The organism is Haloarcula regularis, assembly GCF_029338315.1.
Lineage (GTDB): Archaea > Halobacteriota > Halobacteria > Halobacteriales > Haloarculaceae > Haloarcula > Haloarcula regularis.
This window is the reverse complement of record NZ_CP119794.1, coordinates 3,250,011-3,361,242: the sequence shown is the minus strand read 5'-3', so window position 1 is coordinate 3,361,242 and position 111,232 is coordinate 3,250,011. Positions and strand designations below refer to the sequence as shown.

Sequence of the window (111,232 nt, the reverse complement as noted above, 5' to 3'; positions counted from 1 at the left end):
AGGCGAAGAAGACGGCGAGGCCCAGTCCGTCGCCAAAGAGGACGGCCACGGTACGGTCTCTGAGCTGCTCGAGCGGAGTGTCGGTCCGGAGGTTGGTGACCGATTCGGCGACGCTCATCCGGACACCTCGATGGTGACGTTCCGCGACGCGACGACGGTTTCGCCGCTGGAGTCGCGTTTGACGACCGAGAGCCGGCCCTCGTACGACGACTGGCTGATTGCGTTCAGCGAGAACGTGTCCGACCGCATCGTCAGTCGATACCGGTCGCCCGTCGACGGCCCGAGGAAGTGTGTCGTCGTCCGCGTGTAATCGAGCCCGGCGATTGTCAGCCGATAGGAGAGCGTCGGACTCCCCTCGAGTGTGCTGAATCGAACCGTCGTCGCCGGCACGGTCAGGTGGTAGTTCTCTGCTCCGAAGGACGCCCGCTCGAAGGTGGCGGATTCGGGGAGGGTGATGTCGGCGACGGTGGCGGTCCCCTGGCCGTACGCCTGCTGGGCCGGTTCGGACGTGAGCGCGACGCCGGGAACGAGGGGCCCGGAGACGAGCGCCGTGACGAGGATGACGCCGACTGTGCCGAAAACGACGCCGCGTCCGTAGTCCATCGTTAGAACCCACTGGATAGCCGGAAATAAATGCATCGTGGAGAGCGGTGGCTGTGGGATGGAAGAAACGTGGAAAATCGAAGTTAGTTAAGCGTCAGGCCCTTCGTCTTGAGCGAGGGTCGCGGAGTTGTCGCCTTCCTGAGATTCGAAGACAACTCGCACTTGATAATTGGACGGGACACCGTCGTCAGCATCGTCACCAATGCGTGCGCCGTTTCCTGCAGTTACCTCGCTATCGGAGTTAACGTCACCATCGACTGCTGTAGAAGTCCATAATCCGGTGTTACCATCACCATTTGAAGTGTCGTTGTCCATATTAGAACCACGGATATACAATTCTGAAGCAGAGATCGTGTCTCCACCATCGTGGGTAATTGTTAGTGCACGCTCTTCACCGCCTTCGTAATCGAAGGAGAAACTCGTCTGAGGAGTCGTTTGCTGTGCCTGGTCGCCGAGTCCGAGGACGAACGACGCGATGACCGCGGCCAGGATGACCGTGATCGCGACCATCAGGATGACCCCGATGACCGGCGAGACGGCGTCGTCGTCGTTGATGAGTCGTTTGATATCCATTGTGTTCTCCACACACCGGTTTTGTCCGAGCAGTAAGTCGGCCTTATCTCCGGTAAGGAGATATTTCGCTGCTCGTGGAGGTGTGCTTGGTTGGTGTATCTACGTGTTCTGACTTATAGCCGAAGCACCTTTTAGACGTTCAATCCCGCCTTGAAACGGGCCAAGAGCGCGTTGAAGCGGCAATTCAAAACGAATCGGTCAGAGAACAGGTCAGCAGACTAATCGTCACCGTGGTCGGCAAGTTCACCAAAAGGTGCTGTCCACCAAACCGAACGCAGCTATTCGTCGTCCGCTTTCTCCTCGGCGTACCCGCTGAGCGTGACCTCGCGTGCGACGTACGTGTGGTACGCTGCCGAGCCCGTGAGCACGACGGCCATCACCGTCGCCCATACGAGCGGGGGTACGAGCGTGAACGGGTAGATGCCCACCCAGAGAATCGCGACGACGGCGAGACTAATGGCGCCCAGCGAGAGGTAGTACTCCTGCCACGGGAACTCGCCCCCCGGGACGATCTCGAGGTAGACCGTCAGCTCGTTCGTATGTGGCGTTGTGTCGATGACGCCGTTCTCGGAATCGTACGCGACGATACCCGCGTCGTGCATGCGCGGGAGATGTGTCTGCTGGAGCGTCGTGTACACGCGCTTGCGCTGTGCGCTCGAGACGTCCTCGGGCGCGCAGTCGTACTCCTTTGCAGCCACGTCAGAGGCCAGGTTGCCGAGTTCCACTGGGCCGCCGTTTGTGCGCAGATACTGGAGCACGTAGCGACGACGCTCGTTCTGGAGGACGTCGAAGATCTCGCCCTTCGACAGTCGGTCACTCGACGTGGGGGTCCCGGATCCCGCCGTCTCCTGGCTCATTGCTGGGCAGGACCCCGTCGTCCCGTTCGTCCGGAAACCATCCGATACCTGGGGGTGTGCGGTGCGCACTAATAACTCCAGCGGTGGGCGTGATTCCCGGTGAAAAATCCGCAAAATCCGAATCTAGTGATTACGCTTCAGGGCCTTCCCACCGCCCGATAGTCGCCGTGCTCCCGCCGTTGGGATCTTCATACACGACGCGAACAGTGTCGGAGTTGGCGACGTTGACGCTAAGGGTTCGGCCGGCATTTATCTCAGACTTCGTATCATATTGTATATCCCCATCACGGTCTGTAATATCATTGCCCCAAGCGCCGTCGTCTTGTGAGCCGCGAATGTACAGATTTCCAGCTTCGATACTATCGCCGCCGTCGTGGGTGATATTTAGCGTCCCATCGCCATCAACGCTACCACTGTCTTCACCGTTGTCCCAGTCTTGAGAGAGACTCGCATCGTAATCAAACGAGAAGCTCGCTTGCGGAGCGGTGTTACTGACCTGGTCACCGAGGCCGAGGACGAACGTTGCGATGACGGCTGCGAGGATAACTGTAATCGCGACCATCAGGATGACGCCGATGACCGGCGAGACAGCGTCGTCGTCTGAGAGGAGTTGTTTCGGGTTCATGTCTTGTGTCCACGCACACCGGCGGTGCGTATCGCACGGTGGTAACAAGGCCTTACTGTTCGGAAGCAAGGTCTTGTTCGCGGAGGTGTGCTAGTTCACGCTTGGAATGCAGCGCATATATATCCTGCTCACTATTCAGCGATTCAATTACACCTTGAAACGAGTTCTCAGACGCCGAAGTACTGAAATTACCTTTAGTAATCTAATTTAAGTAAACAGTCACTATAGCTGTCCAATCGTCGGTAAGTGTGACCTATCGACGACGGCGTCGGCCGCCAGTCACCGAGTCCATGCGGATGGTGCCGCGATAAGTGGCGCCGGTCCTATCGACCGGCGGCCAGGAACGGAGAGGGATCAGGACAGAGCGAGCATCGCGAGTGCGACGAACACCGCCAGCACCAGGATACTGAACCCGATGCCGGCACGAAGCGGGTAGGCGAAAGAGTCGTCGTCCTGTGCCGACGCACGTAGACGCCGGACCACCTCGTTTGGCTCGGAGACGACGTGGGTCGTCACCGACGTCGCCCGGATCACCGCCCGGTCGACGGCCGCATAGAGGTCCGTCGTGGCGTAGACGAGCGCGCGCATCCCGTAGAATGCAACGGGGTTGTACAGCGCGTCGACGTCGGGGACGCGCCCGAGCTTCGAGAGAGGCTTCTTCGTGGCGTAGAAGCCGACCAGTCCCGCGACGGCGAGCGCGAGGCCCTCGACGATGTGGCCGACGGTGTAGGTCTTGTAGACGTGCGAGACCACGCTCTCGCTGGTCACGTCGAACGGGAGGATGCTGAACAGCGTCCCCGGGAGGAGGCCGTAGCCGACGCACAGGACCGCGACGGCGACCATCGCGACGGTCTGCCCGCGGTTGGCGTCCTTCACGCTGCCGTCGTACTCGCCGTGGAAGAAGGCGTAGTAGCCGAACTTGATGAACGACATGAACGTGCCGACGCCCCCGAGCAGGAGGAGCCACTCGAGTGTGGTCCGGTCGGTGCCGAGGGTGAGCGGCCCCGCCGCGAAGTCGTAGTGCGCGCCGGCGATGACGATGCCCTTGCTGACGAAGCCGTTGAAGCCGGGGAACCCGGCGATGGAGAGGGCCGCCACGGTGAAGGCGACGGCGGTGATCGGCATCTCGCGGGCGAGACCGCCGAGTTTCTTCAGGTTCTCGTTGCCGGTCCGGTAGATGACGACGCCGGCAGTCATGAACAGCAAGGCCTTGTAGAGGATGTGATTGTAGACGTGGGCAAAGGCGCCAGCCTGGGCCAGCGTCGTCCCGATGCCGACGCCGGCGACCATGTAGCCGACCTGGGACTGGATGTGATAGGAGAGCAGGCGGCGCATGTCGTTCTGGAACAGCGCGAACATCGCGCCGAAGACGGCCATCCCGCCGCCCATGTACGCGATGGCGACGTTGCCCTCGGGGAACGCCCGGTACATCCCGTAGACGCCGGTCTTGGTGGTGAAGACACAGAGGAACACGCTGGCGGCGATGTGGGGCCGCGGGTAGGTGTCGGGCAGCCAGGCGTGCAGGCCGATGAAGCCGACGTTGACGCCGATGCCTACGGCGGCGAGAGCCGCGGGGAGGCCGGCCGTGATGCCGTCGCCGGTGAACATGAAGGTCCCCTGCGCGACGTAGTGCTGGAGGATGGCCGCCATCAGGAGCGTCCCGCCGATACCGTGCAGCAGGGCGTAGCGGAACCCGGCGCGGACGGCCGCACCGCGGTAGTGCCACACGAGCAGCGTGCTCGTGACGGCCATCAGCTCCCAGAAGAAGATGAGCGTCAGCCAGTCGCCGGCGAAGACGGCGCCGAAGCTCGTTCCCACGTACGAGAGCGCGAACGCCGTCTGGACGTTCTCCGCGTCGCTGGCGTAGGAGTACAGCACCGCGACGGTCCCGATGATGCCGAAGATGAGCCCCATCAGCCGCGAGAACTCGTCGACGTTGAGGAAGGCGACCTGGAAGCCCAGGAACGTCGTCTGTAGGTGGGTGCCGGCCGGGACCGAGAGCGACCACGGGACGGCCAGCGCCGGGACGAGCGCACCGAGCGCGTGGGCGGGTTTCCGGGGAAGTATCCCGACGAGTATCGCCGTCGCGAGCACGACGACCACCGGCGGCACCAGCGTCAGCGTCGACATCAGACGACCACCCCCGGGAGGCCGGTGACGACGGCCTCGACGATGCGGAGGAAGACGGCCGTGTCCGGGACGGTGCCCAGCAGGAGCGAGAGCGTGGCGGCCGTCAGGATGGGTGCGAGCATGAACCAGGTGCTCTCGCCGCCAAGCCAGCCGCGGTCGTCCCAGCCGTCGGCGGGCGGGCCGCCGTGGTGCTCGTGGTCCTCGTGGTGCTTGCCGAGGTGGTCGACGTGTTCCGGTCGGGGCATCTCGGCGTCGGCGTCCGGCTCGGTCACGGCTTCGTCACCGCCGTCGGCGCGAACCGCGGTCCGCCCGCCCAGCACCTCCTCGAGGAGCGGTTTCTCGTCGTAGGAGTCGGGCGACTCGAAGAACGCCTGGTAGACGATGGGCCAGAAGTACGCGATGTTGAGCACGCCCGAGACCAGCAGGGCGGCGGCGAAGACGAGGCTCCCGCCCTCCAGCGCGCCGATGATGATGTACCACTTGCTGACGAACCCGGCGACCAGCGGGATGCCGGCCATCCCGGCCGCCGCGACGCCGAAGGCGACCATCGTCAGCGGCATCCGTGTCCCGATGCCGGCCATGTCGCTGATGTCGTCGGTGTGGGTCTCGACGTGGATGGCCCCCGCACAGAAGAACAGGGTGAGCTTCATGAACGCGTGGGCGGGAATGTGCAGCAGGCCGCCGACGAGCGCCGGACCCTCCAACAAGGCGAGCCCCAGCACGATGTAGGACAGCTGGCTGATCGTCGAGTACGCGAGACGGCGCTTGAGGTTGTCCTTGCGGAGCGCGATGACGCTCGCGGTCAGCAGCGTGAACGCGGCCACCGCGGCCAGCGGGAGGTCGACGCCGAGGTCGGCCATCACGTCGGGGCCGAAGACGTCGAGCACGACCCGGGCGATGCCGAAGACGCCGCTCTTGACGACGGCGACGGCGTGGAGCAGGCCCGAGACGGGCGTCGGCGCGACCATCGCGTCGGGGAGCCAGGAGTGCATCGGCATCAGCGCCGCCTTGACACCGAACCCGGCGACGAGCAGGGCGAACGCGGCTCTGGCGAGCGTCGGGTCGGCGTTCGCGAGCGCCGCGATGCCGCCCGGCGTGAACGCCGTCGTCCCGCCGGTCATCCCCGTCCCAGTCAAGAAGAACACGAGCACGGTGCCACCGAGGACGGCGACGCCGCCGCCGAAGGTGTACGCGAGGTACTTCCGGCCGGCCGCGCGGGCCTGCTCGGTCTCGTCGTGGGTCACCAGCGGGTACGTCGAGACGGTCAGGAGTTCGTAGAAGACAAAAAGCGTCAGGAGGTTCGCCGAGAACGCGACGCCGATCGCGGAGGCGAGACTCGCGGCGAAGGCGGCGAAGTACCGCGTCTGGGCGTGTTCGTTCAGGCCGCGCATGTAGCCGATGGAGTAGAGCTCGTGACGATCCAGAGCAGGCTCGCGAGCAGTCCAAACAGGAGGCCCAGCGGGTCCACGCGGAGAGCGAGTTCGATGCCGGTCGCGAACTGGCCGACCGAGAAGACGTAGCGGGTCCCCGAGAGGACGCCGGGGACCATGCTCGCGACGACGGCGAACTTCGCGAACGCGACGGCGATGGTGACGGCCTCGCGGACGTTCGGGCGCTCCTTGAGCGAGAGGATGACTGGTATCGCGACGGCCGACACGAGCACGGCGAGCAGGGGTCTGAGTGAGGCGACGTCTGTCATTGGTCCAGGAGCGGTGGGAGCGTTTCGAGCAAGGTCTGTTCGAGTGCCGGGACGGCGGCGACGAGGGCGACGGCGAGGACGGCCGCGCCGACGACGACAGCGAGCATCCCGGTGGAGACGGGGCTGTCACCGCCGTCGGCGACCGGCGCGGCCCCGGCGTCGTCCTCGCCCTCGTAGATAGTCGGTTCGGCGAAGTAGAGCCGTTCGACCAGTTTCGCGAAGTACGCGAGCGTCAGCAGCGTACTCGCCAGCAGGACGACGACGACGGGCCAAATCTGGGCCCGGACGGCGCCGAGGACGATGTACCACTTGCCGACGAAGCCGATGGCCGGGGGGACGCCGACCATCGCCAGCGCGAGGACCGAAAAGCCCATCGCGCCGACTGGCACCCGACCGCCCATCCCGGCGTAGCCGTTGACCGTCGACGCGCCCGTCTCGCGCTCGATGACGCCGGTGGCGGCAAAGAGGCCACCCTTCATCACGGCGTGGCCGAGCAGGTGGACGGTGGCGCCGACGACGGCCGTCGGCGTCGCGATGGCGAACCCGGCGACGACCAGGCCGAACTGCGAGACCGAGGAGTACGCCAGCATCCGCTGGACGCTGCTCTGGGAGACGGCCAGCGCGCTGCCGGCGACGATGCTCACGCAGGCCAGCCCGACGAGCGTCCAGCGCGCCACCGGCACCGCCGTGAGGAAGTCGACGGTGAACACCGAGAAGAGCACGCGGGCGAGCGCGTACGCCGCGACGGTCGAAACCAGCGCCGAGATGAACGCGCTCACCGTATCCGGCGCGTTGGCGTAGGCGTCTGGTTGCCAGGTGTGCAGCGGGAAGAGCGCGACCTTGACTGTCAGGCCGCCCACCATGAGCGCGAAGGCCGTCAGGACGAGCGGCGACCCGTAGCCGATGGCGGCGATCTTGCCCGCCAGGTCGCCCATGTTCAGCGTCCCCGTGACCGCGAGCAGGTAGCCCACGCCCAGCAGGTACAGCGACGCGCCGACGGTGCCGATGATGAGGTACTTGAGCGCGGCGACGGCCGAACTGGCCTCTCGGCCGCTGGCGACCAAGCCGTAGGCCGCCAGCCCCGTGATCTCGAGGAAGACATAGAGGTTGAACACGTCGCCGGTGACCGCCATCCCGGAGAGGCCGGTCACGAGCAGGAGGTACTGGCTGTAGAAGGCGTTCGAGCGCGGGCCTGCCCTGCGCGCGTAGGCGAGCAGCCCCAGCGCGACGGCGCTGACCAGGGCCACGACGGCCGCCGAGAGCCCGTCGACGACGAGCTCGATACCGTAGGGGATGGCGAAGCCACCGACCGCGTAGTCGATGGTCCCGCCGGTCCCGACCGCCCACGCGAGCCACCCCGCGAGTGCGGTGTGGACCGCGAGCGTGAGGGCCGCGATGGGCCAGCCGGAGCGATTCGAGACGAGGCTCGCCACGAGCGGTACGGCACCGCCGACGATGGGGACGACGACCAGTAAGACGGGGAGTTGTTCAATCATAGTAGAGCTGTTTGAGGGTCTCTTCGTCCAGCGTCCCGTACTCCGAGTAGATGCGGATGATGAGCGCCAGCGCCACCGCCGTCAGGCTCACCCCCACGACGATGGCGGTCAGGATGAGCACGTGGGGCAGCGGGCTGACATAGGGCCCCCCGCCGTCCTCGATGACCGGCGGGTTGCCCCCGGCCCGGAAGGCCAGCGTGATGAAAAACAGGAAGATACCCGTCTGGAAGATGTTCATCCCGATGACCTTCTTGACGAGGTTGCCCGACTCGACGAGCATGTACAGGCCGATGCCCAGCAGGACGACCACCGCGTAGTAGTTGTAGTGGGTCTGGAGCAGGTCGAGTATCATGCCTCACCCCCCTCGCCGTCGACGACGTGGCCGTAGCCGGCGGCCAGCAGGAAGAGGCCGATGGCGACGCTCGCGACGATGGCGCCGATGCCCAGTTCCACAAGTTCGATACCGTACTTGCTGGCCTCCTCGTAGATGAACAGGTATTCGTTGTACTGGAGGAAGTTTCCGCCCAGCGCGATGGCACCCAGGCCGATGGCGGCGAACGTGAGGACGCCGCCGGAGGCCAGCGCTGCGATGACACGCACGTCGACCCACTCACGCGTGGTTTCGATGCCGTAGGCGAACGCGAGCATCATCACCGTCGCGCCGGCGATGACCCCGCCCTGGAACCCGCCGCCGGGCGAATCGGCCCCGTGGAACATCACGAACAGGGCGAAGGTGAGGACGAACGGCGAGACGACCCGCACCGTCGTCATGATGATGGTGCTCTCGACGTAGAGTCCGGGCTGGTCGTCGGCGCTCATGCGAACACCTCCTGCCGGAGGACCGACAGTGCGGCCACGCCGGCGACGAAGACGACGACGGCCTCACCGAGCGTGTCGAACCCACGGTAGGCCGCGAGCACCGCCGTCACCGCGTTCTTGACGCCCGTCTCCTCGTAGGCGTTGGCGACGTAGTACTGGGTCACCTCGCCGGCGACCACCGGGGCCGTCGGGTCGCCGATGGCCGGCAGCGAGGGTATCGTCGCGCCGAGGACGACGACGAACGCGCCGACGCCGACGACCGTCCGCAGGCGGACCGACTCGAAGCGCCGGGCCTCGTCCGGCCGGACGGTGTTTGCCATCGCCAGCAGGAACAGGATGGTCATGATGCCGGCGCCGACGGCCGCCTCGGTCAGGCCCACGTCGGGGGCCTGGAGGATGACCCAGATGATAGAGACCCAGGCTGTAGGCCGCGAAGGCGATGACCGACGAGAGGAGGTCCCGGAGCAGCGCCGCGCCCAGCGCGCAGGCGACGACGAAGACGATGAGCACCGCCTCGATGAACGAAAGCGTCATGGGTCGCCCTCCCGGTTCTCGGCGGCCCACGGCCGGATGCCCTGGTCCTCCGCCGCCCGAGCGATGGCGTGGGCCGCCGTCGGGTTCGTCAGGAACATAAAGAGGAGCAGGAACACGGCCTTGATCGTCGAGAGGTCAGTCTGGATTGCGAGCGCGACGGCCGCCAGGGCGAGGACGGCACCGAGGGTGTCGCTCTTCGACGCCGCGTGGGCACGCGTGTAGATATCCGGAAGTCTGACGATGCCGACGGCTGCGACGCCGCCGAAGAAGGCACCGACCGCCGCGAGGGCGACGATGGCCCACTCGAGGGGCGTCACAGCACACCCCCCCGCTCGACGGTGAACTTCGAGAACGCGATAGACAGCAGGAAGTTCAACAGCGCGTAAACGAGCGCGATGTCGAGGAACACCGACTGGTCGAACGCGCCGGCGACAAGCGCGATGGCGATGACGGTGTTGGTCCCGACGACGTTGACGGCGATGATACGGTCGAACGTCGTCGGCCCGGCGAAGACGCGGTAGAGGGCAACGACGGCGAAGACGACGAAGGCGCCGGCGACGGCCAGCAGCGCCGTTTCGAACTCAACCATCGTAGGTCACCTCTTCGCAGTCGTCGCGTTCGCCCGGCGACGCGATGGCTGCGGCCTCGCGGCCGTAGAAGACGAAGCGGACGGCCCGTTCCAGACCGCCGGCCTCGAGGTCGTCGCGGGAGTTGTCCGTCAGCGAGTGGACGTTGAACGCGCGGTCGGAGACGCTTATCGTCAGCGTCCCCGGCGTCAGCGTGATGCTGTTGGCCAGCGTCGTGACCGGGGCGTCGCCCCAGACGGCCGCCCGGTAGCGGACGACGGTGGGGTCGATGGGCAGCGACGGGTGCAGGACCACCTTCGCGATGTGGAGGTTCGCCAGGGCGATCTGCCACAGCAGATAGGGAACGTAGATAGTCATCCGGACCAGCTGGACGGGCACGCGCGTGATCGAGGGTTGCTTGCTGAAGGCGATGGGTGCGAGCAGCGCCGAGACCAGCGTCGCGGTTATCGCACCCGTAAAGAAGTCGAGCGGCTTCCACGGGCTCAACAGCAGGTAAAACAGGTACGAGGCCGCGAAGACGCTCAGGTACTTCGGGAGCGTCGCCGCGCGGGCCAGCACCGTCTGTCGGGCCTCGCGCTCGACCGGGGCTTCCTCTACCTCGAGGCCGTTCCTGGCGAGCTCGATCTCGAGCGGGCGCAACATTGGCGCGGCGCCACCGGGGTTGTACTCGGGGTCGAGAATCGCCCGGCCGATGTCGCGGTCGGCCGCGTACTCGAGGAGGACGTCGGCGTAGTCGCCCGGACTGAACAGATAGCGGTCGGCGCCGACCACCTCGAGGGTCACCGAGAGCCCCTCCGGCGGGTCGCCCCCGAAGTCCTCGTCGGTCCAGACGGCGACGCGGTCGAGCAGGTCGGTCGCCGCCCCCAGTTCCTCCGGCGCGTCGGGGTCGACGGCACGGGTCCCCGGGACGACGACGAAGTGGAGCTCCACCGGTGCGTCGCCGTCCCGCCGGAGCGTCTCGGCCTGGTCGATGGCGTAGGCGACGGTGTTTCGCACCGTCACGGAGTCGTCGACTGGGACCAGCAGTCGGTGTGGGTCGGGTACAGTCACAGTAGTTTGAGAATCCTGTGTATCGGAGATTGGCGCGCTGTACTGTCGGTGTCGGTGAGAAACTGCGGGACACGCAAAACTATTTCGCAATGAGCCACGCCCCCCGCTCAGGTCTCGAGTTCCGACGCCAGTTCGTCGGCGACGCGGGCGCCGAGTCCCTGTTTGTCGCCGGTGTACTCCGTGACGCCGCCGTCGCGGACGACGAGTGCGCGGGTCCGGTCGGCACCCATGACGCCGGCGTCGTTGGCGACGACGAAGGCGAGGCCGACCCGGTCGCGGAGCGCGCGGGCCTGCTCGACGAGGGCGGCGTCGTCGCCGTCCGTCTCGACCTTGAACCCGACGATGGGGAGGTCCGGGGCGGTTTCCCGGACCGTGTCGATGAGTTTCGGCGTGGGTTCGAGTTCGAGGGTCAGCCCCGACCGGCCGCTGCGAATCTTCTCGTCGGCCCGCTCGACGGTGTAGTCCGAGATGGCGGCCGCCGAGACGAGCGCGTCACAGGCCGGCGCCAGGTCCGTCGCCGCCGCGGTCATCTCCGCGCCGGACTCGACCGGCTCGACCGTCGCGTACGGGACGTCGGGCCCGTCGTGCAGAAGCGTCACGTCGGCCCCGCGGACGTAACACGCCCGGGCCACCTCGCGACCGGTCCGGCCCGAGGCCCGGTTCGAGAGCGTCCGGACCGGGTCGATTGACTCGGTGGTCGCCCCCGCTGTCACGACGACGTGGCAGTCCTCGAGCGGGCGCTCGCCGGCCGCCCTGGCGACGTCGGTGACGATGGCCGCCTCGGTGGCGATCTTGGCCTTCCCCTCCTCCACGCGGGGGTCGACGAACCCGACGCCCCAGGACTCGACGCGCTCGATGGCGTCCAGCACGCCCGGATGGTCGTACATCGGTTCGTGCATCGCCGGGGCGACGACGACCGGAATCCCGGCCCCAAGCGCCGTGGTCGCACACGTCGTCACCGGCGTGTCGTCGATGGCTCCCGCGACCTTCCCGACGGTGTTGGCCGTCGCCGGCGCCAGCAGGAGGACGTCGCCCCACCCGTCGGTGCCACAGAGGCCGACGTGCTCGACGGCACCGGTTATCTCTGTCACCACGTCGTGCTCGGTGGCGAACTCGAGGGCCCAGGGGTGGACGATACCGGTCGCGCTGTCGGTCATCACGGCCCGCACGCTGGCCCCCTGGCGGCGCAGCTCGTGGGCGAGTTCCACCGTCGTGACCGCCGCGATGGACCCGGACACCCCGAGGACGACGTTGACTCCGGTCAGCATGGCCGCCTCTTCGCCCCCATCCGCTAAAAGTCCCGGCCTCTCTCACTGTCGCCGTCGGTCGACGTACCGCTCGATGGCCCGCGCGTTCCGGTCGTTGACGCGCAACCGGGCGTCGAACAGCGGGCCGACGAGCGGGATCGACCCGACGAGGAAGTCCAGCGCGACCCAGCAGAGCATCGCCCCGAGCGTGCGCGCCGGGAGGCCGACGCGAAGCCCCTCGAAGACGACGTACAGGGACACGAGGGCGGCGACGGTGTCGCCGGAGACGGGTACGACGCCGAGCAACGGGTCGAAGCCGACCCTGACGTCCGTGCCCGGAATCCGCACCGCGCCGTCCATGAGGTAAGCGACGCGGCGGGCGCGCTCGAGGCCGGCCGCCCGTTGGTCGTGTGTCCGGTAACGTACCATCGGTCTGGCGTCCGTCTGGCCTGTCGTTACCCCGTCTTCAGGCAAAAGGCTAGGCCCCGCCGTACAGCCACGGCCCGCGCCACGCCGGACTCACTCCTCGGCTTCCTCCGGGGCCCGGACGGTCAGTACCGGCACCGGCGCGGTCCGGACGAGTTTCTCCGTGACGCTTCCGAGGAGGTACCGCTCGAGGCCGGTCCGGCCGTGGGTCCCCATGACCACCAGGTCGACGTCGTTGTCCTCGACGTAGGCCTGGATCGCCTGGTAGGGCACGCCGTGGACGATCTCGGTGCGGATGGACCCCACACCCTCGGTCGCGAGGTCGTCCTCGATGGTGCCGACGGCGTCCTGTGCAACGTGCTGGAAGCTCGTCGAGTATCAGGTCCGAGCGGACGTCGACGCCCATCGAGCGGACGTCGACGACCGAGAGCGCGTGGACCGTCGCGTCTGTCGGCTTCGCCACGGCCGCGGCCGGTCGGGCCGCCGCGCGCGCCCCCTCGCTCCCGTCCGTCGGGACGAGGATGTTCTCGAAGGAGACGTCGGCGCCGCCGTCCGTCCCGTGGACCGTCAGGACCGGCACGTCGGAGAGGCGGACCACCTTCTCCGCGACGCTCCCGAGGACGTAGCGGCGGACGCCGGTCCGGCCGTGGGTCCCCATCACCACGAGGTCGGCGTCGTGGTCGGTCGCGTAGGTGCGGATCTCCTCGTCGGGAATCCCGTGGCGGACCCCCGTCGTCACCGACAGTCCCTCGGTGTCGACGGCGGCCGTAAACTCCGCGAGGTCGGCCGAGGCCGTCGCCTCGGCGTCGTCTATCTCCGTCGCCTTGCCGAGGAAGCGACTGTCGACGACCGTCAAGACGTGGACCGTCGCGTCGTGTTGTCGGGCGAGTTCGGCGGCCGTCGCCAGTGCTCGGTGGGCCTGGTCGCTGCCGTCCGTGGGCACGATGATGGTGTCGAACATCTGTACCCGACAGTTCGGGCGACGCGGGCTTAAATTGTTGCTCGCCCGATAGTACATCCCGGGAGGTACTTTTAGGACCGGGGCACCCCTACGGCGCCCCATGGTCGCCGTCCGCCGCGTCGTCCTCGACGTACTGAAGCCACACGAGCCCCCGTTGCCCGCGTTCACCGAGCGGATCACCGGGGTCGAGAGCGTCGCCGGGACCACCGTCTCGCTGGTCGAACAGGACAAGGAGGTACAGACGGTCAAGGTCACGCTGGAAGGCGAGAGCGTCGCCTACGACGACGTCGAGGGCACTATCGAGGAGCTGGGCGCGACGGTCCACTCCATCGACGAGGTGTCCTGTGGCGAGTACGTCGTCGAGGAACGAGCGACGTTCCAAGACGCCTGACGTGCCCTCCGTTCGCAGTCGAGCTCCGGTCGCTGCTCGCACGGGAGGACGTCCGCTCTATCTCGCGCCGGTACTTCATCTCGAACGGCTTCGACGGGACGCTGACCAGCATCGGCATCGTCGTCGGGGCCGTCCTGTCGGGGGTGCCCGACGGGCTGACGGTCATCAGAATCGGGCTCGGCGCCGCCGTCGGCCTGGGCACCTCCGCGGTCTGGAGCGTCTGGGAGATCGAGCGCGCCGAGACCAGAGCCGAGATACGGCGCATCGAGCGCGCGATGCTCACCGACCTGGACGACACGCGGGTCCAGCGAGAACACCGCAGTGCGCGCGTCCTCCACGCGACGATGAGCGGCCTCGGGCCGCTGGTCGGCATCCTCGTCCCGCTGACCGCCTTCCTCTTCGAGGGGTCGGTCTTCACGATGGTCGAGGCCGCTGTCGTCTCCGTGGCCCTCGGCATCGGCGTCCTCGGCGCGTTCGGGGCCTACATGGGCTCGATCTCCGGCCAGCGGTGGTACGTCGCCGCCGCGCGGATGGGGCTCGCGGGACTCGTCGTCGCGGCCGTGAACCTCGTCCTGCCGGGGTGAGTCCCGCGGGCGCTCAGACGGTCGGCCGGGCGACGAATCGCTTGACCACCCACCCGACGACGACGAACAGCGGACCGCCGATGGCGAGTGCGCCCGCCAGCAAGCCCCAGTCCGCGAGCGAGAGCGGCACCGTCCCGAAGTAGGTCCGCAGCGGCGTGTACAGGACCGCGAGGTGGAGTAGAGTCGACAGCGCGACGGCGCCCGCCAGCCACGGATTCGACAGGACGGGCGTGTCTCTCGTCCAGCGGACCACGTACAGCTTGGCGAACTCGAAGACGACAAACCCGGTGAACACCATCGTCATCGCGTACGGCGTGGCCGCCGGCGCGCCGTCGAGCGTGACGAACATTAGGCCGAGCATGACGGCGGTGGCGACGAGCCCCGCGCCGGCGATGAACGCCACCATCTCGCGGTCGATGATGCCCGACCCCCGCTCCCTGGGGTCGCGGTCCATCACGTCGCCGGAGGGGTCGGTGCCGAGCGCCAGCGCCGGCAGGCCGTCGGTCAGGAGGTTGATCCACAGCAGCTGGACCGCCGGCAGGATGAGGTAGCCAAAGAGCGACGCGATGAACACCAGCAACACCTCGGCGGCGTTCGCCGAGAGGAGGTAGCCCACGAACTTCCAGATGTTGTCGAAGATGGTCCGCCCGCGCTCGATGGCAGTCCGGATGGTCGCGTAGTTGTCGTCGAGCAGGACGATGTCGCTGGCCTCCTTCGCGACGTCGGTACCGCGGACCCCCATCGCGATGCCGACGTCGGCGTTTCAGCGCCGGGGCGTCGTTGACGCCGTCGCCGGTCATTGCCACCGCGTGGCCGTTGGCCTGGAGCGCCCGGAGAATCCGGACCTTGTGGACCGGCTCGGCGCGGGCGAAGACGTCGATCTCCTCGACCCGCTCGCGGAGCGTCTCGTCGTCCATGCCCTCGACGTCCGCCCCGGTCAGGGACGCCGACTCGATGCCGACCTGCTCGGCGATGGCGCGGGCCGTCACCTCGTTGTCGCCGGTGATCATCTTCACGTCGATACCCGCCCGGTGAGTGTCGTCGATGGCCGGGGCCACCGCGTCCCGCGGCGGGTCAATGAGCCCCTGGAGGCCGACGAAGACGAGGTTCTCCTCGGGGCCGCCCTCGTCCGAGCGGTCCTTGTAGGCGAACGCGAGCACGCGCAAGGCGTCGCTCGCGAAGTCCTCGACCTGGGCCTGGATGCGCTCCCTGGTCGCCTCGTCCATCGGTTCCGGGCCGTCCTCGCGGAGCACGCGGGTCGCCCGTTCGAGGACGACCCTGGGTGCGCCCTTGACGTAGACGACGTCCTCGTGAACCGTGGCCATGCGCTTTCGCTCCGAGGTGAACGGCACCTCGTCCTCGCGGGGGCGCTCCTCGCGGAGCGCGGCAACGTCGAGGCCGTGCTCCGCTGCCGCGGCCAGGAGGGCCCGCTCGGTCGGGTCGCCCTCGTCGTCGGTCGCGTCGTTACAGACCGCGCCGATCTCGAGGAGGGTACGCAGCCGGTCGTCCGACTCGGGCCCGGCGTCTGCCTCGCCCGCCTCGCCCTCGACGCGGAACGACTGGTCGTTGACCCAGGCGACCCGAACCCGCATCTCCCTCGGTCAGCGTCCCGGTCTTGTCCGTACAGACCACGTCGACCGATCCCAGCCCCTCGACGGCCGGGAGGGTCCGGACCAGCGCGTTCTCGTCGGCCATCCGCCGGACACCGAGCGCCAGCGTCAGCGTGACGACGGCGGGCAGTCCCTCCGGAATCGCGGCGACGGCCAGCGAGACGGCCGTCAGGGCCGCCTGGACCAGCGCCGTGCCGCCGGCGACGAGCAACGGGACGATGATCGCAGAGAGGACCACAACCGCGAGGCCGAGGCGCCGGCCCAGCTTGTGGAGGTCGCGCTGCAGCGGCGTCTCGGGGTCCTCGGCGGCGAGCAGTTCCGTCGCGATGGCGCCCATCTCCGTCTCCATCCCCGTCTCGACGACGACGGCGAGCGCCCGGCCGCGGGTGACGTTCGTCCCCTTGTAGACCACGTTGGGGCGCTCGGCCAGCGGCGTGTCCGCGTCGACGGCCTCGACGTGTTTCTCGACGGGCATGCTCTCGCCGGTCAGTGCGGCCTCGTCGACCTCCAGGTTCTGGCTCTCGAGCAGGCGACAGTCCGCTGGCACGACGTCGCCCTGGCGCAGGCTGACCACGTCGCCGGGGACCAGCTCGGTCGCCGCTATCGTCGCGTCGGTGCCGTCACGACGGACCCGCACCTCCGGCGTGGCCAGCTCGCGCAGCGCCTCGAGGCTTCGCTCGGCGCGGTACTCCTGGACGAACCCGAAGATGCCGTTGCCGAGCAAAATCACCGTTATCAGGGCGGCGTCGACCGTGTGCCCGATGGCAAAGGAGAGGGCCGCGGCCGCGAGGAGGACCCAGATGAGCGCGCTCGAGAACTGGTCGAGGAAGACCCAGACCGGGTGCCGGCGCTCGTCGGTCCGTATCTCGTTGTGGCCGACGGAATCGAGCCGTTCGGCGGCCGCGTCGCTCGAGAGTCCCTCTTCGGTCGTCTCGAGCTCCGCCAGGACGTCCGACGCCGAGCGTGCGTGCCACTCCATTGTCGCTGGCGGGCTCAGTCCCCCCTGGCCGCCTGTCGCTCGGACGCGGCGCGTGCGCCCGGTGTCGCGCCGGCCGCCCGACGCCGGTGCCCGGAACACGGTCAGACGTCGGCCCGGAGTTCCTTCCGGGCGGTCAGCTCCTCGGGGACGAGCCGGAGGAACTCGAAGGTGATGTCCCGAACGGGCACGTCGAAGACGTCCACGAGCGGGATGTCGACCCGCTCTAAGCCCGCGAGCGTGTCCGTCTCGATGCCCTCGGTGTCGACGGCCTCCAGGCGGCCCTTCGCGACGACGCTCACCCAGCGGTCGGTCTCCTCGTCGCGGCCGTAGGTGACGAAGGTGACCGGGCGGTCGAGGACCTCGCCTTTCTCGCTGTCCAGGCCCGTCGCCAGCCGGAAGTAGAACGTCGTCTGGTCGGGGTCGTAGCCGTACGAGACCGGGACCGAGTGAGGCGAGCGGCCCGGTTCGGTCTCGAACGAGGCGACACCGGTCCCGCCGACGCCCAGGAACTCGTCGCGCTCCTCGGCGGAGACCGCTGCGCGGTGTGTGTCTTCCATACGTTATGTAACTCTACCGGAAGTAATAAAGCCACGCCGGCACCGGGGAACAGACCTATTACGGCGGATTGCCAACTACTGGCATGCGCGAGGTAGGTCGGACGACGCGCCAGCGCATCGCGGACCGATTGCGCGAGGGGCCGATGGCGGCCGGGACGATCGCTCGGACGTTCGAGATACAGACCAGCGACGCGCTCACACACGTCGAACACATCGCCCGGTCGCTCGATGCGACCGACGAACAGCTGCTCGTGGCGCCCCCGGAGTGTGACGCCTGCGGGTTCGCCGACTTCGACGACCTGACCAACCGGCCCAGTCGGTGCCCGGAGTGCAAACACGAGCACGTCTCGGAACCGGCCTACAGGATCCAGTAGCCGGCGCGGGTCGGCAACGTCGAGGCCGCCTACTGGCCGGAGAACCCGATGCGGCCCCGCGAGGAGCGGTCGTGGTCGCCCGAGGGGCCACGGTTCTCGAACTCGTAGCGGTCGTCGGTGAGGTACACCGCGCCGTCCTCGACGCGGACGGCTATCTCGTCGAGTACCGCCCCCTCGCAGGGGCCGTAGTTGCAGTACCCGGAGTCGGACTCGAAGGTCGCGCCGTGTTTCTCACACACCAGTTCGTCGCCACGCATCGTCGCCCCGCTCCCCTTGTCGAGGCGGACATCCCGCCAGTGGGGCAGTAGTTCTCGAAGGCCACGACACCGTCAGATAGCGACACCAGGAGCGCCTCCTCGGTGTCGAACCCGTCCCGGACCGTAAACAGGAGCGTCCCGTCGTCGGGCACCGCCTCGAGTGGGGCGATACGACTGTCCTCGTCCATCTCGTCTCCCCGTAGGACGGTCCCCGATTTCAACGTTCGGAAGCGTTGCCGGGCGCACGTAGCCTTATTGTCACTCGAAGAGTATATACACCCATGAGTCGAGTCGACATGGACGCCATCCAGATCGCGGAGTTCCTCGATAGCCAGCGGACCGGCGTCCTCTCGATGGGGCGCGAGAACGACGGCTACGGCGTGCCGCTCTCGTACTGGTTCGACGACGACACCAGTTTCTACTTCCGGTTGGGATACGCGCCGGGTAGTCAGAAGCGGAAGTTCATCGAGGCCGCAGCGTACGTGACCTTCGTCGTCTACGCCGACACCGACGAGGGGTGGAAGAGCGTGCTCGCGGAGGGCGAGCTCGAGGTCCTCTCCGAGGAGAACGTCGACTCGTCCATCGAGGAGGTGACCAGGCGCCTCGACATCCCGTACTTCGAGGTGCACGAACGCCCGGTCAGCGAACTGGAGTTCGACATCCTCCGGATGCGCGTGACGAAGCTCAACGGCATCGTCGAGGGCCACACGGGCACCTGACGGCCGGTCAGTAGTACCGGGCCTCGACCCGCTCGTCGAACAGGCGCTGGAGGAGCGTCGTCATCGGGCCAGCGCCGACCTCGATGCCGTCGACGCTCGCGACGGGGCGCAGTTCCCACGTCGAGTTGGTGAGAAACGCCTCGTCAGCGTCGCGGACGACGTCAAGCGAGTAGTGGCCGGTCTCGACCGGGAACGACTCCTCGCGGGCCAGGTCGAGGACGACCGAGCGTGTCACGCCCGGCAGCAGGTCCAGATCCTCGCTGGGGGTGCGCAGGCCGTTCTCCGTGACGAAAAAGAGGTTGCTCGTGGCCCCCTCGACGACAGTGCCGTCGACGTCGCGCATGAGACACTCGTCGGCGGCGTCGCGACCGGCGGCCGCCCGGCGGAGCTCGAGTCGGCCGAGGATGCCGTTGAGGTAGTTGTGGGTCTTCACGTCCGCGGGCACGGCCTCGCTCGGAATCCGTCGCGTCCGGACCGTCTGGACCGCGGCGGGGTCGTCCCACACCCGCTGGCCCTCGAGGCCGCCCCGCGGGAGCGGGGAGCAGGTGACGACGACCGTCGGGTCCACGTCGGCCCCGGGCGTGAGTTTCCCGGGCTGGACGCCCCGGCTGACCGAGACTTTGACCGAGGCCTCCGAGAGGTCGTTCTCGGCGAGGGTCGCCTCGACCCGGTCGCGCAGGTCGTCGGGGACGGCGTCGGCAAAGCCCAGCGTCTCGGCGGTGTGCTGGAGACGCATACGGTGGGCGTCCCACTCGAAGGGGGTCCCGCCGTAGACCCGGAGCGTCTCGAAGGCCGCGTCGCCGTACATGAACCCGCGGTCGCGGACCGACACCGTCGCCTCGCCGGCCGGGACGAGGTCGCCGTCTACGTGGTAGTACATCGGAGACAGAAGTTCTCGACCATGGTCGTGCCGTGTTCGGTGAGGATGCTCTCGGGGTGGAACTGGACGCCGACGTGGGGCTTCTCGCGGTGGCGCACGCCCATCACAATGGACGACTCGTCGTCGGTGGAGGCCGTCTCCGCGAGCTGGTCGGGGAGGTCGACCCGTTCGACCGCCAGCGAGTGGTACCGCCCGACCTCGACGGGGTCGGGGACCCCCTCGAAGACGCCCCGGCCGTCGTGGGTCACCTCCGAGGACTTGCCGTGGACGACCGACTCCGCGTGGCCGACGGGCGCCCGCGGCCGCACAGAGCGCCTGGTGGCCCAGACAGACGCCCAGCGTCGGGTACGCGAGTTCGGCGAAGATGGGCATCGAGACGCCGGCGTCCGCCGGCGTGCCCGGGCCCGGCGAGACGACGATGCCGTCGGGGTCCAGCGCCCGGATGCCGTCGACGTCGATGGCGTCGTTGCGCCGGACGACGACGTCGTCCTCGCGGCCGCCGAGACGGAGGACCACCTCGCCGACGTACTGGACGAGGTTGTACGCGAAGGAGTCGTAGTTGTCGACGACCAGCACTGTCGGCGCGGCGCCGCCACCGGAGGCGGTCACGGTGCCCCTTCCACGGAGAGATCCGCTCGCTTGCCCAGGGCCTCGTCGATGGCCGTGACGAGCGCCCGGCCCTTGTCCAGCGTCTCCTCGTACTCCCGGTCGGGGTCCGAGTCGTGGACGATGCCCGCGCCCACGCGGAGATAGTAGTGGTCGGCGTAGCGCACCAGCGTCCGGATGACGATGTTCAGCGTCGCGTCGCCGTCGAAGCCGAAGACGCCGATAGAGCCGGTGTAGGGGCCCCGCCGGGTACCCTCCACCTCGTCGATTATCTCCATCGTCCGGGGCTTTGGCGCGCCGGTGATGGTCCCGCCGGGGAAGACGGCCTCGATGGCATCCTGCAGCGTCGCCCGGTCGCGCAACCGGCCCTCGACGACCGAGACGAGGTGCATCACCTCGGAGTAGCGGTCGACGCGCCGGTAGTCGGTCACCTCGACAGTGCCGAACTGGCTCACCTTCCCGAGGTCGTTGCGCTCCAAGTCGACGAGCATCGCGTGTTCGGCGCGTTCCTTCTCGTCGCGCAGGAGGTCGGCCTCCAGGCGATCGTCCTCGGCGGCGGTCGCCCCCCGCGGTCGGGTGCCGGCTATCGGCTCGGTGACCAGGCGGTCGCCCTCGCGGTGCAAGAGGAGTTCGGGGCTCGCGCTCACGAGGTCCACGCCCGGGAACTCCACGAGCGCGGAGTACGGCGCAGGGTTGACCTCGCGCAGCGCGTCGAAGGCCTCGACGGGGTGGACCGCCGCGGGGGCCCGCAACCGCTGGGAGACGTTGGCCTGGAAGGTGTCGCCCTCCCTGATGTATTCCTTGACCGTCCGGACCCGCTCGGCGAACGAGTCGCGCGTGCAGTCGCTCTCGAAGCGGGCCGCGTCGGCCTCGACCGGGGCCGCCCCCACCGCGGGGTCGCCCTCGACGGCTTTCCGGGTGAGTTCCAGCGCGTGCTGCTTGCCGAACTCGTAGGCGGCCGTCGCGTCCTCGTGGTCGCCCAGTCGGGGCAGGCAGTGACCCGCAGCGTCACCGGGCCGTCGCCGCGTGGCTCCTCCCAGGCCGCCACGCGGTCGTACGCGCCGACCTGCAACCGCGGGAGCGCACGGTCCTCGATCGCGTGCTCGGGGAGCGTCTCGAGGTCCCGGACGACGTCGTAGGAGAGCCACCCGAACGCCCCACAGGGGTAGGGGACGTCACAGTCGCCGCGCTCGAGGGTCGACCCGGCCAGCAGGTCAGCGAGCGCGTCCAGCGCCGGCCCGTCGTCGGGCGACACCGACAGGAACTCGGCCGGCGCCGTCGCGAAGTAGCCCCACCCGGACTGCCCGCCGGTGGTCGCCAGGTAGACGCCGCCGACGCCCTCGCGGGCCCGCCGGTAGGCGGTAAACGGGTCCGCGACGGTGGCGCGGACCTCGACGGGTATCCGTGTCCGTCCGTCAGCACCGGCCGCGAGGGCGGTGAAGGCCTCGCGGTCGGTCTCGACCGATACCATTACCCGGAGAGAACAGCTGCGCGACTAATTCCCTTGCGGTTCGGTCAGTAGTCGTTCGCGCGCTCGATCCAGCCGGCGACGCGGGTCTCCGCGAGGTCCGTCCGAGCGGCGACCTCGGCCGCGTCGGCGACGGCGAGGTCGCCGACCGTCTCGATGTCCAGGCCAGCGAGCCGGTCGGCGTAGGCGGGGCCGATGCCCTTGATCTCTGTCACCGGGTCGTCGGCCCCCTCGAAGTCGATGTCGGGGCCGGCCGCCGGTTCGTCCCCGGCGTCGGATTCGCCCGCCGGTTCCTCCTCGGCGTCGGGTTCCGTGACCGAGTCCCCCTCGTCCGGCGTGACGGCGTCGGCCGTAGTCGAGGCCGCGGGTTCCTCATCCACGTCGGACACGTCGGTCTCGGGTGGCGTCGAGGCCGTCTCTGTCCCCTTGACCGCGTCCTCGGATTCGGTAGATGGCTCGCGCTCGACGGTGACGTCCACGTCCTGCTCGCCGTTGGCTCCGCCGGAGGCGGCAGACCGGGTTCCGTCGAGCCCGAGAAGAGATTTGATGGTTTGGAGCAGACCCATAGTCCGGCGTACACCCCCCCGACACTAATCTCTTGCTGGTACGGCCTACAGCCGAGCGCGCAGCGCCCGGTTCATCGCCTCGACGGGCGCCGTCTCGCCGGTCCACAGCTCGAAGGCCTCGACGCCCTGGTAGAGGAGCATCCACGCCCCGTCGACGGTCGTCGCGCCCGTTGCCGCGGCGTCTCGCAAGAGGCGCGTCTCGATGGGCGAGTAGACGGCGTCCAGCACCGCCAGGTCGCCGTGGAGCGCCGACGCGGGAACGGGCGTCGCGTCCTCGTCCATCCCCACGCTGGTGCAGTTGACGAGCACGTCGGCGTCAGCCAGCAGCGTCTCCAGGTCGTCGAGTCCGTGGCCGGTCGCGCCCTCGACCTCCGCGGCCAGCGCCGTCGCCGTCGATTCGGTCCGGTTGGCGACGCGGACCGCAAGCCCCTCGTCTGCGAGGCCGAAGGCCACGGCGCGGCCGGCACCCCCGGCGCCGACGACGACGGCCGTCCCCTCGAGGGCGACCCCGTGGTGGGTCAGGGCCCGGACGGCGCCGACGGCGTCGGTGTTGTACCCGCGAGGCGTCTCGCCCGAGAAGTCGACGGTGTTGACCGCGCCGATGCGCTCGGCCAGCGGGGCCGGGTCGACTGCCTCGAAGACGGCCTGTTTGAACGGGATAGTGACGTTCAGCCCGTCGACGGCGAGCGTCTCGGCGGCCGCGATTGCTTCGGCGCCGGCGTCTGTCGCGGGTTCGAACGTGACGTAGCGTGCGTCCAGATCGAGCGCCTCGTAGCCCGCCTCGTGCATCGGCGGTGACAGCGAGTGTCCGACCGGGTTCCCGATGAGACCGTAGACGTCCATACGTCCTCGGGCGCACGCCGGCGGCATGAACGCCACGCTCTCGCCCCGGGGTCGGCTCACACCCAACGGCCTTTCGCAACCTTTTCCCGCAGACCAGTATACGGCTCTCGTAGTGAGCTATCTGCGCCACCCCCTGGTCCAGGTCGCCGTGACGGTCGCCCTGACCGCTGGCTGGGTCGGCGCCCTCCTCACGGGGACGTCGCTGGGAACGCTGGCGACCGTCGCCGTCAGCGGCCTCGCCGTGCTGGGCGTCGTTCCTGCTGGCGTGGGGGGCAGAGACCGCCGAGAAGGACGTGCCGCGGGCCTTCGCTATCGCCGTGCTGGCGGTCCTGGCTGTCGCCCCGGAGTACGCAGTCGACGCGCTGTTCGCCTGGCAGGCCGGCGCGGGTGGGGCGACGACCGAGGCCTGTGCGGCGCTGACGGCCGCCGAGATCGAGGCAGGGGCGACACCGCTTGCTCGGGCCTGTCACGACGCGAACCTGGCCATCGCCAACATGACCGGCGCCAACCGGATCCTCATCGGCATCGGCTGGGCCGGCATCGCCGTCTTCACCGTCTGGCGGGCGGCACGGACGAGGGACCCCGCTGTCATCGACCGCGAAGGGACCCTCGCGGACGCCGTCCGACTCGACCGGGACATCGCCACGGAGATCACGTTCCTCTTCCTGGCGACGCTGTGGGCCTTCTTCGTCCCGCTCGGCGGCGGTATCGGTGCCGCCGACACGATATTCCTGGTCGGCCTCTACGTCGCGTACATCGGCCTGGTGCTGAAATCGGACATCGACCACGAGGAGGAACACGTCGGCGTCCCGAAGTACTTCCAGAACTGGTCGCTACCGTGGCGGCCGATGGTCGTCTTGCTGCTCTTTGGGTACTCGGGTGCGATGATCTTCACCGCCGTCGAACCGTTCGCCCACGGCCTCGAGGAGATCGGGCTGAACCTGGGCATCCCCGGGTTCTTCATGATCCAGTGGATCGCGCCGCTGGCCAGCGAGTCCCCGGAGCTCATCGTCGTGGCGGTGCTCGTCAACAAGGCCCGCTCGACGGCCGGGTTCAACGCCCTCATCTCCTCGAAGCTCAACCAGTGGACGCTGCTCATCGGGACCATCGCCGTCGTCTACTCGCTGGCGCTGGGTCGGTACGGCGTGCTCCCGTTCGACGCGCGACAGGCCGCCGAGATATGGATCACGGCCGGCCAGTCGTTCTTCGCGCTCTCCATCCTGGTCAACTTCGAGATATCCGTCCGTGAGTCGATCGTGCTGTTCGCCCTGTTCATCTCGCAGGTGCTCGTGGAGTTCGCACTCATCCGCGACCTGGTGGTGCTACCGATTACGAGCCACGAGCTGCTGCTCGGATACACCGCGGTGTACATGCTCGCCGGGACGGCGCTGTTCGTCGTTCGCCGTCGGTCGCTGCTGCTCCTGCTGGGACTGGCCGGCGACGCCGTCCGAACCGCCCTGGGCCGGGAGCCGGTCCACACGGAGTACGCCGACTGATGCTCGCTATCGTCGTCTCCCGGGCCGACGCGGCGTCCGTCCACATCGGCGAGCGCCTGCTGGACGTCGCGGAGTGGACGACCCACACCGACGAGGGACGGCCGGACGGGGAGGGTGGCGGGACCGTCTACCGACGGGAGGGCGTCGAACTGCGTGAGTTCGACGCCACGCACATCGACATCGCGGCCCCGGCCGACGCGTTCGAGGACCCCGACCTGCTGGTGTTCGCCTCGAAACACGCGGGCAAGACGGGCCCGTTGCTGACGGCCCACCACACCGGGAATTTCGGGGCCGCCGACTACGGCGGGGCCGCCGGCCGCTTCGCGCGGGCCTGCCCGAACGCGCTCCGTGCCGTCGTCGAGGCGATGGACGAGCACGCGCCCGAAGCGTACGACGTCGGCATCGAGTGCACCCACCACGGCCCGACGGACGTCGGCATCCCGTCGATGTTCGTCGAGGTCGGGAGCGCCGAACCGCAGTGGCAGGACCCCGAGGCGGCCACCGCCGTCGCGCGGGCGATACTCGACGTCGCGGACGTCGCCGCCGACGCCCCCGCCGAGAACGGGACCCGACGGCACCTCCTGGGCCTCGGTGGGGGCCACTACGCCCCGCGGTTCGAGCGGGTGGTCCGCGAGACGGACTGGGCCGTCGGGCACGTCGCGGCCGACTGGGGACTCGAGGCGCTCGAGGCGTGGGCCGACGACGAGACGGCGTACGACGCCGTCATCGAGCGGGCGTTCGCGGCCAGCGCCGCCGACTTCGCCCTGCTCGAAGACGACCGACCGGACCTCGTGGCCACCGTCGAGTCACTGGGCTACCGGGTCGTCGACGAGACGTTCGTCCGAGTGACGACCGGCGTCCCTCGACCTGGTCGAGACGCTCGAACGCGAGATAGCGTCGGTCGACGCCGGCCTTCGCTTCGGCGACCCGGCCACCGGGTTCGACGGGGACTGGAGCGTCGTCGACCTTCCGACGGACCTGCTCGCCGAGGCCCGCGGTATCGACGACGCAGCCGTCCGCGAGCTGGTCGAGGCCACAGCGGTCGCCTTCGGCACCGAACAGAGCGGTACTGTCGTGACCACGCCGGTGGTCTGTCCCGCGAGCGTGTCCCGCGACCGACTCCTCGAGGGACTGGCCGACATTCTTCGGGACCAGTACGACAGCGTCGTTCGGGAGGGTGGAGCGCTCGTCGCCCGCGAGACGACCTTCGACCCCGAGCTCGCACGCACCGCCGGCGTCCCCGAAGGCCCGAAGTTCGGGAAGCTCGCAGCGGGTCAGTCGGTGGAGGTCGACGGGGAGGAGATCGGGCCCGATAGGTTCCAGCGCGAGCGTATACGTCGATTTACGTTGTAGGAAACGGCCGCGAGAGGCGGCGAGACGGCGGTCGAACGCGTCAGCCGTGCGTCAGACGCAGGGGGAACGTTAATAACAGCTCGTACGCAAAGGGGATTTAAATATGGACTCGATCATCGACGACGCCATCGACGAGGCCGAGCAGGAACGGGAGGAATCGTCGTCGGAGACGGCAGCGGAGACAGCGACACCACGGGACGAGGTCTCGACGTCCGGGCAGATGACCGACGAGGAGCTGGCCAGCGTCGTCAAGGACTTAGAGACCAAGATCACCGTCGTCGGCTGTGGCGGTGCCGGGGGGAACACCGTCACGCGGATGATGGACGAGGGCATCCACGGGGCGAAGCTCGTGGCCGCCAACACCGACGCCCAGCACCTCGCCGACGAGGTGGAGGCCGACACGAAGATCCTCATCGGCCGCAAGCGGACCGGCGGCCGCGGTGCGGGGTCGGTCCCGAAAATCGGCGAGGAGGCCGCCCAGGAGAACATCGAGGACATCCAGCAGTCAATCGACGGCTCGGACATGGTGTTTGTCACCGCCGGCCTCGGCGGGGGGACCGGGACCGGATCGGCACCGGTCGTCGCCCAGGCCGCACAGGAGGCCGGCGCGCTGACCATCTCCATCGTCACGATCCCGTTCACCGCCGAAGGTGAGCGTCGGCGGGCGAACGCCGACGCCGGGCTCGAACGCCTCCGTGCGGTCTCCGATACCGTCATCGTCGTCCCGAACGACCGCCTGCTCGACTACGCGCCGTCGATGCCGCTGCAGGACGCGTTCAAGATCTGTGACCGCGTGCTGATGCGCTCGGTGAAGGGGATGACCGAACTCATCACCAAGCCCGGCCTCGTCAACGTGGACTTCGCCGACGTCCGCACCATCATGGAGAACGGCGGCGTCGCGATGATCGGCCTCGGTGAGTCCGACTCCGAGAACAAGGCCCAGGACTCCATCCGCTCGGCGCTGCGCTCGCCGCTGCTGGACGTGGAGTTCGACGGCGCCAACTCCGCACTCGTGAACGTCGTCGGCGGGCCCGACATGAGCATCGAGGAGGCCGAAGGCGTCGTCGAGGAGATCTACGACCGCATCGACCCCGACGCCCGCATCATCTGGGGCGCGTCGGTCAACAGCGAGTTCGACGGCAAGATGGAGACGATGATCGTCGTCACCGGCGTCGAGAGCCCACAGATCTACGGGCAAAGCGAGGCCGAACGGGAGCGAGAGGCCCAGCAGATCGGCGACGACATCGACTACGTCGACTGACGGGCGACCGCTCGCGACGTCCCGGCCCGGCGGCGACCACCGCGCGTCCGGGACGGACACTTACCACAATATAGAAAAGCCACCAGTGGATACCACCCGGTATGGACGTTCCGTTCGACCTCAACTCCTACATACGGGTGCTCAAACTGGCGAGTACGCCGTCTTGGAACGAGTTCTCATCGATCGCGAAGATCGCCGGTGCGGGTATCGTACTCGTCGGACTGCTCGGGTTCATCATCTTCGCCGTGATGAGCTTCGTCCCTGGCGCAAAGCCGGTGTAAACAGATGGGCATCTACGCTGTCAAGACCACTGCGAGCCAGGAACGCACCGTCGCCGACATGATAATCAACCGCGAGGAGCCGGACATCCACGCCGCACTGGCGCCGGACTCGCTGACCAGCTACGTGATGGTCGAGGCCGACGACGCGGCCGTCTTCGACCGCATCCTGGACGAGATTCCCCACGCCAACGGCGTGGTCCAGGGCGAGTCCTCCATCGCGGAAGTCGAGCACTTCCTCTCGCCGAAACCGGACGTCGAGGGCATCGCCGAAGGGGACATCGTCGAGCTCATCGCCGGCCCGTTCAAGGGCGAGAAGGCGCAGGTCCAGCGCATCGACGAGGGGAAAGACCAGGTCACCGTCGAGCTGTACGAGGCGACGGTCCCGATCCCCGTGACGGTCCGCGGGGACCAGATTCGGGTGCTGGATAGTGAAGAGCGCTGACGCGAGCGGGACGATTTCGGCGGCGCCGGACATTCCGCAGCATCGGACTGATACCCAGAACGAGGAGCGCGGCCACGCGAGACAGCCGTCTCAGGTCCCGCCCTCGAGCCGCTCGATGACTTCGCTCATATCGGCCGTCTCCTCGACGGCCTCCTTGACGTTCTCGCGGGCGCGGACCTCCGCAGCCGACGCGTCGTAGGCGCGGACGTACTCGGCCCGCGAGTGTTCGTCGAAGGTGTGCTTGATGGCGAAGTATCCGTCGGGGACGACGGTGCCACAGACTTTGCACTTGATGCGTTCGTGCTCGGTCGACTGGTGGATGATGAGCTCCTCGACACGGTCGAACTGGTGGTCGTCCCCCTCGATAGCGCACTCCCAGCGTGGCATACGAGCGGAGACAGGCAACGGGGCGATAAAAACGTTCGCCCCCGGGCGTCCTGATTCGTGCGCCGGCCGTGCCGGAAGTCTCGGAGAGCGGGGCACAGCGGCCCGAGCCCACAGTATTCTGGGATTCGGATTCTCAGTTTCGTGGAACGCGAGACGGATTAATTGTACCCCGAACACGTACGGGGGAGACATGACAGGGGCCGTGGCAGTCGTCGAACACGTTCCCGAGGGGGCGGCGGTGCTCGACACCGAGACCGGCGACGTCGTCGCGGCGAACGACCGCTGTGCGCGACTCTGTGGACACACGCGAGCGTCCCTCGAAGGCGAGTCGTTCCGGTCGCTCGCCCCCGACGACTGGGTGCCCGACGCCGGCCTGGAGACGCTCGTCGAGCGGGCACGCGACGGGCGGGTCACGTTCGAGTGGCGAGTCGACCGGCCCGGCGGGACGACTGTCACGCTCGCGTGGGCGATGGAAGTCGACGAGGCGGACGGCCGCGCCGTCGTCACGGTCCGCGAACGGGCCGGCCGACAGGACGGGGATCGCGAACCGGCCGCCGCCGCCCTCGACGGGCGCGAACTGCTGGACGCGCTGGACGCGGCGGCGTTCGTCGTCGGCGCGGACGGGACCTTCCGCGAGGTCAACCGAGCCGCCGTCGACCGACTGGACTACTCGCGGACGGAGCTGCGCTCGATGGGGCCGGCGGACATTCGGCCGTCCGAGGACGCCGACTACCGAGCGGAGCGTCCCGAAGCCCCGGCCGCCGACGCCGACGTCGTCGAGACGACCCACGTCACCGCGTCGGGCGAGACGGTCCCCGTCGAGGTATCGGTGGGTGCGGTTGACTACCGCGGCGAGCGCGCGTACCTGCGGGTTGCCCGAGACGTCAGCGAACGCAGGGCGCGGACCCGTCGCCTCCGGACCTTCGAGCAGGCCATCGAGCAGGCCGGCCACGCGGTCTACATCACCGACACAGACGGGACCATCGAGTACGTCAACCCCGAGTTCGAGCGACTGACCGGCCACGACGCCGCCGACGTGCTCGGTGCGACGCCCGCGGTCCTCAGTAGCGGGACTCAGGACGAGTCGTACTACGAAGCCCTCTGGGAGACCATCCTGCGGGGCGACGTCTGGGAGGAGCGGATAGAGAACGAGCGCGCCGACGGCGAGCGGTACTACGCCGACCAGACCATCGCACCCATCGTCCGGGACGGCGACGTCGAGAAGTTCGTCGCCATCCAGCAGGACGTCACCGAGCGCAAGGAACGCGAGGCCGAGCTGGAGCGGTGTCACGAACTCATCGAGAACGTCCCGGTCGGCGTCTACCGGAGCACCGCGGGACTCGCCGGGGAGTTCGTCGACGCCAACCCCGCGCTCGTCGAGATGTTCGACGCCGAGTCGGCCGACGACCTGCTGGGGACCCACGTCGCCGAACGCTACCGGACGCCCGGCCAGCGCGAGCTCGTCGGCCGGAAACTCGAATTCAACGGGGAGATCGTCGAGCAGGAGCTCAGACTGGAGACGATGGACGGCGATCCGTTCTGGGGCTCCGTGACCGCGATTCGCCGCGAGGTCGACGGCACCGTCTACTACGACGGCATCGTGCAGGACGTCACCGAACGCAGGGAGAAAGAGCGGGAGCTCAAGTTCCGCGAACGGCGGTTCCGCCGCCTGTTCGAGGACCACAACGCGCCGATGTTGCTCATCGACCCGGAGACCGGCCGCATCGACCGTGCCAACGCCGCTGCCGCGTCGTTCTACGGCTACGACACGGAGACCCTGGAGTCGATGCCGATACAGGACATCAACCAGCTCGACGACGAGGCGGTCGCGGAGCGTCGTCGGGCGGCCAGCGAAGGCGAGACCAACCGGTTCATCTTCCCCCACGAGCTGGCCGACGGGTCGGTCCGGCAGGTCGAAGTCGACTCCTCGCCCATCCAGACCGGTGGCGGGACGCTGCTGTTCTCGATTCTCCACGACGTCACCGAACGGAAGCGGACCCGGGAGCGCCTCGAACGGCAGAACGAACAGCTCGAGCTGCTCAACCGGGTCGTCCGCCACGACATCCGCAACGACATGTCCGTGGTCACCGGCCACGCGGAACTGCTCTACGACCACGTCGACGATGCGGGCCGCGAGCACCTCGAGACGCTGGTCGAACACGGCGACCACGTCGTCGAGCTGACGAAGACGGTCCGCACGCTGATGGAGCGGATGCTCGAGGAGGACCCCGAACACGGCGCCGTCGAACTGGCCGAGATACTCGAGCGGGAGGTCTCGGAGGTCCGCTCCGGACACGAGGAAGCGACGGTTCACGTCGACCACCCCCTGCCGGACGTGACGGTCCGGGGCAACGAGATGCTCGCCTCAGTGTTCCGGAACCTGCTCCGGAACGCCGTCCAGCACAACGACGGGCCGGACCCGACGGTGTGGGTGACAGTAGAGCGACGGGCGGAGTCGGTCCGGGTCGACGTCGCCGACGACGGCCCGGGCGTCCCCGACGACCAGACGGACGCGATCTTCGGGAAGGGCGAGCGGGGCTGGACAGTTCGGGCACCGGTCTGGGTCTCTACCTGGTCCGCACCTTCGTCGAGGAGTTCGGCGGCGACGTGTGGGTGTCCGACAACGACCCGGAGGGGGCCGTCTTCACCGTCGAGCTCCCGACGGCCGAGTGACGGGGCGGCGTCGCTGGCGTCGCGAATAGAAATTACTAATGGGCCCACGTGGATACCGAGTGGCGTGACGAGTGAGGGGTACGCCGTCGACCTGCACGTGAAGGTACTCGACGAGCAGGTCGTCAAACGGGCGAAAGACCGGGGACTGGACGCCATCGTGTACGCGCCACACTTCACGCGGTTGCCCCAGATCCGAAAGCGGGCCCGACAGTTCTCGGACGACCGGCTGACCGTCATCCCCGCCCGCGAGCTGTTCGCGAACTCCTGGCAGAAGCGGCGCCACGTCCTGGCCGTCGGCCTCGAGGAGCCGGTCCCGGACTTCCTGACGCTCTCGGCGACGATGGCCGAACTGCGACGGCAGGAGGCCGCCGTGCTGGTCCCCCATCCGGGCTTCCTGAGTGTGAGCCTCGGCCTGGAGGAGCTGCGCCACTATCGGGACACCATCGACGCCGTCGAGGTCTACAATCCCAAACACCTCCCGCACCACAACCGGCGAGCCAGGAAATTCGCCAGCGAGACGGGCCTGCCGACGTTCACGTCGTCGTACGCCCACCTGCGACGGACCGTCGGCGAGGCGTGGGTCGAGTTCGAGCGCCCTCGAGGGCGAGCAGGCGGTCACCGGGGCGCTCCGGAACGGCGACCCGCGGCGCGTCCTCCATCGCCACGGCGTCGGCCACCAGGTGCGCTGTGCCATGGAGTTCGCCCACCTCGGCTACGAGAACACCTGGGAGAAGTTCGACCGGGTGATGCTCCAGGGGACGGCCCCGACACACCCGGACCACGTCGCCTACGGCGGCGAATTCGACGACGTGAAGGTGTATTAGGCGACCAGGGCGGTGTTCTCGGCGAGCAGCTGGGTCACGTCCGGCGGCAGGTACGTCGGGAGGACGTGGACCAGGACCGCGATAGCGCCCAGTTCGATGGCCGTGATGGCGACGGTCACCAATTCGGCGTGTTCGCTAGAGGTAGTGACCCCCGAGGGGAAGCCGTACTCGCGGTCCGAGAGCGGGTAAAACAGCGCGATGCCGCGGCGGGATCCCAGGTAATCGAGGACGTAGTGAGTGAGGACGCCGAGCCAGACCCACTGGAGGTTGCCGGCGTGGTAGATGGGGTGGGCCAGGAAGACGACGAGGACCGGCAGGTTGTGGAGCGTCTTGCGGTGCTTCCCGAAGGCCGTGTCGACGTCGGGAAAGAGCGCCCCCAGCACCACCGGGAGGAACACCTCGGCGATGGTCGCGAACGTCGTGACGTCGCCGGACGGGTCGAGGACGTATCCGAGGCCGATACTCAACAGAATCGCGTTCAGCACGTGCCCGCGTTTGTTCATCCAGCGGGGGACGAACGCGGCGCCGAAAGGTGTTTTCACTCCTCGCGCGCGGCCGCCAGGAGGTCGGCGAGCGCCTGCCGGGCGATCCGGGCTTTCACCTCGGTGCGGGATCCGTCGAACTCGTAGCGCGAGACCTCGACCCAGGAGCCGCCGGTCGTCCAGGGCGCGGCGAAGGCGAGGCCGACGTAGACGGTGCCCACGGGCGTCGCCTCGGTGCCGCCGTCCGGCCCCGCGACGCCCGTGGTCGCGACGCCCCAGTCTGTGCCGGCGGTGTCTCTGACCCCGCGGGCCATCTCGCCGGCGACGGGTTCGGAGACGGCGCCGTGGGCGTCCAGCGACTCCCGGGAGACGGCCAGCAGGGCCTGTTTCGCGTCGTTGGAGTAGGTGACAAGCGAGCGGTCGAAGTAGTCGCTGGACCCGGGGACGTCGGTGAGCAAGGAGCCGACCAGGCCGCCGGTGCAGGACTCGGCGACGGCGACGGTCTCGCCCCGGTCACGGAGCGCGTCGCCGACGCGTTCCTCGACTGGACTGTCGCGTTCGTCGGGCATACCCGCCGTTGGTCGGTCGCGGACAAAAGCGTTCAGTCCTGACAACTGAACGATATTATCTTCCGTCCCCGGCCGATAGGATATCCATGTCCTATCAGACGACACTCGGCTGGTCGCTCGTGTCCTCGGGCCTCGTGACGCTCCTGCTCGGGGTGTTGCCCGGTTCGGACCTGCTGTGGGGCCTACTCTTGCTCGGCCTCGGCGTTGTGACGCTGTACGTCCGGCAGTGACACCGAAGGTGGAAAGCCCGCCCGGGACGAATCCCCGGGCACCATGGACTACGAGACGCCACAGTTCTTCCGGGTGATGCAGTACGCCCAGCGGGCCGACCGGGACGTCGTCGACATGGTCTCCGGGAACCCCGACTGGGACCCGCCCGAGGGGCTCCGCGAGGGGCTCCGCGAGTACGCCGAGGGCGACGCCGACTCGTTCCAGTACCCGCCGAGCGTCGGCCTCCGGCAACTGCGCGAGGAGATCGCCGCCCGGCGCGGGGTCGACGTCGACCGCGTCCTCGTCACCAACGGCGCCGGCGAGGCCAACCACCTCGCGATGAGCGGCGGCCTCGAGTCGTTCTCCGGGTCGGAGATACTCCTGACCGACCCCGTCTACCCCTACTACGCGGGCCGCGTGAACTTCCTCGGGGCCGACCTGACGCTGGTCCCGGTCGACGACGACGGCCACCTTCGTCCCGAGACCGTCCGCGAGGCCGCGAGCGACGAGACGGCGGTCATCGTCGTCAACTCGCCGAACAACCCGACCGGCGCCGTCTACGACGCCGACGCGATGGCCGAGTTCGCCGCCGTCGCCCAGGAAACCGACGCCCTGCTGGTTAGCGACGAGGTGTACGACCACTTCGACTACTCCGGGCGGTTCGCCTCCGCGCTGGACCAGGACTCGCCGAACGTCGTCGCGACGAACTCCTTCTCGAAGTCGCTCGCGATCACCGGCTTCAGGGTCGGCTACGCCGTCTTCCCCCGTGAAGACGGCCCGAACGGGGAGTTGCTCGACCGCGCCCGGACCCAGCACATGCTCACGAACGTCACCGGCAGTCGGCCGGCCCAGCATGCCGTCGCCCGGGCGCTCGAGACCACCTCGCCGGACTACTACGCGGTGTGTCGCGACCGCCTCGAATCGCGCATCGACACCTTCTGCGAGGCCCTCGCCGACAGCGGCGCGGCGTACGACCGGCCCGAGGGCGGCTTCTACGTGATGGCCCGCTTCCCCGAGTTCCCGGGAACGTTCGAGAACGTCTACGAGCTCGTCGACGAGGCCGGCGTGGCGGGGATGCCCGGTGAGGCGTTCGGCGAGTCGCGGGCCGACTGGATTCGCTTCGCACTGGTGACCCCGCGTGTCGAGGAAGCGGCGACGCGACTGGCCGCGTACTTCGGGTGAGCAGGGACGTCAGACCGGTTCGACCCGGCGTAACAGTGCCGCACCGACGACGACGGTGAGCGCGGCAGCGACGACCATCGCCCCGAAGTCGACGAGCAGCGCCCGCTCGGAGAAGCCCACGAGCGCGCCCCGGAGGCCGTCGACGCCGTAGGTGAGCGGGTTGAGATAGCCGACGACGCGAACCGGCAGCGGGAGGTTCGAGAGCGGGAAGAACGCCCCCGAGAGGAAGGCCAGGGGGAAGAGCGCGAAGTTGATGATGAGGTTGTACCCCTGCGTGTCCTTGAACTGCGAGGCCATCGCCAGGCCGAGGCCGATGAACGTCGCGGCGATGAGCACGAGGAAGAGGACGGCGACCACGATGCCCCAGAGCGACACCGGCCGGAACCCCAGCGGGATTGCGAGCACCAGGATGAGCAGGGCCTGGAGCAGCGTCGTCGTCGACGCCCACGGTGACGCCGTCGGTCGTCTCGGTCACCGAGCGGACCCACGGCCGGTCGCGGACGGCGCGGCCGACGGCGCCGGGGTCGTCGGTGCCGAGCCGAACCACGTCGCCGCCCAGGTCGGCCTTCAGCGCCGCCGGCGTGTCGAGCGCGACCACCTCGCCGTCGTCGACGATGGCGACACGGTCACAGAGCGCGTCGGCCTCCTCCATGTAGTGGGTCGTCAGCACGACGGTGACGCCGGCCTCGCGGTTCAGGCGTGCGACGTACTCGCGGACGGTCTTTCGCGTGCCGGCGTCGAGGCCGACGGTCGGTTCGTCGAGAAAGAGGACGGCGGGTTCGTGGAGCAACCCGCGGGCGAGTTCCAGCCGGCGGGCCATCCCGCCGGAGTACTCGCCGACCGGCTTGTCGCGGTCGGCGGCGAGGTCCACCAGGTCGAGGACCGTCTCGACGCGCTCGCGCCGGTACTCGCCACGCATCCCGTACAGCCTGCCGTGGAACCGGAGGTTCTCGAGGCCGGTGAGCTCCTCGTCGAGGGCGGGTTCCTGGAAGACGACGCCGATACTCGCCCGGACCGCGCCGGGTGCGTCGCGGACGTCGTGGCCGGCGACGCGGGCGGTCCCCTCGCTCGGCCGGAGGAGGGTACACAGGGTGTTGACGAGCGTCGACTTGCCGGCGCCGTTCGGCCCCAGCAGGCCCAGTATCTCGCCCTCGGCGACCGAGATCGAGACGTCGTCGACGGCGACCAGGTCACCGTAGCGCCGCGTGAGCCCGTCGACTTCGATGGCGTGCATTCGTCCGCACAACGGGCCGGACGGCTTTGCAGGTTTCGTCGCGGCCGCGCGCTCGTGGAACAGCTGATCGAACGGGCCGCCGAGAGCGACGATCGAACCTGTCTCCGTAGCAACGTTTTACTCCCTGCCGCGAGTCGCCCCGCGTAGATGCTCGTCGAAATCGCGCTCTTTCTCGCCGGCCTCGCCGGCCTCGTCGTCGGTGCCGACCGCGCGGTCACCTCGGCCGGCGACCTGGCGCTGTACTACGGCGTCTCGCCCTTTTTCATCGGTGTCACCCTCATCTCGGTGGGCACCTCGGTCCCGGAGATGGTCACTTCGGTCTACGCCGCCTACTACGGTGCGGGCGACCTCGTGGTCGGCAACATCGTCGGCTCGGAGACCGCCCAGATCACGCTGGCCATCGCCGTCGTCGCGTTCATCGCACCCTTCGTCGTCGAGCGCCGCGACGTGCTCGTCTACGGGTCGGCGATGATCCTGGCGATGATAATTATGATCCTGACCCTCGACGACGGCGTCATCAACCGCTCGGAGGGTCTGCTGATGATGCTCGCGTACGTCCAGTTCATCTACACCCTCTATACGAACGAGGGCGGCACGGAGATCACCGAGGAGGTCATCGAGGAGCCCCGATCGCCCGAGCAGACGTTCCCCTGGATACTCGGCGGCCTCGTGCTCGTGGTCGTCGGCGGCCAGCTGATGGTCACCAACGGCGTCGCCCTGGCCCAGCTGTTCGGCCTCCCGGAGTACCTCGTCGGTCTGCTGACCGGCCTGGGGACGACGCTTCCCGAGATCGTCATCGCCGGCATCGCCGCCTCGGAGGGGCGCAGCGGCATCTCCGTCGGGTCCATTCTGGGCAGCAACATCACCGACCCGGTCTTCTCGCTGGGCATCGGCGCGGTCTTCTTCGACGTGGTCGTCGCCGACCCGGGGGCCATCCGACCGTCGCTGCTCTACATGCTCGCCGTCTCCATCCTGGTGCTCGGCCTGTTCTACTGGCGACGGGGCATCGACCGCCCGGCCGCGGTGGTCTGTCTGCTGCTGTACGCGCCGACGTTCGTGTTGCTGTGACCGGGTACAAAAGACGGCCCCACGGACCCGGCCACGCTACTTCGCTGGGGCAACAGCCGACCGGGCGGGGGCTTTCGAGTGGTGCGTCTCACACGTACAGAGAGTTGCTAGCGAATCCGGCGGTTGAAGTAGGATGCCGCCCAACCCAGTCTCGATGCGAGATTCGGCCGCCACCGGCGACGAGGCATGGCGCTCGTACTTCGGGTTCGACGAGCCCTACGGGAACCAGGCCGACGCCGTCGAGCGGACCATCGAGGCGGGCAAGTCGCGGGGGTTCCTGGCGATGGAGGGGCCCTGCGGGACCGGCAAGACGATGGCGGCGCTCACCGCCGCGGCGACGCTGGTCCGGGACACCGACCTGTACGAGCGGGTGCTCGTGGTCACGCCCGTCAAGCAGCAGCTCGACCAGTTCGTTTCGGACCTGCGGACGCTGAATGCCGGACTCGAGGAGCCGCTGGACGGTATCGCGCTGGTCGGGAAGCGCGACCTCTGTCCGTACGGCCGTGAGGGACTGTTCCCGGCGGACGCGAGCACGCACGAGCGCTGCGAGGACCTGCGGGAGGCGACGGCGCGACTCGTTGAGGACGACGGGCGCGGGAGCGGCGCCGCCGTCGCCGAGACGGCCATCGAGACGGAAGTCGAGGACGAGGACCAGTGGTGGGACCCGCGGGCGGCCCAGGACCTCGCGGCGGCCGCCCGGCCCGACGCCGTCGACCAGGCCACGCTGGGTGAGGGCGCCCTGTCGACGGCCGGGGCGACGTCGCCGTACCGGCCGAGTCAGCCGACCGCACCCGAGTCGATGGTCGAGGGCGACGACCCGCCGCTGTACTGTCCCTTCGAGGCCGACTGGTACGCCCGGAACAAGGGGTCGCCCGTGGACTTCGCCGTCGGCGAGCACAACGTCACCACGGTAGACGAGTACCTGCCGGCGGCCGTCGAACGGGGCACCTGTCCCCACCGGGTGATGAGCGTCATGCTGGCCGAGGCGGACGTCGTCGTCGGCAACTACAACCACCTCTTCGACCCGGGGTCGCGCCCGCTGCTCTCGGGGCTGCTCGACGACCAGACGTTCGTCGTCGTCGACGAGGCCCACCGCCTCGAAGAGCGGGTGCGTGACCTGCTCTCAGATAGAGTGGGGCGACAGACGCTGAAACAGGCCCGCAACGACTGCAACCTGCTGGTCCAGCGCGCCCAGCAGAGCAGCGATCACAAGGCTCAGGTCCGGGAGGTGCTGTCGGCCCGCGAGGTGCCGCTGGAGGCCGTCGACCACGCCAGGAAGTTCTACGACGACCTGCTCCGGTGGCTGGACGAGCGCATCGAGTCACACCTCGACGCGGAACACGAGGGCTGGCGCGCGGATCCGAGCGTGCTGCCGGAGCACGACCGGGAGATACCGCTGCGGGACCCCGATACTGTCGAGCGCGACGAGCTGACCGAGTGGGCCGAGAAGAAGGGCTACGACGGGCCGCTGTGGCGCTCGCTCGCCCAGGTCGGCGCGGCCGTCGAGGACGCCATCGACCAGCTGGGGCTGAACAGACAGCCGGTGTGTGCCGCCGTCGGCGTCGTCGCCGGCCAGTGGTGGGAGCGCGACCACGCGACGTTCCTCCGGGAGATAGAACTGGCCCACTCCCCGGCCGACCGGCGCCGCGTCGACGCCGACTACCAGGCGGTCTACACGCCCGGCCTGCTCTGTTACAACTGCATGCCCGCGACGGCGCTGAAGGAGGTGTTCTACGAGCTGGGCGGGGGCGTCCTGATGAGCGCCACGCTCGAACCCCTGGACGTGTTCACCCGCGTCTCCGGCCTGGAAGCGCTGGGCGAGTCGTCGGGCGAGGACGAGACGGGCCGGCCGGTCCGATCGACGACCTACGACCTCCCGTTCCCGCCGGAGAACCGGGCCTCGTACCTGGTCGACGCGCGCCCCTTTACCGCCCGGAACCGGGGCGACCCCGAGGACATGGAGCCGCTGGGCGAGAGCTGGAACCCGACGCGCGACGAGTACGCACAGGCGCTGCGGGCGCTGGCCCGCTCGCCCGGCAACGTCATGCTCGCGATGCCGAACTACCGCGAGGCGCGCTGGGCCGGGGCCTATCTCGAGGCGGCCGTCGAGAAACCCGTCGTCGTCGACGAGGCCTCGAGCAACGAGGAGACCGACCGGCGCAAGCGACGGTTCTTCCGCGGCGAGGGGAAGGTGCTGGTCACCTCCACGCGCGGGACGCTGACCGAGGGCGTCGACTACGACGGGGCGAAACTCTCGACGTGTGCGGTCGTGGGGGTCCCGCTGGTGAACATCGGGTCGCCCCGCGTCCGGGCCGTCCAGCGGGCCTACGGCGACGCCTTCGGCGAGGAGAACGCCTTCGAGTACGCGCTGACGGTGCCGGCGGTCCGGCGCGCCCGCCAGGCCATCGGCCGGGTCATCCGCGGCGTCGACGAGGTCGGCGTCCGGGCGTTCGTCGGCCGCCGGTACACCCCCGACGCGCGCCACTCGGTGTACCCGTACCTCCCCGAGAGCGAGCGTGAGGAGTTCACCACGATGACGCCGGAGTTCCTCGCGGGGCAGCTCGACCGGTTCTGGTCGGAACACGGCTGAGGACCGACACAACTACTGTCGAGGTACCGGTTCATTTCGTAGGCAACAAAAGACATTTATCCGACTAATTACCTTTATCTGAGGATGCCCGAGTGCCAGAACTGCGGAAACTTCGTCACCGAGCAGTACGTACGGGTCTTTACGCCAGAAGCAGTCGAGTCACAGGGGCCGCGGGTCTGCCCGAACTGTGAGGACAAACTCCGGGACGGCGCGGACGTTCGCGAGGCGCGGTCGTCGCGCCAGTAGCGGGAGACGTTTTCGGGAAGTACTCAAGGCCGGCCGACCGTAGCCACGGCTATGACCGACCTCGACGTCGAGGCAGTCGACCAGGTGGCACCACCGGATGGTATCGACGCCCCAGACTACGTGCTCTACGGCGGGAAGGGGGGCGTCGGGAAGACGACGTGTGCGGCCGCGACGGCGCTCGCGTCCGCGCGCGACGGGACGAAGACGCTCGTCGTCTCGACGGACCCCGCCCACTCGCTGTCCGACACGCTCGAGACGGAGATTGCGGCGACGCCGACCCGGATACGGGAGGACGTCCCACTCTTTGCCGCCGAGATCGACCCCGAGGCCGCGATGGGCGAGGGACCCCTCGGGATGGAAGAGGGCGCCCTCGGCGGCCTCGGCGAGCTGCTGGGCGGCGAGGGGATGCCCGGCGGACCCGGGGGCGACGATCCCGTGGCCGGCGAGGACGGCCTCCTCGGGGGATCGATGCCCGGGGCCGACGAGGCCGCGGCGATGCGCCTCCTGCTGGAGTACGTCGACGACGACCGGTTCGACCGCGTCGTCATCGACACGGCGCCGACCGGTCACACGCTCCGGCTGCTGGAACTCCCGGAGACGATGGACTCGATGGTCGGGAAGATTCTGCAGCTTCGGGAGCGGTTCTCCGGGATGCTCGGCAACCTCACCGGGATGTTCGGTGACGACGAGGACGTCGACCCCGAGGCGGGCATCGAGGACCTGCGGGAGCTGAGCGACCGCATCGAACACCTGCGGGCGGTCCTTCGGGACCCCACCAAGACCGACTTCCGGGTGGTCATGGTCCCCGAGGAGCTGTCGGTCGTCGAGTCCGAGCGGCTGCTCGACCAGCTCGAGGCCTTCGGCATCCCCGTCGGCACCGTCGTCGTCAACCGCCTGATGCAGGACCCGAAAGAGATCCTGGGCGAGGACGTCGACATCGAGGGGCCCAACCACGCCGACTGCTCGTTCTGTGCCCGGCGCTGGGACGTCCAGCAGGAGGCGCTCCGGCGCTCGCAGGACCTGTTCCGGGGCCACGAGGTCCGCCGGGTGCCGCTGCTTGCCGAGGAGGTCCACGGCGAGCGGTTGCTGTCGGTGGTCGCCGCCTGTCTCGACTAGTCGACCACCAGCACGCGCAGGTCGTTGACGTTCGTCCCGGTCCGGCCGGTGACGATGCGGGCGTCCCGGCCCGCGAGGTAGCCGCCGGCGTCGTTGTCGTCCAGCGCGTCCCGGGCGGCCGCCGTGTCGGTGACCGTCTCGCTGTCGACGATGGCACCGGCCGCGTCGCTCGCCCCGTCGCGGCCGTCGGTGTCCACGGCGGCGAGGACGGCCCCGGGCGGCAGGTCGATGGCGCCCGCGAGCGCGAACTCCTGGTTGGGACCGCCCTCGCCGTCCCCCCTGACCGTCACGGTCAGTTCGCCGCCCGAGAGGACGACGGCGGGCGGCTCGACGGGGTTGCCGGTCGCGACCACCTCCTCGGCCACCGCGAGGTGGGCCAGGCCGGCCTCGCGGGCCTCGCCCCGGAGTCGTGAGGAGAGGACCATCGTCTCGTAGCCACGCTCTCGGGCCGTCGACCGGGCCGCTTCGAGTGCCGTCCAGGCGTCCGCCAGGATGTGTGTCGAGACGCGGTCGAACGCGGGGTCGCCCGGCGAGGGTGTCTCTGAGACGTCCCCGTCGACACCGGCCGTCAGGTAGTCGCGGACCGCTGGCGCGTCGATGTCGTACCGGTCCAGGACCGCCAGCGCGTCGGCGAAGGTCGTCTCGTCGGGGACGGTGGGGCCGCTGGCGATGACCGAGAGGTCGTCGCCGACGACGTCTGAGAAGACCAGCGTCGCCACCGTCGCCGGTGCGGCCGCCGCGGCGAGTCGCCCGCCTTTCAGCCGCGAGCAGTGCTTTCGGACGGCGTTTATCTCGTCGATGGTCGCCCCGGAGGAGAGCAGCGCGTCGGTGACCGACTGGAGCGCCTCGAGGCCCACCGCCTCGGCCGGTGCCGGCAGGAGCGCGCTCCCCCCGCCGGTGATGACGGCCAGCACCAGCGTCGACTCGTCGGCGGCTCGGGCCTGTTCGAGGACGGCCTCGGCCCCCTCGACGCCGCGCTGGCTGGGGACCGGGTGGTCCCCCTCGCGGACGGTCACGCGATCGCAGGCCTCGGGGTCGTCGGTGACGACGACGCCCCCCGTGAGCGCGTCGCCGAGGATGGCCTCGAGTTCGCGTGCGACCTGGGCGGCGGCCTTCCCACCGCCGAGGACGACGACGCGCTCGTAGGCCTCGAGGTCGTAGACGGCGTCGTCGATACGCAGTTGCTCGCCCGTGCGCTGGACCGTCTCGGCGACGACGGTCCGGGGCTGTGCGGCCTCGATGCCGGCCTCGAGGCAGTCCAGCGCGCAGTCGTGGGCGGGCGAGCGAGCGAGTGTGTCGTAGTCACGAATCATGGTCAGACGAACTTCCGGACGACGTCGACGGCGGCGTCTCGCCAGCGCGGCGGGAGGTACCGGGCCAGGAGCAGGACGCGGGCCGCCTCGCCGACGGGGTAGCGCGGCCGCGGGTCGCTGGCGTTGGCCGCATCGCGGACCGTCAGCGCCACCGCCTCCGGCGAGACGGCGAAGGCGTCGGTGACCCCCGAGAGCCGGGCGTCGTCTGCGGCCTCGTAGAGCCAGTCGTAGGCTCCCGTCGCGTCGGTCGCCTCGCGCTCCGCGACGGCCCGCTCCTCGAATCCAGTCTCGACGGGGCCGGGTTCGACGAGCACCACGTCGACATCGTACTGGGCGACCTCCGCGCGGAGCGCGTCGTGGAGCCCCTCGACCGCGTGTTTCGAGGCGGCGTAGACGCCCTGGCTGGGCAGCGCGAGCTTTCCCGGCGACGTCGGAGAGGGTGACGACAGTCCCGTTCTCGCGGGCCCGCATGTGCGGGAGCACCTCGCGTATCAGCCGGTGGGGGCCAAAGAGGTTGACGTCGAACTGGTCCCCGACCGCCTCCGTCGAGACGTCCTCGACGGCACCGAACTGGCCGTAGCCGGCGTTGTTCACCAGACAGTCGACGCGCCGCTCGGCGTCGACGAGGTCCTCGACGACGCGTTCGCACTCGCGGGCGTTTGTCACGTCGAGCTCGGCGGTCACGCATCCGTCGGGCAGGTCCGTCAGGTCCGATTCGTCGCGTGCGGTCGCCCAGACCGTCCAGTCGTCGGCCAGGAAGGCCTCGGCAGTCGCTCGCCCGATTCCGGAGGACGCGCCCGTTATCAGCACCGTCTTCGCCATGTGTCGTCTGGGCGAACACACCCCGGGCAGTTATACGTTGTCAGGACGGTCAGTCGGACTCGACGGTGACGGGCGTCGAGGCCGTGTCGTCCCCGGTGGTGGCCGAGAACGTGTACTCGCCCGGCGGGAGGGCCGCGGTGCCGTATGGCTCGAGATCCACGAACTGCAGTTCGTCCGGGTCCAGGTCGACGACCAGGTCCCGCCGGAGCTGCAGCACGTCCGGGCCGGTCAGACTGGTCCACACCCGTCGCTCGCCGGCCGCGTCCCCCTCGTTGCGAACGAGTCCCTGCAGTTCGATATCGGCGCCGCGTTCGACCGACACGTCCGACTCCACGAACTGGATGGTGGCCGCCGCACCGTCGTCGGATTGCCGGGCCGACGCGGCCGCGCTGGTCACGACCTTACCGTCGATGTGAACGGTCGCCGGGCCGACGACCGAGCACTCGATCACCTCGCCCGTGAACTGATACCGGTCCCGCTCGCCGTCGGCGACGGCCCCGTTCGCGGTCGCCCCGTCACGGTCCCGGGGAACGGGTCGGTCCGTTCGTCGTCGCCGTACTCGAGGTCGCCACTGACAGCGAGCGCGTACTCCGCCCGTTCGTCGCCGGTGCTCTCGACGACCAGGTCGTGGACCTCGGAATCCGTGCCGGCGGCGGAGTCCGGCCGCAGGTCGGCGTCGAACACCGAGAGGTCCAGCCGACCGTCGTCGAACACCGAGAGGTCGACCCGATCGTCGTCGACCGTCACGACGGCGGGGCCCTCGGTCCGGAAGTCGGTGAGCTCGCCGGTAAACGTGAAGACGTCCTCGCTGGTCCCCTCGACGGAGCCGCGGGCGCGGGCGCCCTCGATGAACTCCGGGTGGGCCGGTTCGTCGCCGGCGGCGCCGTAGGCGAGGGTGCCGCTGACCTCGAACTCGTAGAAGACCCGATCGCCGTCGTCGCTCCGGACGACCAGCGTCTGGTCGACGCCGATGGCCTCGGGGCTCGCGTCCGCGACGCGGTGGAAGTAGTACGGCGCGGTCGAGCGGACGGCGCCGTTCTCGTCGACGAGCAGGACGAACACGCGACAGTAATCACAGAACGTCGAGACCGACAGCGAGGCCGTGTCCCGGTCGCCCTGGACGGACGTCGACCCCAGGTAGACGTCGCCGCCCCGCAGGAACCACACCGTCCGGTGGAGGTCGGCGTCGTCGTCCCGCACCAATATCGTCAGGTCGACGGCGTCGGTGTCGTCGGCGTAGGTCACCTCCTGGACCGCGGTCGGCCGCTCGAGGACCGGCGCCCGGCTCCCGCCGTCGGCGACGGTGACGGTCCAGGCGACCGTATCGACCGCCGCGCCGGCCTCGTCGACGACGACGGCGGTCACCTCGTGTTCGCCCGGCGACTCGAAGGTCCGCCGGAGGAAGTCCATCCCGTTGTGCAGGTACTCGTCGTGGAGCGGCCCGACGTCGGTCGCCTCCCGGCCGTCAACCGTCCAGCGCGTCCCGGCCCGGCCCGCGACGGACTCGGGGACGCCGACTTCGAACAGCAGTTCCGCTCCGGGGGCGACCGTCGCCGTCTCGCGAACGGGTGATGCGTCGCGCGCTCGTCTCTATCTCTTGGTCGGATACCATGGGCTCACCTCGTCGGCCGTCGACGGACGCCGGTGCCGGCCGCGAGCTGGTGTCGTCACGACGGCGTCCAGCGACCTGAAGGTATCCCCCGGCCGGTACGACATCGACCGACCCGCAGGACCTTCAGCCGGCGACGGGACGACGGCGTCCGTCAGTTTCGCGTGCCCGGCCGGTGACGTGAGTGGCGACGGCGACGCCGGCGGGCGTCCCGTCGTGACGCACCCGTCGCCGGTCCGAGCGAGCGTGGCCATCTGCCGTCATCGAGACGGTCGAGGGGCATAGTTAGTCGCCGCTTGTCGAGCGGGGACCGCTCACTCACCCGTCTCGACGCGGTCCCGTGCCGCGTCGGCCGCGCTGTCGGCCAGGCGGGTCGGCTCGGGCAACTTGTAGTCGGTGGCCATCGCCAGGACGAGGTCGGCCGCCGTCGCCGCGCTCACCCGGTGGCCCGGGCTCACGACGAGCGGGTTGATGTGGCGGTTGGGCGAGTCGTACTGGCGGGTCTGGACGGCGTAGCCGATGACCGTCCCCGCGGCGGCCGTCTCGACGTCGGCGTCGGCCTCGATGGCCACCCGCTCGCCGACCGAGAGCTTTCCGGTCTAGCGAGGTCCGCGGCCGGCCACAGAGCAGGTTCTTCGCGACGCCGACCGTCGGCACGTCGAGCGTGACGCCGATATGTGTCGCCAGGCCCGCCTCGCGGAAGTGGATGCGCCCGCTGCCGTCGACGAGGACGACGTCCGGCTCGTGGTCCAGCTGTTCGAACGCCGCGAGGATGGCCCCGCCTTCGCGAAAGGAGAGCAGCCCGGGGATGTAGGGGATGGCCGCGGGGGCGACGGCCGTCACCTCCTCGACCACGGCGCCGTCCCGCAGGACGACGACGGCCGAGACGGCCCGGTCGCCGACGAAGGCCTGGTCGACGCCGGCGACCAGCGGCACCTCGTCGGTGTCCTCTCCGGGGTCGTCCCCCAGCGTGCGCTGGTCGCTCTCGGTCCGCAACGAGGCGACGTCGAACGGGAGGGCGTCCTCGAAGACGGCCGCCGCCGCGATGTCGCGCTGGAGGGCCTCCATCTCCGCGCGCGAGAGCGACGGGTCCGGGACGAACTCGGGGCGGACTGGGTCCATCAGTCAGGGACGACGGCGGCCGGGACCACCTGGGCCACCCGGTCCGCCGCCGCCGAACTGGAGCGACTGGGGGACGCGCGCCCGACTCTTGAACATGTTGCCGTACCAGAGGCCGATGGCCAGGCCGATGAGGTGGGCCGTGTGGGCGACGTTGCCCCCGAGGAGTCCGACGCTGCCGGGCGAGAGCATCCCGAAGACGCTCGCCAGCAGGTAGAACCCGGTGATGGCCCAGATCGGCACCGGGATGAGGAAGTAGAGGTACACCCGCAGGTCCGGATTCAGCACGGTCAGGAAGCCGAGGATGGCCAGCGCGGCCCCGCTCGCACCCAGGACGCCGTAACTGGCACCCTGGACCAGCTGCAACAGGACCTGTCCCAGTCCCGCCAGCATCCCCGCGGCCAGGAAGAAGACGGTGAACCGCTTCGAGCCCAGCTGTTGTTCGACCAGCCGGCCGAAGAAGTAGATGACGATGCCGTTCCCGAGGATGTGGTAGAATCCCGCCGGGTCGTGGGCGAAGATAGCGGTCACCCACGTCCAGACGTACAGGAGGTTGTCCGGGTGCAGCAGGAAGATGGCGCGCCAGAGTTCGGATTGCGAGTAGAAGACGGGGTTCGAGATGCCGACCAGCTGGCCGACGACCTGTTCGGCGATGAAGGTGATGGCCATCAGCGCCAGGAACACGTAGGTCATGTTCCCGCGGAAGTAGCCGAAGACGCCGCCCGGGCCGGTGTCGAGTCCGATGCGGTCGGCCAGCCCGCCCGACTGGCTGGCCCCGCCGGTCGTCACGGTGTCGTCGAACCCGCTGTCGAATACGCCGCCGGGGTCGCCCCAGTTGTCCAGCCCCGGACAGTCGTGTGCCTCGGGCAGTCGGTGTTCCCCACAGTACGTCCCGCCACAGTGCCCACACTGGTAGGGCATACTTTCCGACTTCCCACACACGTCGCACTTCGCCATTGGGCGAGTGTAGTGGGGACGGGACAAAAGGGGTTGTGTTTGTGCGGGTCGCTGGCACGAACGACCGTGGCGAGGTGGCGTGTTGTGGCCCCGCGTCGAAGGGGCGAGCGATGCAAGCGACAGTCTACCACGGCACGCGAGACGTCCGCGTCGAGGAAGTCCCCGACCCGGAACTCGAGGCACCGACCGACGCCGTCGTTCGGATCACACACACCGCCGTCTGCGGGTCGGACCTCTGGTTCTACCGCGGCGAGAAGGAGTACGAGGAGGGGTGGCGAACCGGCCACGAACCGATGGGCATCGTCGAGGCGGTGGGCGACGACGTCGACTCGGTCGACCCCGGCGACCGCGTCCTCTCGCCCTTTGCCATCAGCTGTGGCGAGTGCGGGCCCTGTCGAAAGGGCATCTACACCTCCTGCGTCGAGGACGAAGGGTGGGGCGGCGAACACGACGGCGCGCAGGGCGAGCAGGTCCGCGTCCCGTACGCCGACGGGACGCTCGTCCGGGTGCCCGACCGCCACGCCGACGACGAGGACATGCTCGAGTCGCTGCTCCCGCTGACCGACGTGATGTGTACGGGCCACCACGCGGCGGTCAGCGCGGGCGTCGAACGGGGGAGCACCTGCGCGGTGGTCGGCGACGGCGCGGTCGGCCTCTGTGGCGTGCTCGCGGCCCAGCGCCTCGGCGCGAACCGCATCGTCGCCGTGGGTCACCACGAGGACCGCCTCGAACTGGCCGCGGAGTTCGGCGCCACCGACCTCGTCTCCAGTCGGGGCGACGAGGCCGCCCGGGAGGTAGCGGAGCTGACCGCCGGCGGCGTCGACCACGTCCTGGAGTGTGTCGGGGCCCAGTCCGCGATGGAGACGGCCGTCGACATCTGCCGGCCAGGCGGGACCATCGGCTACGTCGGCGTCCCCTACGGCGTCGAGGGTGGCGACCTCATGTACTCGCTGTTCAGCGACAACATCACGCTGGCCGGCGGCGTCGCCCCCGTCCGGGCCTACGTCGAGGACCTGATGGACGACGTCCTGCAGGGCGTGCTCGACCCCGCGCCGATATTCACGAAGACCGTCGACCTCCAGGGCGTGCCGGAGGGCTACCGGGCGATGGACGAGCGAGAGGCGATCAAGGTCATGGTCAAGGTATAGCGTCGCTACGCGTCCTCGAGTTCCCGGGCGACACAGATCCAGGCCGGGTCGCCGTCGTACTCGATGGCCCCGCCGGAGACCTCGATGGAGACCGACTCGCCGTCCGCCCGGACGACGGTGCACTCTGTCTCGAACGAGTCCGCCTGGTCGTCGTCGGGTGCCTGGAGCATCGCCAGGGAGTCCGCCCGGTCGGCGGCGACGACCGAGGGGGGCTGGCCGACGAGTTCGTCCTGGCCGTACCCGAGAATGTCGGCGAGTCGCTGGTTGACGTAGACGAACTCGCCGGCCTGGACGATACAGACCCCGGCCAGTTCCTGTTCGACCAGGCGCTGGTACCACGAAAGCGCGCTCCAGAACTGCTGTTCGGTCCGGTACTGTTCGACGGCGTTTCGCACCCGGTTCGCGAGCACCTCGTACGTGTCGGTCCCGGTCCCCTTCTGCATGTAGTCGGTGACGCCGGCCGCGATGGCCTCGCTCGCGATCTCCTCGCTGCCCTTGCCGGTAAAGAGGATAAAGGGGAGGTCCGGGTGCTGGTCGCGCACGAGCTCGAGCAGTTCGAGGCCGTCGGTGTTGGGCATCTGGTAGTCGCTGACGACGCAGTCGACGTCCCCCTCGCGGACGTGCTCGAGCGCCGCCACGGCGCTCGTCTCGGTGACGACGGTCAGGTCCTCGTCGATTCGCTCTAGGAACATGCCGACCATCTCGCCGAGGTCCGGGTCGTCGTCGACGTGGAGGACGCGAATCGTGCGCTCCTCGCGCAGTTTCGCGAGCGGGACGGGCACCTCGATGCGGCTGTCGGCGGCCGAGTCCGCCGACTCCGTCCGCAGAAGTGGTGCGCTGTGTCCGGCCGCCCTTGGACTGCCGCGCAGGAGACCCCTGGAGAGCCTGACCGTCTCCCCGTCGATATGCAGGACCTGATCCCCCGTCATCGTGTCATCCCTCGCTCGCGCGACGGCCGCGAGGCGGCGGCGGTCCCGCCCGACCCGCGAGACCGTCGCGGAGATGCCGCCGGTTCGCCCGCGATGTAAGTGCTGGAGAGAGCCATCTGTCGAATAGTCTTGGCTTGAGTTGTGTAGGGAGTCACAAAACGATACTGGTAGGTCGCGCCGAGCCGGGGCTGCGACGACGCCGGACGGGGACACGAGCCCGGCTGTCGTCGTGACAACCATCGGAAGGGAATCGTCCGCTCGACCGGCTCTCGGGCCGAAATAGCAAGCGGGCGCCGAAATCGCAGTTATTAGCGACTTAATATAAGTAAATATATGTAGGCTACAATCAAATATTTAATTTCCCATCTCCCGACAGTCAGGTCGTACCATGTCAGACAGTACAATGGCGACGTACCTCGCAGAGCACCCACGAATGGCCGGCGTCCTGTTTACCGTCCTCCTCCTGCTGACGCAGGCGGGGAACGCGGCGGCGGCGAACAACGCAGCTATCAGCGGCCCGTAGAACAGCTACGACGAGCAGTTCACGGACAGCGCCGCGGATTCTTCTGGTCGATCCCGTAGAGAAGCGCCGGCAACCGATCGCTCAAAGAACGTCGTCCAGGTCCACCGAGGTACTCCAGTACAGCTCGTCGTCGATACGAACCGGAACCTCCTCCAGGCTGAGGAACTGTGTAAGTTCGGGTCTCGAGACGTGGAACGTATCGATGCTCCCCGAGCTCAGGTAGTACGTCTCGGTGGTCTCCAGGAACGGCATGAAGATGGTTCCGAGCCCGCGGTCGTCCGTCGAATAGGTCTGAATCTCGACCTCGAACCCGTCGTCGACCGGCGTGATGTCGAGGAGGTTCGGCGCGCCGCCGGCCGTCTGCGTGACCGTTATCCCACCGTCGCCGACGACGATGTACTGGCCGCCCATCACGCTCTGCTCGCGCGTGACGGTCAGCGCCGCCCGGAGCGGGAACCCGCCGTTGAGCAGGCGCGCGATGGTCTCGCCGATGCGGACTGCACGCTCGTTGACCACCTCGTTGAGCGTGACGATGCCGCCGATGGCCCCGTGTTCGACCAGCCCCAGGCCCTGGTGGTAGGAGTTGCAGGCGTTGAGGAGGAACGTGTCGACGCCGACCGAATCCAGCGTCGTCACGTCTAACTTCCCGTCGCTGCAGGTGAACCCCTCCCGGTCCGTGTGGCCGATGTAGTGAAAGAAGTCACACCGGCCGGTGAGGACGTCGGTCAGCTCGGCCGTCGTCAGGTTCTGGTGGGCCCGGATGTCGAAGGGCAGGTCCGACCGGGTCCCGTAGACGGCGTCGACGAGCTCGCGTTCCGCGTCCATCCGGGCGTCGTTTTGGACGACGGTGATGGAGATGTCCTCGTCCGTGTTCTCCCGGTTCAGACGGTTGATGAACGCCTCGACGGTGAGTTTGCTCGCGCCGATGGGGATGCTCTCGCCGATCCAGGCCTGTTCGAGGGTGCCCTCCGAGGTCGGTTCCACGTACTCGCTGGCGGTCGGCCCGTCGCTGGCGCTGGCCGACCGGGTGATGACGTCGTCGCGGGTGAACTCGGCCTCGACCTCCCCGGGCACCGTCGCCTGGGTCCGCTGGTGGTGGTCGTGGGTCCGGACGACCGCCAGGTCGTCGACGACGAACGGCAACTGCTCGGCGTTGGCCGCGGTGGGTTCGACGTGGGTCGTCAGCCGCCACTCGGGGATGTGCTCCTCGAGCAGTTCGTACGGGACCTCGAGGTACGCGGCCACCTGTTCGGCGAGCGGCCGGTCGTACAGGCTCGCGAAGTCCAGGTCGACGTAGGGTTCGATCGCGGTTCGCTCGTGCAGGTCGATCTCGTAGTATCCCTCGGTGCGGGTCACGCAGTCGAGGAAGAACAGCCGTTTCAACGTCCGCTCGACCTCGGTCTCGAACCCGCGCGGGGAGTCGAGCGCGTACTCGAACCCGGTTTCGGTCGTCAGCCGCGGCGTCGACGCCGGGACCAGCCGCGCGCCCAGGTAGTACGCCAGCGGCGCCGCGACGAACACCGACGCGAGGCGCGGGGGCAGCTCCAGCGTGACGCCCGTCTCCGGCCGCTCGACGGTCGACGGGATCGACAGCGAGTCGCCCCGTTCGAGCGCCGGCGGGTGGCCCCGCAGCGTCGGATACGACCGCTCCGGATCCGTCGTCTTCAGCGCCGAACCGAACGTCTCGACAGCCGCCATCACGTCGCGTGGGTCCGCCGTCGTCGTGACCGTCGCGGCCGGTCGGTCGTGGCGCGAGCGGGCACCGATTCGGACCTCTGTCGGTTCTTCGAACTCGATGCGCGTCCGGTCGATGTCGACGCTGACCTCGAACGCAGACTCGACGCGCAGGTAGGTCTTGATGCGCGTACAGAGGTCGAGGCTGTACTCGCCGTGGGGGAGGGTCCGGCTGTCGAACTGCGTGACCTCGGCGACCGTCGACCCCTCGGCGTCGCGGACGTAGACGGGAACGACCGTCGGGAGCACGATAGCCTGCGTCCGGATCGATACCGCCGCACCGACCGGGAACAGGAACGACTCCGCAGCTGTCGGGCGCGGGTCCACGGCTTCGGGGGTGCGGATGCGGTAGCGCTGTCGCTCGACGCGGTCGATGACTGCCAGCCCCGACTGGTCGTCGAGGGGTTCGAATGTGAGCGTCATGTGGAGAGCGGGTGGTGGGCGGTCGACCCTGTCTCGTCTCGGACCCATGTGGGAGAAAATGAAAAAGATACCGGCACAAACCAGTCACACAGACATACATTTCGAGAGGCCGAACGAGCGGTTCGGTGGTCGGGGTGAGCGAGCGAAGCGAGTAAGAGCCCCCGGACCGAACAAACCGGTAGTGAGAGAGTTCGAGCGCAAACGGCTGCTGGAGCGCATCGAACGGGAGGGCGCGACAGTCGGCGCCGCGATCCCCGACCGCATCACCGTCCAGGGCGAGGCGGTCGACCTCCAGTCGTTCGTCTTCGAGATAAAGCGACGCGACACGATTCCCCAGGGCGAGCGCGAACGGGTCGACCGTGCGAAGACGAACCTCCGGCGGGAGCGCCTCCAGCGCAAGCAGCGCATCGAGGACGGCGAGGTGAGCTACGAGGAGGGCAAAGAGATCGCCGACGCCATCATCGGCATCGACCGGGCGCTGAACGCGCTGGAACAGCTCGGGCCGGCGGACCTCGAAGCCGAACAGCGGGCACAGGAGGCCGCCGACAAGAAGCGCTGGATGAAGTTCCTGCGGAAGGCGCTCGGCCACGAGGACGCCGATTCCGGCACCGGCCGTGCCGGGCGGAGTCTCTGAGATGCGCCTGAACGACGACGTCGCGTCGGAACTCGAGGCGTTCGCCGACCTGCTGGACGCGAAGGGCGTCGAGTACAAGCCGCGCGCGTACCGCCGGGCGGCGGAGAACATCCGCGACCATCCGGTCGCCATCGAGGACCTGGCCAGCGAGGGCGAGGACGCCGTCGAGGACATCGAGGGCGTCGGCGACGCCATCGCCGCGAAGGTGATCGAGTACGTCGAGACCGGCGAAATCGAGGAACTCGAGGAACTCCGCGAGGAACTGCCCGTCGACATGGCCGGCCTGACCGCCGTCGAGGGCGTCGGGCCCAAGTCCGTCGGAAAGCTGTACGAGGCGCTGGAAATCACGACGCTGGACGAACTGGAAGCGGCGGCCGAGGCCGGCGAGATTCGGGACGTGAAAGGCTTCGGCGCCAAGACCGAACAGAACATCCTCGACAACCTCGACTTCGCCCGCGAGGCCCACGAACGGGCCCTGCTCGGGGAGGCACGCCCGTACGGCGAGGAGATACGGGCGTTCCTCGAGGGGGTCGGCGCCGTCGAGCGGTGCGAACTGGGCGGGTCGCTCCGACGGTGGCGACCGACCATCGGCGACGTGGACGTGCTCGTGGGGAGCGCCGACGGCGCCGCCGTCGTCGACGCCTTCACCGAGTGGGAGGGCGGCGACACCGTCATCGAGGCCGGCGAGACCAAGGCCAGCGTCCGCGCCGGCGGCGTGCGCGTCGACCTCCGTGTGGTCGTCCCCGAGGAGTTCGGGGCCGCCCTCCAGTACTTCACGGGGAGCAAGGACCACAACGTCGCGGTCCGCAACCGCGCCATCGAGCAGGACCTGAAGGTAAACGAGTACGGGGTCTTCGACGTCTCGGCGGTCGACGGCGAAGCGGACGGCCAGCGGGCCGGCGAGCGCGTCGCCGGCGAAACCGAGGACGGGGTCTACGAGGCCCTCGGGATGGCGTGGATGCCCCCGGAGCTGCGGGAGAACCGGGGCGAAGTCGAGGCCGCAGCGAGCGGTGACCTGCCGACCCTCGTCGAAACGGACGAGATCCGGGGCGACCTGCACGTCCACACCGACTGGTCCGACGGTGGATACTCCATCGCGGAGATGGTCGACGGCGCCGCGACGTTCGGCCACGACTATCTCGCCATCAGCGACCACGCGACGGGGCCGGGGATGGTCGGCGGCGTCGGCGTGCCCGACGACGAGCTGCGCGAGCAACTCGAGGCGGTGCGTGCGGTGGCCGAGGACGCCCCTATCGACGTGTTCAGCGGGGTCGAGGCCAACATCGCTGCGGACGGCAGCATCTCGGTCGCGGACGACCTGCTTGCGGCCCTCGACGTGGTGGTGGCCTCGCCCCACGCGGCCCTTGACGGCGACGGCACCGACCGCCTGGTCGCGGCCGCCGAGCACCCGGACGTGAACGTCGTCGGCCACCCGACCGGACGGTTCCTCAACCGGCGCCCCGGCCTCGACGTCGACGTCGAACGCCTCGCCGAGGTGGCCGCCGAACACGACACCGCCCTCGAGGTCAACGCCAGCCCGGCCCGACTGGATCTGAGCGGGAGCGCGGTCCAGCAGGCCATCGAGGCCGGCGCGACCATCGTCGTCAACACCGACGCCCACAGCCCGAGCAGCTTCGAACAGGTCCGTTACGGCGTCCACACGGCCCGTCGCGGGTGGGCGGAAGCCGCCGACGTGCTGAACGCGCGCGACGCCGAGGGCGTCCGGGAGTTCCTCGATGGCTGAGGACCCCCGCGGGGACCCCCTCCTGCTGGACGCGATGCTCGGGAAACTGGCGACCTACCTGCGGATGTGTGGCTACGATGCGGCCTACGCGCTGGACCGGGACGCCGAGACCGACGACGCGATGCTCGCCCTCGCACACACCGAGGGGCGCCGCGTCGTCACCCGCGACCGGCAGCTGGCCGGACGGGCGCCCGACGGGGTGTTGCTGACCGAGCGCGAGGTTGGCGACCAGTTGCGCGAGCTCGCGACCGCGGGATTCGCGCTGGCGGTGACCGACGAACCGCGCTACTGTGGGACCTGTAACGCCCCGCTGGAGCGGGTCGACCGGACCGAACCCACGCCCGAGTACGCCCCCGATCCCGACGAGGAGCCGGTCTGGCGGTGTCGCGACTGCGGCCAGCACTTCTGGAAGGGGAGCCACTGGGACTCGGTCGTCGAGACCGTCGCGTCCCTGTAGGTCACCCGCGCAGCGCCGACACCGGCGGCTCCCAGGCCGCCCGGTAGGCCGGGTAGAGGCCGCCGACGAGCGAGACGACGACGCCGAAGGCGAACGCCCCCAGCGGTACGACGACGTTTCCGGGCATGAGCACCGCCCACAGCGGCAGTTCCGTCAGCATCGCCGTGACGACGACCGTCGCGGTCCCCAGCAGCGCCCCGACGGCGCCCCGACGACGCCGAGCAGCGTCGCCTCGACGAGCAGCGTCCGGAGGACCTGCCGGCGGTGGATGCCGACCGCCCGGAGGACGCCGATCTCGCCGCGCCGCTCCGAGACCGACATCAGCATCACGTTGAAGATGCTGACGCCGGCGACGACCAGCGAGATTCCGGCGATGGCCAGGAGGAATCCGTTGAGCAGGTCGAAGAACTCGGAGATGCGGTCGAGGATGCTGGTCAGCGAGAATACCGAGACCCGCTGCTGGCGTGCGTTCAGCCGTTCCTCGACGCCGCTGGCCACCGCCCTGGCGTCGTCGGGCGAGTTCGCCCGGACGACGACCTGCGAGTACCCCGAGGTGGCGAACTCGTCGGCCGGGAGGATGACCGCCGAGTCGGGCTGGAGCGGCGAGATGCTCGAGACCTCCGGGAGGACGCCGACCACGCGGTACTCGTTTTCCTCGACGGTTACGGTGCTGCCCTCGCGGACGCCGAGGTCGGCGGCCACGTCCGCGCCGACGAGCGCGCCTTGCCGATGGAACGCCGGGATGCCGTCGCTCCCGTTACCGAACAGTTCCCCGGGCCGGTCGGTGCCGTACACCTGGGCGAACGTCTGCCCGCCGCTTGCTCGCACCTGCGCCCCGGTCACCCGGAGCGGCACCACCGTCCCGCGCCCGCTGGCGACGCGCTGAATCGCCGCCAGGTCCCGGGAGTCCAGCGAGTCGCTGCCCGAGGCCTCCGACGGACTGACGATGACCTGGTTGCCCAGCCCGCCCAGTTCCTCCGTCGCCGCCACGCCGAGGGCGTTCCCCAGCAGTCCCAGCGTCACGACGGCGAAGACGCCGATGACGATGCCCAGCGCCGCCAGCGCCGCTCGCACGCGCTGGCGCGAGAGGTTCCGCGTTGCGAGCGTCAGCGCGGGGAAGCGGTCACTCACGCCGTATCACCCCGTCGACGAGCTCGACCGTCCGGTCCGCGTAGTCGGTGACCAGGTCGTCGTGGGTGACGGCGACGACGCCGACGCCGGTGTCGCTGATGGCGCGGACCTCCTCTAGAATCTGTGTCCCGGTCTCCCGGTCCAGGTTGCCGGTCGGTTCGTCTGCCAGCAGTACCGCGGGTTCGTTTACGAGTGAGCGCGCGATAGCGACGCGCTGTTTCTGCCCGCCCGAGAGCTCGTCGGGCGTGTGGTCCATCCGGTCGGCGAGTCCGACGCGTTCGAGCAGGTCGCGGGCCCGGTCGGTGGCGTCGCCCGGGAGGAAGGCGGTCGGCAGGCGGACGTTCTCGAGGGCGGTCAGCGTCGGCAGCAGGTGGAAGTCCTGGAAGACGAAGCCGATGGACTCCCGGCGAGCGTCGGTCAGCGCCGCCGCCGAGAGGCCGGCCGTCGACCGGCCCCACAGCTCGACCCGGCCGCTCGTCGGGTCGTCGAGCAGGCCGAGCAGGTTCAACAGCGTCGACTTGCCGCTCCCACTCGGGCCGACCACCGAGACCACTTCACCGGGTTCGACGGCGAAGTCGACGTGCGACAGCGCCGTCACGTAGCCGGCCCGACCGCTGTCGTAGCGCTTCGTGACGTCGACCAGACGGAGCGGCGGGACCTCGGGGCCTGTCGAGACCCCCGCGGCCGCTACGGAACTCGCCGCCGCGTCACCGGCGTCCGGCGCCCCCGTCATCGCGTCCCGGTGACGCGCCGTCGGAGCGCGAGCGTCAGCGCGACGGTCACGGCGAGACCGCCGCCGATCCACGCCACGAGCGTCGCTGACTGGAGGGGGGCGTCGCGGTCGGTGCCGTCGTCGGCCGGCAGCGGGACCTCGACCCGGTCGGTCAACCGCGTCTCGCCGGCGGTGTACTCCAGTCGGACCGTCACGGCCGTCGCGTTGTCCGTGTCGGCCTGCGCGACCAGCTCGAAGGGGGCGAACTCGCTGCTCGCGACGGTGCCCACGAAGTAGGTCCGCTGGGGGTAGGCGGGTTCGACGCCCTCGGTCGGTTCGACGGCGACCAGCGCGCTCCGCACGTCGCCGTCGCCGACGTTTGCCAGGTTCCCGCTGATGGCCACGCGGCCGTCGTCGTCGACGACCACGTCAAGGCCGGACAGCGTCGCCTGCCCGACACCCCTGTCGAGGGCGAACGCACCGACGGCGCGCCCGGCCGAGTCGTTCGCGGCGCGGTAGGTGGCGACGAAGGCGACGCGACCCGCCGAGACGTCCGCGAGGTCGGCCTCGACGGTCGCGGACTCGCCGGGGTCGAGGCGGTCGGCCACCGCGAACCGGCCGACGGCGGTCAGCAGGGTGCCGTTTGCCGACTCGCCGGCCAGCACCACGTCGTCGACGGCGGCGTTCCCGAAGTTTGTCACCGTCACGGTCACGGCGTCCTCGCTGCCCGACGCCGCGTCGTCCTGCTGTGGCTGCAGGGCGCCCCCGCCCCCGCCGGCCCCGCCGAGGATGCCGGCCAGGCCCGTCGTCACCTGCCCCTGTGCGTCGTCGGCCGGGGCGCGCCGGACGCGGACGCCGACGTCGTCGGTCAGCGGGTCGACGGGCGTCGGGCGCGCGAACGTCGAGGATACCTCGGCGCCCGTCGGCGTCGTGTACGTCGTCGCGACGGTCAGATTGGTCGTGCCGGGTTCGCTCGCCCGGACCGAGAAGTTCAGCGTGGTCGAGGCCCCCGCCGCGAGCGCCGGCGTCGTCCGCCGGAGGCGCTCGCCGGTCGCCGGGTCGGTCACCTGAACGGTAACGCCCCGGAGCTGGGCCGTCGTCGGGTTCGAGACGACAGCCTGGACCGGGGCGTCCGCGCCGGCCACCAGGCCGTCGGTCCGCAGTTCCACCAGCGGTTCGGCGCGCTCGACGCCGACGGAGAGCGGGCGCGTGGCACGGACGCGCTCGCCGTCGGAATCGCGGCCCTCGACGACGAGCGTGAGGTCGTAGGTACCGGACTCGGAGACGCTGAACGTCACCGGGACCGAGAGCGTCTCGCCGGGCGAGAGTCGGCCAAGGTCGGCGGCCTCGCCCAGCGTATCGCCGTCGGCGTCGCGGACGCTGACGGTGTCGAGCCGGATCCGGGTGTCGCTGCCCGCCGAGAGCCTGACCGTCGCCTCGGCGGTTATCGGGGCGCCCGCGACCGGCGTTGCGGGCGTGACCGTCGCGTCGGTCAGCGTGACTCTCGCGTCCGCGGCGGCCGCCGGGCCGGCGGCCATCGCCACCACCAGCGAAACGAGGAGGGCTACAGAGAGTACCAGTCGAGCGAGACGAGACGTCTCCATCTACCGGATAGAGGGGCCGGAGCGACAAATATGTTGTCTGGGTGGGAGGCTGCCGACCGAGACGACTCCAGAACGCTTGTTACGCCCCTCCGGTTACGTACCCGCGATGACCCTCTCGGAGGAGGCCAGCGAGCGGCTCGCCGACATCGTCGCGCTCCAGCCGACGAAGAACCGCGAGCTCCAGGAGCGGTGGGGGATGGACAGCGGGAGCGAGGTCCACCAGTACCTCGAGGCAGAGCTCAAAGAGTACTATTACCGGAACGAGGACAGCCTCATCTGTGCGACGCCGGAGGCGACCACCCTCGTCGAAGGTGAGGACCCGGACCGGGTCCAGACGGTGACGGTCACGCCGCTGCAACAGGTCGTCCTCGACGTCATCGCGGGCCCGGACGAGGAGAGCCAGAGCGTCGTCTCGGTGCTCCACGCGGTCCGGGACGCGGGCGAGGACCCGGAGGTAGACGCCGTCCGGTCGGCGCTGCGGAGCCTGGTCGACAAGGGCCTCGTCGAGACGGTCCAGAAGACGGTGCCGACGTTCAGGCTCGCCGTCGAGCGGGACGCGCTGGACGTCCAGACGACCGAGGCGTAGTCACTCGGACCCACAGCCCGGCCGCTGGCGGCGACGCCGCCGGTCGAGCAATCGCTTGCTCGCCTTGCCCGGGCCGCCCTCGAGCGGCCACCCCTTCGACCGCCAGGCCGGCGGTTCGGGCTCGAAGGCCCCGCAGGACCCGCGACACTCGTTTTGCGTCGGCACCCGCCCCTTGGCGCCACAGAAGGGAGAGACGCCCGAGTCGCCCGCGTGCAGTCGGAAGTGCCGGCAGTCCGGGCGCATCGTCGCGGCGTAGGCCCGCCAGCCCCGCTCGTAGGCCCGTTCGGCGATCTCGAGGCGCTTCCCGGCCTTCCACTCGGGGTCGGCGTACTCGAAGCGGGCGGCGCTCGCTTCGTCGTCCGGACGCTCCAGAATCCGGGTGCCGGGGTCGCCGACGGCGAGCGTCCGCGGTTGCCAGACCGCCTCGGCGCTCCCCGCGTCCGGGTCGACGGTCAGGACGCCCGCCTCGGCCGGCAGATCCGCGAGCAGGATGGGTTCGACGTGCTCGCCCGTCGTCGCCGTCGCGACCCACACCTCGTCTGCCAGGCCGAGCGCGACGTCGCGTTCGAGTTGCGGGACGAGCGCGCGCGCGGCGCTCGCGGTGAGGTCCGGTTTGTTCTCGATGGCGACGACCCGTCGAACCCAGTCCGGATAGGTGTGCCGCCGGCGTATCTCGATTCGGTTGCCCCGCTTTCGCGACTCGAGGGCGTCACGCTCGTCGGCCTCGTGAATCGCCTCCCGGACGTAGCGCCAGGGGTAGCCCGGATCCGGGAGCGCGTCGCGGTAGAAGGTCCACTCGGCCGGTGCGTGCCGGACGACGTGCAGGAGGTCCGAGTCCAGCGCGTCGAGGCCGAATTCGGCACGCTGGCGGAGGCCGTCGGGGTCACACTCGAGAACGAGCGTGTCCCAGCGGCGGTATCGGGTCCCGAGCTGGCGGGCGACCAGCACCGCCGAGTCGTCGTCGGGGTCCCACGCGCGCTCGGCCCACTGACAGACCGCCAGTTCGAACGCGAACTCGGAGTCGGCGTGGTCCACACCGCTCGTTGGCGTGGCCGGATAAAAACTGTCGGGGAGGTCGTCTCAGACCGTCGTCGCGACGCCCGATGGCTGCCCGCCGCCTGCGTTGACCTGCTTTGCGAACGCGAGCCCGAACATCCGGAAGACGGCGACCTGACCGTAGAACATGACGAACGGGACCAGCAGGCCACCGACGACGGTGAGCACGAGCACCTGCGCGACGACGTTGACGACGACGCCGACGACGATCGGCATCAGCACGGCGACGAAGTAGTCGGTGGACAGCACGACGCGCTTGAGCATGCCGACGTCGAAGGCGGCACCGAGGCGACCCTCGACGGCCATGTTCGAGAGCGCGGCCGGCACGATGTAGTAGACAAGGAACAGCACCGGAATCATCAGCAGGATAGTCACGATACCGAACCCTGCCAGGAGGCCGCCCTGGTCGCCGGCCGCCGAACCCAGACCGATGAGTCCAGCGCCGAGGCCGACGATGACGATGGTCGGCACCAGCGCGTAGGCGATGCCGACCACCGTAACCTTCAGTCCGTCCACGATGAGGCCGCCCCAGTCGTCCCACTCCGGGGGTTCGGCGTCGCCCTCGATGGTCGACTCGAGGACGCGCAGGAGATAGCCGTAGAACGCGAACGCCGGCACGATGAGTACCGACAGGAAGATGAGGATGCCGCCGATCAACAGCCGCCCGATCCAACTGTCGCCCTGCATTGGGTAGGAGAGTCCGTCTTCTAACATTGTGGGATCTTCAGGCGGGACATCTCAGTAATCATATATAAATCCACGGGGAATTTACCCCGGAGTGGCGTTTTCTCGCGGTCGACACCCTCTCGGACGGCGAAGGCTGTCGCTCGGGGGCCGGCGACCGGTGGCCCGCGAGGGCTCACGCCTCGCCGTTCTCGAACTCCTCGTCGATGAACTCGTGTGCGTCTTTCAGTATCTCGCGCGGGCCGTCCTGCGTGACGGTGTTGACCGCCTGTTCGTAGTCGCGCCACTGCAGGTCGCGGTGCTCCGTGGAGAGCTCTGCCGATGCTTCGAAGGACTTCGCGACGAACAGGTGCACCGTCTTGTGGATGGTGTTGCCGTTCGCCTCGAAGACGTAGTCGTAGTCTTTGCGGAAACCGTCCAAGAGCCGGAAATCACCGATTCCGGCCTCCTCTTTCACTTCGCGGATGGCCGTCTGCTGGAGCTCCTCGTCGCCCTCGACGCCGCCTTTCGGGAACTCCCAGTCCCCGGGGCGGCTCTTGAGCAACAGGTACTCACGCCGGCCACGCGTATCGCGAAAGAGGATGGCTCCCGCGCTCGTGGCCTCTATCATTACCGACAGGTAGTACACCGGTACTTAAGAGAATATCGGAGACGGCAGCGAAACCGTGCCACGGGCCGCGCGTCGGCGAGCGCCACGCGAGAATGCCGGTCCGGTACCCGCCACACGGCGCGTGGAGGTCCACCGCACGGGGCGACCGGGCCCAAAGAGATGCCCTTTTGCCCCCGGCCGGCCTGCATCCCACAGAGATGCCCTTCGTCACGACCCTGACGCTCACCAGCGGGAACCGATATCGCCTCGACGACGTCGTCTCGGACATCAAGGAATCGGCCGAGCGCAAGGGCGTCGAGCTGAAGGGACCGCACCCGAAGCCGCCGCGGGACCTTCGGGTGCCACAGTCGAAGTCGCTCGGCCCCGACGGCGGCCGGTTCGACGCCTGGAACTACACCGTCTACGAGCGGACCATCGACATCGTCGGGTACGAGGAGTTCGCCCGGGATGTCACCGAACGGTCGTTCCCGGCGGGGGTCCACGTGGAAGTGGACGTCGAACAGCGCCGACAGGTCGGCAGCGGGTCATAAGTCCGTCGGGCCCGTCGCGGGCGGTATGGACGACGACAGACGCGAGCGACTCGTCTCGCTCCGGCGCACCCTCCACCGGTATCCGGAACCGGCCTGGCGCGAGTACTACACCACCAGTCGTATCGTCGACGAGCTGGAACGTATCGGCGTCGACGACCTGCTCGTGGGGCCGGAGATACTCGACGCCGAGGCGCGGATGGCGGTCCCCAACGACGAGGAGCTCGACGCCTGGCTCGAGAAGGCCCGCGAGGCTGGCGCGCGCGAGGACGTCCTCGAACGGGTCGCGGGCGGGTTCACGGGCGCGCTGGCGGTCCTCGAACGAGGCCCCGGCCCGACCGTCGCCCTCCGTGTCGACATCGACGCGCTGCCGGTCCACGAAAGCGAGGAGGGCCACCACGAGCCCACCGAGGGCGGCTTCCGCTCCGAGAACGAGGGGTACATGCACGCCTGCGGGCACGACGCGCACACGACAATCGGTCTCGGCGTGCTCGAGGCTGTCGCCGAGAGCGACTTCGCGGGGACGCTGAAGGTGCTCTTCCAGCCAGCGGAGGAGGTCATCGGCGGCGCCAAGCCCGTCGCCGAGAGCGGTCGCCTCGACGACGTGGACCACCTGCTGGCCATCCACGTCGGCCTCGACCACCCCACCGGCGAAGTGGTCGCGGGCGTCGGTGGGTTCCTCGCCGTCCGGCAGTTCGTCGCCACCTTCGAGGGCGAGTCCGCCCACGCCGGGGGCCACCCGGCCGCCGGCCGGGACGCCGTCCAGGCCCTCGCGACGGCCGTCCAGAACCTCCATGCCATCCGTCGCCACGAGGACGGTGCGACGCGGGTCAACGCCGGCGTCGTCGAGGGTGGGACGGCGACCAACATCGTCCCGGAACAGGCCCGCATCGAGGGGGAGGTCCGCGGCGAGACCACTGAACTAAAGGAGTACATGAGCGAGCGAGCGGACGAGGTGGTCGAGCACGCCGCTGCGATGCACGACTGCACTGGGCGGACCGAGACGACGGCGGAGGCACCCAGTGCCGAGAGCGACGCCGAACTGGCCGACGTGGTCTACGAGGCGGCGGGGTCCGTCGCCGGGGTCGACAGCCGCCGTCACGAGGCTCCGCTGGGCGGGAGCGAGGACGCGACGTACCTCATGGACCGGGTCCAGCGCCACGGCGGGACGGCCACCTTCGTCGGCCTGGGGACCGACCACCCCGGCGGCCACCACACCCCCACCTTCGACGTCGACGAGCGGACGCTTGACATCGGCGTGGACGTGCTCGTCGGGACGATTCGACGGCTCTCGGCGGGCGAGTGAGAGCCTCTGGCGTGGTTCGGGGTGACCTCTCCGTAGTCGCAGGGAGGACACAGACCCACCCACCGTGAGAGGGCGGGCGCCGACGAGCACGACGGCGACCGGTACGACCTGGCCGGGGAGTAGCGACGCGAAACGCCCCGGAGCGTCCCTGAAGCCCCGCCTCGCCCGAAACTCCCCGAAGGGGAAGATATAGGGTCGTTCGTGACCGAGACGCCACTAATGAGCGAGACAGGACGCAAGCGGCCGTGGCTCGCCGCCTTGCTCGCCTTCGTCTACCCCGGTCTCGGGCACGTTTACCTGCGGGAATGGCTGCGGGCGATCCTGTGGTTCGGCCTCGTGGTCAGCACGACGACGCTGCTGGTCGGCGGCGACGTCATGCCCGACGAGCTCTCCATCGAGGCGTTCGTCGCGGCCTCGCAGGCGCTGCCGCTGGAGGCCTCGATAGCGCTGCTGGCTATCACGGCGCTCAGCATGGCCGACGCCTACTGGATGGCCACCCAGGAGAACCGGGCCACGGAGGTCGTCGAGGGCGATACCTGCCCCAACTGCGGGCAGGAGCTCGACGAGGACCTCGAGTTCTGTCACTGGTGTACGACCCGCCTCCAACCGGCCGACTCCGAGCACGACGACTGAACTGTGGCCGACACCGTCGCCGACCGGCCGGCGAGACGGTGGCTCCTGGTCGCCGTCGCGGCGGGCGTGATGGGGGCGTCTGGCACCTACCAGTTCGTCTGGACGACGCTCAGCGGCGCCGTCGGGGCCCGCGTCGGCGCCTCGCCGGCAGCGCTCGGGACCGTCTTCACGCTGTTTGTCGTCGCCCAGACGCTGGTCCAGTTCCCGGCCGGCGGCATCCGCGACCGGTACGGGCCCCGCGCGGTGCTCGGCATCGGGTCCGTCCTCCTGTTCGCTGGTTACGGGGGCCTGGGGCTGGCGACGACCTACCCGGTCGCCGCGCTGGCCTACGGCCTCGGGGGCGTCGGCAGCGGGATGGCTTACACCGTCGCGATCAACACGCCCGTGAAGTGGTTCACCGACCGCCGCGGCCTGGCGACGGGCGTGGTCACGACGGCGTTCAGCGCCGTGAGCGTCGTCGTCATCCCGCTGGTCCAGGCCCGCATCGACGCCTCGTACACGGGCACGCTGCTGGCCCTCGGCGCAGTGGTCGGTGGGCTGGGGCTCCTGGCGACGATAGTCGTCCGCGACCCGCCGAAGCGCGACGAAGCGACGGAAGCGGGGACGGCGTCCGACCGGGCCGTCGACGTCGACGCGAGCGTCGGGTGGCGGAGGGTCGTCGGCACCTGGCAGTTCTGGGTGCTCTACTGGGTGATGCTGGTCGTCGACGGCGTCGGGTTGATGCTCATCGGCCAGTCGGTCGGGTTCACGACCGGCCTGGGACTGGCCCCGGGGACGGCGACCACCGTCGCGTCCGTCGTCGCGCTGGCCGACGCGATGGGCGTCATCGTGATGAGCACGCTCTCGGACCGCCTCGGTGGCGAGCGGACCGTCGGCGTCTCGCTGGTCCTGGGCGGCTGCTCGCTGGGCGCCGCGATAGTCTCCGGCCTGTCGGGCCTGGGGCCGCTGTTCGTCGTGCTGGTCGCCGGGACGGCTTTCTTCCGGAGTCCCGTCTTCGCCATCTTCCCCTCGCTGGTCGGGAAGTACTACGGCCGGGCGCGCTCCTCTGAGAACTACGCACTGGTCTACTCGGCGAAGATTCCGGGGGGTATCATCGGCGGGACGGTGACGGGCATCCTCGTGGCGCGCGTGGGGTGGGCGGAGTCGTTCGCCCTCGGGGCGGGCCTGCTGGTCCTCGCAGGCCTGTCTGCGCTGGTTCTCAGGCCGACGTCCGTGACGTCGTGAGCGACTCACTCACGGCGAGGGAGCGGCATCCGGACGGCCGTCCCGGTCGGCTCCCGGAACCCGGCGGAGGTAGCCGACCGCGAACGTCACCGCGACGAGCGCCGGGAGCGCAGTGAAGACGACGGCCACGAGCGGCAGCGTCACTGCACCGGTGAGAAAGAGCGCGAGCGTCATGCCGGTGATGGCCGGCGCGAGCAGCGCCCCGAAGACGAGCGCGACGCCGGCGAGCACGTACCCCCAGGCCCGCCGCTGCCAGAGCCACCGCGCGACGATGGCCAGCGCGGGGACGACCACCGCAAGGTCCAGGAAGTGCGAGACGAGCGCCTGGGGCCCCTGTTCCGTGACGAGCAGCGGCGGCGTTCCCGTGAGTGTGGCCGGGACCAGTTCCGAAAGCCACAGCGCGGCCAGTCCGGCCGCGATGACCCCGAGCACCGCCCCGTAGTGCCGTTCCGAGATCCCGTCACCGAGCGTCGCCGCCACGGCCGCGGGGTCGGTGTCGACGACGCCGCCCACGAACGTGAACAGCGAGAGGCCAAAGAGCGCGACGTAGCCGAGGAAGAAGCGGTTGAACGGCACCTGGAGCCCGACGGACGCCCACATGTAGGTCATGAACGCCAGTGCACCGAGCCAGACGGTGCGGCCGCGGGGCGAGGCAGCCACGGCGGCCCGGAGGCCGAGAACGAGCGCCGGCACGCCGACAAGCAGGATCACGAGGTCCTGGACGTAGAACGCCGGGAGGAGTCTCGGCGGGTAGTGGCCCGGCCGGAAGAGACCGAGCAGCGAGGACGTCGTCGCGAGGCCGGCGACGAGCACCGTCGCCCGGCGTTGCCACGGGGGAAGCGGTGTCTGCATCGGCGTCACCGGGTGAAGAGAGGGACCGGGGGAGATAGAACCTGTCAACGATTCCCGAGGAGTGAGAGGAAGGGCAAGACGGCGGCCGACCTCACTTCTCGATGATGCTCTCTTCGATCTTCTCGCCGAAGTGCGTCGCCGTGTCCTCGTAGTGGACGAGTATCTCGTCGCCGACCTCCAGGTCCGTGACGGCGGTGCGCCCGTCGCGGGTGTGGACCTTGATGGTCTCTGCGTTCTGCAGTAACGTCTCGATGCGGTCGCCCGCCTCGGTCTCGGCCTGGACGCGGAACATCGGGCGCTTCTCTATCTTCGCGCGGCCGACGATGGCCTCGCGGGTGTGCCCCTGGGCGTCGACGACCTGGACCTCGTCGCCGGACTGCAGCTCCGAGAGGTATTTCGTCCCGCCGTCGGGCGTGCGGACGTAGGCGTGGACGGCGCCGGCGTTGACCCGGAAGGGGCGCGAGGCGACGTAGGGTGACTCGGCCGTCTCGGCGTGGACGAAAAAGAGGCCGCGGGCCATCGACCCGACGAGCATCCCCTCGTCGTGGTCCATCAGGTTGCCCGTATCGATACAGACCCGGTCGGCAGAACCGGTCTGTTCGACGGCGGTGACGGTGGCATATTCCAGGTCGACCTGCTCTCGTCCCATCTCGTCGCGGACCTCGACGGTCTTTCGAATCTCGTCGACGTCGTCGGTGTCCAGCAGCACGCCGTCGGCCCCGTGTTCGAGCGTCTCGTAGGCCGTCCGGGCGTCCTCGGCGCTCTGGACGCCGGTGATGAGATCGGTCTCGTCGCCGACGCGGGCGATGAGGTTCTCGAGCGGGATGATCTGCCAGTCCTCGCCGATGACGATGGTGAACTCGGCCGCCTTCGCGACCTCCTCGGCGAAGGCCTCGTAGTCCTCGTCGAAGATACGGACGTAGCCGCCCTCGGCGGCGGTCCCGTCGCGGCGCAGCGCAGAGAGGTCCGCAGACCCGGAGAAGTCCGTCGGGAGGTCGACGGTGCCGTCGCCCTCGCCGTCCTTGCCGACGACGGTGGCGTCGGCGTCGGAGTCGTCGCCCTCGGCGTCCATGACGTGGACGTCGCCGTTGGAGAAGGCCGCGACGTCGACCGCGCCGAGGTCACGGACCCGTTCGACGTCGGCCTCGTCGACCAGCACCCAGTCGACGCCGGCCTCGAGACCGGCGGTGATTCGTCGCTTCCGCGTCTCCCAGTCACCGACCTCGTCGTCGGCCTTGAGCCACACGCTTCGTGTCATGTGCCCACGTCCGCGACGATGGGGCTTGAACGTGGCGGAACCCGTAGCCCCGTTGTCCACGGACACGGTCGATGCTGCCGACCGACCGTGCCCATACGACAGATCGTATTCATCGTAGATAACACGGGCACAAGAGTTATCAATCTAATCTAATAAATGAGTAACAGATACTGGTATCTGGTTCGTAAATTATGAACAACAGATTCGCCTGTGCGATCGCTGGGGCCAAGGGTGGAGTGGGCAAGACCACGACGAGTATCAACCTCGGGGCGTCGCTCGCCGCAGCGGGGTACTCAACCGTCACGGTCGAACTCGACCTGGCGATGGCGAACCTCGTCGACTTCCTCGACGTGGACATCGACGTCACGGAGGCGACGACGCTCCACGACGTCCTCGCGGGCGAGTGTGGCGTCGAGGCGGCGACCTACGGGACGGACTCGGGGCTCTCGGTGGTTCCGAGCGGGACGGATCTCCAGGGGTACGCCGAGACCGACCTCCGACGCCTCCCGGACGTCGTCGAGACGCTCCGGTGGCACTACGACATCGTCCTGCTCGATACGCCAGCTGGGTTGAGCGAAGAGACGGTGCGGCCGATGCAGGTCGCCGACGAGGTGATCCTCGTCTCGACGCCGCGGGTGGCCTCGGTCCGAAACGTCCAGAACACGAAACAGCTCGCAGAGCGCGTCGACTGTGACGTCCGGGGCCTCGTCCTCACGAAGTCCGGAACGGGCGCGTCGCCCGGGGCCGACCGGGTCGCCGAGTTCCTCGAGGTGGAACTACTCGGACACGTCCCCGAGGACGAGGCGGTCCCCCACTCTCAGGACAGGGGTCGCCCCGTCGTCTCGAACGCGCCGAACAGCGGTGCCTCGATAGCCTATCGGAAGATCGCCATGGAACTCGTCGGTGCCGAGCGGGAGGACCTCGAACACAAGGGGGCACCGCCGTCGGACGGAACTGCCGCGAGCGGCGAGGAGTCCCTGCAGAGCGACCAGGCGGGCTCTGGCGGCAAGAGGGCTCGACCGCTCGAACCGACCGATGGCGGGACGGTCGTCAGTCCGTCCACGTCGTCGGACGCCGGCGTGTCAGATTCGAGGGATCCCGAGACAACACAGGGGGACCGCGGCGACGCTCGGGAGTCGGACGAGCAGCCGAGTCACCAGGAGGGGCCGAGACGGGGGAAGCGACAGAAGCGCCGGCCGCGGTCGAGACGGACACCACGGCGGCGGAGTCCGCGACCGACGACGAGGTCGACACACCGGAGTCCGCGACCGGCGGTGGACAGGACCCGCCGGAGAGCGACCCCGACTCGGACGAGCGCGCACCGTCGGCCGGCGGAGACGAGTCGGGTGAACAGGAAGACACGACCGCGTCGGAGGAACCGACGCCGTCCGCGGAGGAAGGCGACGATGAAGCAGATGCGGGGACGGGCGAATCTACTCGGTCCTCGTCGGAAACGCCTGCGGTCGAATCGGCTACCGTCGCAGAGACATCCGACGAGAGCACGGCCGAGACGGGCGAAGGTGCCACCCCGGACGCAGACGAGGAGGGCGCGACCGACGCAGAAAACGAGGTTGCCCCCGACGCAGACGAGGCGGACGAAGCGTCCGCCTCCGGCGTCACAGCCCCCGAGGAGCGCGACGAGGATAGCGGGACCGACGGCGACAGCGACCGGGCGTCGGCGTCTGCTGGCGAGGCGGCATCTCGGTCCGAATCCGACGGCGAAGCGACCCCGGCGGCGGGGCCCGCCGAAGACGACCCGGACGCGGCGTCGGACGCCCGGGACGGCGACGAATCCGTCGCCCGTCGCGTGTTGTCGCTGTTCAGTTTCTAGGCCTGGACGGCCAGTTCGGCCGCTTCGAGCGCGTCCTCGGCGTTCGAATCGTCGTGGACCACGCTGGCGACAGCGCGAGCGATCTTCTCGGGGTCGTCGTGCTGGAAGATAGACCGCCCCATCGAGACGCCGGCTGCCCCGGCGTCCATCGCGCCACGAACCATCGCGAGCGTCTCCTCGTCGGTCCCCTTCGCGCCGCCGGCGATGACGACGGGGAGCGAGGTGGACTCGACGACGTGCTGGAAGGTCTCGGCGTCGCCGGTGTAGCCAGTCTTGACGACGTCCGCGCCCAGTTCCTCGGCGAAACGGACGGCGTGGCCCACGGCCTGGTTGTAATCAGGGTCGTCGGGATCGATGTCGGGCCCGCGGGCGTAGTTCATCGCCAGGACGGGCAGGCCGTAGCGCTCGGCCTCGCTGGTCAGGGCGGCCAGATCCTCTATCTGCTCGGGTTCGTACTGACTGCCGACGTTGATGTGGACGGAGACGGCGTCGGCACCGGCGCGGATGGCGTCCTCGACGGTACCCGTCATGCGCTTGTCGTTCTCGTCGGGGCCGATGGTCGTCGACGCGTTGAGGTGGACGATGTAGCCCGCGCCGTTCTTGTTCGGGTGGACCCGGTCGGCGATGCCGCGCTGGGTGAGTACCGAGTCCGCGCCGCCGCGCGTGACGGCGTCGATGGTCGATTCGATGTCCTTGAGGCCCTTTACGGCCCCCATAGTGATACCGTGGTCCATCGGGACGATGACGTACTTCTCGTCTGTCCCGATGCGGTCGAGGCGTGCGCGTTTCCCTGCGGTCATGATATGCGAGAGTGTGGCAAGAGCGATTATGTGCGTTCCGGTTGCGGACGTTCCTGTGCCCCCCGGAGGGCCCCCCTCCTTGAGCTCGCGGGCCTTGGCTTCGAGTTCGTCGGCCACGTCGTCGACCGACGCGCCGGACTCGTGGCCCTCGGCAACGATGTCGACGAGCGCGGACCCGACGATGATCCCGTCCGCGCCGGCCGCGACGATGCGCTCGGCGTGCTCGCCGGTCTTGATACCGAAGCCGACGGCCTTGGGGACGTCCCAGTCGGCCAGGCGGGCCAGCGACTCCTCGGTGGCGTCGTCGACGTCGTCGCGAGCGCCGGTGACACCCAGGCGCGCCTGGACGTAGACGTACCCCGAGACCTGGTCCAGCATCTTCTCTAAGCGCTCACCTTTCGTCGTCGGGGCGACGATGAAGACCAGATCGAGGCCGAACTCGTCGCACGCCTCGCGGAGCGGCCCGGCCTCCTCGGCAGGGAGGTCGGGGACGACGAAGCCCTCGATGCCGACCTCGGCGGCCTTCTCGACGAAGGGACGTGGGCCCTCGTCCTCGCCATATTGATAAATCAGGTTGTAGTAGGTCATGCAGACGATCGGAACCTCGACGTCGAGGTCGGAGACGAACTCGAAGAAGCGCGTCGGGGTCATCCCGGCCTCCAGCGAGCGGACGATTGCGTTCTGGATGGTCTTGCCCTCGGCGATGGGTTCCGAGAACGGCAGGCCGAGTTCGATGACGTCCGCGCCGCCGCGGGCGAGGGCTTCGACGTACGCCAGCGACGCCTCGTAGTTCGGGTCGCCGGCCGCCAGATAGGGGACGAACGCCGGTTCGTCGGCGAAGGCGTCTTCGAGGCTCATCACAGCATCCCCCCACCGACGCGCTCGAAGACAGACATGTCCGGCGCGATGGAGAGGTCGCGTTTGCTCGTCTCCTCGATGACCGTCTCAAGGTCCTTGTCGCCCCGGCCCGAGACGTTGACGACGACGGTGTCGCCGACCGCGTCGTGGTGTTCGTCTCGCGGCTCCGCCGCTCGACCGTCCGTGGCGGGCCCCGCTACCCGCTCGAGGTAGCCGAAGGCGTGGGCCGTCTCCAGCGCGGGGATGACGCCCTCGTCCTGCGAGAGGCGGTGGAACGCCTCCAGCGCGGCGTCGTCGTCGACGTTCACCGGCGTCACGCGGCCCTCGTCGACAAGATACGCGAGTTCCGGGCCCACCCCGGCGTAGTCCAGCCCCGCGGAGACGGAGTGAGACTCCATGATCTGGCCGTCGCGGTCCTGTAGGAGTTTCGTCCGCGCACCGTGCAAGACGCCCTCGCCGCCGGTCGACAGCGAGGCGGAGTTCGGCGCGACGCCGTTCTCCTCGTCGACCTCCAGCGAGGACCCGCCGGCCTCGACGGCGTAGAGGTCCACCTCGGGGTCGTCGACGAACTCCGCGAAGGCGCCCATCGTGTTCGACCCCCCGCCGGCACAGGCCAGCACCGCGTCGGGCAGGCCGCCGGTCTTCTCGATACATTGCGCGCGGGCCTCCTCGGAGATGACCGACTGGAAGTCCCGGACCATCTTCGGGAACGGGTGCGGGCCGACGACGCTCCCGATGACGTAGTGAGTCGTCTCGACGGTGGTCGCCCAGTCGCGCATCGTCTCGGAGATGGCCTCCTTGAGCGTCCCGCGGCCGACGGTCACGGGGTTGACTTCCGCGCCGTTGATGCGCATCCGGAAGACGTTGGGGCGCTGGCGCGCGATGTCGGTCTCGCCCATGTAGATCTCGCAGGGCATGTCCAGGTGGGCGGCGGCCATCGCCGTCGCGGTGCCGTGCTGGCCCGCGCCGGTCTCGGCGATGATGCGCTCTTTGCCCATGTACTTCGCCAGCAGGACCTGTCCGAGCGCGTTGTTGAGTTTGTGCGCGCCGCCGTGGAGCAGGTCCTCGCGTTTCAGGTAGACGTCCGTGTCGTACCGTTCCGAGAGTTGCTCCGCGTACTGGAGCGGGGTCGGCCGACCGCCGAAGTCGGCCAGTCGCTCCCGGAACTCGTCCATGAAGCCGTCCTCGTTTTCCAGTACGTAGCGCCGGTAGGCGTCGGTCAACTCCTCGATGGCCGGCATCAGCGCCTCCGGGACGTACTGTCCGCCGTACTCGCCGAACTTGGGGTCGTGTGCGTCGTCCGTGCTCATGTCTGTGTCTCCGTGAGTCGTCGGGTGTTCTCGGTCACGTCCGAATCACCGCCGTGGTCCATGATGGCCGACCCGACGAGCAGCGCGTCCGCGCCGGCACGGCGCATCCGCGTGACGTCGTCGGGCGTGTGTATGCCGCTTTCCGCAATGAGGGTGACGCTCCCGGGGACCGACGCCGAGACGCGCTCGAACGTCGAGAGGTCGACCTCGAGCTTCGAGAGGTCGCGGTTGTTGACGCCCACGAACTCGGCGCCGGCGTCGACCGCTTTCTCCACCTCGGCCTCGGTGTGCGTCTCGACGAGCACCTGGAACCCGCGATCGTGGGCGGCTGCGAGCAGGTCCGCGAGGTCGTCGGTCCCGTCTTCCTCGAGGAACCGGACGATGAGCAGTATCACGTCCGATTCGACGACGTCGAGTTGGTCCTCGTAGAGGACGAAGTCCTTGCGCAGGACCGGCACGTCGACGGCCTCGCGGACCCGCCGGAGCGTCTCGGCCGAGCCACCGAAGTGGTCGGGTTCGGTCAGCACAGACAGCGCGGCCGCCCCGCCGGCGACCATCCGTTCGGCGAGTGCGACCGGGTCGTCGGTCCGCTCGCCGTCGGCGGTCGGACTCGTCGGTTTCACCTCCGCGATGAGTGGCACGCGGCCGTCGGCCTCGGCGCTGGCGACGGCGTCGGGCAGCGACCGCACGTCGTCGACCGAGACGCGCTCGCCACCGCCGCCGCGCTCGCGGGCCGCCGCCAGTATCGAGGCGACCTCAGGTGCCATCTCTCCCTCACTAGCGTCCATTACCGTACACTAACGTACAGAGATGTACATAAGACTTGCGTAGTCGAGCCGGACCAGCATCGGTGGCGCCCGCCGTCACGCCGACCGCGGAGTGACCCCGTCACGGGGGCGAATCTTGAAGGGCCGACCCGCCGAGGATAGGGACATGACCGCACCGACGGGGGACGCCGGTATCTACGCCCGCGAGTCGGACTACCTGGAGCGGTACGTCCAGCTGGGCGAGGCGGGGGACCGCATCATCTCCGTCTCGTTCCCCACGCAACCGGACGCAGACGCCGGCGCGGACCACCCGCTGCTGGACCGCATCGACGACTACCTCACCGGGAACAGGGACGACTTCACGGACGTGACCGTCGGCCTGACGGTCCCGACCGACCAGCGCAAAGTGCTGGAGGCGGTCCGGCAGATACCCTACGGCGAGAATGCCTCCGTGGAGCAGGTGGCCTCGATGACGCCGGACCTCTCGGCCGAGGAGATGGACGACCTGAACCTCGTCCGCGAGGCGCTGGACGCCAACCCGGTGCCGCTGTTGATTCCCGACCACCGGGTGCGAGACGGCCCGAGCGGCGCGCCGCCGGCCGTCGAGCAGAAGCTCCGGATCGTCGAGGGGCTCTAGAGCGAGAGTCGGTCGACGCCCAGCCCCTCGTGGACGACCAGTTCCAGCGTGTTCACCAGGTAGTGGGCGACGACCACGGCCAGCAGGCTGTCGGTCAGGACGAACAGGCCCGCCAGGCCCAGCCCCAGCGCGCCCGTGACTAAAACACCGGCACGGCCCTGCGCGCCGTGTCCCAGGGCGAACGCTACCGACGAGACGACGGCCATCGCCCACGCCGGCGCGCCGAGGCCGGCGACTGGGACGCCGATGGCCGCGCCGCGAAAGAGCAGTTCCTCGACGACGGCGATGGTCGGCAAGACGAGCCCCAGGAGGACGACCCACCCGGCCGGAGAGTCGGGAGCGAGGAGTTCGCGCAGCGACTCGTCGACGGCGGCACCGAAGCCGTCGGCCAGCGACGCCGCCACCTCGTTGCCGACCCAGAAGCCGACGCCGGCAGCGACGCCGACGGCGAGTGCGGGGAAGCCCGTCGAGAGCGGCGCATCGATGATACCGAAGGCCGTCGCCGGGATATCGAAGAAGACGGCGCCGCCGACCACGAGCGCCCCGAACAGGCCCTGGGTGAGCGCGACGTTCGCGAACAGCGCGCCGGCCGAGAGGTCGGGCCCCGAGAACCGCCCCTCGAACTGCCGGCGCTGGGCGGCGGCCTCCGCCGTCTCGAAGCGGGGATAGGTCGGGTCGGGGCCGTCGGCGACCCGACCCGGGTGGAGCGTGTCGGAGGCGGCAGTGAGGCCGCCACCGTCGGTCTCGAGCGCGTCCTGTGAGAGCCGTGCGAGCGCGAGTAGCGCGGTTAGAAGGAGGCCCGTGAGGCCGACGAAGGCGGCCCACTCGGGCACGGGTTACTGCGGGCTGGGACTGCCGCCCTGGCGGCCGACCTCGTGTTCGAGCGCCTTGCCAGTGATGGACTTGAGGCGGTCGACCAGCGAGTCTTTCTCGGGTTCGCCGGAGAGCGCCACTTCGAGCACCTCGGAAATGTGCGAGACCGGGATGATCTCGATCATGTCCTCGTACTCGTCCTCGATCATCACGTCTTGGGTGTTGGCCTCGGGGATGATGACCGTATCGAGGCCCGCCTTCGCGGCGGCCTCTATCTTGTGGGTGACGCCGCCGACCGGGAGGACGTCGCCCCGCACGGAGAGCGAACCGGTCATGGCGATGTTCTGCTCGACCGGGACGTTCTCCAGCGCGGAGATGACCGCGGTGGCGACAGTGATGGAAGCGGAGTCGCCGTCGACGCCGCCCTCGCCGGCCTGGACGAACTGGATGTGGACGTCCTTCTCGGAGATGTCCTCGTCGCTGAACTTCTTGATGATGGCCGAGACGTTCTGGACGGCCTCCTCGGCCATCTCCTGGAGCTGGCCGGTCGCGATGACCTGGCCGGGCCCCTGCGAGGGGGTGACCTCGGCCATGACGGGGAGAACGATGCCGCTGTCCTCGCCCATGACCGCGAGGCCGTTGACCCGGCCGACGACCTCGCCGGAGTTGACGGTGAGCTCGTAGTCCTTGCGGCGCTCGATGTAGTTGTCCGCGAGCTGTTGCTCGATGGACCGGGAGCGGCGCTTGGCCTGGAGGACGTCGGCGCGACTGGTGCGCTCTTTGTCCTCGGCGCGGGCGATGTCACCGGCGACGCGGACCAGCCCACCCAGGTCGCGGAACTTCAAGGTGAGGTGGCCCTTCCGGCCGGCGCGGCGGCGGGCCTCGAGGATGACTTCCTCGACGGCGTCCTCGGTGAAGTGCGGGAGCCGCCCGTCGTTCTCGACCTCCTGGGCGACGAAGCGGGCGTACTTCCGGCGCATCTCGGCGTCGTCCTCGATGGTGTCGTCCATGTACACCTCGTACCCGTAGCCCTTGATACGGCTGCGGAGCGCGGGGTGCATGTTCTCCATCGCGTCTAAGTTCCCGGCCGCGATCATGATGAAGTCACACGGGACGGGCTCGGTCTGGACCATCGCGCCCGAGGAGCGCTCGGACTGGCCCGTGATGGAGAACTCGCCCTCCTGGATGGCCGTCATCAGCTTCTGCTGGCTGCGGATGTCGAGCGTGTTGATCTCGTCGATAAACAGCACGCCCTTGTTGGCCTGGTGGATGGCGCCGGGTTCCACGCGGTCGTGGCTCGGCGTCTCCATCCCGCCGGACTGGAACGGGTCGTGGCGGACGTCGCCCAGCAGCGCGCCGGCGTGGGCGCCGGTGGCGTCCTCGAACGGCGCGGTCTTCTGGCTGGCGTTGTTGACCAGCAGGTTCGGAATCATCGCGTCGCTGCCACGCGAGCCGTAGCGGAAGGCCAGATAGATGACACCGGCCGCGAGGATGCCCAGCAGGATCTGCTGGACGATGATCAGCGAGTAGCCGATGACGATGGCGATGATGATCCACATCAGGAAGGTCCGCATCTGGTTGCGCTTGCGGGCCTCCTCCTTGTGGGCCTCGACGATCTGTTCGCCCTTGCCGCCCGGCACGGTCCGGACCTTCGGTTCGTTGCCGTCGTCGGGGTTGTGATAGACCAGCACGTCCTGCAGTTCCTCGCGGGGGAGCAGTTGACTCATCGCCTTCGCGAGCATCGACTTGCCCGTCCCGGGCGAGCCGATCATCATCACGTGGCGGCGCTGCTTGGCCGCCTTCTTGATGACGTCTCGGGCGTGGTCCTGCCCGATGACCTGGTCGACGAGTCGCTCGGGGACCTGGATGTCGGCGGTGCTCTCGATGTCGAGCCCGCCCAGGAGGTGCTCCTCCTCGTCACGGAGGTTCGACTCGCCGTCGACCGTCACGTCGCTGCCCAGCGTTGTCTCGGACGAAGCCCCGTCACCCGTCGGTTCGTCGGGGGCCGGTTCGTCAGCCGGGGTGTCGGACGACACGTCCTCGATGCCGTCGCCTGCCGTCCCATCCTCGGCGTCACCGGCCTCCCGTTCAGGGTCGGGAGCCGCGTCTGTGTCGGTATTGTCGCTCATACAAACGTTTCTAACGTATCAGTGGAAGGACTGTCGACTGATATACTTTCTCCCCACGTCCGCCGTTGCCACACCGCCAGAACCGCGAGACTGCAGTCGAATAACTGGGTCCTACTGACGCTGTGGGCGCTCGTCGTCGGGTTTATCAAACCGCCCGTCACACAGACGGGTATGCGCGGGTTCTATATCGGCCGCTTCCAGCCCTACCACGACGGCCACCACGCGATGGTCGAACGCATCGCGGACGAGGTGGACGAGCTGGTGCTGGGTATCGGGAGCGCGGACGATTCCCACACGACACACGACCCCTTCACCGCCGGCGAGCGGATCATGATGATCACGAAGGCCGTCGCCGAGTTCGACCTCACGACGTACGTCGTCCCGCTCGAGGACATCAACCGCAACGCGGTGTGGGTGAGCCACGTCGAGAGCATGTGTCCCGACTTCGACGTCGCGTACTCGAACAACCCGCTGGTCGTGCGACTCTTCGAGGAGTCCGGCATCGAGGTGCGCCAGTCGCCGATGTTCGACCGGGAGCGACTCGAGGGCTCCGAGATCCGCGAGCGGATAATCAGGGACGAATCCTGGCGCGATCGGGTCCCGGCGGCCGTCGTCGACGTCATCGAGGAGTGCCACGGCGTCAAGCGCCTCCAGTACGTCTCCGACACGGACTCGCTGGACCGGTACACGTCCGAGGACGAGCGCGACGACGAGACCCGTCGGTCCGTCGGCGACCCAGAGGGATGATTACGCTCAGCTCCGACTTCGGGACGCCGTACCCGGCGGCGATGAAGGGGGTCATCGCCAGCGAGTGCGACGCCCGCCTGGTCGACGTCTCCCACGAGTTCCCCCGCCAGGACGTCCGGGCGGCGGCGTTCTGGCTGACACAGACGCTGCCGTACTTCCCGCCGGCGGTCCACTGCGTCGTCGTCGACCCCGGCGTGGGCACCGACCGGGACGCACTCGTGGTCCGGGCCGGCGAGCACGCGCTCGTGGGGCCCGACAACGGGGTCCTCCTGCCGGCCGCCCGCGAGCTCGACGACGACCCCGAGGTGTTCACCTGGGCCTACGAGGACGTCGCGAGCACGACGTTCCACGGGCGCGACGTGTTCGCGCCCGCCGCCGCGACGGTCCACGAGGCCGGCGTCGACTCCCTGGAGAGTCTCGACCGGGCGACGCGGACCGAGGGCGTCGTCGACCTGCAGTTCCCGGCCGCCGACCGGAACGTCGACGGCGCGGTCGGCGAGGTGCTCGTCGTCGACGGCTTCGGGAACGTCATCACCAACGTTCCCGGTGACGTCCTCGCCGACCGGTTCGGTGAATCGGTGATGGTAAACGGCGAAGACGTCCCCGTCCGTCGGGCCTACGCCGCCGTCGATCCGGGCGAGCGACTGGTGACCGTCGGGAGCCACGGCAGCGTCGAACTCGCGGTGAACCGGGGCCGCGGGGACGACGCCTTCGGCCTCGAGGCCGGCGGTGCGGTCCGGGTGACCCGGTGACCGGCCCGGCGGAAACCGACAACGTTATACAGTTTTAGGCCAGCCTAATTTATTGGATGCTGGACGAGCAGTCACGAGCGTTCCCGGACGGTCCGTCGGCCCCCGGCGAGCGAACTGCGGCGACGTCCGGTCGGCTCCAGCGGTGGCACGACGAATCCGACAGCGGAGGTGCATAGCGCGTCGAAGGACCGTTCGCGGCCGTTCCGGCCACCGGCGGTTTCACCAGGCGACGGTCGACGGTTGGCACCAGGTCGCCGCCCCACGGCGGCCACGCCGTCGCCACACACGAGTCCCAGCTCGTGTCTGTCCCTTTTCGCGGTTCTCAGTCGTCGAGCGGATGCTCTCCGTCCTGGAGTCGGTGCTCGATCGTCGCGACCTCCGACTCGATGACGTCGCGCTCGAAGTACAGCAGCTCGACGGCGACGACGGCGACGCCGATGCCGACAACCGCCGTGAGCGTCTGGGGCTCCGCTCGATAGAGGTGATAGAGCAGCAGGGGGAAGAACGCGCTCGTCCCGACGACGCCGAGTGCCGGGGGCACGGGGTGGACGGCGTCCCGGCCGCGCTCGCGGAACGCGAGGTAACTCGCCCCGCCGAAGACGACGATGAACGCGAGCGAGGCGAACGAGGTTATCGCCCCCAGACTCCCGGAGGCGGCGAAGGCGGCCGTCACCACGCCGAGGATGACGAGCATCCGCTTCGGCGCGCCGCTCTCGCTACTGGCGCCGACCCTGTCGGGCAGGAGGTCGTTCTGGACGAGTCCACGGGCGAAGTAGCCTGCCGAGAACAGCGTCGCGTTGATCGCGCTGCCCGTCGAGACGAGCGCCGAGAGTGTCAACCCCACGTATCCGACCGCCGAGAGACCGACCGGGGCGAGGATGTTCCCGGCCGCCTTCACCAGCGCCGTGTGGGGTGTTTCGTTACCGCCTGGGGCGCCAGCGTGACCGTCGCGACGGCCACGAGTACGTAGACGACGACCGCGGCGGGGATGGCGATGGCGACCGCCCGCCCGATGGTATCCGACGGGTCCTCGAAACTCTCCTGGTCGTAGAACAGGAGCTGCCAGCCCTGGAAGGCGACGAACGAGACCGCCGCGGCGATGACCGGACCGAACGTGGGCAGCTGGTCGGCCCCCAGCGAGATCGTCGTCGACCCGGACGACGTCGCGTAGACGATGCCGCCGAGGCCGAACGCGACCAGCACCATCACCTTCGCCGCGACGAGGACGTTCTCGACGACGCCGGTCGCGCGGGCCCCGACGAGGTTCAGGCCGACGAATCCCGCGACGGCGGCCACGGAGACGAGCGGGCGCAGCGGGACGGCAGCCACCGAGTCCGGCACGGCGTCCAGGGCGACGGTGAACTCGCCGAAGGCGAACGCGTACATCGCCATCGACCCGACGTAGCCGACCAGCAGCGTCCACCCGGTCATCCCGGCGAGCGTCGAGTTGCCGACGAACCGCTGGACGAACGACACCGAACCGCCCTGGTGGGCGTCGTCAACGCCGTTGAGCACCGTGTAGGAGTAGGCGCCACAGGCCGCGACGAGGCCCGCGACGACGAACGCGAACCACGTCGCTGGCCCGGTGATACCGGCGACAACGCCGAGCACTGCGTAGATGCCGCCACCGATCATCCCGCCCAGTGCCATCGAGACAGCTTCCGCGAGGCCGAGCTCGGACCCGCTCATACCGGCCGGGCACGTGGCCGACGACGCCAAAGAAAGTGGCGTCGAGCTCGCGTCGACGGGGCCGCGAAAAAAGGCCGCTCGCCGGTATCCACCAGCCCAGAGCTCGCCGTGCGAGGGGGGACGCCGTGGACCGGTTCGACTGGCGGAGAGAACGTGCGACGTCGCCAGCCCGGCCCCTGAGATATCAGGGCCACGCGGGCTGTCGTGTGCTGCTGGGTAGTTCCACGACGTGCCGGTGTCGTGGGGTACGTACCGGTTCGTACGGCACTATAGCCCTCGGGAGCCGGCGGTTCAGGGAATTAAGTGGAGTTGTTCCGAACCGACTGCCATGGCCGCCGACTCCGGGACCGGCAGAGACGACAGCGTCGACCTGCTCGACGCCTTCCGCCAGTTCTTCGCGCTCGAGCGGGACGTCCTCGTCCTCTCGCTGTCGATGCTGGCGTTCAGCCTGGCCTTCCAGATGACGAGTCGGTACATCCCGGAGTACCTGCGCCTGCTGGGGGCCAGCGCCGGGGTCATCGGCCTCTACGGGAGCGTCGGCAACCTCATCAGTGCACTGTACCCCTACCCCGGCGGCGCCGTCTCCGACCGCATCGGTTCCCGGTTCGCGCTGAGCGCGTTCGCGACGCTCGCCACCCTGGGGTTCGGGCTCTGGTACCTGGCGTCCGTCGTCGGCGGCGTCGCGCTGGGCCCGGTCACCGTGCCCGCGTGGGGACTGGTCTTCGTCGGGCTCTTTCTCGCCCAGGCCTGGAAGTCGTTTGGCCTGGGAGCGACCTTCGCCATCGTGAAACAGAGCGTGCCGCCGGACCGCCTGGCGATGGGCTTTGCCAGCACAGAGGTGTTCCGCCGCGTCGGGTTCCTCGTCGGCCCGCTGCTGGCGGCGGCCCTGCTCGCCGCGAGCGCGACGTTCGTCGTCGGGTTCCAGTGGGTCCTGCTGGTCGCTATCGGCTTCGGCGTCGTCGCGACGGTGGCCCAGCACCGCCTGTACGACGCGAGCGAGGACACCATCGGCAAGTCCTTCGAGGGCGTCGGGCAGATACTGGCCGACCTCCGGCGGATGCCCCGGACGCTCCGCCCGCTGCTGGTCGCCGACACACTCGTGCGGTTCGCCAACGGCATGGTCTACGTCTTCTTCGTCATCGTCGTCACGGACTTTCTGGCCGTGGGGTTCACCGGGTTCGGGTTCGACCTCCGGCCCGACGCCTTCTTCGGCGTCCTGCTGGGCGTCGAGATGGTCGTCGCCATCCTCTCGATGGCCCCCGTCGCCAGGCTGGCGGAGTACACCGGCCTCAAGCCGGCGGTGGCGCTTGGTTTCTCGGTCTACGCGCTCTTCCCCGTGGTGCTCATCCTCACGCCGCCGAACCAGTGGTTGCTGGTCGCCGTCTTCGCGTACTCCGGCCTGCGCTTTGCCGGCCTGCCGGCCCACAAGGCGCTCATCGTCGGGCCGGCCGAGCAGGACGCCGGCGGCCGCGTCACCGGGACCTACTACCTCGTCCGGAACACCGTCGTCATCCCGAGCGCCGCCCTCGGCGGGTGGCTCTACGGCAGCGACTGGGCGGTCTCGCTGGCGGGACTGACGCTCCGTGCCGGCCCGGAACTGACCTTCGGCGTCGCGTCGGCCGTCGGGACCGCCGGCGTCGCCTACTTCCTCGCGTTCGGCCGGGAGTTCGAGGCCTACGAGTGAGCCGTCGAGGCCCGAACGCCAACCCTAAGCCCGGCGGGCGAACAGACAGAGCAACGATGCGTCCCGCCCACCCACTCGAGCGCGCGGTCGGCATGGAGTACTACGTCAGCGACGCCGACGGCGTGGGCGGCCGCCTGCGAGTCTCGCCCGCGGACTTCCGGGTGACGGAGCTGGAGGCCTTCGAGACCCAGCCCGTCGACGCCGACACCGGCGCCTACCCGCACCTGGTCTTCCGGGCCGAGCTCGAGAACTGGGACACCAACGACTTCGCGAGCGCGCTGTCGGACCGCCTGGGCATCTCCAGAGAGCGGGTCTCCTGGGCGGGCACGAAGGACAAGCGCGCGGTCACCACGCAGCTGTTCTCGGTGAAGGGCGTCGACGCCGGCGACCTGCCGGCCCTCGACGGGGCGACGGTCGACGTGGTCGGGCGCGCGGGCCGCCCCATCCTGTTCGGCGACCTGGCGGGAAACGCCTTCGAGATCGTCGTCAGAGACGCCGACGAGCCGGCGAACGCCGCTTCGGTGATCGCGGACCTGCGCGCGCTCGGGGGCGGCGACGAGACGGTCGAAGGGGCGACACTGCCAGACGCGGCCCTGACGGTCGGCGTCCCGAACTACTTCGGCCAGCAGCGGTTCGGGTCGCGCCGGCCGGTCACCCACGAGGTCGGCCTGGCCATCGTCCGCGGGGCCTGGGAGGACGCGGTGCTCGCCTACGTCGGTAACACGAGCGCGAACCCGAGGCCACCCGGGAGGCCCGCGCGTACGTCGACGAGACCCACGACTGGACGGGCGCGCTGGACCGCCTGCCAAGGGCGCTGGGTTACGAGCGGTCGATGTGTCACACGCTGGTCGAGAACGGCGGCGAGACGCCCGCGGACTTTCGCGCGGCCCTCGAGACGCTCCCGACGAACCTCCAGACGCTGTTCGTCAACGCCGCCCAGTCCTACGTCTACAACCGCATCCTCTCGGCGCGCTTAGAGCGGGGCCTCCCGTTCGACCGGCCCGTCGCGGGCGACGTGGTGTGTTTTACAGATAGTGACGCCCCGGCCGACCTCGCGCTGCCGGACCCGGACCGGACGCAGCGAGTCACCGAGAGCCGCCTGCGGACCGTCGAGCGCCACTGCGAGCGCGGCCGGGCGTTCGTCACCGCGCCGCTCGTGGGCACCGAGACGGAACTCGCCGACGGCGACCCGGGCGACATCGAGCGAGCGGTCCTCGAGGACGTCGGCGTCGACCCGGCGGACTTCGACCTGCCCGGGGCATTCGACAGCACCGGGACGCGACGGGCGGTGCTCGTCAGGACCGACCTGGGCGTCGAGCGCGAGGGGTCCGACCTTCGGTTCTCCTTTTCGCTCCCGAAGGGCAGCTACGCGACGGTGCTCCTGCGGGAGTTCCGAAAGGGCGACCCCGACGAGTAGTCGCCCCGCCTCAGCGGAACAGCGCCCGGTACCGGGCGAGTTCCGCGTACAGGTCGCCCCGCTGGAGCAGGGCGAACCCGGCGACGATGACGGCAAAGCCCACCAGCGTCAGCGCCTGAATCCGCTCGTCGAGGAACGCCCACCCGAGCAGCAGCGAGACGACCGGCGTCAGGTACGTCACCAGGTTCGCCCGGACCGCGCCGACGGCCCCCATCAGGACGAGGTACCAGACGAGGCCCAGCGCGCCAGCGAAGACACTCAGGTACCCCAGCGTCGCGACGGCCAGCGGCGTGACCCGGATGCTCGCGACGGATTCGCCGACAGCGGCCGCGACGCCCACCTGGATGGTCGCCCCGACGACCATCGCCCACCCGGTCAGCGCGGGCACCGGCATCGCGGTGCGACTCCGCCTGACAAGGACGGTACCGAGGGCGACGACGGCCACGCCGAGGAACACCAGGAGTTTGCCGACGACGGTGGGGTCCAGCAGCGCCCCGGGGTCGGGTCTGACGATTATCGCAACGCCGAGGAAGCCAAGCAGTATCGCGAGGTAGTCGCGGCCGACGAGGCGCTCCTCGGGGAGCAGCGCCCAGGCGAACAGGCCCGTGACGATGGGCGAGAGGCTGAAGATGACGGCGGCCACGCCACTCGTGATGAACTGCTGGCCGACGAACCCGAATCCGACGCCACCGACGAGGAAGGCCCCGCCGGCCAGCACGGCCGCCCAGTCCCGGCGCTCGCGGGGCACTCGGTACTCGATGCGGAGGCCGGCGTACCCCAGCAGGAGCGCGGCCGAGAGATAGTTGCGGAACCCGACGAACAGGAGCGGCGGGAAGAAGTCGAGCCCGGCCTTGACCGCCGGGAAGGCCGTCCCGAAGACGAGCGTCACTGCCACGAACAACAGGAGCGTCCGGGCACGGGACATCCGTGGTGACGGTGTCGGGCGGCGCCGGCAAAAGCCCACCGGGCGGTCGGGACCGGGGGAACGCGGTGCCGGCCCCAGCTCCGAACCGCCTCGCTTATCCGGACGAGCGACCCAACCTCCCTGCATGGACTGTCGGCAGTGTGCGACGCCACTCGACCGCCCGGGCGACTACTGCCTGGTCTGTCACACTGCCAACACCGAGGTGGTCGTCCTCGAACTCGAGCGCGAGCGTGCGACCGTCACCTGTATCGCCGACGGCGAGGTCGTCGGCCAGCGGACGGTGACGACCACGCCGGAAGCCGAGGACGGCGAGAAGGGCGTCGTCGAACTGCGGAACTTCGCCGGCCTGGTCGCCGACGAGGTGCGCCGCAAGCGGCCCGAGGAGGTGTACGTCACCGGCGACCGGGCGGTCATCGGCGCGGTGCGGGGCCAACTGCACCACGAGTTCTTCCGCGTCGAGGGCGAGGACCCGGTCGGGCGGGTCATCGACCGCCAGGGCGACCCCGCGCTGGAGGTGGTCGACGCCGCGCCCGCGGACAAACTGGGCGGGAGCCACTCGACGCTCATCGGCGGCCGCGCCGGCCAGCGGGTCATCCAGACCGTCGCCGGCCACCCCCACGTGAAGAAGGTCATCCCCGGGCCCATCGACGCCGGCGGGGCCAGTTCCCCGACCGGCGTCCGGGCGAAGGCGACCCGCGCGGACGGAAACGGAAACGTCCGGGTGCTCATCCGCGACGGGTCGAGCGTCCAGGAGAACCGCGTGGTGACGACGGCCGGCGACCGAGAACTGGGCGAACACGTCCGCGCGGACCTGAACGAGGCGCTCCACGAGGCGGGCTTACAGGACTGACAGCGAGGGAGTCTCACCGCACTCGCCGCGCGTCGAGCGCCAGCGGGACGACGTGGAGGACGCCCAGCACGAGGAACGCGACCGGCTCGAGCGCCGGAAACGAGACCGCTCCGACCGCGAGCACCGCGAGCGCCACGACGCCCGAGAGAAGGTAGCCGCGGCCGCGCTCGGGGTGGCCGGCCCCCTCGAGCAGGCCGCCGGTCCAGCAGTAGCCGACGGCCGCGGCGGCCGCCCAGGCGCCCCAGAACGCGACGACCGGCGGGACGAGTCCGGCCAGCCCCCCGACGGTGAGCAGCATCGCCGTCCCGTTGACGCTCCCCCAGACGAGCATCGGGTCGGAAAATCGGGTGTCCGCGGGACCGTGCAGGACGGTCACGCCGGCGAACCCGGCGACGAGAACGGCCCAGAGCCCCGTCGCGACGACGGCCGACGCGGCCGTGTCGACCCACGCCAGCAGCTGGGTGCCGCCCCACCCGAGCGCGCCGGCCGTCGCGCCGGCAAGCAGGAACCCCGACTCGGAGAGCCGGTCGCTGGTCGCCGGCGCGCGGCGGTCGAGGCGCTCGCGGAGGGTGTCGGTGACGGGCATCACCGCCGACTGGGAGCGCCATCACCTTCAGTGGTCGTGGACGTTCGAACCGCAGTGGGTAGCGTCGCAGTGCTCGGCGCTGTCGAGCCCGAGAGTGTGTGACCCGTGGCGTACTGGATACTGTCGGTAACCTGCTGGCAGCGTCGCCTGAGTGCCACACGTACTCATTCGGGAAGTCGATACCCGAGCACGCGGCCCACGCGGGCCAGCAACTTGAACGACCAGTGCGGGGGGCTGACGACGCGCTGTTCGGCTTCGTGTTCGACGACCAGCATGGCGAGCAAGATTGCCGACCCGAGGCTATCCGGTGGCATCGGGACCCCGCGTTCGGTCTTCAGCGCGTGGAACCCCCGGAAGAACTCCTCGAACCGCATCGCGGGTCGATGGACGTTGATCACCTCGGCGGGACCCGGGTTCCTGAACGCGTGTTCCGTGTCTGGCGGCACGACGACGCTCTCGCCGGCCGAGAGCGTCGTCCACTCCCCACCGACCTGTACCTCCAGTTCGCCGGTCACGACCTCGTAGCTCTCCTCGGCGGACGGGTGGCGGTGTGGCGGTAACTCCCCCCGTTCGTCCAGTTCCATGCGCGTCTTGAACCGGTCACCGTCGGTCTCCTCGGCCGTTTCGAGGATCACCCACCTGCCCGGAAAGCCCTCGTGGTCGAGTACGCGATGCGGACCCGTGTGTTCGTCAGTGTTCGACATATGTTACCGTACGACAATTTTCGTCAAATCGGTTTTGGTGGTCCACGGACCCGATAGCGGAGTGCGGGTGATGCGAACGTGAGACGCCCGCGCAGTCCCGAATCTTAATCTTTTGTGCGTGGTAGTGTCTAGCATGAAATCCACGAGAGTGGGGCGAACGCTCGACAGGAACGGCGAGCCGATTCCCGGAAGCGGGTTCGAGGTCGACCCCGACAGCGTCCTCGCGGAGACACTCCGGGAGCGGACCGGTCCCCTCGTGTCGAACCCGGTGTCGCAGGAATGGGTCGCCGAACTCGAACGCCCGGAGGACACGGGCGGTACGTATCATAGCGCGCTCTATCTGAGCGCTGGAGAAGGACCTCCAGAGCACTACCACGTGGGGTACGACGAGACCTTCGAGGGCATCGCCGGCGAACTGACGGTCGTCATCGACGGCAGACCGCATCGCGTCTCACCGGGGGACTCACGCACGGTGCCGGCCGGGCGAGTGCACAAACCTCGCTACGACGGCGACAGCTTCGCGGCGGCCATCGGCACGGTCGAACCGCCCGGAAAGACGCTCCCACTGATCAAGACGCTGTTCGGCCTCGCTCACGATGGGTTAGTGAGCGACGCCGGGCAGCCGAAGTTCCTCCAGGGCATGGTGTGGACTGACGAGCTGGCAGACGACACGGTCTTCACGTCGCCGCCACCGGCCGTGGCCCACCCGCTGGCGACCGTCCTCGCACCTATCGGTCGTCGAGTTGGCTATCGAGTGACGTATCCGAAGTACGAGGATCCGGCCTTCTGGGAACTACACGTGGAACAACCGCCCTTCTGAAGGACTCGGCTCCAGAGCAGAGACCGCTCGAGAATCGCCATCGGTGGGTTCCACGGGGGAACCCCGGCTCGATGGATGCTGCAGGAATCCCTTCTGGCCAACTCACCACCGAAAGAGTATCGACGACGAAGGGGACCGAGAGAGCCGACGCAACGGTTGGAGAGCTAGAACGCCCGTGCTATCGCGGACCCCGACGACGTCGCCGATAGACGCGCCGCGCTGGCAGTTCGCTGCCGAACTCGCGTGACGGACGACCACCCTCTCAGGTCAGTTCCGCTGCGAGCAGGAGCACCGAGGGGGCCACGAGCAGGACCAGGCCCAGGAGGATGAGGACGGCGGGCAGGATCAGGAGCCCCATCTCGGTGAACAGCCACAGGCCCAGGCCGGCCAGGACGGCCACGAGACCGACCAGGCGCAACAGCCAGGTGACGATGCCTTCGAATCCCGAGTCCGCGACGACGTCGACGACGTCGAGTACCTCGTCCATGGCACCGGGCGTCTACTGGGTCCGGCCGGAAAGGCGCTGTGGCCACGGCGCCACGGGACCCGCTCACACACCCGCGCGGGCCGGACAGCGCGTGCTGAGGCCGTATCTCGAAGGGCTTATGTGGCCGCTGTGCCGACTGGAGAACACTATGGCCAAAAAGAAGGGACGAACCGGGAGCGCCGGCCGCTTCGGTGCCCGCTACGGTCGCGTCGCGCGACGCCGCGTCGCCGAGATCGAGGGAGAGATGCACGACGACCACGCCTGCCCGAGCTGTGGCGACAAGGACGTCTCGCGGCAGGGCACCGGCATCTGGCAGTGCAGCTCCTGTGACTACACGTTCACGGGCGGCAGCTACCGGCCCGAAACTCCCGGCGGGAAGACGGTCCGCCGCTCCATTCGCGCCGCGCTCGCCGAGGACGAAGAATAACGGAGCTCCGGAACGAAGATCTCCTCATGAGTTACAAATGTTCACGCTGTAAGCGCGACGTGACGCTCGACGAGTACGGCGGCGTCCGCTGCCCCTACTGCGGGCACCGGGTGTTGCTGAAAGAGCGGTCGCCGGACGTCAAGGAAATCGACGTCAACTGACGTGTCCGCACCCGGCGCGGCCCACCGGACTGTTCTCACCGTCGAGTACGACGACACGGAGCGGGCACGCAGCGTCGAGCGCAGCGTCCGCCCCGAAGTCGGGGCCATCGAAGGCGACCGGACGACGGCCACGCTCGACCGCGAGGGGGCCGTCCTCACGGTGACCGTCGAGGCGAGCGATCTGGTCGCGCTCAGAGCGGGCGTCAACACCTGGCTGACGCTGGTCTCGGTCGCCGAAGCGGCCGGTATGACGGAGACGCAAAAGTATTAGGTCCAGATTGCGTGGTATGAGCACACACACCAATGCGTGAGACGATGCCTGGGCGGCGATCGGACGACGGGCCACTGGTCGATCCCGACGACGGCGCCTCGGCGGCGACCATCGACGTGCTGTACGTCGACGCGGACGCGACACTCCGGGAGGCGACCCGGCAGGCGATAACGGACCGCCGTGATTCGATATCGATGGCCAGCGTCGCCAGCGTCGAGGCCGCCCTCGATGTCGCCACCGGCGATATCGACTGCGTGGTACTCGACCCGGAGGGGCTCGACGGGCCCGTCGAGCGGTTGCTCGCACGCCTTGACTGTCCGGTCATCGTCTACACGGACCGGGACCCCGCGGCGTTCGACGATGCGGTGCTTTCGGCCGCGACGACCATCGTCGAGAAGGACAGCGAGGGGGGCTACGGTGAGTTCCTGGCGGAGAAGATCGTCGGCGTGACCAGTCCCCACACGGACCGGCGGGAATACGCACTGGAGGCGACAGTAGACGACATCGAGCGCCGCGCCCACGAGGACGAGACGGTGGTGCTCGTCGAGGACGACGGCACTGTCGTCTGGTCGAGCGCCCCGCTGGCCTCGCGGCTCCCGGATGCGAGCCCACCCGTGACGAACGTCGACGACTGGGCCGAGCGAGTTCTCACGGAGACACGGGAGGGACGTGCGGCGCTCGAGCGACTCCGGGACGGCCCTGACGGCCCGGTGACCGTCCGCGTCCCGGACCACGGGCACCTCCTCTGGGACGAGTCGGCCCTGCCGGCGGCCGCCGGGTCGCTCAGACTCGTCCAGCTCCGGGACGTCACCGAACAGGTCCGGCGGGAGACCCGCGAGCGACTGCTGGACCTGCTCGTCGAGTTCGCCCAGGACGGACTGTACACACTCGATGCGAACGGGAACATCGACTTCTGCAACGAGGCGATGGCGTCGATGCTGGGGTACGACCAGGCGGCGCTGGTCGGGAAACACGCCTCGGAGGTGCTCGCCGAGGGCCAGCTCGCCGAGGCCCAGGAGATGGTGCAGCGCCTCGTCGCCGACCCGGACTGCGAGGAAGCCACCGTCGACCTCACGTTCGTCCGGGCAGACGGGACCGAACGGGAGATTTCGGTCCACTACACGCTGATAGACGGAGCCGAGAACGGCTACCTCGGCCTGATGGGGGTCGCACGCGACGTGACCGAGCGCCTCGAGCGTCAGCGCGAGCTCGAGCGGTACAAGGAGCTGTTCGATAACCTCGTCGGGAACTTCCCAAGCGGCGGCGTGTTCCTGTTCGACGAGAAACTGCGGTACCTCGAGGCCGGGGGCCAGGACCTGGAGCGGTTGGGGCTGGAGCCGGCGGACTTCATCGGCAAGACGCCGGGCGAGATATTCCCGCCCGACAACGCCGCGCTGCTCGAGGACGCGTACCGCGACGCGCTGGCGGGCGAACAGCGGACCTTCGAGGATAGTTTCGCCGACCAGGACTACTCGGTGAAGGTGCTCCCGATACGGGACGCGGCGGGTGACATCATCGCGGGGATGGCCGTCGCCCAGAACGTCACCGAACTGCGCGAGCGCGAACGCCGACTCAACGAGACGACCGAGCGCCTCGAACTGGCGCTGGAGGGCGCGGACCTCGGGGTATGGGACTGGAACGTCGAGACTGGCGACGTCCAGTTCGACGAACGGTGGACGGGGATGCTGGGATTCGACCAGTCGGAACTCGATAGCCGAGTCGAGACCTGGGAGGAGCTGGTCCACCCGGACGACCTGGACCGGGCCTGGAACGAGATTCAGCGTCACTTCGACGGCGAGACGGACATCTACGAGTTCGACCACCGGTTGCGGACGAAGTCGGGCGAGTATCGCTGGATTCGGGACCTCGGGCGAGTCTTCGAACGCGACGCGGACGGCGCGCCACAGCGGATGGTCGGTATCCATCAAGACATCACCGAACACAAGCAGCGCCAGCGGGAACTCGAGGCCCAGCGTGACGAGCTGGAGACGCTCACCCAGATTCAGGTCCTCATCCAGGACGTCATCCGGGCGCTGGGCGCCGCCGTGACCGTCGAGGAGATAGAGGAACTGGTCTGTGAACGCCTGGTCGAATCCGAGTACTACGAACTGGCCTGGATAGGCGAGCGGGCCGTCGACAAGAACCACCTCGTCTGGAAGACCGGCGCGGGCGGTGGCGAGGAGTACCACGACATCGTGGCGGAGCGCTCACGGGAGACCGACCGTGCGGACGACCCCGGGCTGACGGCGGTCGAGACCGGCGAGGTACAGGTCATCCACGACGTCACTGCCGACGAGCGGATGACCCCCTGGCGCGAGGAGGCGCTGGCTCGTGACTTCCGGTCCGCAGCGATCGTCCCTCTCGTCCACGAAGGGGTCGTCCACGCCGCCTTGCTCGTCTACGCCAATCGACCCGAGGCGTTCAGCGACCGGGCCATCGAGGCGTTCACCGTCCTCGGCGAGATGGTCGGGTTCGCGTTCACGGCCGTCCAGAACAGGCAGTTGCTGCTGGAAGACCGGGTGGTCGAACTCGAGTTCGAGTCCGAGGACGAGGACATCTGGCTCGTGGCCGTCGCCCGCCGGCACGGCTGTCACCTGGCGGCGACGGGGTGTATCGACATCGGTGACGAGTACCTCCAGTACGTGACCGTCGAGGGCGCCGACCCCGAGGCGGTCCTCGAGACCTGTCTGGAGACCGACCCCGTCACCGGCGGGCGAGTGGTCCGGAGCGACGGCGACGGCGGCCGCCTCGAGCTGACGGTGACCCGGGCCTACCAGGCGGCACTGCTCGACGTGGGCGCGCGACCCATCGACATCGTCGCCAACGGGGACCGACTCACCATCACCGCGGAGGCCCCGGTGGACGCCGACCCGCGAACGATACACCGCACGCTGTCGGCCGATATCGACGACCTGCGCCTCGCCTCGAAGCAGGAGCGACCGCGCGACAGAGACGCCGGCGGCGACGGCGGGACCGTCCTGGACCAGCTGACCGACCGGCAGGTCGAGGTGCTGCGTGCCGCGTACCTCGCGGGCTACTACGCCTGGCCCCGCGATACGACCGCGGAGGAACTGGCTGACGCGCTTGACATCGCCTCGCCGACGCTCCACCAGCACCTCCGCCGGGCGAAGCTGAACCTCCTGGAGTCGCTGCTGGATACCTGAGGCGCCGCCGGGACCGACACCCCCTTGAGCCGGCACCGCGAGTATCGCCCCATGCACCTGCCACCGGTCGGACTCGGCACCATGGGCGTCGAGGCGGCGTCGGTCGTCTCGACCGCCCTCGACGTCGGCTACCGGCACGTCGACACCGCACAGATATACGGGAACGAGCGCGTCGTCGGCGAGGGCATCGCCGCGGCGGATGTCGACCGCGAGGCCCTGACCGTGGCCACGAAACTCTGGATCGACAGTCTGTCCGAGACCGACGTGCGCCCGGGGACCGAGGCGAGCCTCGAGCGACTGGGCCTGTCGGCCGTCGACCTGCTGTACGTCCACCGGCCGCGGGGCGACTACGACCCGGCGACGACGCTGCCCGCCGTCGACGCGGTCCGCGAGGACGGTCTGACCCGCCACGTCGGCCTCTCGAACTTCGACCCAGCGGCCCTCGCCGTCGCTCGCGACCACCTCGAGAGCCCCATCGCGGCCCACCAGGTGGAGTTCCACCCCTTCTTCTGGCAGCGGGCACTGCTCGAGGACGCCCAGAGAAACGACTACCCGCTGGTCGCGTACTCACCGCTCGCGGGCGGGCAGGTCTTCGAGGACCCGACGCTCCGGGCCATCGCCGACCGGCACGACACCACGCCGGCCGCGGTGAGTCTCGCCTGGGTCACCTCGTACGACAACATCGTCGCCATCGCGAAGGCGTCTTCGCGAGCCCACCTGGAGGCGAACCTCGCGGCCGCCGCTCTCGACCTCGACGAGGAAGACGTCGAGCGCATCGAGGCAATCGACCGCGAGGAGGAACTGTTCCCCGAGTAGCCCCCGTCCCGACTCGTTGGCGGTCCCCGCGGCCACATGGCTCATCACGGCAGCGGGCCCCCGACCCAACCCTGTTGGGGTACGTTCATATGTCCGTTCTCGCCCCACCAGGAATCGTATGTCGACACTCGCAACGAACACGGTCCTGCAGGCGACACAGGCAGACGCACTGCGGGAGATACAGTCAGACGTCCTCCTGCAGTCGTCGCTCTGGGTGAACATCGCGCTCGCCGGCCTCGCGATACTGCTTTTCGTCTACATGGGCAGGGACGTCAAGTCGCCGCGGGCGAAGCTCATCTGGGTCGCGACGCTGCTGGTGCCGCTGGTCTCGATATCCAGTTACGCCGGCCTCGCCTCGGGGCTGACCGTCGGCTTCCTCGAGATGCCGGCCGGACATCCGCTCGCCGGCGAACAGGTCCTCTCGCCGTGGGGCCGGTACCTCACGTGGACGCTCTCGACGCCGATGATTCTCCTCGCGCTCGGCCTGCTGGCCGACGCCGACCGGACCTCGATTTTCACCGCCATCACGATGGACGTCGGGATGTGTGTGACCGGCCTCGCGGCCGCGCTGATCACCTCGTCGTACCTCTTCCGGTGGGTGTTCTACGGGATCAGCTGTGCCTTCTTCCTTGCGGTCCTGTACATCCTGTTGGTCGAGTGGAGCGGTGCGGCGGCGGCCGCCGGGACGAGCGAGATATTCCAGACGCTCCGCACGCTGACCGTCGTGCTGTGGCTGGGCTACCCGATTCTCTGGGCGCTGGGCTCGGAGGGGCTCGCCCTCCTGAGCGTCGGCGTCACCTCGTGGGGCTACTCCGGCCTCGACATCCTCGCGAAGTACGTCTTCGCGTTCCTCCTGCTGCGCTGGGTCGCCGCGAACGAGGGTATCGTCTCGCAGGCCGGGTCGGGCCGTCGGGCTGCAGGCGCCGCGCCGAGCGACGACTGAGCGCGAGTCACCGTCCCCGTTAGGGGATGCCTGACGCTGTAGAAGCGCTCAGCGTCTGAGTGGGAAAGCGTGCTGAATGCGGAACGCACAGTCGACACGGAGACATGTCGACCAGGATTCCGGCCTAACTTGTGCTCCTGTGAGGATACGCACCCTGCCAACGTATGCTCCACCCTACCACTGTTCGGTCGCTGACTCGATAGGATATGTGTAAGTCGGTAATAAGTTGTTACTTATTACCTCAGTGGGATCATCTTGTGACCGACATGGACGAATTCGCGGGTGCGAACGGAGTATCCGTCCCGAGGATCGGATTCGGGACGTACCAGATGGAGGGAGCAGAGTGTGCGCAGGCCGTCCGGACCGCGCTCGAAAATGGGTACCGCCACTTCGACACCGCGGTGGCGTACGACAACGAATCCGTCATCGGTGACGTGATAGCCGAGTCACACGTCGACCGCGAAGACGTCTTCCTCACGACGAAGGTGAAAGGCTATCAAGAAATGCTAACGTACGACCGGTTTCTGGCCGAAGCGGAGGGGTGTCTCGACCGTCTGGGGACCGGCTACGTGGACCTCCTTCTGGTCCACTGGTGGCAACGTGACGGGGACATGGAAGGGGTATTTCGAGCGCTCGACGAGCTGGTCGCCGACGGGAAAGTCCGGCACATCGGCGTCAGTAATTTCTCGATCGAACTGCTGGAGCGAGCGAGAGACGTCGCAGAGACCCCGATACTCACCAACCAGATCGAGTACCATCCGTACTTCACAGACGTCCACGGGGACTTGGTCGCGTACTGCCAGGAGCACGACATTCTCGTCACCGCCTACAGCCCGCTGGCCGAAGGACGCGTCGTCAGGGACGAGACGTTCACGGCAATCGGCGATCGTTACGGGAAGACGGCAGCGCAGGTCTCGCTGCGCTGGCTGATCCAGCAGGACGGGGTAATCGCGATTCCCAAGAGCTCGACCGACCGGTACATCCGAGAGAACCTCGACGTATTCGACTTCGAGCTCTCCGATGAGGAGATGCGAACGATCACAGACGCCCGAGGGCCGTTTCGATACCAATTGCTCGTCAAACAGGGCGGGCCGTTACACACGATGCGAGGGGTCGTCGGCCCGCGCATGCCGGAACCGATGCGGAAAGCGGTGTTGTCTATCGGGTCGGCCGTGCTGAAGTTCGTCCGGTAACCGCCACACGGAGACGCTGCCGGACCGACCACGCACGGCAGTCCGCGAGACTGGGGAGTGCCAGATTCGTCTCGGTGGCATTGTGCGGGGACCTGCCGCGCTGAAGGTACGCTCCGCATCCAGCACGGTCTCGGAAGACGATCGGCCACTGGTTGCAAAACGGGGGCGAATACCGATCCCTGGCGCTCGTGACGAGCACCCGCTCGACGGTCACGCCGCCGCCTACGGCGACAGGCGCTGTCGGTCCTGCGAGACTCGCGTTGCTCGTCTCGCTGGCTCCCAACGATTTCGTCAGGGGCTCAATCGTTGGCGATCCCGCGGGAACAACACCGCTTCGCGGATGTTGCCCAGCCCGAGCATCGTCATCACCAGGCGCTCGCCACCGAGGCCCCAGCCGGCGTGTGGCGGCATGCCGTACTTGAACATCTTGGTGTAGTACTCGAAGGCCTCGGGGTCCAGCCCCTGCTGTTCGAAGCCAGCGACAAGCTGGTCGTAGCGGTGCTCACGCTGGCCACCGGAGACGAGCTCCATCGACGGGTGCATCATGTCGAAGCCCGTCGAGACCTCCTCGTCGTCGTCGTGGTCTTTGATGTAGAACGGCTTGATCTCGCTGGGCCAGTCGACGATGAAGTAGTGCTCGCCCATCTCCTCGCCGAGGACGTGCTCGGCCTCCGTCGAGAGGTCGTCGCCCCAGACCAGGGGCTCGTCGAGCTCGCCGGTGGCGTTGATGCGGTCGATGGCCTCCTGGTAGGTCAGCCGCGGGAACTCGCCCTCGGGGGTCTCGAACTCGTCTGCCAGGTCCAGCGCCTCGAGCTGGGCCTGGCAGTTCTCGGCGACGCCCTCGTAGGCAGCCGTGACGACGTGCTCGCAGGCGTCCATCGCCTCGGTGTGGTCGTAGAAGGCCGACTCGAAGTCGATGGAGGTGGCCTCGTTGAGGTGCCGGGGCGTGTTGTGTTCCTCGGCGCGGAAGATGGGGCCGATCTCGAAGACCCGCTCTAAGCCGGAGCCGACCATCAGCTGCTTGAACAGCTGGGGGCTCTGGTTCATGAACGCCTCGCGGCCGAAGTACGTGATGGGGAACAGTTCGGTGCCGCCCTCGGTCCCCGTCGCGACGATCTTCGGCGTGTTGATCTCCGTGCAGTTCAGGTCGCGGAAGGCCTCGCGTGCCGCGCGCAGCACTTCGGCACGGATCTCGAAGATGGCCTTGACCTCGTCCTTGCGGAGGTCGAGGGTGCGGTTGTCCAGTCGCGTCGGCAGTTCGGCGTCGACCTTCCCGGAGGGGTCGAGCGGGAGCTCGGGGTCGGCCTCGGCGACGACCTCGACGCTCTCGGGCGTGATCTCGACGCCCGTCGGCGCGCGCGGTTCCTCCTCGACGGCCCCGGTCACGGAGATGACCGACTCGCGATGGACGTCAAGCCCGGTCTGGACGAGGTCGTCGTCCATCTCGTCTTTCTCGAACTTGACCTGGATCTTCCCGGTGGTGTCCCGGAGGATGAGGAAGGCGATGCCACCCAGGTCCCGAATCTCGTGGACCCAGCCGGCGACGGTGACCTCGTCGCCCGGCTCGGCGTCCGCTGTGTAGGTGCGGTCGTCCATACTGTGGCGTTTGACGGGACGGACTTAAACTCCGTTTATTCGATTGCGTCCCCGTCGAGCCACTCGGTCAGCCAGTCGCGGTGGATCGCGGCCGCGTCGGCCCCCGAGCGCTCGGGGTAGTGGGGCCGGGTCACCACACCCTGTGCATCGACAGCGGACGCAGTGACAGCGACGAGGCGGTACGCGACCGGGACCTCGGGCAGTGGCCGAACAGCGTCGTATCCCGCCCGGAACGCCGAAAGGAGCGGGGCCGTGTCCGTCCCGTACCAGCGACAGACGAGGTGTTCGGTCTTGGCGACCGACAGCGCCGGGTCGGTCGCCCGGGGTGCTCCCCAGTCGAGGACGGCGACGAGGCGACCGTCGGCGACCAGCGCGTTCCCCGGACGGAGGTCCCAGGGGAACAATCTCGGCGGGCGGGACGCTGGCGGCGGGTCGACTGCGGCGGCGAGCGCCGGCCGGAGGTCGTCGAACGCCTCGGGCAGCGCCGTCAGCGCCGACTCGGCGTACGCCTTGAACTCCGCTGCCACGCTCTGTCCACCCCCGTCGAGCGCCCCACGTTCGTCGACGGACACCGGCCCGGCCGTCTCGAACGGGAACGCCTCGTGGAGTTCGGCCAGGACCTCGCCGAACCGCCGGGCGATGTCCTGCCGGCGTTCCGGGCCGAGGCCGACGAACCGCTCGTGGAGGTCCTCGCCGTCGACGCGCTCGGTGACGAGGTAGGCCCGGCCGGCCAGTCGTCCGTGGGCCACCAGCGTCGGGACCGGAACGGTCGTCCGCTCGTCGATGGCGTCTAACAGCGCGGCCTCGACGCGCGTCGCCGCCGGGTCGTCGGACAGCTGGACGACCAGATCCCGTCCCTCGGCGTATCGAGCGACGACGGTCTCCTTGTAGTTGCCCTGGCGTGGTCGCGCCAGGGACTCGGGGGACCGATCCGGCGCGACTCGGTGCAGCACCGCTTCGACGTCCGTCACGCGCTCCCGGCCCCCGTCACAGTTCCGGGACCCCCGTCACGGCTCCGCGGCCTCCGCCGCGCCGTCGAGCACGGCCACGAGATCGTCGGGGCGGTCGAAGACGTACTCCGGTCGGTAGCCGTTCGCGTCGCCGGGTGACTGCGGACACCAGGCCGCCTGGAGGCCGGCGGCGTGGGCCCCGGCCACGTCGTACGAAAGCGAGTCGCCGACGTACAGCGTCCGCTCGTGGGCGACGCCGAGCGCCGCACAGACCAGATCGAACGGTTCGGGATGGGGCTTGCGCCGCTCCAGGTCGCCGGCGTAACACACCGTCCCGACGCGGTCGGCGAGCGCCAGGGCCCCGACCTTCGGCTCCTGACGGTGGGAGGGGCCGTTGGTCAGCACACCGACCGGCCCGTGGGCGAGCGCGGCCTCGAGCGCTGTCTCGGCCCCCTCGCGGAACGCGACGGCGCTCCGGTCGACGGCCCCGAGCAGTCCGGCGGCGAGGTCGTCTGCCGGGACCCGTCGGTGGCCGTGCTGCGCGCCGAGCCGTCGGAACCCGGCGGCGAGATACGACTGTTCGTTGGCGGTGTCCGGCGGGCCGTCGAGCGACGCCCAGAGATCGCCGACGGTGCCGAACGGGTCCATCCCGACGGCGTCGAAGGCGGCGGCGTAGAGCACCGCACCGTCCTGTGTGGACTCACACAGCGTGCCGTCGAGGTCGAAGACTACGGCCTGCACGGAGGTCATAGGTCGCGTACGCGCTGCGTGGGCAAAAAGAGCCTGTCGCCGTCAGTCGGTCGGGGTGGCGGCCTTGGCGTCGTTGGCGGCCTCGACGGTCTCGCGGACGGCGTCGACGCCCTCGTCGTGGACCAGGTCGCCGACGACGATGGTGTCGGCGTGCTCGGCCATCGTCCGGGCCGAGTCGTAGTCGTGGATGCCGCCGCCGTAGAACAGCGTCGCGTCGTCGAGGATGTCGTGTGCGGCGGCGACCTTCGCGGTGTCCCCGAGCATCCCGGAGTACTCGACGTAGACGATCTCCTGGCCCAGCAGGTGTTCGGCGGCCTCGGCGTAGGCCGCGACCTCGTCGGCCTCGAGATCACAGTTGGCCTGCGTGTAGGTCGCCACGGAGGCGTCGGGGTTCATCACGATGTACGCCTCGGTGAACGTTCGGGACCAGTCGATCTCGTCGTCGATGCGGATCCACTCCTTGTGGGCCCCGGTGATCCAGGTGACGTCGCCGGCGTTCATCACGACCGGGATGAGGTAGCCGTCGTGGCGGTCGCTGTGGACCACCGACGCGGGATTCGACGGTTCGATGTAGACCGGGATGTCGTACTTCCCGCAGGCCTCGACGACACGTTCCATCTTCTCCTCGGTCATCCCGGTCGTCCCGCCGACCTCGATGGCGTCGGTCCCCGTGGCGGCGACGTCCTCGTAGGTCTCCCCGTCGATCAGCGTCTTGTCGGGGTCTATCTTCACGATGTGGTTCCAGTCCGCCCAGGCGCTCATATCAGCGTGACTCGCGCCTGAGCGTATAACGCCTTCGAATGCTGGAACGACCCCTCTGGCAGGCGTAGGCGGGGATGGATGCGGGCGCCCGGCAACTGCACGGAGACACGGCGTTAGGTGGACTCCACGAGTTATGTTCCAGATGCGTACCAGTTCGAGCCGTTCGCGAAACGACCCCCGAGCGGCGGGTAGAGCGCCCCAAACACCACCTAACCGGTAGGGTACGCCGAATTAATAGACTCACGTACATGTTACGGGTGCAATATGGTCGACATGCAACGACGAAACGTACTGAAAGCGGTCGGAGGCGCAGGTATCTTACTCACAGCTGGTGTCGGAACGGCGGCAGCGCGGAACGGACAGCGGCAAGGAGCGAGCGGTGACCAGACGATATTCGAAATCGCCGACGGGAGTGACGACTTCGACATCCTCGAGTTGGCCCTCGAAGAGACGGGACTCGACGACGTACTCGACGCGAAAGGCAAGCAATACACCGTGTTCGCGCCGACGGACGCGGCGTTCCAAGCGCTCATCGACACACCCGGTGATGCTATCGAAGACGCGGGCGACTTACTGGCCCTCCCAAACCTCGCGGACATCCTCCTGTACCACGTGACTAAGGGGCGACGCTACTCGCAATCGTGGTCAACGCACCGAAAATCGGGATGCTCAACGGCGACGACGTCATGGTCGATGGGACGGACCTCAACGACGGACAGGCTACGATTCAAGCGCCCGGCGGTGTAAACCTCGAGGCCTCGAACGGCGTAATCCACATCATCAACGGCGTCCTGCTCCCACCCGAATAAGCGTCGAACTTCGGACGGACTCTCCAGTTGTTGCGGCCGTTAAAAGTGCAGTTGGATAGCGAACGGCGACTCGGCTCGCCTTACTCCTCGTCGGTCTCGTCGTCGACGTCCTCGAAGTCGGCGTCGACGTACTCGCCTTCCTGGCCGGCGCCCGCAGCGCCGCCCGGACCGGCGCCGGCACCTGCTGCGCCGCCCGGACCAGCGCCCGCCGCACCGCCCGGACCGGCACCCGCTGCGCCGCCGGCGGCCTGCTGGGCCTGCTCCTCGTACATCGCCTTGCCGATCTCCTGGAGTTCCTCGGAGAGGGCCTCGGTGACCTCCTCGTAGTCCTCTCTGTCGGCGTCCTCGTCCTCCAGCACTGCCTCGACGTCCTCGATCTTCTCCTCGATGGTCGCCTGCAGGTCGTCGTCGATCTGTTCCTCGTTCTCCTCTAAGAGGGTCTCGGCGCGGCGGACGGAGGCCTCGGCCTCGTTGCGGGCCTCGATCTCCTTGCGGCGTTCCTCGTCTTCCTCGGCGTGCTCCTCGGCCTCCTGTTGCATCTGCTCGATCTGCTCGTCGGAGAGGCCGGCGCCGCCCTCGATGGTGATGTCCTCCTTGTTGCCAGAGCCCTTGTCCTCGGCCTCGACGTTGACGATGCCGTTCTCGTCGATGTTGAACGAGACCTCGATCTGCGGGGTGCCGGCGGGGGCCGGCGGGATGCCCGACAGGGCGAAGGCACCGAGCAGTTCGTTCTCCTCGGCGATCTCACGCTCGCCCTGGAAGACGCGGATCTGGACCTGCGTCTGGTTGTCCTGGGCGGTCGTGAATATCTTCGATTCCTCCGTGGGAATCGTGGTGTTCTTGTCGATGAGGCGCTCGAAGAGACCGCCCTTGACCTCGACACCCAGCGAGAGCGGGGTGACGTCCAGCAGGACTATGTCGTCGACGTCGCCCGAGAGGACGCCGCCCTGAATGGCCGCGCCCAGCGCGACGGCCTCGTCGGGGTTGACGTTCTTCTGGGGCGCCTGGCCGGTCATCTCCTCGACTTTCTCCTGGACCTGGGGCATCCGCGTGGACCCGCCGACGAGGATGACCTCGTCGATGTCGCCCTTGTCGTAGCCGGCGTCCGAGAGGGCCTGCTCCGTCGGGCCGACGGTGCGGTCGATGAGGTCCTCGGTCAGCGACTCGAACTTGGCGCGGGTGAGCTTCTCCTCGAGGTCGAGGGGGCCGTCGTCGGTCGTCGCGATGAAGGGGAGGTTGATGCGGGTCTCCTTGCGCGAGGAGAGCTCGATCTTCGCCTCCTCGGCAGCCTCGGTCAGGCGCTGGAGGGCCTGGCGGTCGTCGCGCAGGTCGATGCCGTGTTCGGCCGCGAACTCGTCGGCGAGGTAGTCGATGATGGCCTCGTCCCAGTCGTCGCCGCCGAGGCTGTTGTCCCCGTTCGTGGCGACGACCTCGTAGACGCCGCCGCCCAGATCGAGGATGGAGACGTCGAAGGTGCCCCCGCCGAGGTCGTAGACGAGCACGGTCTGGTCGGACTCGTCGTCGAGCCCGTAGGCCATCGCGGCCGCGGTCGGCTCGTTGACGATGCGCTCGACCTCGAAGCCGGCTATCTCGCCGGCGTCCTTGGTCGCCTGGCGCTGACGGTCGTTGAAGTACGCCGGGACGGTGATTACGGCCTTCTCGACGTCGTCGCCCAGGTACTCCTCGGCGTCGCGCTTGATCTTCTGGAGGATCATCGCCGAGACCTGCTCGGGCGTGTACTCCTCACCGTCGAGCGTGACGGTGTAGTCGTCCTCGCCCATGTGGCGCTTGATCGACTGGATGGTGTGGTCGGGGTTCTTGACCGCCTGGTTCTTGGCGGGCTTGCCGACGAGGCGCTCGCCGTCGTCGAAGGCGACGACCGAGGGCGTCGTCCGGTCACCCTCGCCGTTGACGATGATTTCCGGGTCGCCACCCTCCATGACCGCAAAGGCGCTGTTCGTCGTCCCGAGGTCGATACCCAGGATCTTGTTGCTCGTCATCTTACCGACTCTTACCGGATTGCGCCGGTTAAAAGTTGCTAGATGGGCCGAGACGGGAACCGGACGGAGGGACTCCCTTCCGGCGGTTTGTGAGGACTCCGGCGAGAGCAATCAGCACCTATAACACGTACCGCAACACGAGCGGTCGGCGGGGCGTCGCGTCGGAGACCGCGACGCCGTTCGTGTGTCTCGCAATTCCGAGGGTCCTCCCTTCGGTCGAGACTCCGCCATTCCTGTCCCACTGCTCGCGGGTCGCTTCGCTCCCCGCTCGCAATTCCGAGGGTCCTCCCTTCGGTCGAGACTCCGCCATTCCTGTCCCACTGCTCGCGGGTCGCTTCGCTCCCCGCTCGCAATTCCGAGGGTCCTCCCTTCGGTCGGACCCTCGCTACTCTTCGCTGACGGTAACCTGCGCCTCGCGGAGTACCTTCTCGCCCATCTCGTAGCCGGGCCGGTGGACGTCGGCGATGGAGCCGGGATCCTCGTCGCTGTCGACCTTGGCGAGCACCTGGTGCTGGGTGGGGTCGACGTCGCTGCCGGGGTCTGGGTCGATGACCTCGACCCCCTCGGCGTCGAGGACGTCGTCCAGTTGGCGCAGCGTCGCCTCGACGCCGTCGCGGATGTCGGCGTCTTCGTCCTGGTCGAGGGCGCGCTTGAGGTTGTCCCGGACGTCGAACAGCCGGGTCACCAGGTCTTCGGTGGCCCGCTGTTTCTCCTCCTCCCGGCGCTTCTCCATCCGCTTTTTGAAGTTCTGGAAGTCGGCCTGCTTGCGCTTGAGCTTCGACTCGAGTTCCTCGATTTCGGCCTCGCTGTCGGCGACTTCGTCCTTCAGCGTCTCGGTCCGGGCCCGGAGCGCGGCGAGTTCGCTCGCGATGCCCTCGGGGTCGGACTCGGCGACGCGTTCGACCAGCGCCTCGTCGGGCGTCCCGGACGCGGCGTCGTCCTCCCCATCGATGTCGACCTCGCTCACGTCCACGTCCTCGGGGGCCTCCTCGATGTCGACGTCGTCGACTGTCCGCTCGCTCTCCGTCGCGGCCGACTCGTCGGCGGCGTCCTGTTCGGTCATACACGAACGAAGTCCGCTCGCGGATAAAAGGATTCAGAAATCCGCTCCGGTCGCACCGTCGGAGAGCAGCTTCAGATGGCGCCGTTCGATTCCGCCGGCGGGTTCGCGTGCGCCGGCGCGTCGAACAGCGAGGACAACCGGTCGGGATCGACCGACAGGTCCACGAGATCGGCGTCGCTGTCGAACGAGACCAGGTCGGCCTCGTCGATGACGGGGAGGTGGACCTGTCGGAGGCCGACCCGGTGTTGCTCCCGGGAGGTGTCGGTGTCGCGGTGGACGCGTTCCCACGCGTCCAGTGCCGTCACCAGTTCTTCGACGGTGACGGCCCGCCGTCTGGTCGTGAGATACGAGAGGACGAAGCGCCTGCGGGGAGTGGTCTGGAGGCGGTCGAGCCTGTCACTCGCGCTGCCCGAGGGCGGCTTGGTGCCGGACATGGCACTCGAGACGACGGTCCTTGGTACAAAAGTGGTTCTGGCGGACCTCTCGAACGGTCGGGTCAGTCCTCCGCGACGGCCCCGAGCACGGCCGTCGCCGTGGGCGTGACGTCGTTGGTCACCGTCCGGCCCGACTGGTCACGCTCGATTAGTCCGTCGGACTCGAGTCGCTCAAGGTGATAGGAGACGGTGCTCTTGCTCAGGCCGAGCCGACCAGCGAGGTCACTCCCCGTCGCCGGCCCGTGTTCCCGAAGCGCCCAGAGGAGGTCACGGCGGGTCCCGTCGACGGTGACCACGGCCTCGGTGTCCACGTCCGCCGGCACGAGGCGGTTCCGGCTGCTGTCGGGCAGGCGCTCGAGCAGGCCCGCGTCGACCAGCACGCGGGTGTGGTACCGGACCGTCGAGACCGGCGTGTCGGTGACCCGCGCGAGCCGCGCGACGTAGATGCCCGGCTCGTCACGCACGGTGCTGTATATCGACTCGCGCGTCTCGTGAGCCAGCGGGTCGGGGTCCTCGAACCGGCTGTAGCCGGCCACCAGCGGGGTGACGCCGACCACGTCCAGTATCGACGCGCCGTCGGCCGTGAGCGCGGTGGTCACCTCCGCCGACGTCGCGATAGCACGGTCTATCGGCGACGGGGCCCCGTCGGTGCCGCCCGGGTCCGAGGATGACGGCGGGGGGAGCCTGTCGCCCGAGGCGTCGCCGGTCGACGGGGCAACGTGGGTGACGTCGAGCTCGGACTCGAAGGCGTGGTCGGACGGGGCGGCGACCGTCGCCGCCGCACTCGAGGCGGTCACGCACGCGACGAGGGCGACGGCGAACAGACACAGGAGTAAGGTGAGACGCGCGGTCATGGGATGGGGCGGGTCGTCCGGGCAGACGGCGAGCACCGGAACTGTCGGCCCCTTTGCACGAGCGCCCCAAAAAGGCCGATTTCCCGATAGCGGCCCACTGGCTTCGGATACGTGCCACTCGACGACGACCAACCGACACGTTGCAGCCAGTCGATTCCGGGCGGAAAACGTTATCCGGCACAGCGGCGAACCCGAAGCCGTGCTGACGCTCTCGTTCGAGGACGGCACGATACGCCTCTCCGGCGACCCGCCGGCGGGCCTCCCCGGTGTCGAGTACGACGCCCGTTCGGAGACTGCTCGTGCGCCAGCCTACCAGTACGCGGCGCTTCGCACCGCACTCGACGAGCGGGGCATCGAGTGCGAGGACCGCGTCCTCGAGATCCCATCACTGGACCTGTCGACGACCTACGATCTGCGTACCTACCAGGAGACGGCGCTCTCGGCCTGGCGATCGGCCGGCGACCGTGGCTGTCTCGAACTGCCGACCGGGAGTGGGAAGACGGTCATCGGTATCGCCGCGATGGTCGCGCTGGGGGCGCCCACGCTGGTCGTCGTGCCCACCATCGACCTGTTAGAGCAGTGGCAGCGCGAACTCGAACGGGAGTTCGGCCGGCCCGTCGGCCGCCTGGGCGGGGGGCAGCAGCGCGTCGAGTCGGTCACCGTCTCGACGTACGACTCGGCGTACCTCCGGGCGGACGAACTGGGCGACCGGTTCGGGCTCGTCGTCTTCGACGAGGTGCACCACCTCGGGGGCGAGGGGTACCGGGACATCGCGCGACTGCTGGCCGCGCCGGCCCGGATGGGGCTCACGGCCACCTTCGAGCGGCCCGACGGGGCCCACGAGGTGGTCGCGGACCTGGTCGGGCCGCTGGTCCACCGCGTCGACGTCGACGATCTGGCGGGCGAGCACCTCGCGGACTACGACATCAAGCGTATCGAGGTCGCGCTCACCGCCGCCGAGCGCGAGCGATACGACGAGCATCAGGGGACGTTCACCGACTATCTGGCCCGCTCGGGCATCGAACTCCGGTCGGGCAGCGACTACCAGGAACTCGTAAAGCGCTCGGGCCGGGATCCCGCCGCGCGAGAGGCGCTGCTGGCGAAACAGCGCGCACGCGAGGTGATGATGAACGCCCAGCGCAAGGTCGACCGCCTCGCCGACATCCTCGACACCCACCGCGGGGACCGCGTCATCGTCTTTACGGCCTACACCGACCTCGTCTATCGCCTCTCCGAGCGGTTCCTGATTCCGGCGATCACCCACGAGACCGGCGCGAGCGAACGCCGTGAGATTCTCGAGCGCTTCCGCGAGGGCACCTACTCCCGGGTGGTGACGGCGAACGTCTTAGACGAGGGCGTGGACGTCCCGGACGCCAACGTGGCCGTCGTCCTCTCGGGGAGCGGTTCCGAACGGGAGTTCACCCAGCGCCTCGGGCGCATCCTCCGCCCGAAGGCCGACGGCGGCCGCGCGCTCCTGTACGAGCTGGTTACCGAGGCCACGGCCGAAGAGCGGGTGGCACGGCGACGCCGGTGAGCCGGCAGGGCGCCGCAGTCCGGCGGTAAGGCCGGCCCCGGCGCGTATAGGCTGTCGATAATTAACCCGCCGTGTGCGCAGGGTCCGCCGATGCCGCCCAATCGGTAGCACGCGAACGAGTTCCCGGAGGCCCCGCCTGTGCGACTGATACAGGTCCGCACCGCTGCCGACGAACTCGAGGACGTGCGGTCGGTCCTCGAGGACCGCGACGTCAGGTACGTCCTGACAGAGGAGCAAAGCGCCGACGGCCCGGCGATGCTCGTCCAGTTCCCGCTGCCGCCCGAGGCCGTCGACGAGGTGTTCGAGGCGCTCCACGACGTCGGGATCGACCGCGACGGGTACGCGGTCGTCGCGCGCGCCGAGATGGCCACTCCGGACCAGTCGGCGGCGGCCGAGCGCCACGACGACCGCATCTCCCACGAGGAACTGCGGAGCCGTGCGGTGGGGATGAGCCCCGGGCCGGTCACCTACTACGCGATGACCGTCCTGAGCGCGGTGGTGGCCACGGCGGGCCTGCTGCTCGACTCGCCGGCCATCGTCGTCGGGTCGATGGTCATCGCGCCGCAGGTCGGGTCGGCGCTGACCGCGAGCGTCGGCACCGCGCTCAACGACCGCGCGCTTGTCGTCGACGGCCTGCGCGACCAGGTGCTGGGGCTGGGCGTGGCCGTGGCCGGAGCCGCGGCGTTCGGCCTCCTCGTCCGCCACGGCGGGGTCGTCCCCGGCCAGTTGCGCGTGACGACCGTCCAGCAGATCGCCCAGCGCATCTCGCCGGGGTTCCTCTCGATGGTGGTCGGGGTCTGTGCGGGGGGCGCGGGCGCCATCGGGCTCGCGACGGCGCTGCCCGTCTCGCTGGTCGGCGTGATGATCGCCGCGGCGCTCATCCCGGCCGCGGCGGCCGTCGGCGTCGGCATCGCCTGGAACATCCCGGCCGTGGCGCTTGGCGCGGGCATCCTGCTGCTCGTGAACGTCGCGGCGGTCAACCTCACCGGGTTCCTCGTCCTCTGGGCGCTCGGGTTCAGGCCGGCGACCTGGAGCGAGGGGTGGCCCGACCGCGAGACCGTCCGGACGCACGCCCCGACGCTGCTCGCCGTCCTGGTCCTCGCAACGGCGTTCGTCGGTGCCACGACGGTCACCGCAGAGCAGATGCACGTCGAGACGACGGTCAACGGCGCCGTCCAGGACGTGCTCGAGGACGAGACCTACGAGCGCCTGCGGTTGCAGTCGGTCCGCACCCGGTTCGGCGGCGTCTCGGTCTACCGCCTGGACCGCGAAGTGACGGTCACCGTCAGTCGACCCGACGGCGCGCAGTATCCGCGCCTCGCCGACCGACTCGAACGGGCGGTGAGCCGTGCACTCGACGGCGAGGAGGTCGCCGTGGAGGTTACGTTCGTCTCCCGACAGAGCAGTTCGACCTAAAGGGACGGGCCTCGTCGGTCGGCCAAGAGGTATGGCACCTCGTGCCGTACGTGGACGTATGTCACGCACCTCAGACACACCCCCGGGTCTCTCCGAGTTCGAGGTAGACGCGCTACACTCGGTCGAACTCGGCCTCGAGTGGCTCCGGCGGGCCCACGGCAACCTCATCGAGTTCCACCACGCGACGGGGCACGCGATGGACCACCTCGCGGACGCCGAACCGGTCCTGCGCGCCTGCGGCTACGACGACCTGGCAGACCACCTGCGGGCCGACCTGCTCCCGCGCGGCGCGGTCGACGAGCGGTGGACCTACGACCTGCTGGAGACCTTCGAGGACGGTCTGCTGGCGGACGTCACGGCCTACGAGCGCCAGGCCCGCGACGCCATCGCCGACGGGTCGAGTCACGTCGCCGAGCGCCACCAGGAGCGGGAGTGGCGCCGGCGCGCCCGCAACGACGAGTGACCGCGTGGGCTTTAGTAGCGCCGCGACCCACCATCGACCGTGCTGACGAAGGACCTCCTGCGCGTCTCGCGGGCCGGCGGTGGCTACCACCCGCAGTTCGTCGACGAGTCGGCCGACCGCCTGGCCGCCCGCGTGCTCGGCGTCTACCAGGGGCACGTCGACGAGACGCGGGCCGACCTCGAGGCGGCGCTCACGGACCTCGAACGCGACGCCGAGGACTTCAAACTCGTCCGCGGGTTCGCGAAACTGGTCGAGCGGGAGGCAACCTTCGAGACGCGGGCGGCGGTGCCGCCCGAACGCGTCCGTCGACGGGTCTTCGAGGCGGCCGAGGCGGTCGGCGTCGTCACGGAGGGCGAGCGGGCCGACGCGCTGGAGCGGGCTGCCGACAGACTGGGCGTGTCCGTCGACGCCGTCGAGGCCTCGCTGTACGCCGACCTGGCGGACCGGGAGGTGCTCGCGGACGTCGACGTCCGCTGGACGCCGGCGGCGCTGCGCCGGCAGTACAACCTCTCGCTGGCCCAGACCGCGCTGTTCGACGCGACCGAGGTTCGCGTCCGCTCGTCGGACCCCAAGGGGCTGATTTCGGCGGTCAAGCGCCTCCGGCTCATGTACGAGATCCGCCGGACCGAGGCGGGCCGCGAAGTCGTCGTCACCGGCCCGGACGCGCTGTTTGCGAACACGCGCCGGTATGGCACCCGTTTCGCCAGACTGCTGCGGACCGTCGCGCGGGCGGGAGAGTGGTACCTCGAGGCGACGATCGACGACCGAGGGACCGAACGGGCCATGACGCTCTCGGACGCCGACCTCACGCCGCCGGGCACCGACCCCGTCGCCGAGGTGACCTACGACAGCGGCGTCGAGGCCGACTTCGCCGCCCGGTTCGAGGCGCTGGGCCTCGACTGGACGCTGGTCCGCGAGCCGGAGCCGCTGGCGGCCGGCGAACACGTCGTCGTCCCCGACTTCGCCTTCGAGTGGCGCCCCGGCGGCGAGGGCGGCGTCCAGAACACCGGGGCCGCCGACGCCGAGTTCCGGGTCTTCTTCGAGGTGATGGGGTTCTGGACGCCCGCGTACGTCGAGAAGAAACTGTCCCGGCTCGCGGACCTGGAGGACGTCGAACTGCTGGTGGCCGTCGACGACTCGCTGGGTGTCGGCGAGGCCATCGAGTCGCTGGACCATCGCGCGATCCCATACACGAAACGGGTCCGGGTCAAGGACGTTCGGGACGCACTGCGGCCCTACGAGTCGGACCTCGTCGCGGCGAGCGCGGCGGCCCTCCCCGACGAACTCCGGCCCGCGGCCGACGTGGTCTCACTCGCGACGCTGGCCAGCGAGTACGGCGTCAGTGAGGACGCCGTCGAGGACAAGTCGTTCCCCGAGCACGAGCGCGTGGGCCGGACGCTCGTCCGCCCGTCGGTGCTGGACGGACTCGCCGACGAAATCGAGGTGGGGATGGCCTACGGGACGGTCGAGGACGTCTTCGACGAGTACGGTATCGAGGACGACAGCGCCGTCCTCGCGAGACTCGGTTACCGCGTCGAGTGGGAGGGACTGTCCGGCGGGACGATAGCTCCCAGGGAGCGTGGGCCGCCGGGGTAAACCGTCGGACTGCGACCCTACTCGGCGGTAAGCGACACGGCGCTCTCGGAGCTGGCCGGCCCTACCTGAGAACGACTGGGGATAGGCGGTGCATGGCTTTGTCGCCGGCGAGCGAACACGTGTGTGCCATGACGGCAGTGAAGATCATCAAAGTGCTCGGCACGTCGACAGAATCCTGGGAAGACGCGGCCCACGAGGCCGTCGCACAGGCCCGCGAGTCGGTCACGGACATCCACGGTATCGAGGTCGAGGACTGGACGGCCAACGTCGAAGATGGGCAGATTACGGAGTACAAGACGACGGTGGAGATCGCCTTCCCCGTCCACCACGACCAGTAAGCGACCGGACCCGCGGCGGTCAGTCGTCCAGGTCCCGCCGCCGCCCTTTCGGGACCTGTGAGCGCAGTTCCCCGTAGACGTACAGTCCCACACCGACCGGTTCGCGCCGGCCGGCGAGGTCGTGAGTGACGATCAGATAGCCCCAGTCGCCGTCCCAGTCGAGTTCCTGCCCGTGACCGGCGACGAACGCGCGGGCCTCACTCTCCTCGAGGTGGATGACGTTCTTCGTCGCGTGCTCGCCGAAGCGCTGGACGGCCTCCAGCGTCGGCTTCCAGTGTTCCTGACGGGTCCTGAGGAACGTCATCCCCAGGCCCTCGACGTCCACCGGCGATGGCGGGGTGCCCCGGTAGACCCAGAGTTTGCCCGCGCCGCGCTCCCAGAACGTGTGGTCGTCGAACGTCTCGGGCGGAACCCCGAAGCGCTCCTCCCAGAACTCGAGGACCGCCTCGCGAGTCGCTCGGCCCTCCTCTTCGCGCTCGGCCGCCGTGGCGGGCAATCGCGTGAACTTCGTGCTGTCGTTGCTCATCCCGTCACCTCCAGTTTCGCACAGAAGAACCCGCCCGTGTCGTTGTGGTGCGGGTAGATGCGCTTGGCAGTCCGGACGCTCGGGTCGAACTCCTCACCCTGCCACTCGGTGACGCCCGGGCGGTGGGTCAGCGGGAGGTCGTAGTCGACGAGTTCGCAGTCCTCCGCAGCGAGCACGTGGTCGAGGACGGCTTCGTTCTCCTCCGGCGCGAACGTACACGTCGAGTAGACGACGGTGCCGCCGGGGTCGGTGGCCTGCACCGCACGGGCGAGGATACCCTTCTGGACGCCGGCGACGCCCTCGACGTGCGAGAGCGACCAGTCGTCGAATGCGTCGGGGTTCTTCCGGATGGTCCCCTCACAGGAGCAGGGCACGTCGACCAGCGCGCGGTCGTAGGTCGCGCCGCCGAAGGGCTTTACCGAGTGGTTCCGGGCGTCCTCGTGGGTGACGGCGACGCTGGTCGCGCCAAGCCGTTCGCTGTTCGAGCGCAGCGCCGAGATACGGCCGAGGTTGTTGTCGGTTGCGACCACCGCCCCCCTGTCGTCCATCAGCGCGGCCACCTGGGTCGTCTTGCTCCCCGGCGCGGCACAGGCGTCCCAGACGCGTTCGCCGGGCTGTGGATCGAGTACGGTCGCGGGGACGGCGGACACCTCCTCTTGCCCGTGGATCCAGCCGTGGAAGTACGGCCAGTTGTTCCCCGGCGGGGCATCGGGCAGGACGAGCACCCGCTCGTTCCAGTCGACGGGCTCGGCGGCGATGTCGGCCTCGTCGAGTGCCGCCCGAACGTCCGCGACGCTGGCCTTGATCGTGTTGACTCTGACCACCGACGGGAGCGGGCGTTCGCAGGCCGCGCGGAACGCCTCGAAATCGTCGACGATGGGCCGATACCGGTCGGGTAGTTCCATTGGACCGGGGTTGGCCGGGGGGTCGCTTGTGGGTTTCGAAGTGCGGGGCACGGTTTAGAGAACGAGGGCTCCGCCGGCCGATCTGGGCCGTCGCGACAGCCGCGCGGCCCGACTCACTCGGTCGGGTTCCACTCGTCGACCGGGGCGCCCGCGACGAGCGGGACGTGGTACGTGAGGACAGTCCCTCGCGGGTCGTTCTCGGCCCGTCGCATCGTGCCGCCCAGCGCGGTGACTGCCCAGTACATGAGCCAGAGGCCGATGCCCGTCCCGTGCTGGAGCGACGTCTCTTCACCGGACATGATGACATCCCACTCCTCGTCGGGAATCCCGGGGCCGGTGTCGGCGACCTCGATGGTTATCGCCTCACCATCGTCGGCTTCTTCGACGGCCACCGCGAGGCGTGGCGTCTCGCCGTCGTGGTGGACGATGGCGTTTTCGATCGCCTCGTCGATGGCGAGCTGCAACAGACTGCCGTTCTGGACCACCGTCTCGTCGTCGGCGTCCATGGAGAACTCGATGACGGCCCCGGGGTGCATCTCGCGTCGCGTGTCGACGAAGCCCTCGACCGCGGCCACCGCGAGCGAGTGTTCGGCGTGCCGTCGTCGGAACAGTTCCCGGATGGTCCGGGTCTCGTCGCTCAGCTTGGCCAGTTTCTCGGTGTGTTCCCGTATCGACCCCACCGCGGCGCGGTGTTCCTCGTCGTCCAGTTCACCTTCGAGCAGGTCCGTGAAGCCGTGAATCGCGGTGACCGAGTTCCGGACGTTGTGTCGCAGCACGCGGTCCATCACGTGCAGCACCTGCTCGATGAACTGGGCGTCCGTGATGTCTTCCTCGATGGCGACGAAGTCGGTTATCTCCCCGTCGGCGTCCGTCACCGGGATGATCTTCTGTGTCGACCGGTACAGCTCGCCCGACTTCCGTCGGTTCGTTATCTCGGCCTCCCAGATCTCACCGGCCGTGATGGTCTCCCACAGGTCCCGGTAGAAGTCCTCGTCCTGGTGGCCCGACTTCAGAATCCGGGGAGTCTCGCCGAGTGCCTCCTCGGCGTCGTAGCCGGTCGTTCGCTCGAACGCCGCATTCACGTATTCGATCGTGCCGTCCGTGTCCGTGATGAGAATCGCCTTGTTGAGCGCCTCGGCCTGCATCTCGAACAGGCGCTTCTCCTGTTCGAAGGCCCGCCGGTCCGAGACGTCCTCCTGGAAGCCGAAGTAGTGCGTGACGGTCCCGTCCGGAGCTTCGACCGGGGTTATCGTGAGTCGGTTCCAGAACATCGACCCGTCCTTCCGGTAATTCCGCAGTTCGGCCGTGACCGGTACCTCGGCGTCGATGGCGTCCCTGATGTCTGCGACCGTCGTTTCGTCAGTCCTCTCGCCCTGGAGGAACCGGCAGTTGCGACCGAGCACCTCCTCGCGGGGATACCCGGTCAGCTCGCAGAATCCGTCGTTGACGTAGATGAGCGGTTCGTCGTCCCGGTCGGCGTCTGCGATCGAGATTCCCACCGGCGTGGCGTCCATCACCCGTTTCGGGAGGCCCGTCGGGAGGTGCTCGTCCGTATCGAACACCAGCATCTCGATCCGCTCGTCGCCGTCCCACTCGACGGTCGAGTTCAACACGACGAGCTCGCAGGGACCGCGAGCGGGGTCGTCCAGCGTGAGCGTCAGCCCGACGGCCGACGCCGCACCTCGCGAGAGTCGGTCGAACTGGTCGCGCAACGGGTCCCGGTACGCCGCCGCGACGTATTCGAGGACAGACTCGCCGACGAGGGCGTCGCGAGCGGGCGCACCCAGGAGGAGTCGCGCCGCGGTGTTCACGTAGTCGATGCGGCCGTCGGACTGGACGACCAAGACCGGCCCCGGGCTGGATGCGTGCGTAGGTCGCTCCACGTTCTGCCTCCACCTGGGGCTGGGAATGTATATAGCTGCTGGCAGGAGCTGGCCGACACCGAACCACGCCGTGGCTCGGCCGCTCACGGACCAGGGTCGGTTCGGCGGACACGCGTTCGCCC

At 68.9% G+C, this 111,232-nt stretch carries 106 protein-coding genes and 15 pseudogenes (1 of these 121 running past the window's edge); 50 read left to right on the top strand and 71 right to left on the bottom strand.

Annotated elements, in window-relative coordinates:
* The 17 genes and pseudogenes from P1N55_RS18145 to P1N55_RS20175 form a co-directional block, all read right to left on the bottom strand.
* On the bottom strand, positions 1–118 hold the 5' portion of the coding sequence (locus P1N55_RS18145; RefSeq protein ID WP_276276868.1) for a hypothetical protein. The gene continues 1,781 nt to the left of window position 1, outside the view; only the first 118 of its 1,899 coding nucleotides appear in the window; its start codon is at positions 116–118; the stop codon falls past the left edge of the window.
* The gene (locus tag P1N55_RS18140; RefSeq protein WP_276276867.1) at positions 115–603 is read right to left on the bottom strand and encodes a hypothetical protein; all 489 of its coding nucleotides are present in this window, start codon (positions 601–603) and stop codon (positions 115–117) included. The genes P1N55_RS18145 and P1N55_RS18140 overlap by 4 nt, the downstream gene beginning before the upstream one ends.
* Before the next feature lie 87 nt (positions 604–690).
* A complete protein-coding gene (locus P1N55_RS18135; protein WP_276276866.1) occupies positions 691–1,176 on the bottom strand; it encodes a type IV pilin N-terminal domain-containing protein in 486 nt (161 codons plus the stop codon).
* A 278-nt stretch (positions 1,177–1,454) separates the two neighbouring features.
* The gene (locus tag P1N55_RS18130; protein WP_276276865.1) at positions 1,455–2,033 is read right to left on the bottom strand and encodes a DUF7344 domain-containing protein; all 579 of its coding nucleotides are present in this window, start codon (positions 2,031–2,033) and stop codon (positions 1,455–1,457) included.
* A gap of 130 nt (positions 2,034–2,163) precedes the next feature.
* Positions 2,164–2,658 carry a type IV pilin N-terminal domain-containing protein gene (locus P1N55_RS18125; RefSeq protein WP_276276864.1) on the bottom strand — a complete coding sequence of 165 codons (495 nt, stop codon included), beginning with the start codon at positions 2,656–2,658 and terminating at the stop codon, positions 2,164–2,166.
* 354 nt (positions 2,659–3,012) lie between these two features.
* A complete protein-coding gene (locus P1N55_RS18120) occupies positions 3,013–4,788 on the bottom strand; it encodes a Na(+)/H(+) antiporter subunit D (protein ID WP_276276863.1) in 1,776 nt (591 codons plus the stop codon).
* Positions 4,788–6,487 (bottom strand): annotated as a pseudogene (locus P1N55_RS18115) (proton-conducting transporter transmembrane domain-containing protein). Before P1N55_RS18115 ends, P1N55_RS18120 begins: the two are co-directional and overlap by 1 nt.
* Positions 6,484–7,983: a monovalent cation/H+ antiporter subunit D family protein gene (locus tag P1N55_RS18110; RefSeq protein ID WP_276276862.1), complete on the bottom strand. Its 1,500-nt coding sequence runs from the start codon at positions 7,981–7,983 to the stop codon at positions 6,484–6,486. Before P1N55_RS18110 ends, P1N55_RS18115 begins: the two are co-directional and overlap by 4 nt.
* Positions 7,976–8,335: a cation:proton antiporter subunit C gene (locus P1N55_RS18105; protein WP_379689141.1), complete on the bottom strand. Its 360-nt coding sequence runs from the start codon at positions 8,333–8,335 to the stop codon at positions 7,976–7,978. Before P1N55_RS18105 ends, P1N55_RS18110 begins: the two co-directional genes overlap by 8 nt.
* Positions 8,332–8,802, bottom strand: a complete 471-nt coding sequence (locus P1N55_RS18100; RefSeq protein WP_276276861.1) for a Na(+)/H(+) antiporter subunit B — start codon at positions 8,800–8,802, stop codon at positions 8,332–8,334. Before P1N55_RS18100 ends, P1N55_RS18105 begins: the two co-directional genes overlap by 4 nt.
* Positions 8,799–9,336, bottom strand: a pseudogene (locus tag P1N55_RS18095) (DUF4040 domain-containing protein). The gene P1N55_RS18100 and the pseudogene P1N55_RS18095 overlap by 4 nt, the downstream one beginning before the upstream one ends.
* Positions 9,333–9,653: a monovalent cation/H(+) antiporter subunit G gene (gene mnhG, locus P1N55_RS18090; RefSeq protein WP_276276860.1), complete on the bottom strand. Its 321-nt coding sequence runs from the start codon at positions 9,651–9,653 to the stop codon at positions 9,333–9,335. Before mnhG ends, P1N55_RS18095 begins: the two are co-directional and overlap by 4 nt.
* Positions 9,650–9,925 (bottom strand): cation:proton antiporter, encoded by a 276-nt coding sequence (locus P1N55_RS18085; protein ID WP_276276859.1) that lies wholly within the window; start codon positions 9,923–9,925, stop codon positions 9,650–9,652. The genes mnhG and P1N55_RS18085 overlap by 4 nt, the downstream gene beginning before the upstream one ends.
* Positions 9,918–10,973, bottom strand: coding sequence for a monovalent cation/H+ antiporter subunit E (locus P1N55_RS18080; protein WP_276276858.1), 1,056 nt, complete (start codon positions 10,971–10,973; stop codon positions 9,918–9,920). The genes P1N55_RS18085 and P1N55_RS18080 overlap by 8 nt, the downstream gene beginning before the upstream one ends.
* A gap of 107 nt (positions 10,974–11,080) precedes the next feature.
* A complete protein-coding gene (coaBC, locus tag P1N55_RS18075; protein WP_276276857.1) occupies positions 11,081–12,241 on the bottom strand; it encodes a bifunctional phosphopantothenoylcysteine decarboxylase/phosphopantothenate--cysteine ligase CoaBC in 1,161 nt (386 codons plus the stop codon).
* A 42-nt stretch (positions 12,242–12,283) separates the two neighbouring features.
* Entirely contained in the window at positions 12,284–12,649 is a 366-nt protein-coding gene (locus tag P1N55_RS18070; protein ID WP_276276856.1) for a DUF4112 domain-containing protein, read from the bottom strand.
* A 49-nt stretch (positions 12,650–12,698) separates the two neighbouring features.
* Entirely contained in the window at positions 12,699–13,607 is a 909-nt protein-coding gene (locus tag P1N55_RS20175; RefSeq protein ID WP_455429081.1) for a universal stress protein, read from the bottom strand.
* Between the two features lie 100 nt (positions 13,608–13,707).
* On the opposite strand from P1N55_RS20175, the gene P1N55_RS18060 reads away from it, so the two are divergent.
* Complete coding sequence (locus P1N55_RS18060; protein ID WP_276276855.1) at positions 13,708–13,998, top strand: DUF211 domain-containing protein; 291 nt, start codon at positions 13,708–13,710, stop codon at positions 13,996–13,998.
* Complete coding sequence (locus P1N55_RS18055; RefSeq protein WP_346430045.1) at positions 13,995–14,582, top strand: VIT1/CCC1 transporter family protein; 588 nt, start codon at positions 13,995–13,997, stop codon at positions 14,580–14,582. Before P1N55_RS18060 ends, P1N55_RS18055 begins: the two co-directional genes overlap by 4 nt.
* Positions 14,583–14,595: 13 nt before the next feature.
* Here P1N55_RS18055 and P1N55_RS19840 read toward each other — a convergent pair.
* Positions 14,596–17,171, bottom strand: a pseudogene (locus P1N55_RS19840) (cation-translocating P-type ATPase).
* A gap of 101 nt (positions 17,172–17,272) precedes the next feature.
* The gene (locus P1N55_RS18035; protein ID WP_276276852.1) at positions 17,273–17,728 is read right to left on the bottom strand and encodes a pyridoxamine 5'-phosphate oxidase family protein; all 456 of its coding nucleotides are present in this window, start codon (positions 17,726–17,728) and stop codon (positions 17,273–17,275) included.
* An 83-nt stretch (positions 17,729–17,811) separates the two neighbouring features.
* On the opposite strand from P1N55_RS18035, the gene P1N55_RS18030 reads away from it, so the two are divergent.
* Positions 17,812–18,102, top strand: a complete 291-nt coding sequence (locus tag P1N55_RS18030; protein ID WP_276276851.1) for a transcriptional regulator — start codon at positions 17,812–17,814, stop codon at positions 18,100–18,102.
* Positions 18,103–18,131: 29 nt separating this feature from the next.
* Here P1N55_RS18030 and P1N55_RS19835 read toward each other — a convergent pair.
* A pseudogene (locus P1N55_RS19835) lies at positions 18,132–18,547 on the bottom strand (Rieske (2Fe-2S) protein).
* A gap of 93 nt (positions 18,548–18,640) precedes the next feature.
* Here P1N55_RS19835 and P1N55_RS18020 point away from each other — a divergent pair.
* A complete protein-coding gene (locus P1N55_RS18020; protein ID WP_276276849.1) occupies positions 18,641–19,078 on the top strand; it encodes a pyridoxamine 5'-phosphate oxidase family protein in 438 nt (145 codons plus the stop codon).
* Between the two features lie 7 nt (positions 19,079–19,085).
* Here the strand turns inward: P1N55_RS18020 and P1N55_RS18015 are convergent, their stop codons facing one another.
* The 5 genes and pseudogenes from P1N55_RS18015 to P1N55_RS17995 form a co-directional block, all read right to left on the bottom strand.
* A complete protein-coding gene (locus tag P1N55_RS18015) occupies positions 19,086–19,958 on the bottom strand; it encodes an aminotransferase class IV (protein ID WP_276276848.1) in 873 nt (290 codons plus the stop codon).
* Positions 19,943–20,567: pseudogene (locus P1N55_RS18010) on the bottom strand (anthranilate synthase component II). The gene P1N55_RS18015 and the pseudogene P1N55_RS18010 overlap by 16 nt, the downstream one beginning before the upstream one ends.
* Positions 20,564–22,035, bottom strand: a pseudogene (gene pabB, locus P1N55_RS18005) (aminodeoxychorismate synthase, component I). The pseudogenes P1N55_RS18010 and pabB overlap by 4 nt, the downstream one beginning before the upstream one ends.
* Before the next feature lie 44 nt (positions 22,036–22,079).
* Complete coding sequence (locus P1N55_RS18000) at positions 22,080–22,598, bottom strand: helix-hairpin-helix domain-containing protein (protein ID WP_276276847.1); 519 nt, start codon at positions 22,596–22,598, stop codon at positions 22,080–22,082.
* 45 nt (positions 22,599–22,643) lie between these two features.
* Positions 22,644–23,441, bottom strand: coding sequence for a shikimate dehydrogenase (locus P1N55_RS17995; protein WP_276276846.1), 798 nt, complete (start codon positions 23,439–23,441; stop codon positions 22,644–22,646).
* Between the two features lie 112 nt (positions 23,442–23,553).
* Here P1N55_RS17995 and P1N55_RS17990 point away from each other — a divergent pair.
* The 5 genes and pseudogenes from P1N55_RS17990 to P1N55_RS17970 all read left to right on the top strand — a co-directional run bounded on the left by P1N55_RS17990 (position 23,554) and on the right by P1N55_RS17970 (position 28,274).
* Positions 23,554–24,937, top strand: a pseudogene (locus P1N55_RS17990) (sodium:calcium antiporter).
* Positions 24,937–26,290 (top strand): annotated as a pseudogene (locus P1N55_RS17985) (D-aminoacyl-tRNA deacylase). The pseudogenes P1N55_RS17990 and P1N55_RS17985 overlap by 1 nt, the downstream one beginning before the upstream one ends.
* A 103-nt stretch (positions 26,291–26,393) precedes the next feature.
* The gene (ftsZ, locus tag P1N55_RS17980; RefSeq protein ID WP_276276845.1) at positions 26,394–27,551 is read left to right on the top strand and encodes a cell division protein FtsZ; all 1,158 of its coding nucleotides are present in this window, start codon (positions 26,394–26,396) and stop codon (positions 27,549–27,551) included.
* A 101-nt stretch (positions 27,552–27,652) separates the two neighbouring features.
* A complete protein-coding gene (locus P1N55_RS17975) occupies positions 27,653–27,832 on the top strand; it encodes a protein translocase SEC61 complex subunit gamma (RefSeq protein ID WP_276276844.1) in 180 nt (59 codons plus the stop codon).
* A 4-nt stretch (positions 27,833–27,836) separates the two neighbouring features.
* Complete coding sequence (locus P1N55_RS17970; protein WP_276276843.1) at positions 27,837–28,274, top strand: transcription elongation factor Spt5; 438 nt, start codon at positions 27,837–27,839, stop codon at positions 28,272–28,274.
* A gap of 90 nt (positions 28,275–28,364) precedes the next feature.
* Here the strand turns inward: P1N55_RS17970 and P1N55_RS17965 are convergent, their stop codons facing one another.
* Positions 28,365–28,661, bottom strand: coding sequence for a DUF7565 family protein (locus P1N55_RS17965; protein WP_276276842.1), 297 nt, complete (start codon positions 28,659–28,661; stop codon positions 28,365–28,367).
* On the opposite strand from P1N55_RS17965, the pseudogene P1N55_RS17960 reads away from it, so the two are divergent.
* The 3 genes and pseudogenes from P1N55_RS17960 to P1N55_RS17955 form a co-directional block, all read left to right on the top strand.
* Positions 28,567–31,137, top strand: a pseudogene (locus P1N55_RS17960) (PAS domain S-box protein); the annotation flags it as partial. The gene P1N55_RS17965 and the pseudogene P1N55_RS17960 overlap by 95 nt on opposite strands.
* Entirely contained in the window at positions 31,089–31,334 is a 246-nt protein-coding gene (locus P1N55_RS20055) for an ATP-binding protein (RefSeq protein WP_407067202.1), read from the top strand. The pseudogene P1N55_RS17960 and the gene P1N55_RS20055, both read left to right, overlap by 49 nt.
* A gap of 64 nt (positions 31,335–31,398) precedes the next feature.
* Positions 31,399–32,158, top strand: a pseudogene (locus tag P1N55_RS17955) (PHP-associated domain-containing protein).
* Here P1N55_RS17955 and P1N55_RS17950 read toward each other — a convergent pair.
* Both P1N55_RS17950 and P1N55_RS17945 read right to left on the bottom strand, forming a co-directional pair.
* Entirely contained in the window at positions 32,155–32,661 is a 507-nt protein-coding gene (locus P1N55_RS17950) for a metal-dependent hydrolase (protein WP_276276841.1), read from the bottom strand. The pseudogene P1N55_RS17955 and the gene P1N55_RS17950 overlap by 4 nt on opposite strands.
* A gap of 35 nt (positions 32,662–32,696) precedes the next feature.
* Entirely contained in the window at positions 32,697–33,209 is a 513-nt protein-coding gene (locus tag P1N55_RS17945; protein WP_276276840.1) for a CinA family protein, read from the bottom strand.
* Positions 33,210–33,295: 86 nt separating this feature from the next.
* Here P1N55_RS17945 and P1N55_RS17940 point away from each other — a divergent pair, with 86 nt between their 5' ends.
* Positions 33,296–33,439 (top strand): hypothetical protein, encoded by a 144-nt coding sequence (locus P1N55_RS17940; protein ID WP_276276839.1) that lies wholly within the window; start codon positions 33,296–33,298, stop codon positions 33,437–33,439.
* A 43-nt stretch (positions 33,440–33,482) separates the two neighbouring features.
* The gene (locus tag P1N55_RS17935) at positions 33,483–34,601 is read left to right on the top strand and encodes a pyridoxal phosphate-dependent aminotransferase (RefSeq protein WP_276276838.1); all 1,119 of its coding nucleotides are present in this window, start codon (positions 33,483–33,485) and stop codon (positions 34,599–34,601) included.
* A 9-nt stretch (positions 34,602–34,610) separates the two neighbouring features.
* Here P1N55_RS17935 and P1N55_RS17930 read toward each other — a convergent pair whose 3' ends face one another.
* A complete protein-coding gene (locus tag P1N55_RS17930) occupies positions 34,611–35,006 on the bottom strand; it encodes an ABC transporter permease (RefSeq protein WP_276276837.1) in 396 nt (131 codons plus the stop codon).
* Positions 35,007–35,037: 31 nt separating this feature from the next.
* Positions 35,038–35,835 (bottom strand): annotated as a pseudogene (locus P1N55_RS17925) (ABC transporter ATP-binding protein); the annotation flags it as partial.
* Between the two features lie 147 nt (positions 35,836–35,982).
* On the opposite strand from P1N55_RS17925, the gene P1N55_RS17920 reads away from it, so the two are divergent.
* The 4 genes from P1N55_RS17920 to P1N55_RS17905 all read left to right on the top strand — a co-directional run bounded on the left by P1N55_RS17920 (position 35,983) and on the right by P1N55_RS17905 (position 40,855).
* Positions 35,983–36,903: a sodium:calcium antiporter gene (locus tag P1N55_RS17920; protein WP_276276836.1), complete on the top strand. Its 921-nt coding sequence runs from the start codon at positions 35,983–35,985 to the stop codon at positions 36,901–36,903.
* Positions 36,904–37,057: 154 nt separating this feature from the next.
* A complete protein-coding gene (locus P1N55_RS17915; RefSeq protein ID WP_276276835.1) occupies positions 37,058–39,493 on the top strand; it encodes an ATP-dependent DNA helicase in 2,436 nt (811 codons plus the stop codon).
* An 84-nt stretch (positions 39,494–39,577) separates the two neighbouring features.
* Entirely contained in the window at positions 39,578–39,739 is a 162-nt protein-coding gene (locus P1N55_RS17910) for a DUF7563 family protein (RefSeq protein WP_276276834.1), read from the top strand.
* A gap of 51 nt (positions 39,740–39,790) precedes the next feature.
* Positions 39,791–40,855, top strand: a complete 1,065-nt coding sequence (locus tag P1N55_RS17905) for an ArsA family ATPase (RefSeq protein WP_276276833.1) — start codon at positions 39,791–39,793, stop codon at positions 40,853–40,855.
* Here P1N55_RS17905 and P1N55_RS17900 read toward each other — a convergent pair.
* From P1N55_RS17900 to P1N55_RS17885, 4 genes and pseudogenes are all read right to left on the bottom strand, one after another.
* The gene (locus P1N55_RS17900; protein WP_276276832.1) at positions 40,852–42,168 is read right to left on the bottom strand and encodes a glycerate kinase type-2 family protein; all 1,317 of its coding nucleotides are present in this window, start codon (positions 42,166–42,168) and stop codon (positions 40,852–40,854) included. The two genes, P1N55_RS17905 and P1N55_RS17900, sit on opposite strands and share 4 nt — an antisense overlap.
* Positions 42,169–42,170: 2 nt before the next feature.
* Positions 42,171–42,990, bottom strand: a pseudogene (locus P1N55_RS17895) (SDR family oxidoreductase).
* 49 nt (positions 42,991–43,039) lie between these two features.
* The gene (locus tag P1N55_RS17890; RefSeq protein ID WP_276276831.1) at positions 43,040–43,441 is read right to left on the bottom strand and encodes a hypothetical protein; all 402 of its coding nucleotides are present in this window, start codon (positions 43,439–43,441) and stop codon (positions 43,040–43,042) included.
* Positions 43,438–44,400 (bottom strand): hypothetical protein, encoded by a 963-nt coding sequence (locus tag P1N55_RS17885; protein ID WP_276276830.1) that lies wholly within the window; start codon positions 44,398–44,400, stop codon positions 43,438–43,440. The genes P1N55_RS17890 and P1N55_RS17885 overlap by 4 nt, the downstream gene beginning before the upstream one ends.
* A gap of 6 nt (positions 44,401–44,406) precedes the next feature.
* Here P1N55_RS17885 and P1N55_RS17880 point away from each other — a divergent pair, with 6 nt between their 5' ends.
* On the top strand, positions 44,407–44,562 hold the full coding sequence (locus P1N55_RS17880) for a hypothetical protein (protein WP_276276829.1): 156 nt from the start codon (positions 44,407–44,409) through the stop codon (positions 44,560–44,562).
* 163 nt (positions 44,563–44,725) lie between these two features.
* Here P1N55_RS17880 and P1N55_RS17875 read toward each other — a convergent pair whose 3' ends face one another.
* The 3 genes and pseudogenes from P1N55_RS17875 to P1N55_RS17865 all read right to left on the bottom strand — a co-directional run bounded on the left by P1N55_RS17875 (position 44,726) and on the right by P1N55_RS17865 (position 46,675).
* Positions 44,726–44,863, bottom strand: a complete 138-nt coding sequence (locus P1N55_RS17875) for a hypothetical protein (RefSeq protein WP_276276828.1) — start codon at positions 44,861–44,863, stop codon at positions 44,726–44,728.
* A gap of 50 nt (positions 44,864–44,913) precedes the next feature.
* Positions 44,914–45,721, bottom strand: a pseudogene (locus P1N55_RS17870) (endonuclease V).
* Positions 45,722–45,724: 3 nt separating this feature from the next.
* Positions 45,725–46,675 (bottom strand): rhomboid family intramembrane serine protease, encoded by a 951-nt coding sequence (locus P1N55_RS17865; RefSeq protein ID WP_276276827.1) that lies wholly within the window; start codon positions 46,673–46,675, stop codon positions 45,725–45,727.
* A 110-nt stretch (positions 46,676–46,785) separates the two neighbouring features.
* On the opposite strand from P1N55_RS17865, the gene P1N55_RS17860 reads away from it, so the two are divergent.
* Positions 46,786–47,823 (top strand): zinc-dependent alcohol dehydrogenase family protein, encoded by a 1,038-nt coding sequence (locus P1N55_RS17860; RefSeq protein ID WP_276276826.1) that lies wholly within the window; start codon positions 46,786–46,788, stop codon positions 47,821–47,823.
* Positions 47,824–47,828: 5 nt separating this feature from the next.
* On the opposite strand, the gene P1N55_RS17855 is transcribed toward P1N55_RS17860, so the two are convergent.
* Positions 47,829–48,752, bottom strand: a complete 924-nt coding sequence (locus tag P1N55_RS17855; RefSeq protein ID WP_276276825.1) for a response regulator — start codon at positions 48,750–48,752, stop codon at positions 47,829–47,831.
* A gap of 388 nt (positions 48,753–49,140) precedes the next feature.
* Here P1N55_RS17855 and P1N55_RS17850 point away from each other — a divergent pair, with 388 nt between their 5' ends.
* A complete protein-coding gene (locus tag P1N55_RS17850; protein WP_276276824.1) occupies positions 49,141–49,275 on the top strand; it encodes a DUF7503 family protein in 135 nt (44 codons plus the stop codon).
* An 81-nt stretch (positions 49,276–49,356) separates the two neighbouring features.
* On the opposite strand, the gene P1N55_RS17845 is transcribed toward P1N55_RS17850, so the two are convergent.
* The gene (locus P1N55_RS17845; protein WP_276276823.1) at positions 49,357–51,432 is read right to left on the bottom strand and encodes a hypothetical protein; all 2,076 of its coding nucleotides are present in this window, start codon (positions 51,430–51,432) and stop codon (positions 49,357–49,359) included.
* A 181-nt stretch (positions 51,433–51,613) separates the two neighbouring features.
* Here P1N55_RS17845 and P1N55_RS17840 point away from each other — a divergent pair, with 181 nt between their 5' ends.
* Genes P1N55_RS17840 through P1N55_RS17830 form a run of 3 tightly spaced genes read left to right on the top strand, consistent with a single transcriptional unit; the run spans position 51,614 to position 54,267 of the window.
* Complete coding sequence (locus P1N55_RS17840; protein ID WP_276276822.1) at positions 51,614–52,066, top strand: DUF5788 family protein; 453 nt, start codon at positions 51,614–51,616, stop codon at positions 52,064–52,066.
* Position 52,067: 1 nt separating this feature from the next.
* Complete coding sequence (gene polX, locus P1N55_RS17835) at positions 52,068–53,810, top strand: DNA polymerase/3'-5' exonuclease PolX (RefSeq protein ID WP_276276821.1); 1,743 nt, start codon at positions 52,068–52,070, stop codon at positions 53,808–53,810.
* Positions 53,803–54,267 (top strand): Mut7-C RNAse domain-containing protein, encoded by a 465-nt coding sequence (locus P1N55_RS17830; protein ID WP_276276820.1) that lies wholly within the window; start codon positions 53,803–53,805, stop codon positions 54,265–54,267. Before polX ends, P1N55_RS17830 begins: the two co-directional genes overlap by 8 nt.
* Before the next feature lies 1 nt (position 54,268).
* On the opposite strand, the gene P1N55_RS17825 is transcribed toward P1N55_RS17830, so the two are convergent.
* Genes P1N55_RS17825 through P1N55_RS17810 form a run of 4 tightly spaced genes read right to left on the bottom strand, consistent with a single transcriptional unit; the run spans position 54,269 to position 57,714 of the window.
* The gene (locus P1N55_RS17825; protein WP_276276819.1) at positions 54,269–54,427 is read right to left on the bottom strand and encodes a hypothetical protein; all 159 of its coding nucleotides are present in this window, start codon (positions 54,425–54,427) and stop codon (positions 54,269–54,271) included.
* Positions 54,421–55,398 (bottom strand): ABC transporter permease, encoded by a 978-nt coding sequence (locus tag P1N55_RS17820; protein WP_276276818.1) that lies wholly within the window; start codon positions 55,396–55,398, stop codon positions 54,421–54,423. The genes P1N55_RS17825 and P1N55_RS17820 overlap by 7 nt, the downstream gene beginning before the upstream one ends.
* Entirely contained in the window at positions 55,391–56,131 is a 741-nt protein-coding gene (locus P1N55_RS17815) for an ABC transporter ATP-binding protein (RefSeq protein ID WP_276276817.1), read from the bottom strand. Before P1N55_RS17815 ends, P1N55_RS17820 begins: the two co-directional genes overlap by 8 nt.
* Positions 56,128–57,714: a COG1361 family protein gene (locus P1N55_RS17810; RefSeq protein WP_276276816.1), complete on the bottom strand. Its 1,587-nt coding sequence runs from the start codon at positions 57,712–57,714 to the stop codon at positions 56,128–56,130. Before P1N55_RS17810 ends, P1N55_RS17815 begins: the two co-directional genes overlap by 4 nt.
* A gap of 106 nt (positions 57,715–57,820) precedes the next feature.
* Here P1N55_RS17810 and P1N55_RS17805 point away from each other — a divergent pair, with 106 nt between their 5' ends.
* Positions 57,821–58,300, top strand: coding sequence for a DUF5797 family protein (locus tag P1N55_RS17805; RefSeq protein ID WP_276276815.1), 480 nt, complete (start codon positions 57,821–57,823; stop codon positions 58,298–58,300).
* Here the strand turns inward: P1N55_RS17805 and P1N55_RS17800 are convergent, their stop codons facing one another.
* The 3 genes from P1N55_RS17800 to P1N55_RS17790 all read right to left on the bottom strand — a co-directional run bounded on the left by P1N55_RS17800 (position 58,301) and on the right by P1N55_RS17790 (position 60,650).
* On the bottom strand, positions 58,301–59,335 hold the full coding sequence (locus tag P1N55_RS17800) for a DUF5787 family protein (protein WP_276276814.1): 1,035 nt from the start codon (positions 59,333–59,335) through the stop codon (positions 58,301–58,303).
* Between the two features lie 45 nt (positions 59,336–59,380).
* Positions 59,381–60,043 (bottom strand): DUF4013 domain-containing protein, encoded by a 663-nt coding sequence (locus P1N55_RS17795; protein ID WP_276276813.1) that lies wholly within the window; start codon positions 60,041–60,043, stop codon positions 59,381–59,383.
* A 172-nt stretch (positions 60,044–60,215) separates the two neighbouring features.
* Positions 60,216–60,650, bottom strand: a complete 435-nt coding sequence (locus P1N55_RS17790) for a bis(5'-nucleosyl)-tetraphosphatase (protein ID WP_276276812.1) — start codon at positions 60,648–60,650, stop codon at positions 60,216–60,218.
* A 197-nt stretch (positions 60,651–60,847) separates the two neighbouring features.
* On the opposite strand from P1N55_RS17790, the gene P1N55_RS17785 reads away from it, so the two are divergent.
* From P1N55_RS17785 to P1N55_RS17770, 4 genes are all read left to right on the top strand, one after another.
* On the top strand, positions 60,848–61,180 hold the full coding sequence (locus tag P1N55_RS17785; RefSeq protein ID WP_276276811.1) for an uS10/mL48 family ribosomal protein: 333 nt from the start codon (positions 60,848–60,850) through the stop codon (positions 61,178–61,180).
* 25 nt (positions 61,181–61,205) lie between these two features.
* The gene (locus P1N55_RS17780; protein WP_276276810.1) at positions 61,206–62,483 is read left to right on the top strand and encodes an amidohydrolase; all 1,278 of its coding nucleotides are present in this window, start codon (positions 61,206–61,208) and stop codon (positions 62,481–62,483) included.
* A gap of 219 nt (positions 62,484–62,702) precedes the next feature.
* Positions 62,703–63,116 (top strand): zinc ribbon domain-containing protein, encoded by a 414-nt coding sequence (locus P1N55_RS17775; RefSeq protein WP_276276809.1) that lies wholly within the window; start codon positions 62,703–62,705, stop codon positions 63,114–63,116.
* Between the two features lie 3 nt (positions 63,117–63,119).
* Positions 63,120–64,340, top strand: a complete 1,221-nt coding sequence (locus P1N55_RS17770; RefSeq protein ID WP_276276808.1) for an MFS transporter — start codon at positions 63,120–63,122, stop codon at positions 64,338–64,340.
* A 9-nt stretch (positions 64,341–64,349) separates the two neighbouring features.
* On the opposite strand, the gene P1N55_RS17765 is transcribed toward P1N55_RS17770, so the two are convergent.
* Together P1N55_RS17765 and P1N55_RS17760 are read right to left on the bottom strand one after the other, a co-directional pair.
* On the bottom strand, positions 64,350–65,192 hold the full coding sequence (locus P1N55_RS17765; protein ID WP_346430044.1) for a hypothetical protein: 843 nt from the start codon (positions 65,190–65,192) through the stop codon (positions 64,350–64,352).
* Positions 65,193–65,283: 91 nt separating this feature from the next.
* Positions 65,284–66,450, bottom strand: a complete 1,167-nt coding sequence (locus P1N55_RS17760) for a 3-dehydroquinate synthase II (protein ID WP_276276806.1) — start codon at positions 66,448–66,450, stop codon at positions 65,284–65,286.
* A 191-nt stretch (positions 66,451–66,641) separates the two neighbouring features.
* On the opposite strand from P1N55_RS17760, the gene P1N55_RS17755 reads away from it, so the two are divergent.
* Positions 66,642–68,393, top strand: coding sequence for a P-loop NTPase (locus tag P1N55_RS17755; RefSeq protein WP_276276805.1), 1,752 nt, complete (start codon positions 66,642–66,644; stop codon positions 68,391–68,393).
* Here the strand turns inward: P1N55_RS17755 and P1N55_RS17750 are convergent.
* The 4 genes and pseudogenes from P1N55_RS17750 to trpC form a co-directional block, all read right to left on the bottom strand.
* A complete protein-coding gene (locus tag P1N55_RS17750) occupies positions 68,278–69,081 on the bottom strand; it encodes a 2-amino-3,7-dideoxy-D-threo-hept-6-ulosonate synthase (protein WP_276276804.1) in 804 nt (267 codons plus the stop codon). The two genes, P1N55_RS17755 and P1N55_RS17750, sit on opposite strands and share 116 nt — an antisense overlap.
* Before the next feature lie 26 nt (positions 69,082–69,107).
* Positions 69,108–69,939: pseudogene (gene trpA, locus P1N55_RS17745) on the bottom strand (tryptophan synthase subunit alpha).
* Entirely contained in the window at positions 69,939–71,249 is a 1,311-nt protein-coding gene (gene trpB, locus P1N55_RS17740; protein ID WP_276276803.1) for a tryptophan synthase subunit beta, read from the bottom strand. Before trpB ends, trpA begins: the two are co-directional and overlap by 1 nt.
* Positions 71,246–72,037 (bottom strand): indole-3-glycerol phosphate synthase, encoded by a 792-nt coding sequence (gene trpC / locus P1N55_RS17735; RefSeq protein WP_276276802.1) that lies wholly within the window; start codon positions 72,035–72,037, stop codon positions 71,246–71,248. The genes trpB and trpC overlap by 4 nt, the downstream gene beginning before the upstream one ends.
* 145 nt (positions 72,038–72,182) lie before the next feature.
* Between trpC and P1N55_RS17730 the strand changes: the two genes are divergently transcribed.
* A complete protein-coding gene (locus P1N55_RS17730) occupies positions 72,183–72,653 on the top strand; it encodes an MGMT family protein (protein ID WP_276276801.1) in 471 nt (156 codons plus the stop codon).
* On the opposite strand, the gene P1N55_RS17725 is transcribed toward P1N55_RS17730, so the two are convergent.
* Both P1N55_RS17725 and lonB read right to left on the bottom strand, forming a co-directional pair.
* Positions 72,650–73,486 carry a CPBP family intramembrane glutamic endopeptidase gene (locus P1N55_RS17725; protein ID WP_276276800.1) on the bottom strand — a complete coding sequence of 279 codons (837 nt, stop codon included), beginning with the start codon at positions 73,484–73,486 and terminating at the stop codon, positions 72,650–72,652. The two genes, P1N55_RS17730 and P1N55_RS17725, sit on opposite strands and share 4 nt — an antisense overlap.
* Positions 73,487–73,489: 3 nt before the next feature.
* Positions 73,490–75,595 (bottom strand): ATP-dependent protease LonB, encoded by a 2,106-nt coding sequence (gene lonB / locus P1N55_RS17720; RefSeq protein ID WP_276276799.1) that lies wholly within the window; start codon positions 75,593–75,595, stop codon positions 73,490–73,492.
* A gap of 171 nt (positions 75,596–75,766) precedes the next feature.
* On the opposite strand from lonB, the gene P1N55_RS17715 reads away from it, so the two are divergent.
* Both P1N55_RS17715 and P1N55_RS17710 read left to right on the top strand, forming a co-directional pair.
* The gene (locus P1N55_RS17715) at positions 75,767–76,342 is read left to right on the top strand and encodes a nicotinamide-nucleotide adenylyltransferase (protein WP_276276798.1); all 576 of its coding nucleotides are present in this window, start codon (positions 75,767–75,769) and stop codon (positions 76,340–76,342) included.
* Positions 76,339–77,094, top strand: coding sequence for an SAM hydrolase/SAM-dependent halogenase family protein (locus tag P1N55_RS17710; protein WP_276276797.1), 756 nt, complete (start codon positions 76,339–76,341; stop codon positions 77,092–77,094). The genes P1N55_RS17715 and P1N55_RS17710 overlap by 4 nt, the downstream gene beginning before the upstream one ends.
* 322 nt (positions 77,095–77,416) lie before the next feature.
* Here the strand turns inward: P1N55_RS17710 and P1N55_RS17705 are convergent, their stop codons facing one another.
* Both P1N55_RS17705 and P1N55_RS17700 read right to left on the bottom strand, forming a co-directional pair.
* Entirely contained in the window at positions 77,417–77,938 is a 522-nt protein-coding gene (locus P1N55_RS17705) for an APC family permease (RefSeq protein WP_276276796.1), read from the bottom strand.
* Between the two features lie 50 nt (positions 77,939–77,988).
* Positions 77,989–78,783 (bottom strand): APC family permease, encoded by a 795-nt coding sequence (locus P1N55_RS17700; RefSeq protein WP_276276795.1) that lies wholly within the window; start codon positions 78,781–78,783, stop codon positions 77,989–77,991.
* Between the two features lie 328 nt (positions 78,784–79,111).
* Between P1N55_RS17700 and P1N55_RS17695 the strand changes: the two genes are divergently transcribed.
* Together P1N55_RS17695 and truD are read left to right on the top strand one after the other, a co-directional pair.
* Positions 79,112–80,467: an MFS transporter gene (locus tag P1N55_RS17695; RefSeq protein ID WP_276276794.1), complete on the top strand. Its 1,356-nt coding sequence runs from the start codon at positions 79,112–79,114 to the stop codon at positions 80,465–80,467.
* A gap of 56 nt (positions 80,468–80,523) precedes the next feature.
* Positions 80,524–81,884: pseudogene (truD, locus tag P1N55_RS17690) on the top strand (tRNA pseudouridine(13) synthase TruD).
* A 10-nt stretch (positions 81,885–81,894) separates the two neighbouring features.
* Here truD and P1N55_RS17685 read toward each other — a convergent pair.
* Positions 81,895–82,809: a DMT family transporter gene (locus tag P1N55_RS17685; protein ID WP_276276793.1), complete on the bottom strand. Its 915-nt coding sequence runs from the start codon at positions 82,807–82,809 to the stop codon at positions 81,895–81,897.
* A gap of 124 nt (positions 82,810–82,933) precedes the next feature.
* Between P1N55_RS17685 and P1N55_RS17680 the strand changes: the two genes are divergently transcribed.
* Positions 82,934–83,659, top strand: coding sequence for a DUF2103 domain-containing protein (locus P1N55_RS17680; protein ID WP_276276792.1), 726 nt, complete (start codon positions 82,934–82,936; stop codon positions 83,657–83,659).
* Positions 83,660–83,672: 13 nt separating this feature from the next.
* Here P1N55_RS17680 and P1N55_RS17675 read toward each other — a convergent pair whose 3' ends face one another.
* Together P1N55_RS17675 and P1N55_RS17670 are read right to left on the bottom strand one after the other, a co-directional pair.
* Positions 83,673–84,245, bottom strand: a complete 573-nt coding sequence (locus P1N55_RS17675) for a hypothetical protein (RefSeq protein WP_276276791.1) — start codon at positions 84,243–84,245, stop codon at positions 83,673–83,675.
* A gap of 164 nt (positions 84,246–84,409) precedes the next feature.
* A complete protein-coding gene (locus tag P1N55_RS17670; protein WP_276276790.1) occupies positions 84,410–84,949 on the bottom strand; it encodes a cupin domain-containing protein in 540 nt (179 codons plus the stop codon).
* Positions 84,950–85,082: 133 nt separating this feature from the next.
* On the opposite strand from P1N55_RS17670, the gene P1N55_RS17665 reads away from it, so the two are divergent.
* Entirely contained in the window at positions 85,083–85,769 is a 687-nt protein-coding gene (locus P1N55_RS17665; protein ID WP_276276789.1) for a cupin domain-containing protein, read from the top strand.
* 262 nt (positions 85,770–86,031) lie between these two features.
* Here P1N55_RS17665 and P1N55_RS17660 read toward each other — a convergent pair whose 3' ends face one another.
* Positions 86,032–86,256 (bottom strand): hypothetical protein, encoded by a 225-nt coding sequence (locus tag P1N55_RS17660; RefSeq protein ID WP_276276788.1) that lies wholly within the window; start codon positions 86,254–86,256, stop codon positions 86,032–86,034.
* 118 nt (positions 86,257–86,374) lie between these two features.
* Between P1N55_RS17660 and P1N55_RS17655 the strand changes: the two genes are divergently transcribed.
* From P1N55_RS17655 to P1N55_RS17625, 7 genes are all read left to right on the top strand, one after another.
* Entirely contained in the window at positions 86,375–86,683 is a 309-nt protein-coding gene (locus P1N55_RS17655; RefSeq protein WP_276278761.1) for a 50S ribosomal protein L37ae, read from the top strand.
* Positions 86,684–86,709: 26 nt separating this feature from the next.
* Entirely contained in the window at positions 86,710–86,844 is a 135-nt protein-coding gene (locus P1N55_RS17650; protein WP_162316872.1) for a DNA-directed RNA polymerase subunit P, read from the top strand.
* 1 nt (position 86,845) lies between these two features.
* A complete protein-coding gene (locus P1N55_RS17645; protein WP_276276787.1) occupies positions 86,846–87,115 on the top strand; it encodes a KEOPS complex subunit Pcc1 in 270 nt (89 codons plus the stop codon).
* Between the two features lie 44 nt (positions 87,116–87,159).
* Positions 87,160–90,279, top strand: a complete 3,120-nt coding sequence (locus P1N55_RS17640; protein WP_276276786.1) for a PAS domain S-box protein — start codon at positions 87,160–87,162, stop codon at positions 90,277–90,279.
* A gap of 51 nt (positions 90,280–90,330) precedes the next feature.
* Positions 90,331–91,095, top strand: coding sequence for an aldo/keto reductase (locus tag P1N55_RS17635; protein WP_276276785.1), 765 nt, complete (start codon positions 90,331–90,333; stop codon positions 91,093–91,095).
* Positions 91,096–91,213: 118 nt separating this feature from the next.
* On the top strand, positions 91,214–92,038 hold the full coding sequence (gene hop / locus P1N55_RS17630; protein ID WP_276276784.1) for a halorhodopsin: 825 nt from the start codon (positions 91,214–91,216) through the stop codon (positions 92,036–92,038).
* 206 nt (positions 92,039–92,244) lie between these two features.
* Positions 92,245–93,231 (top strand): aldo/keto reductase, encoded by a 987-nt coding sequence (locus P1N55_RS17625; protein ID WP_379689061.1) that lies wholly within the window; start codon positions 92,245–92,247, stop codon positions 93,229–93,231.
* A 291-nt stretch (positions 93,232–93,522) separates the two neighbouring features.
* Here P1N55_RS17625 and aspS read toward each other — a convergent pair whose 3' ends face one another.
* The 4 genes from aspS to P1N55_RS17605 are packed head-to-tail and all read right to left on the bottom strand — an operon-like array spanning position 93,523 to position 97,289.
* Complete coding sequence (aspS, locus tag P1N55_RS17620; protein WP_276276782.1) at positions 93,523–94,827, bottom strand: aspartate--tRNA(Asn) ligase; 1,305 nt, start codon at positions 94,825–94,827, stop codon at positions 93,523–93,525.
* Between the two features lie 35 nt (positions 94,828–94,862).
* Positions 94,863–95,780, bottom strand: coding sequence for a phosphotransferase family protein (locus tag P1N55_RS17615; RefSeq protein ID WP_276276781.1), 918 nt, complete (start codon positions 95,778–95,780; stop codon positions 94,863–94,865).
* Between the two features lie 54 nt (positions 95,781–95,834).
* On the bottom strand, positions 95,835–96,527 hold the full coding sequence (locus P1N55_RS17610) for an HAD family hydrolase (protein WP_276276780.1): 693 nt from the start codon (positions 96,525–96,527) through the stop codon (positions 95,835–95,837).
* A gap of 42 nt (positions 96,528–96,569) precedes the next feature.
* Positions 96,570–97,289, bottom strand: a complete 720-nt coding sequence (locus P1N55_RS17605) for a phosphoglycerol geranylgeranyltransferase (RefSeq protein ID WP_276276779.1) — start codon at positions 97,287–97,289, stop codon at positions 96,570–96,572.
* A 264-nt stretch (positions 97,290–97,553) separates the two neighbouring features.
* Between P1N55_RS17605 and P1N55_RS17600 the strand changes: the two genes are divergently transcribed.
* Entirely contained in the window at positions 97,554–98,036 is a 483-nt protein-coding gene (locus P1N55_RS17600) for a fasciclin domain-containing protein (protein ID WP_276276778.1), read from the top strand.
* Positions 98,037–98,178: 142 nt separating this feature from the next.
* On the opposite strand, the gene dnaK is transcribed toward P1N55_RS17600, so the two are convergent.
* The 4 genes from dnaK to P1N55_RS17580 form a co-directional block, all read right to left on the bottom strand.
* Positions 98,179–100,098 carry a molecular chaperone DnaK gene (gene dnaK / locus P1N55_RS17595; protein WP_276276777.1) on the bottom strand — a complete coding sequence of 640 codons (1,920 nt, stop codon included), beginning with the start codon at positions 100,096–100,098 and terminating at the stop codon, positions 98,179–98,181.
* A 385-nt stretch (positions 100,099–100,483) separates the two neighbouring features.
* Positions 100,484–101,161, bottom strand: coding sequence for a nucleotide exchange factor GrpE (gene grpE, locus P1N55_RS17590; RefSeq protein WP_276276776.1), 678 nt, complete (start codon positions 101,159–101,161; stop codon positions 100,484–100,486).
* Positions 101,162–101,232: 71 nt separating this feature from the next.
* Entirely contained in the window at positions 101,233–101,595 is a 363-nt protein-coding gene (locus tag P1N55_RS17585; protein WP_276276775.1) for a DUF7344 domain-containing protein, read from the bottom strand.
* 62 nt (positions 101,596–101,657) lie between these two features.
* The gene (locus tag P1N55_RS17580; RefSeq protein ID WP_276276774.1) at positions 101,658–102,449 is read right to left on the bottom strand and encodes a winged helix-turn-helix transcriptional regulator; all 792 of its coding nucleotides are present in this window, start codon (positions 102,447–102,449) and stop codon (positions 101,658–101,660) included.
* Positions 102,450–102,648: 199 nt separating this feature from the next.
* Between P1N55_RS17580 and P1N55_RS17575 the strand changes: the two genes are divergently transcribed.
* The 5 genes from P1N55_RS17575 to P1N55_RS17555 all read left to right on the top strand — a co-directional run bounded on the left by P1N55_RS17575 (position 102,649) and on the right by P1N55_RS17555 (position 107,796).
* Complete coding sequence (locus P1N55_RS17575; RefSeq protein WP_276276773.1) at positions 102,649–103,983, top strand: DEAD/DEAH box helicase family protein; 1,335 nt, start codon at positions 102,649–102,651, stop codon at positions 103,981–103,983.
* Between the two features lie 138 nt (positions 103,984–104,121).
* Positions 104,122–105,399: a TIGR00341 family protein gene (locus P1N55_RS17570; protein ID WP_276276772.1), complete on the top strand. Its 1,278-nt coding sequence runs from the start codon at positions 104,122–104,124 to the stop codon at positions 105,397–105,399.
* 58 nt (positions 105,400–105,457) lie between these two features.
* Positions 105,458–105,862, top strand: coding sequence for a hypothetical protein (locus P1N55_RS17565; protein WP_276276771.1), 405 nt, complete (start codon positions 105,458–105,460; stop codon positions 105,860–105,862).
* A 39-nt stretch (positions 105,863–105,901) separates the two neighbouring features.
* A complete protein-coding gene (locus P1N55_RS17560; protein ID WP_276276770.1) occupies positions 105,902–107,458 on the top strand; it encodes a DUF790 family protein in 1,557 nt (518 codons plus the stop codon).
* Positions 107,459–107,586: 128 nt separating this feature from the next.
* The gene (locus P1N55_RS17555) at positions 107,587–107,796 is read left to right on the top strand and encodes a dodecin family protein (RefSeq protein WP_276276769.1); all 210 of its coding nucleotides are present in this window, start codon (positions 107,587–107,589) and stop codon (positions 107,794–107,796) included.
* Between the two features lie 19 nt (positions 107,797–107,815).
* Here the strand turns inward: P1N55_RS17555 and P1N55_RS17550 are convergent, their stop codons facing one another.
* From P1N55_RS17550 to P1N55_RS17540, 3 genes are all read right to left on the bottom strand, one after another.
* Positions 107,816–108,322 (bottom strand): DUF7122 family protein, encoded by a 507-nt coding sequence (locus P1N55_RS17550; RefSeq protein WP_276276768.1) that lies wholly within the window; start codon positions 108,320–108,322, stop codon positions 107,816–107,818.
* The gene (locus tag P1N55_RS17545) at positions 108,319–109,227 is read right to left on the bottom strand and encodes an RsmB/NOP family class I SAM-dependent RNA methyltransferase (protein WP_276276767.1); all 909 of its coding nucleotides are present in this window, start codon (positions 109,225–109,227) and stop codon (positions 108,319–108,321) included. The genes P1N55_RS17550 and P1N55_RS17545 overlap by 4 nt, the downstream gene beginning before the upstream one ends.
* Positions 109,228–109,340: 113 nt before the next feature.
* Positions 109,341–111,110: a PAS domain-containing protein gene (locus P1N55_RS17540; protein WP_276276766.1), complete on the bottom strand. Its 1,770-nt coding sequence runs from the start codon at positions 111,108–111,110 to the stop codon at positions 109,341–109,343.
* Positions 111,111–111,232: the final 122 nt, after the last annotated feature.

Coding starts and splice junctions, on each gene's coding strand:
- P1N55_RS18140 (WP_276276867.1), bottom strand. CDS start 603: ATGGACTACGGACGCGGCGTCGTTTTCGGCACAGTCGGCGTCATCCTC.
- P1N55_RS18135 (WP_276276866.1), bottom strand. CDS start 1,176: ATGGATATCAAACGACTCATCAACGACGACGACGCCGTCTCGCCGGTC.
- P1N55_RS18130 (WP_276276865.1), bottom strand. CDS start 2,033: ATGAGCCAGGAGACGGCGGGATCCGGGACCCCCACGTCGAGTGACCGA.
- P1N55_RS18125 (WP_276276864.1), bottom strand. CDS start 2,658: ATGAACCCGAAACAACTCCTCTCAGACGACGACGCTGTCTCGCCGGTC.
- P1N55_RS18120 (WP_276276863.1), bottom strand. CDS start 4,788: ATGTCGACGCTGACGCTGGTGCCGCCGGTGGTCGTCGTGCTCGCGACG.
- P1N55_RS18110 (WP_276276862.1), bottom strand. CDS start 7,983: ATGATTGAACAACTCCCCGTCTTACTGGTCGTCGTCCCCATCGTCGGC.
- P1N55_RS18105 (WP_379689141.1), bottom strand. CDS start 8,335: ATGATACTCGACCTGCTCCAGACCCACTACAACTACTACGCGGTGGTC.
- P1N55_RS18100 (WP_276276861.1), bottom strand. CDS start 8,802: ATGAGCGCCGACGACCAGCCCGGACTCTACGTCGAGAGCACCATCATC.
- P1N55_RS18085 (WP_276276859.1), bottom strand. CDS start 9,925: ATGGTTGAGTTCGAAACGGCGCTGCTGGCCGTCGCCGGCGCCTTCGTC.
- coaBC (WP_276276857.1), bottom strand. CDS start 12,241: ATGCTGACCGGAGTCAACGTCGTCCTCGGGGTGTCCGGGTCCATCGCG.
- P1N55_RS18070 (WP_276276856.1), bottom strand. CDS start 12,649: ATGGTACGTTACCGGACACACGACCAACGGGCGGCCGGCCTCGAGCGC.
- P1N55_RS20175 (WP_455429081.1), bottom strand. CDS start 13,607: ATGTTCGACACCATCATCGTGCCCACGGACGGCAGCGACCAGGCCCAC.
- P1N55_RS18060 (WP_276276855.1), top strand. CDS start 13,708: ATGGTCGCCGTCCGCCGCGTCGTCCTCGACGTACTGAAGCCACACGAG.
- P1N55_RS18035 (WP_276276852.1), bottom strand. CDS start 17,728: ATGGAAGACACACACCGCGCAGCGGTCTCCGCCGAGGAGCGCGACGAG.
- P1N55_RS18030 (WP_276276851.1), top strand. CDS start 17,812: ATGCGCGAGGTAGGTCGGACGACGCGCCAGCGCATCGCGGACCGATTG.
- P1N55_RS18020 (WP_276276849.1), top strand. CDS start 18,641: ATGAGTCGAGTCGACATGGACGCCATCCAGATCGCGGAGTTCCTCGAT.
- P1N55_RS18015 (WP_276276848.1), bottom strand. CDS start 19,958: ATGTACTACCACGTAGACGGCGACCTCGTCCCGGCCGGCGAGGCGACG.
- P1N55_RS18000 (WP_276276847.1), bottom strand. CDS start 22,598: ATGGGTCTGCTCCAAACCATCAAATCTCTTCTCGGGCTCGACGGAACC.
- P1N55_RS17995 (WP_276276846.1), bottom strand. CDS start 23,441: ATGGACGTCTACGGTCTCATCGGGAACCCGGTCGGACACTCGCTGTCA.
- ftsZ (WP_276276845.1), top strand. CDS start 26,394: ATGGACTCGATCATCGACGACGCCATCGACGAGGCCGAGCAGGAACGG.
- P1N55_RS17975 (WP_276276844.1), top strand. CDS start 27,653: ATGGACGTTCCGTTCGACCTCAACTCCTACATACGGGTGCTCAAACTG.
- P1N55_RS17970 (WP_276276843.1), top strand. CDS start 27,837: ATGGGCATCTACGCTGTCAAGACCACTGCGAGCCAGGAACGCACCGTC.
- P1N55_RS17965 (WP_276276842.1), bottom strand. CDS start 28,661: ATGCCACGCTGGGAGTGCGCTATCGAGGGGGACGACCACCAGTTCGAC.
- P1N55_RS17950 (WP_276276841.1), bottom strand. CDS start 32,661: ATGAACAAACGCGGGCACGTGCTGAACGCGATTCTGTTGAGTATCGGC.
- P1N55_RS17945 (WP_276276840.1), bottom strand. CDS start 33,209: ATGCCCGACGAACGCGACAGTCCAGTCGAGGAACGCGTCGGCGACGCG.
- P1N55_RS17940 (WP_276276839.1), top strand. CDS start 33,296: ATGTCCTATCAGACGACACTCGGCTGGTCGCTCGTGTCCTCGGGCCTC.
- P1N55_RS17935 (WP_276276838.1), top strand. CDS start 33,483: ATGGACTACGAGACGCCACAGTTCTTCCGGGTGATGCAGTACGCCCAG.
- P1N55_RS17920 (WP_276276836.1), top strand. CDS start 35,983: ATGCTCGTCGAAATCGCGCTCTTTCTCGCCGGCCTCGCCGGCCTCGTC.
- P1N55_RS17915 (WP_276276835.1), top strand. CDS start 37,058: ATGCGAGATTCGGCCGCCACCGGCGACGAGGCATGGCGCTCGTACTTC.
- P1N55_RS17910 (WP_276276834.1), top strand. CDS start 39,578: ATGCCCGAGTGCCAGAACTGCGGAAACTTCGTCACCGAGCAGTACGTA.
- P1N55_RS17905 (WP_276276833.1), top strand. CDS start 39,791: ATGACCGACCTCGACGTCGAGGCAGTCGACCAGGTGGCACCACCGGAT.
- P1N55_RS17900 (WP_276276832.1), bottom strand. CDS start 42,168: ATGATTCGTGACTACGACACACTCGCTCGCTCGCCCGCCCACGACTGC.
- P1N55_RS17885 (WP_276276830.1), bottom strand. CDS start 44,400: ATGGACTTCCTCCGGCGGACCTTCGAGTCGCCGGGCGAACACGAGGTG.
- P1N55_RS17875 (WP_276276828.1), bottom strand. CDS start 44,863: ATGACGGCAGATGGCCACGCTCGCTCGGACCGGCGACGGGTGCGTCAC.
- P1N55_RS17865 (WP_276276827.1), bottom strand. CDS start 46,675: ATGGCGAAGTGCGACGTGTGTGGGAAGTCGGAAAGTATGCCCTACCAG.
- P1N55_RS17860 (WP_276276826.1), top strand. CDS start 46,786: ATGCAAGCGACAGTCTACCACGGCACGCGAGACGTCCGCGTCGAGGAA.
- P1N55_RS17855 (WP_276276825.1), bottom strand. CDS start 48,752: ATGACGGGGGATCAGGTCCTGCATATCGACGGGGAGACGGTCAGGCTC.
- P1N55_RS17850 (WP_276276824.1), top strand. CDS start 49,141: ATGTCAGACAGTACAATGGCGACGTACCTCGCAGAGCACCCACGAATG.
- P1N55_RS17845 (WP_276276823.1), bottom strand. CDS start 51,432: ATGACGCTCACATTCGAACCCCTCGACGACCAGTCGGGGCTGGCAGTC.
- polX (WP_276276821.1), top strand. CDS start 52,068: ATGCGCCTGAACGACGACGTCGCGTCGGAACTCGAGGCGTTCGCCGAC.
- P1N55_RS17830 (WP_276276820.1), top strand. CDS start 53,803: ATGGCTGAGGACCCCCGCGGGGACCCCCTCCTGCTGGACGCGATGCTC.
- P1N55_RS17825 (WP_276276819.1), bottom strand. CDS start 54,427: ATGCTGACGGAACTGCCGCTGTGGGCGGTGCTCATGCCCGGAAACGTC.
- P1N55_RS17815 (WP_276276817.1), bottom strand. CDS start 56,131: ATGACGGGGGCGCCGGACGCCGGTGACGCGGCGGCGAGTTCCGTAGCG.
- P1N55_RS17810 (WP_276276816.1), bottom strand. CDS start 57,714: ATGGAGACGTCTCGTCTCGCTCGACTGGTACTCTCTGTAGCCCTCCTC.
- P1N55_RS17805 (WP_276276815.1), top strand. CDS start 57,821: ATGACCCTCTCGGAGGAGGCCAGCGAGCGGCTCGCCGACATCGTCGCG.
- P1N55_RS17795 (WP_276276813.1), bottom strand. CDS start 60,043: ATGCAGGGCGACAGTTGGATCGGGCGGCTGTTGATCGGCGGCATCCTC.
- P1N55_RS17790 (WP_276276812.1), bottom strand. CDS start 60,650: ATGATAGAGGCCACGAGCGCGGGAGCCATCCTCTTTCGCGATACGCGT.
- P1N55_RS17785 (WP_276276811.1), top strand. CDS start 60,848: ATGCCCTTCGTCACGACCCTGACGCTCACCAGCGGGAACCGATATCGC.
- P1N55_RS17780 (WP_276276810.1), top strand. CDS start 61,206: ATGGACGACGACAGACGCGAGCGACTCGTCTCGCTCCGGCGCACCCTC.
- P1N55_RS17775 (WP_276276809.1), top strand. CDS start 62,703: ATGAGCGAGACAGGACGCAAGCGGCCGTGGCTCGCCGCCTTGCTCGCC.
- P1N55_RS17765 (WP_346430044.1), bottom strand. CDS start 65,192: ATGCAGACACCGCTTCCCCCGTGGCAACGCCGGGCGACGGTGCTCGTC.
- P1N55_RS17760 (WP_276276806.1), bottom strand. CDS start 66,450: ATGACACGAAGCGTGTGGCTCAAGGCCGACGACGAGGTCGGTGACTGG.
- P1N55_RS17755 (WP_276276805.1), top strand. CDS start 66,642: ATGAACAACAGATTCGCCTGTGCGATCGCTGGGGCCAAGGGTGGAGTG.
- P1N55_RS17750 (WP_276276804.1), bottom strand. CDS start 69,081: ATGACCGCAGGGAAACGCGCACGCCTCGACCGCATCGGGACAGACGAG.
- trpB (WP_276276803.1), bottom strand. CDS start 71,249: ATGAGCACGGACGACGCACACGACCCCAAGTTCGGCGAGTACGGCGGA.
- trpC (WP_276276802.1), bottom strand. CDS start 72,037: ATGGACGCTAGTGAGGGAGAGATGGCACCTGAGGTCGCCTCGATACTG.
- P1N55_RS17730 (WP_276276801.1), top strand. CDS start 72,183: ATGACCGCACCGACGGGGGACGCCGGTATCTACGCCCGCGAGTCGGAC.
- lonB (WP_276276799.1), bottom strand. CDS start 75,595: ATGAGCGACAATACCGACACAGACGCGGCTCCCGACCCTGAACGGGAG.
- P1N55_RS17715 (WP_276276798.1), top strand. CDS start 75,767: ATGCGCGGGTTCTATATCGGCCGCTTCCAGCCCTACCACGACGGCCAC.
- P1N55_RS17710 (WP_276276797.1), top strand. CDS start 76,339: ATGATTACGCTCAGCTCCGACTTCGGGACGCCGTACCCGGCGGCGATG.
- P1N55_RS17700 (WP_276276795.1), bottom strand. CDS start 78,783: ATGAGCGGGTCCGAGCTCGGCCTCGCGGAAGCTGTCTCGATGGCACTG.
- P1N55_RS17695 (WP_276276794.1), top strand. CDS start 79,112: ATGGCCGCCGACTCCGGGACCGGCAGAGACGACAGCGTCGACCTGCTC.
- P1N55_RS17685 (WP_276276793.1), bottom strand. CDS start 82,809: ATGTCCCGTGCCCGGACGCTCCTGTTGTTCGTGGCAGTGACGCTCGTC.
- P1N55_RS17680 (WP_276276792.1), top strand. CDS start 82,934: ATGGACTGTCGGCAGTGTGCGACGCCACTCGACCGCCCGGGCGACTAC.
- P1N55_RS17675 (WP_276276791.1), bottom strand. CDS start 84,245: ATGCCCGTCACCGACACCCTCCGCGAGCGCCTCGACCGCCGCGCGCCG.
- P1N55_RS17670 (WP_276276790.1), bottom strand. CDS start 84,949: ATGTCGAACACTGACGAACACACGGGTCCGCATCGCGTACTCGACCAC.
- P1N55_RS17665 (WP_276276789.1), top strand. CDS start 85,083: ATGAAATCCACGAGAGTGGGGCGAACGCTCGACAGGAACGGCGAGCCG.
- P1N55_RS17660 (WP_276276788.1), bottom strand. CDS start 86,256: ATGGACGAGGTACTCGACGTCGTCGACGTCGTCGCGGACTCGGGATTC.
- P1N55_RS17655 (WP_276278761.1), top strand. CDS start 86,375: ATGTGGCCGCTGTGCCGACTGGAGAACACTATGGCCAAAAAGAAGGGA.
- P1N55_RS17650 (WP_162316872.1), top strand. CDS start 86,710: ATGAGTTACAAATGTTCACGCTGTAAGCGCGACGTGACGCTCGACGAG.
- P1N55_RS17640 (WP_276276786.1), top strand. CDS start 87,160: ATGCCTGGGCGGCGATCGGACGACGGGCCACTGGTCGATCCCGACGAC.
- P1N55_RS17635 (WP_276276785.1), top strand. CDS start 90,331: ATGCACCTGCCACCGGTCGGACTCGGCACCATGGGCGTCGAGGCGGCG.
- hop (WP_276276784.1), top strand. CDS start 91,214: ATGTCGACACTCGCAACGAACACGGTCCTGCAGGCGACACAGGCAGAC.
- P1N55_RS17625 (WP_379689061.1), top strand. CDS start 92,245: ATGTGTAAGTCGGTAATAAGTTGTTACTTATTACCTCAGTGGGATCAT.
- aspS (WP_276276782.1), bottom strand. CDS start 94,827: ATGGACGACCGCACCTACACAGCGGACGCCGAGCCGGGCGACGAGGTC.
- P1N55_RS17610 (WP_276276780.1), bottom strand. CDS start 96,527: ATGACCTCCGTGCAGGCCGTAGTCTTCGACCTCGACGGCACGCTGTGT.
- P1N55_RS17605 (WP_276276779.1), bottom strand. CDS start 97,289: ATGAGCGCCTGGGCGGACTGGAACCACATCGTGAAGATAGACCCCGAC.
- P1N55_RS17600 (WP_276276778.1), top strand. CDS start 97,554: ATGGTCGACATGCAACGACGAAACGTACTGAAAGCGGTCGGAGGCGCA.
- dnaK (WP_276276777.1), bottom strand. CDS start 100,098: ATGACGAGCAACAAGATCCTGGGTATCGACCTCGGGACGACGAACAGC.
- grpE (WP_276276776.1), bottom strand. CDS start 101,161: ATGACCGAACAGGACGCCGCCGACGAGTCGGCCGCGACGGAGAGCGAG.
- P1N55_RS17585 (WP_276276775.1), bottom strand. CDS start 101,595: ATGTCCGGCACCAAGCCGCCCTCGGGCAGCGCGAGTGACAGGCTCGAC.
- P1N55_RS17580 (WP_276276774.1), bottom strand. CDS start 102,449: ATGACCGCGCGTCTCACCTTACTCCTGTGTCTGTTCGCCGTCGCCCTC.
- P1N55_RS17565 (WP_276276771.1), top strand. CDS start 105,458: ATGTCACGCACCTCAGACACACCCCCGGGTCTCTCCGAGTTCGAGGTA.
- P1N55_RS17555 (WP_276276769.1), top strand. CDS start 107,587: ATGACGGCAGTGAAGATCATCAAAGTGCTCGGCACGTCGACAGAATCC.
- P1N55_RS17550 (WP_276276768.1), bottom strand. CDS start 108,322: ATGAGCAACGACAGCACGAAGTTCACGCGATTGCCCGCCACGGCGGCC.
- P1N55_RS17545 (WP_276276767.1), bottom strand. CDS start 109,227: ATGGAACTACCCGACCGGTATCGGCCCATCGTCGACGATTTCGAGGCG.